This window comes from Phaeobacter sp. A36a-5a, assembly GCF_037911135.1.
Taxonomy (GTDB): Bacteria; Pseudomonadota; Alphaproteobacteria; order Rhodobacterales; family Rhodobacteraceae; genus Phaeobacter; species Phaeobacter bryozoorum.
Genome location: NZ_JBBLYU010000001.1, coordinates 1,304,512 through 1,418,263, shown reverse-complemented (window position 1 = coordinate 1,418,263; position 113,752 = coordinate 1,304,512). Strand labels below are relative to the sequence as shown.

At 61.0% G+C, this 113,752-nt stretch carries 105 protein-coding genes and 2 tRNA genes (2 of these 107 running past the window's edge); 47 read left to right on the top strand and 60 right to left on the bottom strand.

Features of this window, described 5'->3' with window-relative positions; translation table 11 throughout:
* On the top strand, positions 1–316 hold the 3' end of the coding sequence (locus WLQ66_RS06690) for an SDR family oxidoreductase (protein ID WP_340545572.1). The gene continues 461 nt to the left of window position 1, outside the view; 316 of the gene's 777 nt are visible here — the last part of the coding sequence; the start codon falls outside the window, past its left edge; the stop codon is at positions 314–316.
* A gap of 8 nt (positions 317–324) precedes the next feature.
* Here WLQ66_RS06690 and WLQ66_RS06685 read toward each other — a convergent pair whose 3' ends face one another.
* The 6 genes from WLQ66_RS06685 to WLQ66_RS06660 form a co-directional block, all read right to left on the bottom strand.
* A complete protein-coding gene (locus WLQ66_RS06685; RefSeq protein WP_340545571.1) occupies positions 325–1,191 on the bottom strand; it encodes an acyl-CoA thioesterase in 867 nt (288 codons plus the stop codon).
* Positions 1,192–1,269: 78 nt separating this feature from the next.
* The gene (locus tag WLQ66_RS06680; protein ID WP_340545570.1) at positions 1,270–2,481 is read right to left on the bottom strand and encodes a serine hydrolase domain-containing protein; all 1,212 of its coding nucleotides are present in this window, start codon (positions 2,479–2,481) and stop codon (positions 1,270–1,272) included.
* A gap of 31 nt (positions 2,482–2,512) precedes the next feature.
* Positions 2,513–3,265, bottom strand: coding sequence for an enoyl-CoA hydratase/isomerase family protein (locus WLQ66_RS06675; RefSeq protein WP_340545569.1), 753 nt, complete (start codon positions 3,263–3,265; stop codon positions 2,513–2,515).
* A 143-nt stretch (positions 3,266–3,408) separates the two neighbouring features.
* Positions 3,409–4,203, bottom strand: a complete 795-nt coding sequence (locus WLQ66_RS06670; protein WP_340545568.1) for an IclR family transcriptional regulator — start codon at positions 4,201–4,203, stop codon at positions 3,409–3,411.
* A gap of 24 nt (positions 4,204–4,227) precedes the next feature.
* Positions 4,228–5,217 carry a phosphotransferase family protein gene (locus WLQ66_RS06665; RefSeq protein ID WP_340546319.1) on the bottom strand — a complete coding sequence of 330 codons (990 nt, stop codon included), beginning with the start codon at positions 5,215–5,217 and terminating at the stop codon, positions 4,228–4,230.
* A 92-nt stretch (positions 5,218–5,309) separates the two neighbouring features.
* Positions 5,310–6,332, bottom strand: coding sequence for an NAD(P)H-dependent flavin oxidoreductase (locus WLQ66_RS06660; protein WP_340545567.1), 1,023 nt, complete (start codon positions 6,330–6,332; stop codon positions 5,310–5,312).
* Between the two features lie 164 nt (positions 6,333–6,496).
* Between WLQ66_RS06660 and WLQ66_RS06655 the strand changes: the two genes are divergently transcribed.
* From WLQ66_RS06655 to WLQ66_RS06645, 3 genes are all read left to right on the top strand, one after another.
* Positions 6,497–7,498: an NADPH:quinone oxidoreductase family protein gene (locus tag WLQ66_RS06655; protein ID WP_340545566.1), complete on the top strand. Its 1,002-nt coding sequence runs from the start codon at positions 6,497–6,499 to the stop codon at positions 7,496–7,498.
* Positions 7,499–7,762: 264 nt separating this feature from the next.
* Positions 7,763–8,212, top strand: coding sequence for a type II 3-dehydroquinate dehydratase (gene aroQ / locus WLQ66_RS06650; protein ID WP_340545565.1), 450 nt, complete (start codon positions 7,763–7,765; stop codon positions 8,210–8,212).
* A complete protein-coding gene (locus tag WLQ66_RS06645; RefSeq protein ID WP_340545564.1) occupies positions 8,209–8,964 on the top strand; it encodes a helix-turn-helix transcriptional regulator in 756 nt (251 codons plus the stop codon). Before aroQ ends, WLQ66_RS06645 begins: the two co-directional genes overlap by 4 nt.
* A gap of 493 nt (positions 8,965–9,457) precedes the next feature.
* Here WLQ66_RS06645 and tsf read toward each other — a convergent pair whose 3' ends face one another.
* From tsf to WLQ66_RS06620, 5 genes are all read right to left on the bottom strand, one after another.
* Positions 9,458–10,333 carry a translation elongation factor Ts gene (tsf, locus tag WLQ66_RS06640; protein ID WP_340545563.1) on the bottom strand — a complete coding sequence of 292 codons (876 nt, stop codon included), beginning with the start codon at positions 10,331–10,333 and terminating at the stop codon, positions 9,458–9,460.
* A gap of 79 nt (positions 10,334–10,412) precedes the next feature.
* A complete protein-coding gene (gene rpsB, locus WLQ66_RS06635; protein WP_340545562.1) occupies positions 10,413–11,186 on the bottom strand; it encodes a 30S ribosomal protein S2 in 774 nt (257 codons plus the stop codon).
* 188 nt (positions 11,187–11,374) lie between these two features.
* A complete protein-coding gene (olsA, locus tag WLQ66_RS06630; RefSeq protein WP_340545561.1) occupies positions 11,375–12,220 on the bottom strand; it encodes a lyso-ornithine lipid O-acyltransferase in 846 nt (281 codons plus the stop codon).
* The gene (olsB, locus tag WLQ66_RS06625) at positions 12,217–12,978 is read right to left on the bottom strand and encodes an L-ornithine N(alpha)-acyltransferase (RefSeq protein ID WP_340546318.1); all 762 of its coding nucleotides are present in this window, start codon (positions 12,976–12,978) and stop codon (positions 12,217–12,219) included. Before olsB ends, olsA begins: the two co-directional genes overlap by 4 nt.
* A 105-nt stretch (positions 12,979–13,083) precedes the next feature.
* A complete protein-coding gene (locus tag WLQ66_RS06620; protein WP_061049281.1) occupies positions 13,084–13,269 on the bottom strand; it encodes a DUF3553 domain-containing protein in 186 nt (61 codons plus the stop codon).
* 28 nt (positions 13,270–13,297) lie between these two features.
* Between WLQ66_RS06620 and WLQ66_RS06615 the strand changes: the two genes are divergently transcribed.
* Complete coding sequence (locus tag WLQ66_RS06615) at positions 13,298–13,894, top strand: histidine phosphotransferase family protein (RefSeq protein ID WP_340545560.1); 597 nt, start codon at positions 13,298–13,300, stop codon at positions 13,892–13,894.
* Between the two features lie 78 nt (positions 13,895–13,972).
* On the opposite strand, the gene WLQ66_RS06610 is transcribed toward WLQ66_RS06615, so the two are convergent.
* The 7 genes from WLQ66_RS06610 to WLQ66_RS06580 form a co-directional block, all read right to left on the bottom strand.
* Positions 13,973–15,238: a glutamate-5-semialdehyde dehydrogenase gene (locus tag WLQ66_RS06610; protein ID WP_340545559.1), complete on the bottom strand. Its 1,266-nt coding sequence runs from the start codon at positions 15,236–15,238 to the stop codon at positions 13,973–13,975.
* A 74-nt stretch (positions 15,239–15,312) separates the two neighbouring features.
* Positions 15,313–16,419 (bottom strand): glutamate 5-kinase, encoded by a 1,107-nt coding sequence (gene proB, locus WLQ66_RS06605; RefSeq protein WP_340545558.1) that lies wholly within the window; start codon positions 16,417–16,419, stop codon positions 15,313–15,315.
* A complete protein-coding gene (obgE, locus tag WLQ66_RS06600; RefSeq protein WP_340545557.1) occupies positions 16,407–17,441 on the bottom strand; it encodes a GTPase ObgE in 1,035 nt (344 codons plus the stop codon). Before obgE ends, proB begins: the two co-directional genes overlap by 13 nt.
* A gap of 109 nt (positions 17,442–17,550) precedes the next feature.
* Positions 17,551–18,090: a GNAT family N-acetyltransferase gene (locus tag WLQ66_RS06595; RefSeq protein WP_340545556.1), complete on the bottom strand. Its 540-nt coding sequence runs from the start codon at positions 18,088–18,090 to the stop codon at positions 17,551–17,553.
* Positions 18,091–18,281: 191 nt separating this feature from the next.
* A complete protein-coding gene (gene rpmA / locus WLQ66_RS06590) occupies positions 18,282–18,551 on the bottom strand; it encodes a 50S ribosomal protein L27 (RefSeq protein WP_340545555.1) in 270 nt (89 codons plus the stop codon).
* A gap of 11 nt (positions 18,552–18,562) precedes the next feature.
* Positions 18,563–19,153, bottom strand: a complete 591-nt coding sequence (locus tag WLQ66_RS06585; RefSeq protein ID WP_340545554.1) for a 50S ribosomal protein L21 — start codon at positions 19,151–19,153, stop codon at positions 18,563–18,565.
* A 264-nt stretch (positions 19,154–19,417) separates the two neighbouring features.
* The gene (locus WLQ66_RS06580; RefSeq protein ID WP_340545553.1) at positions 19,418–20,236 is read right to left on the bottom strand and encodes a DUF2059 domain-containing protein; all 819 of its coding nucleotides are present in this window, start codon (positions 20,234–20,236) and stop codon (positions 19,418–19,420) included.
* A 152-nt stretch (positions 20,237–20,388) separates the two neighbouring features.
* On the opposite strand from WLQ66_RS06580, the gene WLQ66_RS06575 reads away from it, so the two are divergent.
* Positions 20,389–20,478 (top strand) — tRNA-Ser (locus WLQ66_RS06575).
* Between the two features lie 237 nt (positions 20,479–20,715).
* Here the strand turns inward: WLQ66_RS06575 and WLQ66_RS06570 are convergent.
* The 9 genes from WLQ66_RS06570 to iscR all read right to left on the bottom strand — a co-directional run bounded on the left by WLQ66_RS06570 (position 20,716) and on the right by iscR (position 28,612).
* Entirely contained in the window at positions 20,716–21,936 is a 1,221-nt protein-coding gene (locus tag WLQ66_RS06570; RefSeq protein ID WP_340545552.1) for a cysteine desulfurase, read from the bottom strand.
* The gene (locus WLQ66_RS06565) at positions 21,929–22,510 is read right to left on the bottom strand and encodes a YIP1 family protein (protein WP_340545551.1); all 582 of its coding nucleotides are present in this window, start codon (positions 22,508–22,510) and stop codon (positions 21,929–21,931) included. The genes WLQ66_RS06570 and WLQ66_RS06565 overlap by 8 nt, the downstream gene beginning before the upstream one ends.
* Positions 22,507–22,992, bottom strand: coding sequence for a YIP1 family protein (locus WLQ66_RS06560; protein WP_340545550.1), 486 nt, complete (start codon positions 22,990–22,992; stop codon positions 22,507–22,509). Before WLQ66_RS06560 ends, WLQ66_RS06565 begins: the two co-directional genes overlap by 4 nt.
* The gene (gene sufD / locus WLQ66_RS06555) at positions 22,992–24,272 is read right to left on the bottom strand and encodes a Fe-S cluster assembly protein SufD (RefSeq protein ID WP_340545549.1); all 1,281 of its coding nucleotides are present in this window, start codon (positions 24,270–24,272) and stop codon (positions 22,992–22,994) included. The genes WLQ66_RS06560 and sufD overlap by 1 nt, the downstream gene beginning before the upstream one ends.
* Positions 24,273–25,028, bottom strand: coding sequence for a Fe-S cluster assembly ATPase SufC (sufC, locus tag WLQ66_RS06550; RefSeq protein ID WP_340545548.1), 756 nt, complete (start codon positions 25,026–25,028; stop codon positions 24,273–24,275).
* Between the two features lie 67 nt (positions 25,029–25,095).
* Positions 25,096–25,410: a YbjQ family protein gene (locus tag WLQ66_RS06545; RefSeq protein ID WP_340545547.1), complete on the bottom strand. Its 315-nt coding sequence runs from the start codon at positions 25,408–25,410 to the stop codon at positions 25,096–25,098.
* 38 nt (positions 25,411–25,448) lie between these two features.
* Positions 25,449–26,972: a Fe-S cluster assembly protein SufB gene (gene sufB, locus WLQ66_RS06540; protein ID WP_340545546.1), complete on the bottom strand. Its 1,524-nt coding sequence runs from the start codon at positions 26,970–26,972 to the stop codon at positions 25,449–25,451.
* A gap of 15 nt (positions 26,973–26,987) precedes the next feature.
* Entirely contained in the window at positions 26,988–28,031 is a 1,044-nt protein-coding gene (locus WLQ66_RS06535; protein ID WP_340545545.1) for a cysteine desulfurase family protein, read from the bottom strand.
* Positions 28,032–28,153: 122 nt separating this feature from the next.
* A complete protein-coding gene (gene iscR, locus WLQ66_RS06530; protein WP_340545544.1) occupies positions 28,154–28,612 on the bottom strand; it encodes a Fe-S cluster assembly transcriptional regulator IscR in 459 nt (152 codons plus the stop codon).
* A 188-nt stretch (positions 28,613–28,800) separates the two neighbouring features.
* Here iscR and WLQ66_RS06525 point away from each other — a divergent pair, with 188 nt between their 5' ends.
* The 6 genes from WLQ66_RS06525 to WLQ66_RS06500 all read left to right on the top strand — a co-directional run bounded on the left by WLQ66_RS06525 (position 28,801) and on the right by WLQ66_RS06500 (position 33,928).
* Complete coding sequence (locus WLQ66_RS06525; protein ID WP_340545543.1) at positions 28,801–29,454, top strand: alpha/beta hydrolase; 654 nt, start codon at positions 28,801–28,803, stop codon at positions 29,452–29,454.
* Entirely contained in the window at positions 29,454–29,702 is a 249-nt protein-coding gene (locus WLQ66_RS06520; RefSeq protein WP_340545542.1) for a hypothetical protein, read from the top strand. The genes WLQ66_RS06525 and WLQ66_RS06520 overlap by 1 nt, the downstream gene beginning before the upstream one ends.
* Complete coding sequence (locus tag WLQ66_RS06515; RefSeq protein ID WP_340545541.1) at positions 29,695–30,867, top strand: HD domain-containing protein; 1,173 nt, start codon at positions 29,695–29,697, stop codon at positions 30,865–30,867. Before WLQ66_RS06520 ends, WLQ66_RS06515 begins: the two co-directional genes overlap by 8 nt.
* Positions 30,868–30,924: 57 nt before the next feature.
* A complete protein-coding gene (locus WLQ66_RS06510; protein WP_340545540.1) occupies positions 30,925–31,260 on the top strand; it encodes a DMT family transporter in 336 nt (111 codons plus the stop codon).
* 147 nt (positions 31,261–31,407) lie between these two features.
* A complete protein-coding gene (gene typA, locus WLQ66_RS06505; protein ID WP_340545539.1) occupies positions 31,408–33,228 on the top strand; it encodes a translational GTPase TypA in 1,821 nt (606 codons plus the stop codon).
* Between the two features lie 118 nt (positions 33,229–33,346).
* A complete protein-coding gene (locus WLQ66_RS06500) occupies positions 33,347–33,928 on the top strand; it encodes a VOC family protein (protein WP_340545538.1) in 582 nt (193 codons plus the stop codon).
* 108 nt (positions 33,929–34,036) lie between these two features.
* Here WLQ66_RS06500 and WLQ66_RS06495 read toward each other — a convergent pair whose 3' ends face one another.
* From WLQ66_RS06495 to recA, 3 genes are all read right to left on the bottom strand, one after another.
* A complete protein-coding gene (locus tag WLQ66_RS06495) occupies positions 34,037–34,324 on the bottom strand; it encodes a DUF1330 domain-containing protein (protein WP_340545537.1) in 288 nt (95 codons plus the stop codon).
* 78 nt (positions 34,325–34,402) lie between these two features.
* Positions 34,403–37,054 (bottom strand): alanine--tRNA ligase, encoded by a 2,652-nt coding sequence (alaS, locus tag WLQ66_RS06490; RefSeq protein WP_340545536.1) that lies wholly within the window; start codon positions 37,052–37,054, stop codon positions 34,403–34,405.
* Between the two features lie 224 nt (positions 37,055–37,278).
* Positions 37,279–38,346, bottom strand: coding sequence for a recombinase RecA (gene recA, locus WLQ66_RS06485; RefSeq protein WP_340545535.1), 1,068 nt, complete (start codon positions 38,344–38,346; stop codon positions 37,279–37,281).
* A 204-nt stretch (positions 38,347–38,550) separates the two neighbouring features.
* On the opposite strand from recA, the gene WLQ66_RS06480 reads away from it, so the two are divergent.
* Positions 38,551–39,144 (top strand): gamma-glutamyl kinase, encoded by a 594-nt coding sequence (locus tag WLQ66_RS06480; protein ID WP_340545534.1) that lies wholly within the window; start codon positions 38,551–38,553, stop codon positions 39,142–39,144.
* Between the two features lie 64 nt (positions 39,145–39,208).
* Here WLQ66_RS06480 and WLQ66_RS06475 read toward each other — a convergent pair whose 3' ends face one another.
* The 3 genes from WLQ66_RS06475 to guaB form a co-directional block, all read right to left on the bottom strand.
* Positions 39,209–41,518: an ATP-binding response regulator gene (locus tag WLQ66_RS06475; protein ID WP_340545533.1), complete on the bottom strand. Its 2,310-nt coding sequence runs from the start codon at positions 41,516–41,518 to the stop codon at positions 39,209–39,211.
* Between the two features lie 93 nt (positions 41,519–41,611).
* Positions 41,612–42,823, bottom strand: a complete 1,212-nt coding sequence (locus tag WLQ66_RS06470; RefSeq protein ID WP_340545532.1) for an RsmB/NOP family class I SAM-dependent RNA methyltransferase — start codon at positions 42,821–42,823, stop codon at positions 41,612–41,614.
* Between the two features lie 68 nt (positions 42,824–42,891).
* Positions 42,892–44,340 (bottom strand): IMP dehydrogenase, encoded by a 1,449-nt coding sequence (guaB, locus tag WLQ66_RS06465; protein ID WP_340545531.1) that lies wholly within the window; start codon positions 44,338–44,340, stop codon positions 42,892–42,894.
* Between the two features lie 249 nt (positions 44,341–44,589).
* On the opposite strand from guaB, the gene WLQ66_RS06460 reads away from it, so the two are divergent.
* From WLQ66_RS06460 to WLQ66_RS06445, 4 genes are all read left to right on the top strand, one after another.
* Positions 44,590–45,765 (top strand): CaiB/BaiF CoA transferase family protein, encoded by a 1,176-nt coding sequence (locus WLQ66_RS06460; protein ID WP_340545530.1) that lies wholly within the window; start codon positions 44,590–44,592, stop codon positions 45,763–45,765.
* A gap of 150 nt (positions 45,766–45,915) precedes the next feature.
* Entirely contained in the window at positions 45,916–48,012 is a 2,097-nt protein-coding gene (locus WLQ66_RS06455; protein ID WP_340545529.1) for an ASKHA domain-containing protein, read from the top strand.
* Between the two features lie 87 nt (positions 48,013–48,099).
* Positions 48,100–48,173 (top strand) — tRNA-Gly (locus WLQ66_RS06450).
* Between the two features lie 135 nt (positions 48,174–48,308).
* The gene (locus WLQ66_RS06445) at positions 48,309–48,785 is read left to right on the top strand and encodes an acyl-CoA thioesterase (RefSeq protein ID WP_340545528.1); all 477 of its coding nucleotides are present in this window, start codon (positions 48,309–48,311) and stop codon (positions 48,783–48,785) included.
* 25 nt (positions 48,786–48,810) lie between these two features.
* Here the strand turns inward: WLQ66_RS06445 and pgl are convergent, their stop codons facing one another.
* From pgl to WLQ66_RS06430, 3 genes are all read right to left on the bottom strand, one after another.
* Entirely contained in the window at positions 48,811–49,482 is a 672-nt protein-coding gene (gene pgl / locus WLQ66_RS06440) for a 6-phosphogluconolactonase (RefSeq protein WP_340545527.1), read from the bottom strand.
* A complete protein-coding gene (gene zwf, locus WLQ66_RS06435) occupies positions 49,479–50,963 on the bottom strand; it encodes a glucose-6-phosphate dehydrogenase (RefSeq protein ID WP_340545526.1) in 1,485 nt (494 codons plus the stop codon). Before zwf ends, pgl begins: the two co-directional genes overlap by 4 nt.
* A 278-nt stretch (positions 50,964–51,241) precedes the next feature.
* The gene (locus WLQ66_RS06430; protein WP_340545525.1) at positions 51,242–51,511 is read right to left on the bottom strand and encodes an usg protein; all 270 of its coding nucleotides are present in this window, start codon (positions 51,509–51,511) and stop codon (positions 51,242–51,244) included.
* A 223-nt stretch (positions 51,512–51,734) separates the two neighbouring features.
* Between WLQ66_RS06430 and gyrA the strand changes: the two genes are divergently transcribed.
* Both gyrA and WLQ66_RS06420 read left to right on the top strand, forming a co-directional pair.
* Positions 51,735–54,467 carry a DNA gyrase subunit A gene (gene gyrA, locus WLQ66_RS06425; protein ID WP_340546317.1) on the top strand — a complete coding sequence of 911 codons (2,733 nt, stop codon included), beginning with the start codon at positions 51,735–51,737 and terminating at the stop codon, positions 54,465–54,467.
* A 123-nt stretch (positions 54,468–54,590) separates the two neighbouring features.
* Entirely contained in the window at positions 54,591–54,941 is a 351-nt protein-coding gene (locus WLQ66_RS06420; RefSeq protein ID WP_340545524.1) for a DUF6614 family protein, read from the top strand.
* A gap of 94 nt (positions 54,942–55,035) precedes the next feature.
* Here WLQ66_RS06420 and WLQ66_RS06415 read toward each other — a convergent pair whose 3' ends face one another.
* The 3 genes from WLQ66_RS06415 to WLQ66_RS06405 form a co-directional block, all read right to left on the bottom strand.
* Positions 55,036–56,505 (bottom strand): carboxypeptidase M32, encoded by a 1,470-nt coding sequence (locus WLQ66_RS06415; RefSeq protein WP_340545523.1) that lies wholly within the window; start codon positions 56,503–56,505, stop codon positions 55,036–55,038.
* A gap of 2 nt (positions 56,506–56,507) precedes the next feature.
* Positions 56,508–57,656, bottom strand: coding sequence for a heme A synthase (gene ctaA, locus WLQ66_RS06410; RefSeq protein WP_340545522.1), 1,149 nt, complete (start codon positions 57,654–57,656; stop codon positions 56,508–56,510).
* Between the two features lie 91 nt (positions 57,657–57,747).
* Positions 57,748–58,494, bottom strand: a complete 747-nt coding sequence (locus WLQ66_RS06405; RefSeq protein ID WP_340545521.1) for an RNA methyltransferase — start codon at positions 58,492–58,494, stop codon at positions 57,748–57,750.
* Positions 58,495–58,701: 207 nt separating this feature from the next.
* Between WLQ66_RS06405 and WLQ66_RS06400 the strand changes: the two genes are divergently transcribed.
* A complete protein-coding gene (locus WLQ66_RS06400) occupies positions 58,702–59,337 on the top strand; it encodes a thiamine phosphate synthase (RefSeq protein ID WP_340545520.1) in 636 nt (211 codons plus the stop codon).
* 64 nt (positions 59,338–59,401) lie between these two features.
* Here the strand turns inward: WLQ66_RS06400 and WLQ66_RS06395 are convergent, their stop codons facing one another.
* On the bottom strand, positions 59,402–60,625 hold the full coding sequence (locus WLQ66_RS06395) for a HupE/UreJ family protein (RefSeq protein ID WP_340545519.1): 1,224 nt from the start codon (positions 60,623–60,625) through the stop codon (positions 59,402–59,404).
* Here WLQ66_RS06395 and WLQ66_RS06390 point away from each other — a divergent pair.
* From WLQ66_RS06390 to WLQ66_RS06375, 4 genes are all read left to right on the top strand, one after another.
* Positions 60,624–61,469 carry a DUF4198 domain-containing protein gene (locus tag WLQ66_RS06390; protein WP_340545518.1) on the top strand — a complete coding sequence of 282 codons (846 nt, stop codon included), beginning with the start codon at positions 60,624–60,626 and terminating at the stop codon, positions 61,467–61,469. The two genes, WLQ66_RS06395 and WLQ66_RS06390, sit on opposite strands and share 2 nt — an antisense overlap.
* Positions 61,470–61,517: 48 nt before the next feature.
* The gene (locus tag WLQ66_RS06385) at positions 61,518–62,480 is read left to right on the top strand and encodes a PfkB family carbohydrate kinase (protein WP_340545517.1); all 963 of its coding nucleotides are present in this window, start codon (positions 61,518–61,520) and stop codon (positions 62,478–62,480) included.
* Entirely contained in the window at positions 62,477–63,391 is a 915-nt protein-coding gene (locus tag WLQ66_RS06380; protein WP_340545516.1) for a pseudouridine-5'-phosphate glycosidase, read from the top strand. The genes WLQ66_RS06385 and WLQ66_RS06380 overlap by 4 nt, the downstream gene beginning before the upstream one ends.
* A gap of 83 nt (positions 63,392–63,474) precedes the next feature.
* Positions 63,475–64,167: a DUF502 domain-containing protein gene (locus WLQ66_RS06375; RefSeq protein ID WP_340545515.1), complete on the top strand. Its 693-nt coding sequence runs from the start codon at positions 63,475–63,477 to the stop codon at positions 64,165–64,167.
* Between the two features lie 44 nt (positions 64,168–64,211).
* Here WLQ66_RS06375 and WLQ66_RS06370 read toward each other — a convergent pair whose 3' ends face one another.
* Both WLQ66_RS06370 and WLQ66_RS06365 read right to left on the bottom strand, forming a co-directional pair.
* Positions 64,212–65,240 carry a patatin-like phospholipase family protein gene (locus WLQ66_RS06370; protein WP_340545514.1) on the bottom strand — a complete coding sequence of 343 codons (1,029 nt, stop codon included), beginning with the start codon at positions 65,238–65,240 and terminating at the stop codon, positions 64,212–64,214.
* 135 nt (positions 65,241–65,375) lie between these two features.
* Positions 65,376–66,149 (bottom strand): 3-hydroxybutyrate dehydrogenase, encoded by a 774-nt coding sequence (locus WLQ66_RS06365; RefSeq protein ID WP_340545513.1) that lies wholly within the window; start codon positions 66,147–66,149, stop codon positions 65,376–65,378.
* A gap of 416 nt (positions 66,150–66,565) precedes the next feature.
* Here WLQ66_RS06365 and WLQ66_RS06360 point away from each other — a divergent pair, with 416 nt between their 5' ends.
* The 5 genes from WLQ66_RS06360 (at position 66,566) to WLQ66_RS06340 (ending at position 70,911) form a co-directional block, all read left to right on the top strand.
* Complete coding sequence (locus tag WLQ66_RS06360) at positions 66,566–68,392, top strand: extracellular solute-binding protein (protein ID WP_340545512.1); 1,827 nt, start codon at positions 66,566–66,568, stop codon at positions 68,390–68,392.
* A 111-nt stretch (positions 68,393–68,503) separates the two neighbouring features.
* Positions 68,504–69,343 (top strand): arsenate reductase/protein-tyrosine-phosphatase family protein, encoded by an 840-nt coding sequence (locus WLQ66_RS06355; protein WP_340545511.1) that lies wholly within the window; start codon positions 68,504–68,506, stop codon positions 69,341–69,343.
* Positions 69,344–69,359: 16 nt separating this feature from the next.
* A complete protein-coding gene (locus WLQ66_RS06350) occupies positions 69,360–69,836 on the top strand; it encodes an arsenate reductase ArsC (RefSeq protein ID WP_340545510.1) in 477 nt (158 codons plus the stop codon).
* Complete coding sequence (locus tag WLQ66_RS06345) at positions 69,833–70,489, top strand: aquaporin (protein WP_340545509.1); 657 nt, start codon at positions 69,833–69,835, stop codon at positions 70,487–70,489. Before WLQ66_RS06350 ends, WLQ66_RS06345 begins: the two co-directional genes overlap by 4 nt.
* Positions 70,490–70,680: 191 nt before the next feature.
* The gene (locus tag WLQ66_RS06340) at positions 70,681–70,911 is read left to right on the top strand and encodes a hypothetical protein (RefSeq protein ID WP_014874610.1); all 231 of its coding nucleotides are present in this window, start codon (positions 70,681–70,683) and stop codon (positions 70,909–70,911) included.
* A gap of 145 nt (positions 70,912–71,056) precedes the next feature.
* Here the strand turns inward: WLQ66_RS06340 and WLQ66_RS06335 are convergent, their stop codons facing one another.
* Positions 71,057–71,680 carry a helix-turn-helix domain-containing protein gene (locus tag WLQ66_RS06335; protein ID WP_340545508.1) on the bottom strand — a complete coding sequence of 208 codons (624 nt, stop codon included), beginning with the start codon at positions 71,678–71,680 and terminating at the stop codon, positions 71,057–71,059.
* 65 nt (positions 71,681–71,745) lie between these two features.
* On the opposite strand from WLQ66_RS06335, the gene WLQ66_RS06330 reads away from it, so the two are divergent.
* The 3 genes from WLQ66_RS06330 to WLQ66_RS06320 all read left to right on the top strand — a co-directional run bounded on the left by WLQ66_RS06330 (position 71,746) and on the right by WLQ66_RS06320 (position 75,469).
* Complete coding sequence (locus WLQ66_RS06330; RefSeq protein WP_340545507.1) at positions 71,746–73,356, top strand: class I adenylate-forming enzyme family protein; 1,611 nt, start codon at positions 71,746–71,748, stop codon at positions 73,354–73,356.
* Positions 73,353–74,024 (top strand): DsbA family oxidoreductase, encoded by a 672-nt coding sequence (locus WLQ66_RS06325; protein WP_340545506.1) that lies wholly within the window; start codon positions 73,353–73,355, stop codon positions 74,022–74,024. Before WLQ66_RS06330 ends, WLQ66_RS06325 begins: the two co-directional genes overlap by 4 nt.
* Positions 74,025–74,245: 221 nt before the next feature.
* Positions 74,246–75,469 (top strand): MFS transporter, encoded by a 1,224-nt coding sequence (locus WLQ66_RS06320; RefSeq protein WP_340545505.1) that lies wholly within the window; start codon positions 74,246–74,248, stop codon positions 75,467–75,469.
* A gap of 92 nt (positions 75,470–75,561) precedes the next feature.
* On the opposite strand, the gene mfd is transcribed toward WLQ66_RS06320, so the two are convergent.
* Positions 75,562–79,023, bottom strand: coding sequence for a transcription-repair coupling factor (gene mfd, locus WLQ66_RS06315; protein WP_340545504.1), 3,462 nt, complete (start codon positions 79,021–79,023; stop codon positions 75,562–75,564).
* Between the two features lie 34 nt (positions 79,024–79,057).
* Positions 79,058–79,582 carry a component of SufBCD complex gene (locus tag WLQ66_RS06310; RefSeq protein ID WP_340545503.1) on the bottom strand — a complete coding sequence of 175 codons (525 nt, stop codon included), beginning with the start codon at positions 79,580–79,582 and terminating at the stop codon, positions 79,058–79,060.
* A 201-nt stretch (positions 79,583–79,783) separates the two neighbouring features.
* Between WLQ66_RS06310 and hemB the strand changes: the two genes are divergently transcribed.
* Both hemB and WLQ66_RS06300 read left to right on the top strand, forming a co-directional pair.
* Complete coding sequence (gene hemB / locus WLQ66_RS06305) at positions 79,784–80,782, top strand: porphobilinogen synthase (RefSeq protein ID WP_340545502.1); 999 nt, start codon at positions 79,784–79,786, stop codon at positions 80,780–80,782.
* Between the two features lie 217 nt (positions 80,783–80,999).
* Positions 81,000–81,575: a lipid-binding SYLF domain-containing protein gene (locus WLQ66_RS06300; RefSeq protein ID WP_340545501.1), complete on the top strand. Its 576-nt coding sequence runs from the start codon at positions 81,000–81,002 to the stop codon at positions 81,573–81,575.
* 165 nt (positions 81,576–81,740) lie between these two features.
* Here WLQ66_RS06300 and WLQ66_RS06295 read toward each other — a convergent pair whose 3' ends face one another.
* A complete protein-coding gene (locus WLQ66_RS06295; protein ID WP_340545500.1) occupies positions 81,741–82,610 on the bottom strand; it encodes an NAD(P)-dependent oxidoreductase in 870 nt (289 codons plus the stop codon).
* Between the two features lie 136 nt (positions 82,611–82,746).
* Here WLQ66_RS06295 and WLQ66_RS06290 point away from each other — a divergent pair, with 136 nt between their 5' ends.
* Positions 82,747–85,236, top strand: a complete 2,490-nt coding sequence (locus WLQ66_RS06290) for a penicillin acylase family protein (RefSeq protein ID WP_340545499.1) — start codon at positions 82,747–82,749, stop codon at positions 85,234–85,236.
* 104 nt (positions 85,237–85,340) lie between these two features.
* Here WLQ66_RS06290 and hflX read toward each other — a convergent pair whose 3' ends face one another.
* The 4 genes from hflX to trkA all read right to left on the bottom strand — a co-directional run bounded on the left by hflX (position 85,341) and on the right by trkA (position 89,905).
* Positions 85,341–86,612: a GTPase HflX gene (gene hflX / locus WLQ66_RS06285; RefSeq protein WP_340545498.1), complete on the bottom strand. Its 1,272-nt coding sequence runs from the start codon at positions 86,610–86,612 to the stop codon at positions 85,341–85,343.
* On the bottom strand, positions 86,612–86,851 hold the full coding sequence (gene hfq, locus WLQ66_RS06280) for an RNA chaperone Hfq (RefSeq protein ID WP_008204623.1): 240 nt from the start codon (positions 86,849–86,851) through the stop codon (positions 86,612–86,614). The genes hflX and hfq overlap by 1 nt, the downstream gene beginning before the upstream one ends.
* Positions 86,852–86,979: 128 nt before the next feature.
* Positions 86,980–88,527 (bottom strand): TrkH family potassium uptake protein, encoded by a 1,548-nt coding sequence (locus WLQ66_RS06275; protein WP_340546316.1) that lies wholly within the window; start codon positions 88,525–88,527, stop codon positions 86,980–86,982.
* A gap of 1 nt (position 88,528) precedes the next feature.
* Positions 88,529–89,905: a Trk system potassium transporter TrkA gene (trkA, locus tag WLQ66_RS06270; RefSeq protein ID WP_340545497.1), complete on the bottom strand. Its 1,377-nt coding sequence runs from the start codon at positions 89,903–89,905 to the stop codon at positions 88,529–88,531.
* A gap of 129 nt (positions 89,906–90,034) precedes the next feature.
* Between trkA and WLQ66_RS06265 the strand changes: the two genes are divergently transcribed.
* Positions 90,035–90,496 carry a hypothetical protein gene (locus tag WLQ66_RS06265; RefSeq protein ID WP_374015281.1) on the top strand — a complete coding sequence of 154 codons (462 nt, stop codon included), beginning with the start codon at positions 90,035–90,037 and terminating at the stop codon, positions 90,494–90,496.
* Positions 90,497–90,572: 76 nt separating this feature from the next.
* Here WLQ66_RS06265 and ntrX read toward each other — a convergent pair whose 3' ends face one another.
* From ntrX to dusB, 5 genes are all read right to left on the bottom strand, one after another.
* Complete coding sequence (gene ntrX / locus WLQ66_RS06260; RefSeq protein ID WP_340545495.1) at positions 90,573–91,988, bottom strand: nitrogen assimilation response regulator NtrX; 1,416 nt, start codon at positions 91,986–91,988, stop codon at positions 90,573–90,575.
* A complete protein-coding gene (locus WLQ66_RS06255) occupies positions 91,985–94,264 on the bottom strand; it encodes a sensor histidine kinase NtrY-like (RefSeq protein WP_340545494.1) in 2,280 nt (759 codons plus the stop codon). Before WLQ66_RS06255 ends, ntrX begins: the two co-directional genes overlap by 4 nt.
* A gap of 99 nt (positions 94,265–94,363) precedes the next feature.
* Entirely contained in the window at positions 94,364–95,776 is a 1,413-nt protein-coding gene (locus WLQ66_RS06250; protein WP_340545493.1) for a response regulator, read from the bottom strand.
* Positions 95,748–96,947: a two-component system sensor histidine kinase NtrB gene (locus WLQ66_RS06245; protein WP_340545492.1), complete on the bottom strand. Its 1,200-nt coding sequence runs from the start codon at positions 96,945–96,947 to the stop codon at positions 95,748–95,750. Before WLQ66_RS06245 ends, WLQ66_RS06250 begins: the two co-directional genes overlap by 29 nt.
* A complete protein-coding gene (gene dusB / locus WLQ66_RS06240; RefSeq protein WP_340545491.1) occupies positions 96,944–97,957 on the bottom strand; it encodes a tRNA dihydrouridine synthase DusB in 1,014 nt (337 codons plus the stop codon). The genes WLQ66_RS06245 and dusB overlap by 4 nt, the downstream gene beginning before the upstream one ends.
* A 191-nt stretch (positions 97,958–98,148) precedes the next feature.
* On the opposite strand from dusB, the gene WLQ66_RS06235 reads away from it, so the two are divergent.
* The 4 genes from WLQ66_RS06235 to WLQ66_RS06220 all read left to right on the top strand — a co-directional run bounded on the left by WLQ66_RS06235 (position 98,149) and on the right by WLQ66_RS06220 (position 101,730).
* Positions 98,149–99,351, top strand: a complete 1,203-nt coding sequence (locus WLQ66_RS06235) for a bifunctional 2-C-methyl-D-erythritol 4-phosphate cytidylyltransferase/2-C-methyl-D-erythritol 2,4-cyclodiphosphate synthase (RefSeq protein WP_340545490.1) — start codon at positions 98,149–98,151, stop codon at positions 99,349–99,351.
* On the top strand, positions 99,348–99,854 hold the full coding sequence (locus WLQ66_RS06230) for a phosphatidylglycerophosphatase A family protein (RefSeq protein ID WP_340545489.1): 507 nt from the start codon (positions 99,348–99,350) through the stop codon (positions 99,852–99,854). The genes WLQ66_RS06235 and WLQ66_RS06230 overlap by 4 nt, the downstream gene beginning before the upstream one ends.
* Positions 99,855–99,871: 17 nt before the next feature.
* A complete protein-coding gene (locus WLQ66_RS06225) occupies positions 99,872–100,336 on the top strand; it encodes a CinA family protein (RefSeq protein WP_340545488.1) in 465 nt (154 codons plus the stop codon).
* Between the two features lie 212 nt (positions 100,337–100,548).
* Positions 100,549–101,730 (top strand): ammonium transporter, encoded by a 1,182-nt coding sequence (locus WLQ66_RS06220; protein ID WP_340545487.1) that lies wholly within the window; start codon positions 100,549–100,551, stop codon positions 101,728–101,730.
* Between the two features lie 84 nt (positions 101,731–101,814).
* On the opposite strand, the gene WLQ66_RS06215 is transcribed toward WLQ66_RS06220, so the two are convergent.
* A complete protein-coding gene (locus WLQ66_RS06215) occupies positions 101,815–102,261 on the bottom strand; it encodes a type II toxin-antitoxin system RatA family toxin (RefSeq protein ID WP_340545486.1) in 447 nt (148 codons plus the stop codon).
* A 73-nt stretch (positions 102,262–102,334) separates the two neighbouring features.
* Here WLQ66_RS06215 and hpt point away from each other — a divergent pair, with 73 nt between their 5' ends.
* Positions 102,335–102,880 carry a hypoxanthine phosphoribosyltransferase gene (gene hpt, locus WLQ66_RS06210; protein ID WP_340545485.1) on the top strand — a complete coding sequence of 182 codons (546 nt, stop codon included), beginning with the start codon at positions 102,335–102,337 and terminating at the stop codon, positions 102,878–102,880.
* A gap of 212 nt (positions 102,881–103,092) precedes the next feature.
* Positions 103,093–103,443 (top strand): hypothetical protein, encoded by a 351-nt coding sequence (locus WLQ66_RS06205; RefSeq protein ID WP_340545484.1) that lies wholly within the window; start codon positions 103,093–103,095, stop codon positions 103,441–103,443.
* Between the two features lie 47 nt (positions 103,444–103,490).
* Here WLQ66_RS06205 and WLQ66_RS06200 read toward each other — a convergent pair whose 3' ends face one another.
* Complete coding sequence (locus WLQ66_RS06200; RefSeq protein WP_340545483.1) at positions 103,491–104,636, bottom strand: amidohydrolase; 1,146 nt, start codon at positions 104,634–104,636, stop codon at positions 103,491–103,493.
* Positions 104,633–105,583 carry a lipoyl synthase gene (gene lipA, locus WLQ66_RS06195; protein ID WP_340545482.1) on the bottom strand — a complete coding sequence of 317 codons (951 nt, stop codon included), beginning with the start codon at positions 105,581–105,583 and terminating at the stop codon, positions 104,633–104,635. The genes WLQ66_RS06200 and lipA overlap by 4 nt, the downstream gene beginning before the upstream one ends.
* Positions 105,584–105,942: 359 nt before the next feature.
* Between lipA and WLQ66_RS06190 the strand changes: the two genes are divergently transcribed.
* Entirely contained in the window at positions 105,943–106,491 is a 549-nt protein-coding gene (locus WLQ66_RS06190; RefSeq protein ID WP_340545481.1) for a peroxiredoxin, read from the top strand.
* A gap of 93 nt (positions 106,492–106,584) precedes the next feature.
* Here the strand turns inward: WLQ66_RS06190 and WLQ66_RS06185 are convergent, their stop codons facing one another.
* Positions 106,585–107,658: a DUF6456 domain-containing protein gene (locus WLQ66_RS06185; protein WP_340545480.1), complete on the bottom strand. Its 1,074-nt coding sequence runs from the start codon at positions 107,656–107,658 to the stop codon at positions 106,585–106,587.
* Between the two features lie 239 nt (positions 107,659–107,897).
* On the opposite strand from WLQ66_RS06185, the gene WLQ66_RS06180 reads away from it, so the two are divergent.
* Positions 107,898–108,194 (top strand): DUF6477 family protein, encoded by a 297-nt coding sequence (locus WLQ66_RS06180; protein ID WP_340545479.1) that lies wholly within the window; start codon positions 107,898–107,900, stop codon positions 108,192–108,194.
* A gap of 128 nt (positions 108,195–108,322) precedes the next feature.
* Here WLQ66_RS06180 and WLQ66_RS06175 read toward each other — a convergent pair whose 3' ends face one another.
* On the bottom strand, positions 108,323–109,876 hold the full coding sequence (locus tag WLQ66_RS06175) for a trimethylamine methyltransferase family protein (protein ID WP_340545478.1): 1,554 nt from the start codon (positions 109,874–109,876) through the stop codon (positions 108,323–108,325).
* A 237-nt stretch (positions 109,877–110,113) separates the two neighbouring features.
* Between WLQ66_RS06175 and guaA the strand changes: the two genes are divergently transcribed.
* The 3 genes from guaA to WLQ66_RS06160 all read left to right on the top strand — a co-directional run.
* Positions 110,114–111,682, top strand: coding sequence for a glutamine-hydrolyzing GMP synthase (gene guaA / locus WLQ66_RS06170; protein WP_340545477.1), 1,569 nt, complete (start codon positions 110,114–110,116; stop codon positions 111,680–111,682).
* Between the two features lie 146 nt (positions 111,683–111,828).
* The gene (locus tag WLQ66_RS06165; protein ID WP_340545476.1) at positions 111,829–113,382 is read left to right on the top strand and encodes a hypothetical protein; all 1,554 of its coding nucleotides are present in this window, start codon (positions 111,829–111,831) and stop codon (positions 113,380–113,382) included.
* A gap of 106 nt (positions 113,383–113,488) precedes the next feature.
* Positions 113,489–113,752 carry the start of a DMT family transporter gene (locus WLQ66_RS06160; protein ID WP_340545475.1) on the top strand. 639 nt of this gene lie beyond the right edge of the window, so the window shows 264 of its 903 coding nt (coding positions 1–264); the start codon lies at positions 113,489–113,491; the stop codon falls past the right edge of the window.

The following is a 113,752-nucleotide window of genomic DNA, read 5'->3' as shown; positions in this document are numbered from 1 at the left end:
TGCCGCCGTGGGGTTTTCAGAATGGCTGGCGATCACCCATGGCGACCAAGGGATCGGTGTTTCCGTCGTTTGTCCGCAAGCGGTGAAAACTGCCATGACCGAAGGATTGGAACATAGCGCTGCGGCTGTAGACGGTATGATCACCGCCGAGGACGTCGCAAGGATCTGCGTAGAAGCCATTGAGAACGAAACATTTCTCGTGCTTCCACACCCAACGGTGGCAAGCTACATCCAGGCCAAGGCCGCCGACACTGGACGCTGGATTACTGGTATGCAGCGGTTGCGCGACAAGTTCGACGCCCCAAACTCAGAATAATGGCTGCATCAGGATTTGGCGATGGGCCGCATCAGACCTTCCTGAGCGACGCTCGCCACCAAACGGCCATCCTGCGTGAAGATAGATCCGCGATTGAAGCCGCGGCCGCCTCCGGCAAAGGGTGAATCCATCGTATAGAGATGCCAGTCGTCGAATTTCACCGGTCCATGGAACCACATCGCGTGATCGAGACTGGCCGTCATCGCCTGTCCCTTTACAAAGCTCAGACCATGCGGACGCAGCGCCGAGCCCAGCAAACCATAGTCAGAGACATAAGCCATCAGCACATGTTGCAGCTGCGGGCTGGCGTCCTTGGCGGCTTTCATCCTGACCCACATATGGTTGATATCACTGCATTTACCGGGATTGATCGGATCGCGCGGCTCAACATCGCGGATTTCGAACGGGCGTTCTCGGGAAAATTCTACGCGCAGTCGGCCATCCAGCGTTTCGGCTAGCTCACGTAGCAACACGTCACGAGATACCAGCGCATCGGGGGCCTTTACCTCCGGGATCTCATGCTGATGTTCCCAGCCCGGTTCATCAATGTGAAAGGACGCCGCGAGATTCAGGATCTGCTTGCCATTCTGCAAGGCGGTGACCCGCCGGGTGGTAAAGCTGCCGCCATCCCGCGCCGGATCCACCGCGTAAATCACCGGCTTTGACGGATCGCCCGGACGGATGAAATATGCGTGCAGCGAATGGCACAGACGATCCGGGACTGTCGCATAAGCGGCCATCAAAGCCTGAGCGATAACCTGACCACCGTAAATCCGGGTCGGCGTCTCACCACCGGATCCAATTCCGCGATAGAGGTTGCGGTCCAGTTCCTCAAGATCGAGAAGATTGAGCAAAATTTCAGCTGCGTCAGGCATTTGTTACGTCCTGTTGATCTTTGCGCGGGTCATCGACTGTGCGTCACCCTGCCCTCATGGCGTGGCCGACAGGCAGGATTAGCCCGTTATCGCTCCGTGAACCAGCGCCTTTAGCTCCGCGCGTGCCGGATAGGAGCTGGATGGTGCCAGCTGTGTAAAAAACACGACACTCAGATCCAGCAGCGGGTCAACCCAGAAAAACGTCGACGCCATACCGCCCCAGCTGAAATCGCCCACCGATCCCGGACATCGCGCCCGCGCCGGATCAAGCACAACAGCGCCGCCGAGACCAAAACCCATCCCCTCCATCGGCTGTTCCGCAAAGCTCTGCGGTCCCATCGACGCAATATCGCCTGGAAGGTGGTTTTGGCACATGAAATCAACGATTTGTGGACTGATCAGATGGTGTTTCCCCAACCGCCCACGCAACCGGATCAACTCAACAAAGCGCATATAGTCGTCAATCGTACTGAGCAGGCCGCCGCCGCCAGAGTGCATCTCGGCCCGGTCAAACGGCGTATCGACGTAGCAATCAATCAGCCGCAGGCTTTCGTCTCCCTGCTCTGCACCATTCAAATCCATGGCATCGCCACTCAGCGGAGAATATAATGAAGCCAGACGGTTACCGGCTTCCGCTAAGGTGTGAAATGCGGTTTGATCCATGCCAAGCGGGTCAAATATCTCACGCTTGAGGAACGCCGCAAGGCTGTCACCGGTTACAACCTCAATCACCCGGCCAATCACGTCAATGCCAACCGAGTATTCCCAGCGTTTTCCGGGTTCAAAAGCAAGCGGAAGCGAGGCCAGTTCCGTGACCTTCGTCGCAAGAAGCCCCTGATCCGGTTTGAACATCAGATCCGTTTTCGACATTTCTTCTGCCAGCAAGCCCGGATTGAACGGGTAGCTCAATCCGCTGGTATGGGTCAGCAGCTCATGCAGCGTGGGCGCGCGGCAGGGCTGTGTCTGGTTAATATCGGTCGCGCCCTCAATAAGACAGTGCATATCAATGAATTCAGGAAGAAATTCCGACACCGGCGCATCCAGATGTAACAGGCCGCGTTCCAGCAGCAGCATCAATGCAAGCGAGGTGACCGGTTTCGTCATGGAATAGATCCGTGTCACCGTATCGCGGGTGAATGGCAGATCTTCGGCGATATTGCGATGACCAACCGCGTAGAAATAGCATTCTTCGCCGCCGCGGTTGATCAGCAGCGAACTGCCGGCATATCTGCGGTGATCAACATAGCGATGCTGCCATCTTCTGATGTTTTCTAGCCGCGCGGCATCCATGGGGGCTCCTGTCGTCAGATATCGGTAAGGCTCAGCCGATGAGCCTGGTCATCGCTGGCACGGTTTCACTGGTAAACCAGGGGGTATCATCCGATTCCGCTGCCATCGCCGCCTTGATCCTGGCGATCGTCTCGCCTCGGAGCTGCTGCTTGATCGCGCCGTAGGTTCCGGCGGGCAAGTCCGCCAGTGTCCGTGCTTCCTTCAGTGCGTATCCGAGCAGATCTTCGGCATCATCGGCAATGATATCAACGATATCGAAGTTGCGGGCTGCGATTGGCCCAATGGTCTGCCCGGTCAGCATCAAACGCCGCTGAATATTGGGGCTGAGGGTTGCCCGGGCGATCTCCAGCGGCGCCACGGGAAAATCCACCCCGGCCTGCACTTCTGCAAGACCAAACTTGGATTTAACCAGGGCTACACGCACATCACTGCAAAGGACAAAGAACAAGCCACCGGCAATCGCCGCACCATTAACAGCCGCAACCACCGGCTTGGGACAGGCGTAAAGCGCGAGGAACGCCTCGTTCAGCCCATCCACAGCAGCCCGCTGACCTGCCAGATCGAAATCCTTCGCGGCTTTCAGATCGAGGCCTGCCGAGAACACCTTGAACGCGCTGGTCAACAGGATCGCACGGACGGAAGGGTCCTCTCCGAATTCTTTGATTACATTGGCGAAATCCATCAGGAACTCGGGCGACAACGCATTAACCGGGGCCCGTGATAGTTTGAGTTCGACAACCCCGTCCCCATGTGACTGCCGGAACAACCAGTCGCTCTGTGTCATCTCTGCCTCTTCCCTTTGGGCTGGCGATCTGCTGCCAGCTGTTTGCGATATCATGCGTGGTTTGCCGACTGAGGTCGAGTATTTTGACCTACGTAAAACCACGCATAAAGCTATATCGCCCCCGCTTTGGCAAAGGGTTACCGCTAGGGGCGCATACTTAAGGTTTCGGCAGCAGAAATCAGCTGATCGGCGTAGCGCTGTTCCAGAACGGCACGGCTTACGTGAAAAGACGGTCCACCGACATTCAGCCCGTAGACCCGTGTCCCGTTCAGCGAGACAACCGGCACCGCGATACCGTTCACATCCTCGCGCCAATCGCCATAGCCGGTGCAAAAGCCCCGTGCCGCATATTCCTCCTGCGCGCGACCCAGACAATCCTGCCGCGCCTGTTTTCCCTCAGGGTCAAGCGCGTCGGCGATCTTCAGGCTCTCCGTCCGCTGATCGGGTGACATGCCGGCCAGAATGGCGCGGCCAACGGCCGAGAAAAACAACGGCAGACGCATCCCGACATGTGCCGCAAGCGAGACATCCTCGCGCGAGCGATGCACCGCGATATAGATGACGTCAGCATGATGTGCTTCGCCTAATGCGCTGGTAATATAGGAATTTTCTCCATTCCTCAGATCCCGCAGGATTTGCGAGGCACGGTCGCTGATATCCATTCCCGCCAGCACGCCATAGCCCAGACGCAGAACCCCTGCCCCCAACCGATACGTCCCCGACTGCGGATCCTGCACGAGGTAGCCCAATTGGCACAGGGTATAGGTCAGCCGCGATACGGTCGGCTTTGGCAGGCCTGTGCGGTCGGCCAGATCAGTGTTGGTCAGCTCCAGCTCATTGCGCCGAAACGCGCGCAGCACATCCAGCCCCCGCGCCAAGGCGGTGACAAAATTGCGGTCTTTCTCCGCATCCGCTGACGCTGTGTGGTTGCTGTCCATGCCCTGTCCCCTTGGCCGCTTGGCCTAGTCAAAACTACGCGTCAACGCGGCGAGCCCGGCGCGCGCAAACTCCGGCACAAATGCGCCCAGTCGCGCTGCATGTTCGGGGTTTGACGCATTGCCATCAAGCCCTCTTTTGCGCACACCCTGCAGGATCGCAGCCATCCGAAAGAAGCTGAAGGAGAGATAATAGCCAAAGTTATCAACTCCGGGCAAACCTCTGCGTTTACAATAGCTTGCAATAAAGGCTTTATCTGATGGCAGACCAAGCTCGCGCCGGTCAAGCCCGGCCAGTCCGCGCCCCTCGCGGCCGGGTGGCATCTGCCACTGCATGATGACCCCGGCGAGATCTGCATAGGGGTGGCCGATCGTCGACAGCTCCCAGTCGAGCACCGCACGACAGTTGGTTCCCTCTGCAGCAAAGATCATATTGTCGATGCGGTAATCACCGTGCACCAATCCGCGCTGCCCATCATCCGCAGGCATCTGCGCATCCAGCGCGGCGATCAGATCATCCATTTCGGCAATGGTTTCGACCTCGCTGGCGCGATACTGCTTGCTCCACCGCGCCAGCTGGCGCGTGAAGTAATTGCCCTCGGGCCCGTAGTCGGACAGACCGACAGCGGTGACATCAACCCCGTGTAGCGCCGCCAGCACGCGGCTTATTTCATCCATCACCGCGCCACGCTCGGTCGGCGACAGATCCGGCAGTGACGGGTCTGAGAAATTCCGCCCAACCACATGTTCCATCAAGTAAAAAGACGATCCGATGACGCTATCATCCTCGCAGAGATGATGCATCATGGCGACCGGCACTTCGGTGTTGCGCAACGCGGTCTGAACACGAAACTCACGCTCGACCGCATGGGCGGATTTCAGCAGCACACCGGGTGGTTTGCGCCGCAGCACATATTGCCCCGCATCGGTCGACAACAGATAGGTGGGATTGGACTGGCCGTTCTGGAATTTGCGGGCTGTGATCGGCCCGTCAAAGCCCGGCAGCCGTCCGCGCATGTAATGCTCTATAGCGCGCAAATCCAGCGCCGCTGCGCCTTGTTCACGATCAGAGCCGCTGCGGTCTTTGCCGTTTGAACTGCCGCGTACCATTATACGTCTCCGATTGTGGTAAACTCTGCCGCCAGCGCTCTGCCCGCGGCCTCGTAATCGGCGGCGATCTCCGCAACCAATGTGGCGACCGGCTGCACCTCTGTGACCGCCCCGATACCTTGACCGGATCCCCAGATCTCCTTCCAGGCCTTGGGCTTGGATGACCCACCGGCGAAATTCATCGCCGTCGCATCGGCGCTGGCCAGATTGTCGGGATCAAGCCCCGCCTTCTGAATGGAACCACGCAGGTAGTTACCAGAAACACCTGTAAACAATGAGGAATAGACGATATCATCGGCACTGCTGTCGACGATCATCTGCTTGTACGCCTGCTGCGCATTGGCTTCCTCAGTGGCGATAAAAGGTGACCCGGCATAGCCGAAATCGGCCCCCAGCGCCCGGGCCGCCAGCAGAGAGCGGCCATTGGCGATTGCTCCCGACAGCGCAAGGGGGCCGTGAAACCAGCTGCGGATTTCGCTGATCAGCGCCAGCGGCGACAGCTGCCCGGCATGGCCGCCTGCCCCTGCGGCAACCGCGATCAGACCATCTGCGCCCTTCTCGATGGCCTTATGGGCAAAGCGATTGTTGATCACATCATGCAGCACGATGCCGCCGCAATCGTGAGCCACCTCATTCACCTCCGGTCGCGCCCCCAGTGATGTGATCCACAGCGGCACCTTCCAGCGATGACAGATCTCAAGATCACGCTCCAGCCTGGTATTTGACCGGTGAACAATCTGATTGACCGCAAAGGGTGCCGCCGGATGATCCGGGTTGTCCTGGTTATGGCGGTCCAGCGCCTCGGTGATCTGTTTCAACCAGGCTTGCAGAAGCGGCGGCTCGCCCTCAGCCTCACGCGCGTTCAGCGCCGGGAAGGACCCAACGATTCCGGCCTTGCATTGGGCAATGACGAGGTCGGGCACGGATATGATGAACAGCGGCGCGCCAATCAACGGCAGCCCAAGCCCCTGCAGGGCTTTGGGCATAGGCTGCCCACCCTGGGTGAGGTAATTTTTCTTCATTTCCAGCCCCTTATCCAGCAGAATTCAGGCCGCTTTCCGGTTGGAAAACAGATCGTTTGCAGAGCAGAATTGCATTTCGCAAATTCATTGACAACGCAAGATCTGCACAGAAGACTTGACGTCACACCGGCCAGGGTTCGGCCACCATGACAGGATAATCACTCATGCATGCGATGCTCTCCACCGCTCCAGGCGGCCCCGAAACCCTGCAGTGGAGCGCACAGGACGATCCCGTCCCCGGCCCCAGGGATGTGCTTGTGGCGATCCATGCCGCCAGCGTGAACTATCCTGATACTCTGATGATACAGGACCTCTATCAGATCAAACCACCGCGTCCCTTTGCACCGGGCGGTGAAATCGCGGGCGAGGTTATCGCCCTTGGCAAGGACGTCGATAATCTGAACATCGGCGACCGGGTTCTGGCGTTGACGGGATACGGCGGGTTTGCCACCCATATCTGCGTCCCTGCCGCCAGCGCCATCAAGATTCCCGATCAGATGCCCTATCTCGATGCGGCTGGTTTTGTCTTTACCTACGGCACATCTCATCACGCGCTGAAGGAGCGGGCACAGCTGCAACCGGGAGAGACCGTGCTGGTGCTGGGCGCCGCTGGCGGGGTTGGCTCTGCCGCAATCGAACTCGCCAAGGCCGCAGGGGCGCGTGTCATCGCTGCGGTGTCCTCCGCCGAGAAGGCGGCCTTCTGCGAGAAGATCGGCGCGGATGCGACGGTGATCTACGGCCATGCGCCCGACAAGGAGGACCAGATTGCCTTTGGAAAGAACCTCAAGGCGATGGCGGGGAAAACCGGGATCGATGTGGTCTATGATGCGGTCGGCGGCCCCTATGCCGAACCGGCGCTTCGCGCGATGGCCTGGCAGGGCCGCTATCTGGTTGTCGGTTTTGCCGCCGGCATCGCAAAAATGCCGATGAACCTGCCGCTCCTGAAAGGATGCCAGATCGTCGGCGTATTCTGGGGCGCCGCCGTTCAGCGGGCGCCAGAGCAGCATCGCACCAATGTCGGTGAGCTGTTTGAGCTCTATTGCAAAGGTGACATTCGACCGCGCATCCACGCGCAGTATCCGATGACCGAAGCCGCTGCTGCCCTGACAGAAATGCAAAACAGAAGCGTTCTGGGCAAGATCATCCTGACAAACACGCCAGATTGACACTGCTCGTCTAGAAGACAACGTTAGCGATAGCTCGCTTGCATATTATTCTAAAATATATATCAATATGAGCGAATTACGGCGGAGCGGCCGCAGCGCTGACGGGCTGGCCAACCGATCCTGCGCCTGTCACTTGGGCCAGCCAACGACGCGCCGGCAGGGCTGGAGACTGGCGACCATCCCGGCGAGCCCGCACCACGGCAAATGTCCTCTATTGGGCGGAAGACGGGCAATCGGGGCATCACAGAGTTATTGGATATCGACATGCACAACATCCTGGTTTTGAACGGCCCCAACCTGAACCTGTTGGGAACGCGCCAGCCTGAGGTTTACGGGCATGAAACGCTGGCGATGGTTGAACAACGCTGCATCGACCATGGCGCGTCACTCGGGCTTTCGGTGACGTGCGAGCAGTCCAATCACGAAGGCGCGCTGCTTGATGCGCTGCACGGGGCCCGCGGCAGCTACGCCGGGATCATCCTCAATGCAGGCGCCTATACCCATACCTCCATCGCGCTGATGGATGCGATTTTTTCCATCGCCCTGCCGGTGGTTGAAGTTCACCTGTCAAACATCCATGCACGCGAGGAATTTCGCCATCGCTCCTATATCGCGCGCGCCGCGCTTGGACAGATCTGCGGATTTGGGTCACAGGGCTATCTGATGGCACTTGATGCGCTCAACAGCCATTTGAATCAGGAAAAACCGGGATGAAGCTGCGTGCCTACATAGACTTTCTATGCGGGGCGCGGACGCTTGAGGAGCTTTGGCTGGAACACGTCAAACAGATGCAGGCCTTTCGTTTTGACCGGCTGATCTACGGCTATACGCGTCACAAGACCAAAACCTCGCTCGGTGACCCCGAAGATTTCGTGATCCTGTCCAATCACTGCACCGAATACGTGAAAGGCTTCGTAAACTCCGGCCTCTATTTCGACGCGCCGATGTTGCAATGGGCGCTGAACAACGAAGGGGCCGGCAGCTGGCGCATGGTGCAGCAGCAGATGGCAAATCAATGCCTGACACCACAGGCGCAGAAAGTGATCGATTTCAATACGGCCATGGGGGTAAAGGCGGGCTACACCGTCAGCTTCTATTCGGCTTCTCAACGGTTCAAGGGCGCAATATCTTTGGCGGCGGAGGAAACCCTCAGCCAGGATGAGGTCGATGAGATCTGGGCAACGCATGGGCATGATATCGTTCTGATGAACAATGTCGCGCATCTGAAGATCCTCACGATGCCTTATGACCCCCCAAACCGCAGCCTGACAAAACGCCAGAGAGAAGCGTTGGAATGGGTTGGTGACGGCAAGACCACTCAGGATATAGCGGTTCTGATGGGGCTGACGCCTGCGACCGTCGAAAAACACCTGCGCCTGGCACGCGAGGCACTGGCCGTTGAGACAACAGCCCATGCGGTACTAAAAGCGGCACTTCACAATCAGATGTATATTATGGAGAACTGATAATCCCTATAATATATATTGGATATTACAGCTGATATTCAGAGAGTTTCTTCCAATTTTCGCAATCTATCTGCAATTGGGTATGGAATTCATTACTTCCCCAATAGGAGAACTACAGGCACACTTACCATGTTCCGTGAGTGGGGCTTTGGCCTGGGACGGCGCAGGGCATGACCCTTGGGATTGCAAGGCTCTCTAACCTGTCCGGTAGCTGCGCGTATTGTTCCGCGCCAGCGCCGGGATATTCTGAGGGGCTTGTTGCGGCCATTCGATGTCTTTCCTGACATGGGCCCGCGACAGGCCCCTCACCCTCTTCCGACCGTATGACTGCCAATATGATATGCGCCATGGGCTTTGCCATCTGGGCGCTGCTGACGCGCCCTGCCCCTGATCGCCGCGCCTCTCATATTGCATTGTCACAAAGGAAAAGGCCGACGAAACGCGTTCGTCGGCCTTTAATTGTCTTACGGTCGGGCGTTAGCCCGCGTCGGGCTTAGCCCTGGGCTGCCTTGGCAACCTCAGCTGCGAAGTCTTCTTTTTCGACTTCGATGCCTTCGCCGACTTCCAGACGCACGAAACCGGTGATGGTGGCGCCCGCTTCCTTGGCCGCTTCTTCAACGGTCAGGTCAGGGTTCACAACGAACTGCTGGTTCAGCAGGGTCGATTCAGCCACGAATTTCTTCATGCGGCCGACGATCATCTTCTCGATCACCTGCTCCGGCTTGCCGGATTCGCGGGCGATGTCCATCTGGACCTGCTTTTCTTTCTCAACAACAGAGGCGTCCAGCTCCGCTTCGCTCAGCGCGGCGGGGTTCACAGCTGCGATGTGCATCGCAATCTGCTTGCCGATCGCTTCGTCGCCGCCGTTCATGGCAACCAATACGCCGATCTTGCCCATGCCTGCGGTCGCAGCGTTGTGCACATAGGACACAACGGTTTCACCTTCGAGGGAGGCCATACGGCGCACGGCCATGTTCTCACCGATGGTGGCGATCTTGTCGGTCAGGGTTTCGGCAACGGTTTTGCCGCCCATGTCCGCCGCCAGCAGCGCGTCGACATCGGCTGCGTTCACTGCGGTCTTGGCAATGCCGGACACCATTTCCTGGAACTCGGCGTTTTTGCCGACAAAGTCGGTTTCCGAGTTCACTTCGACGGCAACACCTTTGTTGCCTTCGACGACCACGGCGACCAGGCCTTCTGCGGCGGTACGGCCGGATTTCTTGGCCGCTTTTGCCAGACCCTTGGTGCGCAGCCAGTCAACGGCGGCTTCCATGTCGCCATTGGTTTCGGTCAGCGCCTTCTTGGCGTCCATCATGCCTGCGCCGGTGCTGTCGCGCAGTTCCTTAACCATGGATGCAGTAATTGCCATCTTAGGCTCTCCTCAATTCAAAAACGGATATGGGGCAGGTGATAGCCTGCCCCGCATGTCAACTCCGTGACAGGACGGATCAGGCGTCAGCAGCGGCGTCTTCAGCAACGGCTTCTTCTGCCGGTGCCTCTTCCAGGGCGCCAAGATCAACGCCTGCGGCGCCGAGCTGTGCGGACATGCCGTCCAGAGCAGCGCGGGCGACCAGATCGCAGTAAAGCGCGATGGCGCGGGCCGCGTCGTCGTTGCCGGGGATGATGTAGTCAACACCATCGGGCGAGCAGTTGGTGTCGACGATGGCCACAACCGGGATACCCAGCTTGTTGGCTTCGGCGATGGCCAGCGCTTCTTTTTTCACGTCGATGACGAACAGCAGGTCAGGAACGCCACCCATCTCGCGGATACCACCGAGCGAGGCTTCCAGCTTCAGCTGGTCACGCTCCATGCCCAGACGCTCTTTCTTGGTCAGGCCTTCGGCGCCGGACGCCATTTTCTCGTCGATTTCCTTCAGGCGGTTGATCGACTGGGAAACGGTTTTCCAGTTGGTCAGCGTGCCACCGAGCCAGCGGTGGTTCATGAAGTACTGAGCGGATTTCTCAGCTGCGTCTGCGATCGGCTGAGCCGCCTGACGCTTGGTGCCGACGAACAGGATCCGGCCGCCCTTGGCGACGGTGTCGCGGACAGCGTTCAGAGCTGCGTCCAGCATGGGAACGGTCTGGGTCAGGTCCAGAATGTGGATGCCGTTGCGTGCGCCATAGATGAAGGGCGACATGCGCGGGTTCCAGCGCTGGGTTTGGTGACCAAAGTGTACGCCTGCCTCAAGCAGCTGACGCATGGAGAACTCGGGAAGAGCCATGTATCTTTTCCTTTTCCGGTTTCGTGCCTCGGCGGGGGTCTCAGAGCGGATGCTCCAACCGGCGGTCTGCCAGGGATGTCTCCCCCGGTCAGGCCAATCCCCACCTGCGGATTGAATGGCGCGCGTATATGCCAGCGCTGAAGGATGCGCAAGGGCAAAAGATATATCCGCGCCCTGCCCCGGCCATTTCAGCGCGCGCCCTGCCCAATGCGCTGCCAAAGCGCGGTATGTCCGGCGCTGACCTCGGCTTCGCAGGCGGTCGCAAGGGCCTTGCGATCGGCGAAATCGGACACCCGCAGCGGAGTATGATAGTGCAGCACCACCTCGCCCTGACGCAGCGACGCCATTGTTTTCAGCAGATGTGAGCCGAAATCCATGTCTCCCCACCAACCATAAAACCGCGGATCCTCTCCATTTGGCGGGTAGAACACCACCGAAACCGGCTGGATCGAGATCATATCGCGCAGCTCGGGGTGAAAGAACGCCGCAAAAAGCGTTGTCTTGAACGGCAGCACCCGCAGCCCGTCGGTCGATGTCCCTTCGGGAAAGAACAGCAGCTTGTGCCCCAGCAGCAGGCGCTGCTGGAACAATGCCGTCTGTCGGCGCGCTTCCCTTGCGTCGCGTTTGATGAACACCGTGCCCGTTGCCCGTGCCAGCCAGCCAATACCCGGCCATGAGGCAACCTCCGCCTTGGAGACGAAATAGATCCGCTTGCGGGCGTTCAGAGCAAAAATATCCAGCCATGACGTATGGTTGGCGACCACTGCGCCGCGTTGCGTCATCAATGAGCCTTCGGTGCGGAACCCGATGCCCAGAATACGAAAGGCATTGCGGCAGACACATTGCGTGATGAACGGCGTCACCGGCCGACTGAGACCACAAAGCGGCCGTTCGATCAGGCGCACCAGCAGCAGCACCAGCAAGCCGCCAAAGACCAACGTGCCCAGACATAGGCCGCGACCGAGGATCAACACCCATCCAATGGCGCTGATCTTGATCGGAGGCGGCGCGTCCTCTCCCTCCCAAGTGGTCATGGCTCGCTGCGCCCTGCCTCGTAGATCCGTCGCTGACGCGCGTTCATGCGTGCAGTGTCCAGCACAAGACAGATATCGGTGGTGTTGAAATCATGGTCGATATAGGCGCCATCGCCCACGCAGCCGCCAAGCCGCAGGTAGGCCTTGATCAGCGCCGGCGTGTCCAGCATGGCGCGGCGACGGTCCAGATCGCCTGCCGGGATCAGGTCCATGGATTGGTAGCTGCGCGAAACCGGCCGCAGGTCTTCCGGCGCGAGATGGTTGTGGTGCAGCGATGACAGCGCATTGGCCAGCGGCGCAACCTCCGTCCCATGAAAACTGGCAACGCCAAACAGCACCTCGATCTCATGCTCGGCCACATAGGCTGACAGCGCGGACCAAAGGTGAAACATCGCGGTTCCGCCCCGATAATCCGGGTGCAGGCAGGAACGCCCCAATTCCAACAGCTTACGACCCGAAGCTCTCAGTTTAGAGAGGTCATATTCATCCTCGGAATAGAATTGCCCGGCCAAAAGCGCCTGATCGCCACGCAGCACCCGGTAGACGCCAACCACCGCATCGCGCGTCTGGTCCCAGAGCAACAGATGGTCGAAAAACGCATCGAAACGATCCTGCTCCAGCCCTGCCTCGTGATCCACCAGCGCGCCGCCCCCGCCAAGCTCACTGACAAAAACGTCGTATCTGAGCGCCTGCGCCGCGCGTAAATCCGCCGATGTCTGTGCCAGTTTGACCTGAAATGCAGGAGAACTGCCGCCCATGAGCTTGCTCATCAATGGTTTGCCTTGCGTGCAGCTAGCCTATAAGGCACGGCATGTGCAAGTTTCGTTCAAATTGGTGAACAGGCGTTAACCGTTCATCAACGCTTATGACGGATCAAAGACTGGAATAAGGGCCACCTGCGCGCTGTTGAACACCACCTTGCCCTGATCGGGAAAGTTAACGGTGATCTTGCCGGCGGCGTTGGACTGGACCTGCCCCGTCCCCCATTCCGGGTGGTTGGGGTGGGTCACGAACATGCCAGGGGCAAGTATAGCGTTGAGGTCGTTCATGCGTGATGGCCCACTTCGGAGGAAAGATATGTCAGTAGATAACGCTAATCTCGCGGCTTTGATAGGGTCGCGTATCTGTCATGACCTGATCAGCCCGATCGGCGCGATCAACAACGGGCTCGAACTGCTTGGAATGTCTGGGGATATGTCCGGCCCCGAGCTGGAGCTGATCTCCGACAGCGTGGCCAATGCCAATGCCCGTATCCGGTTCTTCCGGATTGCCTTTGGCGCAGCCAGCGAACAGCAGATCAGCCGCGCCGAAGTGGTGTCGGTCCTGGAAGACATCGGCAAGGGCGGGCGGCTGAAATATCAATGGGCGCCGCAGGAGGCCTCGAGCAGGACCGAGGTGCGTCTCGCCTTTCTTGCCGCTTTGTGCCTCGAAACCGGCCTGCCCTATGGCGGCACGGTCAAGATCCTCTGCGCGGATGGCAAATGGACCGTCATCGGCGAAGGCAGCAAGCTGAATATCGACGATGATCTGTGGGCGCGCGTCAGCGGCGGCACCTCTTCGGCAACAGTGACCCCGGCGCTGGTCCAATTCGCCATGCTGCCCGAAGCGGCGAAGGATCTGGGGCGCACCGTGCGTGTGGAACAGACATTGGAGCGGGTGACGATCCACTTCTAACCCGCATCAGGCGACCGAAATATGAAAGCGCCGCAATCACTTGCAGCGCTTTTATTATGTCAGATGGGTTGGATGCTGTCAGCTGCGGACCGCACCGTTCCCGCGCACCAGATATTTGAAGCTGGTCAGCTGCGCCGCGCCCACGGGGCCCCGCGCGTGCATCTTCCCGGTTGCAATACCGATCTCGGCCCCCATGCCAAATTCACCACCATCCGCAAACTGGGTTGAGGCATTGTGCATCAGGATCGCGCTGTCCAGCTCAGCAAAGAACTGCGCAACGGCGCCGTCATCCTCGGTGATGATACAATCGGTGTGCTGCGAATGATGCGCGCGGATATGGGCGATGGCCGCGTCCAGATCCTGGACCTGTCTGGCGGCAATGATCGCATCCAGATATTCGCAGCCCCAATCGGCTTCGGTTGCCTCTGTCATGCCATCCGGGCCCGGCAGACCAGCCTCGGCGCGGATTTCCACACCGGCGGCGGCCAGCGCGGTCAGCACGTCGCGCCCAATCGTATCCGCGATATCCCGGTGGATGAGTAAGCATTCCGCAGCGCCACAGATGCCAGTGCGGCGCGTCTTGGCATTCAGCACGATCTCCAGCGCCTTTTGCGGATCTGCAGCCTTGTCGAGGTAAATATGCACGATCCCCTCCAAATGCGCAAAGACCGGCACTCGGGCCTCGCGCTGGACAAGACCGACCAACCCCTTGCCACCACGCGGAACAATCACATCGACCGTATCGGTCATCGTCAGCAGTTCCTGCACCGCTGCACGGTCGCGCGTCGGGACCAGCTGGACCGCATCCTCCGGCAGATCGGCGCTGCGCAGACCCGCAACAAGGCAGGCGTGGATGGCCTGGCTCGAGTGAAAACTTTCCGAGCCACCGCGCAGGATCACCGCATTACCCGACTTCAGGCAGAGCGCGCCGGCATCGGCGGTGACATTCGGGCGGCTTTCGTAGATGACACCGATCACGCCAAGCGGTGTGCGAACACGCTGGATCTGAAGCCCAGAGGGTTGCGACCATTCCGCCAGCACTTCTCCCACCGGATCGGCCTGTGCTGCGACCGCCCGCAGACCGGAGACAATTCCGGCAATCCGGTCTTCATCCAGCGCCAGACGGTCCATCATCGCAGGCGACAGCCCCTTGGTGCGGCCGAAATCGAGATCCTTGGCATTGGCGGACAATATCTCTGCCCGCTTGTCCCAAACCGCATCAGCAGCGGCATTCAGCGCGGCGGTTTTGCATTCGGCACTGGCAACAGCCAGTTTTGCGGCGGCTTGCTTTGCACGTTTGCCGATGTCAGCCATCAGCGCAGCAATATCTTGCGTCTCATTCATCACTGGAAACCTTTTGTGGACCCACTTTGACACATCTGGTGGTCAGGCGGGGTCAGCCCTAACATAGATCACGGTTACAGCGCCATATCATCGCGGTGGATGACGGCCGCGCGCCCCGCATACCCAAGGATCGCTTCAATCTCGGCCGACTGGCGTCCCTGAATGGCGGCAGCTTCCTCAGCCGTGTACCGGCTGAGCCCCTGCCCCAGTTTCCGCCCGTCTGGGCCAAGGATGGCCAGCGGATCGCCGCGGCCGAAGTCTCCTTCGATATGTCGGATGCCCGCGGGCAGCAGGCTCTTGCCGCGACCTAGCGCCCGAGCCGCGCCTTCGTCGATGGTGATCACGCCACGGGTTTTCATCGCTGCAATCCAGCGTTTACGCGCCACCTGCGGATCACCCTGTGCCGAGAACCACGTGGACGGCGCACCGTCTTCCAGCAATTTCAGAGGGTTGTGTCGCGACCCTTCAGTGATTGCCATGGCGCAGCCAGCCGCTGTCGCCATCTTGGCGGCCAGCAATTTGGTGATCATCCCGCCCTTGGAGAGGCCAGAGACGCCATCCCCGGCCATCGCCTCGATCTCGGCTGTGATGTGGTCAATCCGATCATAACGCTGCGCAGTCGGGTCCAGCACCGGATTGGCGCTGTAAAAACCGTCAACGTCCGACAGCAGGATCAGCGCATCAGCTCCGACGGTCACCGCAACCTGCGCCGCCAGTCGGTCGTTGTCGCCATAGCGGATCTCATCGGTGGCAATGGTGTCGTTTTCATTGACGATGGGCACCACGCCGAGGCCGATCAACGTCTCCAGCGTCGCACGAGAATTCAGGTAGCGACGGCGATCGGTGCTGTCTTCGAGTGTCACCAACACCTGCCCGGTGGTGATTTCATGCGGCGCAAGCGCTTCCTCATAGGCGCGCGCGAGACGGATCTGGCCGACCGCCGCTGCCGCCTGCGATTGCTCCAGCGGCAGCTCCCGCGCCGCAAGATCGAGCACGCGACGCCCCAGGGCGATGGATCCCGAGGATACAAGGATCACGTCCTTGCCCATGGATTTCAGCCAGGCAACATCCTCTGCCAAGGCCCGCAACCAATCCGCCCGCAATGCGCCGCTGTTCCGGTCCACCAGCAGGGCGGACCCGATCTTGACGACAATACGCCGGGCGTCGGTCAGGGTTGCCACGTGCCCTGCTCCCCCTGAGGTTTCTGGCGCAGACGATCTTCGTCGATCTGCGTACGCATGGCACGCAGCACCTCGTTCAGACCCTCCCGGCTGACGCCGGACATCATGAAGACGGGACCGCCGACGGCGGCTTCCAGCTCTGCTTTGGCCTCCGCGCGTTCCTCATCATCAAGGGAGTCGACCTTGTTCAGCGCAGTGATGCGCGGCTTGTCCGCCAGCTCGCCGCCATAGGCCTCCAGCTCATTGATGATGGTCTGGTAGTCCTCCGCCACGGTTTCCGATGTCCCATCCACCAAATGCAGCAGAACGGCACAGCGCTCAACATGGCCAAGGAAGCGGTCACCGATCCCGCGCCCCTCATGGGCGCCTGCGATCAGACCGGGGATATCGGCCACAACGAACTCAACCCCGTCGATGCCAACAACGCCGAGATTCGGATGCAGCGTTGTAAACGGGTAGTCCGCGATTTTTGGCCGGGCGTTGGATGTCGCCGAGAGAAAGGTTGATTTGCCGGCGTTGGGCAGGCCCAACAGGCCGACGTCCGCGATCAGTTTCAGCCGCAGCCAGATGGTCCGCTCAATCCCGTCCTGACCGGAGTTGGCCCGGCGCGGCGCCTGATTTGTCGCGCTTTTGAAATGCAGGTTGCCAAAGCCGCCATTGCCGCCCTTGGCCAGGAGAAAACGCTCACCGACCTCCGTCAGATCCGCAAGAACGGTTTCCTGATCCTCATCCATGATCTCCGTGCCAACCGGCACGCGCAGCACGATATCATCGCCATCCTTGCCGGTGCGCTGGCGCCCCATGCCGGATTGGCCGTTCTTGGCAAAAAAGTGCTGCTGATAGCGGAAATCAATCAGCGTATTCAGCCCCTCGGTCACCTCGACCCAGACTGACCCGCCACGGCCGCCGTCGCCGCCGTCGGGGCCGCCATATTCCATAAATTTTTCACGGCGAAAGCTGACGCAGCCGTTCCCGCCCGCGCCGGAGCGAATGTAGACTTTGGCCAGATCGAGGAATTTCATGTCAGCTCCTTGCTGATGACCTGCCGCCACAGGCGGAGGGAAGATGGGTCGTGCCGCCCGCTGTCGGGGGCTGTTGCCCCGACTTAACGCAAAGCGCGCGGCGCGCCAATCACAGTTTTCTGCTGTAGGTCCAGGTTGGCACCGTCGCATCGCGGGCGACCGAGAATGTTTCGGCGTCACCGAGATATTCAAAGCCACAATGGGTCAGGACACGCGCCGAGGCGGGGTTGTCCTGAAAAGCGCTGGCAAACATCGCGCTGCACCCTTGCGGATTGGTCTCGACCAGAGCCCGCAGCGCCTCGGAGGCCAGACCATTATTCCAGAACACCGGCGCGATCCAATAGCCGACCTCGCTCTGGTCACGGTCAAGCCGCTTGAGGCTGATGATACCTTTCAGTTCTTCGCCACCATCTGCGGTGCCGTCGATGGCCCAGACATCTTCTTCGCGCTCTTCGTCGGTGGCGCGGGCAACAAATGCCTCGATCGCGCCGGGCGGCAGCGGGTGCGGAATGGCGGTGGTCATGCGGGCGACACGTTCGTCGCTCACGTAATGGGCAATCAGCCCCTCGTCGGATTTACGCAGCGGGCGCAGGACAAAACGTCCCGCATCGATCACAGGCTGTTCTGCTCTTTTATGATCCAAACTCATGCCCTCGCTCCTCTCGAAGAATACAAAACCGACCATCTGGCCGGGCAAACCTAGTGGGCCTTAACAAACTGATGCGCTCTGCCATACAGCAAAGCCGTTTAGAACTGGTTAGGGTTTGCGCCCCCGGGAAAATAAAAAGGGACCGGCGGTGTCGCCGATCCCCTGATTGTGTCTCACCTTTCAGGTTCGGCTTATTCAGCGGCCTCCGCCACTGGCAGAACCGAAATAAAGGTGCGGCCCTTGAGGCCCTTGTGGAAGGTCACAGCACCGTCGGTGGTCGCAAAGATTGTGTGATCTTTGCCCAGACCTACGCCTTCACCCGGCCAGAACTTGGTGCCGCGCTGACGAACGATGATGTTGCCAGAGATGGCCGACTGACCACCGTAGAGTTTCACGCCAAGGCGGCGACCGGCTGAGTCGCGGCCGTTACGTGAGGAACCACCAGCTTTCTTATGTGCCATTGTCTATCTCCTTAGCCTTTAGCCAATTCTTTGGCCTGCTCAACCCATTCGGGTTTCACTTTGACCGCGTCGATAGCAGCAATGTCAGCATCCGACAAGGCCGCGATCTGGGCAAAGCTGGTCAGACCGGCTTCTTCCAGTTTCTTGGCAGCAGCCGGACCAACACCGGTCAGCGCAGTCAGGTCGTCGCCCGATGCAGCCGGAGCGGCTTTCTTGGCAGCAGGCGCAGCTTTGGCAGCAGGAGCAGAGCCCTGGCCGCTGGCAGCTTTCACGCCGGACTTGTCAGCGCCGGAGGCCAGGATCTCAGTGATCTTGACCAGGGTCAGCTTCTGACGGTGGCCCTTGGTGCGCTTGGAGGAGTGCTTACGACGGCGCTTCACAAAGTGAATGACCTTCTCGCCTTTGATCTGGTCGATGACTTCGGCCTGAACCGCAGCACCATCCACAAAGGGCGCACCCACAACCGGTGCATCACCACCGAGCATCAGAATGTCGTTGAACTGGATTGTTTCGCCAGCATCAGCAGCCAATTTTTCCACGCGCAGCATATCGCCGGCCTGAACTTTGTACTGCTTGCCGCCGGTTTTGAGGACCGCAAACATATGCGTCTTTCCTTTTCTACCCGCGTCCTACGGTCCCGGATGTATCCTGCGATACGGTCGGTGTTTCGGCCCGTGGGCCACCTCGAACAGCGCGCCCCCTGAGGGCGTATGACAAATAAACCCCGGCACAGGGAATCCGGGCCGGGATGCGGGCTTATGCGGCGAATTGAGCAGCGTGTCAACCCTGCGCTGCCCCCTACGCCAGTGGCCAGTGTCGCGCCGTGTTTTGCAGGGATGTTTCACACTTCGGGCGCGGATTGCCCCTTACAGATCCTGCGCCGGTTCAAGCCCCTTCAGACGATAGGCCAGAAGTTCAAAGCGGTTGGCGGTGATCTCGAATGTAACCGCATTCAGCAGCTCATAGACCCGCTGCATCAACGGATGCTCCAGCGCGGCGATATATTGCTCCAGTTCTGCGTCGCTGAACCCCTGATAGGTATAGGCATTGGCTGCCAGATTGGCCGCCTGCATCGCCATCCGCGTCGACGCCTGCTGCTCCTTCATCAATGCACGCAGCCTATCTGCATCGAGCTGCAGGTCAATCACCCCAGCCGCGCTGGCAGCCATCAGGAAGCGGAACTGGATCTCCTGCACCGCCTTCACGCCGGTGCCATCGGAATCCAGCGCCAGCCCCATGCGCTGAAACAGATGCGGGCGATCACTGCCGTCCGCCACCAGATCGGAGATAATGCGCATGCCCGCCTGCTGCTTGGTTTCGTCATCTTCCACCATGTGCGAGGCGTTCTCCGCTTTCACCAGACGTGCGCCCAACGGGCTGGCGTAGAACTCCGCCGCATGGGACAGCGCGTCCTCCTCAAGCGTTTCCTCCAGAATGCCAAGGGCGATCTCGCGCATTTCCCTGCGGTCAAAGACATCCTGCGACAGCTCTACCCAGGCTGCGCCAAAATCACCGGCATCAACACCCAGCATACCCGGTGCCATCTCAGCCGAGAGTGCGATACTGTCCAGCGCGACGTCAAAACCAGTTGTTTCAAGGAACGCGACAACCCGGTCACGATCCGCTGCCTGCGCGCCGGAGAATGCAAATAACGATGCAAGAACAAGGCCCAAGAGCGGTTGCATCAGAAGTTTTCGGAGGGGTGAAAGCTGTTTCATACCACGAAATCTAAGGGTTTTATCGCGCGAGACAATGAAAATTCCGATTTCCTGCAGAAAGCGCAAAATCCCCCCTTGCGCGCCCAAGCTTTCCACTTTAAACGGCCCTCACCCCCCGCGGAGAGGTGCCGGAGTGGTCGAACGGGGCGGTCTCGAAAACCGTTGTTCCTTCACGGGAACCCAGGGTTCGAATCCCTGTCTCTCCGCCATTATTCCAGACCACATCCACAGACCACGCCTATGGTATAGGCTGACAGATCACCTAATGATCCTGCATCGGGCGCGTCACAGCCTGATGTTGAGGCAACCGGGGCTTTCTGCAACACGGGTGATCGTTTCGGGCACTTTTCCAGCAGCCTTCACATCTTGCATCTGCATAAGCAGTAAAAAAAACGTCACCCGGCCGGGTGACGTTTCAGAAGCTGGGCAACATGTTGCGACGGATGCTAGGCAAATAGATCGTGGGCCAGTTCCAGGGCGTCGATCAGCACGTCGACCTCGTCCTTGGTGTTATACATGGCAAAGGACGCACGACAGGTCGCCGCAACGCCAAGGTGATCCATCAGCGGTCCGGCGCAATGTTGTCCCGCGCGTACCGCGACACCCTTCTTGTCGAGAATGGTCGAGATGTCATGTGCATGTGCCGCGCCTTCCAGTGTGAAGCTGAAAATAGCAGCCTTGTCAGCGGCTTGACCTTGGATATTGACCCAGTTCAGACCGTTCAGCCGTTCGCTGGCATAGGCGGTGATCGCCGCCTCATGCGCTGCGATATTCTCCATGCCGATAGCCATCATGTAATCCAGCGCAACACCCAGTCCGATCATCTGTACGATGCCGGGCGTACCAGCCTCGAATTTCATCGGAGCGTCATTGTAGATCACCTGATCGCGGGCAACCTCCTTGATCATGTCGCCGCCACCCATGAAGGGGCGCATTTCAGCCATGCGCTCCGGGCGAATGTAGATGGCACCGGAGGAGGACGGCCCGTAGAGCTTATGACCGGTAATCGCATAGAAATCACAGCCCATATCCTGCACATCCACGGGCAGATGAACCGCCCCCTGCGAGCCATCAACCAGAACCGCAACGCCGCGCTGGCGGGCCTCATGGCAGATGGTTTTCACATCAACGATGGTGCCCAAGACATTGGAACATTGGGTAACTGCAATAAGCTTTGTCTTTGGACCGATTGCGTCCAGCACGGCCTGCGGATCGAGGCTTCCGTCAGCTGCTGTCTCCACCCATTTCAGAACCACGCCCTGACGTTCACGCAGGAAATGCCAGGGAACGATATTTGCGTGATGCTCCATCACGCTGAGAATGATCTCATCCCCGGCCTGAAGCTGCGGCATGGCCCAGCCGTAGGCGATCGTGTTGATCCCCTCCGTGGTCCCTGAGTTCATGACGATGGTATTTTCGTCGCCCGCATTCAGGAACCTTGCAATGGTGCCCCGAACGCTTTCGTATTTCTCGGTCGCGAGATTAGAGAGATAGTGCAACCCCCTGTGAACGTTTGAGTATTCCTCAGAATAGGCGCACGTAATTGCGTCAATTACAACCTGGGGCTTCTGTGCAGATGCGCCATTGTCCAGATAGGTCAGCGGTTTGCCATTCACCTGACGAGACAGGATCGGAAAATCGGCGCGGATTTTTTGGACGTCATACATGGTCGGGAAGCCCCAGTAGTGCCGGGGCCTGCGCCCCCAAAAGCAGAGAGAGAAGAATGACGATCAAAACCGCCGACATCAGAACCGAGCCGATGGCCCGCCAGATGGATGTAAACTGATGCGCTTCCTTGATAAACAGCAGAAAGATTGCCAGCATCATGAAATTCGCGAGCAAGGCGATCAAGGATGCCGCCAGCGGCAGCACCAGATGCAGCAGCATCACCGCCACCAACAGCGCGATCTGCACGGCATTCAGCCAGACATTGACCGCCAGAATATCGCTGAACTCCGCCTTGCCGCCAATCCAGCGACCGGTCCAGGTCAGAAGCGCCGTCACGGCCAGATGCAGCGCAAAAACCGCACCAGCATAGTACAGGGGTTGAATGGCGGCCAGTACCGCGATGTTGCCCGGAAGGATCAGATCGGCGAGCTGAAGGATCATCGTGTTGACAACCGCCGTCAACAGCAAGGCAAGAACAAGCACCCGGCGCGGCCAGTCAACGGACAGAAGAACCCGCGCCGCCGCTGTGGGAGCGCTGAAGGTAAGGCCCGCAAGTGACTGATAAGGGATCATTCTTTGCCCCAATACGCCTGAACCATCCCGCTGCCCCAGAACCACAGGAACAGCACAAACCATAGCCCGCCAACCAGATTGAGCTCCAGCCCCGGGCCGATGAATCCAGCGACAAGCCCGTTCAACAGCATCAGCGGACCAGCCGCGAGGAACGCCCAGAACAAGGCCAGACGTGCCTGCGCGCTGTCGCCAGAGCCGCCAAAGATCCGCGCGACACCATGCGCCAGAAAGGCCACCCCGTAGAGGAGCAGCGGCGCAATGAAGATCAGCGCCAGCAGCGAGCCGCCCAGCAGCATGTTCAGCTCCTGCCCGCTCAGATGCGCCTCACGCGCCCGAGCTGGCATCTGAGCAATGAACGCCAGAGCGCAGCCGGCCATGAGCATGGCCAGCAGCCGATCTTCACGCAGTCCCATGGCAAGACGCCGCGCATAAACCCTGCGCGGCCCCCTGTAGGTGGCGACGATGTCCTGACTGACGGACATCAGCGGCGCCGGGCCAGCCAGCCTTCCAGCCGGTCCACAACGCTTGCCGCAACATCGGCGTCTTCGATCTCCTCAACTGCTTCAGCAAGGAAGGCAAGGGTCATGAGATCGGTTGCTTCAGCCTGAGGAATGCCGCGCGACCGCAGGTAGAACAGACCCTCCTCATCGATCGCACCTGAGGTGGAGCCATGCGAACAAGCCACATCATCGGCGTAGATTTCCAGCTCGGGTTTGGCCAGAAACTGGCTGTCGTCATCCAGCAGAAGAGACTGAGAAATCTGATATCCATCAGTCTTTTGCGCGCCTTCCTTGACCAGGATCTTGCCCTGAAAAACACCGGTTGCCCCATTGCGCAGAACCTTCTTGAAAACCTGGCGGCTCTCACAGTTCACCGCATCATGGGTGATGAAGACGGTGTCATCGTGGTGGAAATCACCATCACCGACACAGGCGCCTGCGATATGCGCGACCGCATCATCGCCGGTCAGTTCAATCACCGCCTCATTGCGCGTCAGCACGCCGTTTACCGTGAGGGTGAATGCCTTGAACACGGATTCAGTACCGAGGCGTGCAAACAGATGCGTTGCAGCCCGGCGCTCATGATCACGCCCCTGCGCCCGCACCAGATGCAGAGACCCGCCGTCGGCAACGTCGATTTCCATACATTTGTTGAACCGAGATGCAGCCGGGCCGTTTTCCAGAATGGTCGCTGATGCCCCGCTTTCAACACGGATCACGTGATGCAGGATGGCGTCTGACTCTTCTGCCGCGTGACGGTAGATCAGATTGACCGGTTTGGACGGGCTGCCGGTCACACGGATGGCGACACCATCGCTGGCAAATGCGGTGTTCAGCGCCGCCAGAGGGCGGGCAACAGGCGTCTGTCCGCGCGCTTCAAGAACGCCGTACAAATCCTTGGCCCAATGGATATCTTTGTCACAGATATCGGCGATGCGATCAATGCTGATGCCCTCCAGCGACAGATCGTCAGAGGCATCGGCATCAAAGACACCGTCAACGAACACGATCTTGATGCGATCAAATTCGTTGAACATCGGTGCTTCGCCTGCATCAAAAACTGCGGCCTTTGGTGCCACAGCGGCGGTCAGCGTGTCCGGGCGGGTGTATTTCCAGTATTCATCGCGGCGGTTCGGCAGGCCCAGTGTCTGAACCCGCGACAACGCCGCATGGCGCGCCTCGGCCAGACAGCCCCCCTCCGGCATGGTCAGCGCCGCCAACCGTGCCTCGGTTTCGCTTTGTTTTCTTTCAGGAGCGGCCATTTACACACCCTCTGCCAGAATATCGGCATACCCGTTGTTTTCGACTTCCAGCGCCAGCTCGGGACCGCCGGTTTTGACGATGCGGCCGTCTGCCATGATGTGAACGACGTCGGGTTTGATGTGGTCCAGCAGGCGCTGGTAATGGGTGATCACCAAGAAGCCGCGGCCTTCGTCGCGCAGGGCATTCACACCTTCAGCAACCAGTTTCATCGCATCGACATCCAGACCGGAATCGGTCTCATCGAGGATGCACATTTTGGGCTCAAGCATCGCCATCTGTAGGATTTCGTTACGCTTTTTCTCGCCGCCGGAGAAGCCGACGTTGACCGGTCGCTTCAGCATATCGGCGTCGATTTTCAGGGTCTTTGCCTTGGCCCGCACTTCCTTCAGAAAGTCGGAGGCGCTCAGCTCGTCTTCGCCACGCGCCTTGCGCTGCGCGTTTACGGCAGTGCGCAGGAAGGTCATATTGCCGACACCTGGGATCTCGACCGGGTATTGGAACGCGAGGAACACACCTGCGGCGGCGCGCTCTTCCGGCTCCATGTCCAGCAGATCTTCGCCAGCCAGCGTCGCCGCGCCGTCGGTGACCTCATAGCCATCGCGACCGGACAGCACATAAGAGAGGGTCGATTTGCCAGAGCCGTTCGGCCCCATGATGGCATGTACCTTGCCAGCCTCAACGGTCAGGTTGACACCTTTGAGGATCTGTTTGTCCTCTTCTTCAAGTTTGACGTGCAGGTTTTTGATTTCGAGCATTTTTTCCTCGTTTATATCTCTTCGGAGCAGCGCCCCGGTTGTTTCTGTGCCCCGAAGGGCGAATTCCTTAGCCGATCACTACGGCTGTTCCACTGGCAGAGACCATCAACATGGACTGGCCTACCACCTCGTAATCCAGGTCGACGCCGACAACCGCATTTGCGCCCTTGGCCCGCGCACGGTCTTCCAGCTCTGCCAGCGCGGTTTCGCGCGCGTCCTGCAGCTTGCTTTCATAGGCACCGGAGCGGCCGCCGACGATGTCTGTGATCGAGGCAAAGACATCGCGCACCACATTGGCGCCCATGATCGCCTCGCCCACCACGATGCCCTTATATTCGGCGATCTGGTAGCCTTCGACGGAGTTGGTGGTTGTGATGATCATTTTATTGTTTCCTCGCGATGATGCCCAAGGGCCTGCCATTACCCGACAGACCCTTCCAGCGAGATCGCAACCAGCTGCTGCGCTTCCATGGCGAACTCCATCGGCAGCGCCTGCAGCACGTCCTTGCAGAAGCCGTTCACCACCAGGGCCACCGCCTCTTCCTCGTCCATGCCGCGCTGGCGGCAGTAGAACAGCTGGTCGTCATCTACCTTGGAGGTGGTCGCCTCATGCTCCACGCGCGACGAGTTGTTCTTGACCTCGATATAGGGAACCGTGTGCGCCCCGCATTTGTCACCGATCAGCAAGCTGTCGCATTGGGTGTAGTTGCGCGAATTCTTGGCCTTCGGGTGCATCGACACCAGCCCGCGATAGGTGTTCTGCGCCTTGCCGGCAGAGATCCCCTTGGACACGATGCGGGATTTCGTGTTTTTGCCCAGATGGATCATCTTGGTGCCCGTATCGGCCTGCTGCATGTTGTTGGCGATGGCGATCGAGTAGAATTCGCCCTGGCTTTCCTCGCCGCGCAGAATGCAGGAGGGGTATTTCCAGGTCACGGCAGAACCGGTTTCCACCTGGGTCCACATCACCTTAGCGCGGTCACCGCGGCAGTCGGCGCGTTTGGTCACGAAGTTGTAGATGCCACCCTTGCCGTTCTCATCACCGGGATACCAGTTCTGGACGGTGGAATATTTCACCTCGGCGTCTTCTTCGATGATGATCTCCACGACGGCTGCGTGCAGCTGCGCGATATCGCGGGCCGGTGCAGTACAGCCTTCCAAGTAGCTGACATAGCTGCCTTTATCGGCAATGATCAGGGTGCGCTCGAACTGACCGGTGTTTTCCGCGTTGATGCGGAAATAGGTCGACAGTTCCATCGGGCAGCGCACACCCGGCGGCACATAGACAAAGGAGCCGTCAGAGAATACCGCGGAGTTCAGTGTGGCATAGAAGTTATCGGAGACCGGAACCACGGTGCCGAGGTATTTCTTTACCAGCTCAGGGTGTTCGCGGATCGCTTCGGAGATCGAGCAGAAGATGACGCCTGCCTTTTTCAGTTCGGCCTGGAAGGTGGTGCCGACCGAAACGGAGTCGAACACCGCGTCAACTGCGACCTTGCGACCTTCGGCGGGCATGTTCTCAGCCCCCTCGACGCCTGCAAGGATCATCTGTTCTTTCAAAGGGATACCGAGCTTTTCGTAGGTAGCGAGCAGTTTTGGGTCCACCTCATCCAGCGATTTCGGCTTCACCTCCATCGATTTCGGACGGGCATAGTAATACTGGTCCTGGAAATCGATTTCCGGGTAATCCACCATGGCCCAGGTCGGCTCTTCCTTCTGAAGCCAGCGATCATAGGCCTCAAGCCGCCAGTTCAGCATCCATTCCGGCTCCTCGTTCTTTTCCGAGATCAGCCGCACGATATCGGTGGTCAGGCCCTTGGGCGCGTATTCCATCTCGATATCGGTTTCCCAACCGTATTTATAGGCGCCGCCCACCTCGCGGACCGCATCGACCGTTTCCTGGTCAACGCCTTCTTTCACCTGAACATCATCCAATGCTGTCATGGTCATCTCCTGCACTCACGCCACCCGGGCGCGATGTTTCTTTTGTTTGGCGCACCAGCTTTCGGCAAAGCGCAGCACATCCGTTTCTGTTGTGTTCGGCCCAAGCGAGACGCGCACGGCGCTCTGGGCGGTTAACTCGTCATATCCCATGGCGGTGAGCACCGCGCTGGCGCGGACCTTGCCGCTGGAACAGGCGCTGCCGGCACTAATGGCAAATCCGGCCAGATCCATCTGCATGACCTGGGTTTCGCCCTTCCAGCCCGGCGTGGCAAAACAACTGGTATTGGGCAGGCGCGCCGCTGATGTCCCAACAAAAATAGTGTCAGGGCTGCCCGCTGCAAGGGCGGCCTCCATTGTGTCGCGCAGCTCAGCCACACGTTCCCAGACACCATCCGCCAGCGCCCTTGCCGCAGCTTCCGCGGCCGCTCCGAACCCCGCGATCCCTACGACATTTTCCGTGCCCGAGCGACGCCCCATCTCCTGACCGCCGCCGGTGATCTGCGCCGCCAGATCGGTTCCGCGTTTCAGGACCACAGCGCCCACGCCCTTTGGCCCGCCCAGTTTATGCGCCGAGATCAGCGCCATCGTGGCCCCCATCCAATTGAAGGCGACAGGCAGCTTGCCGAAGGCCTGCGTCGCATCGGTCACCGCCAGCCCTTCGGGCAGCTTCTGGATGACGCCGGTTTCAGAATTGGCCAATTGAACGGAGGAGCGCTGCGGATCAATCACCGCAACAGCGCCAACAGGTGAAACCTGCAAATCCTCGATAGACCAGGATCTTACGGCGTCATGCTCAACTGCTGCACCATGCAGATCGCGGCCGCTCATTGCCAGCGCGGCCCCTTCTGTCGACCCGGAGGTGAACACGATATCAGCGCCATCTGCCCCAAAAGCCGAGGCAATCTGCGCCCGCGCGCGTTCAACCAGCGCCTTGGCGGCACGGCCTTCGGCGTGAACGGAAGAAGGATTTCCGCAAACCTCCATCGCGGCAACCATCGCGGCCTTTGCAGCATCGCAAAGCGGCGTGGTGGCGTTATGGTCAAGATAGACACGCGACATCGGCGGTGCGGATCCTTCTGTCTTGTCCCTCGCACCCATCAGGATGCTATAACGAGGGCGTTCTTAAATCTACGAAACAGCGCAGGCCGCGCCGGGGTTAGAGGGGCGGATATCTCGGGCCGTCAGTCGTCGACCACCGCAAACAGGCTGGGCACCGCCGGACATGGCGCCAGATCGTTCTTGATAACGTCAGACAGGCGGGTCTGATGCAGGAACACATAGACATGGGCGCTCAGCCCTTCCCAGAGGCGGTTGGTCAGCGATTGCGCGCGACTCCCGGACAAGGCACCGGATGCGCCTGCGCCCTTGTGCATCGCATCAACCGTTTCATCAACTGCGCTCAGCACATCGACGATGCGAATGTCAGAGGGCGGATGCGCAAGACGGTAGCCCCCACCCGGACCGCGCACAGAGACCACAAGCCCGCTCCGACGCAGCTTCACAAACAGCTGCTCCAGATAGGGCAGCGAAATATCCTGACGTTTGGAGATATCGCCCAACACCACCAGACTGCCCTCCGGCTGCAAGGCGATATCTGCCAGCGCCACCATTGCATAGCGTCCCTTGGTCGAAAGTTTCATATTTTCAAATCCTCCGACCCAGGCGGCACAGCGAAAAGATTGACCTTGAACGCTGCAATGCGTATCTCAGCGAGACGGCAGCGAAACTTGACCTCTGCCATCAATTAGAACCGTTCTAAGGTGCCTTACGGAATTCGTCAAGTATTCCAGTCGGCATCCCCGAAAATAAGAGTAGGATCCACCCACCCATGCCTGAGGTCATTTTCCCCGGACCCGAAGGCCGCCTGGAAGGCCGCTATCACCCGCAAAAAGAAAAAGACGCCCCGATTGCCATCGTTCTGCATCCGCATCCGCAGTTCGGCGGCACGATGAACAACAAGGTCGTCTACAATCTGCATTATGCGTTCTACAACATGGGCTTTACGGTTCTGCGGTTCAATTTCCGCGGCGTTGGCCGCTCGCAGGGCGAATATGATCAGGGTGTTGGCGAATTGTCCGACGCGGCATCGGCGCTGGATTACCTCCAGTCGATGAACAACAACTCCAAACATTGCTGGGTCGCCGGTTTTTCCTTTGGGGCCTGGATCGGTATGCAGCTGTTGATGCGCCGCCCGGAAATCACCGGCTTCATCTCGGTGGCACCGCCAGCGAATATGTATGACTTCTCGTTTCTGGCGCCCTGCCCCTCCTCAGGTCTGATCATCAATGGCACCGCAGACCGCGTGGCGCCGCCCGCCGATACAGTAAACCTGGTGAACAAGCTGCACGAGCAGAAGGGGATCACCATAACCCATACCGAAGTTGAAGGCGCCGATCACTTCTTCCAGGACCCTTATATGGATCCGATGATCAGCAATGTCTCCGACTATGTGAAACGGCGGCTGACAGAAAGCTCCCGCTGATGAGCACGATCGAGACGCTGGCCCAGAAACTGGCCGCCGACACGCTGAAGGTTCAGGACGCCACTGGCGAAGAGCGCCTTTACATGGAGGTGAGCGAGGTTCTGGGAGCAGCGTCCCAGTCGCTTGAGGAAGCCTTCCTCACTGAAATGCGGGTCCGCCTTGCCGAGCGCAAAGCGCGTGCCTTTCTCAACAGCAAGGTCAACGCCGCCAAGGCCAAGATCGCATCCAGGGCCCCAGAGAATGACTGACCAATCGACGCGGCTTGCCAGCCAGTTCCGTTTCTTGCTGGAGGCGGACAAGCTGCGCCGCGTGGAGCGTCAAAACCTGATCCTGGATGGCTCACGCTGCGAAAACTCCGCCGAACACAGCTGGCACCTGGCGGTTTATGCGCTGGTGCTGGCCCCGTTTGCGCCTGCTGATGTCTCGGTTGAACGGGTCGTACAGATGCTTTTGCTGCATGATCTCGTCGAGATCGACGCAGGCGATCACCCGATTGATGGGGATGTTGACTGGGAGGCGGTTGCCAGCGCTGAAGCGGTGGCCGCAACCCGGCTGTTCTCGCTCCTGCCAGCCGATCAATCAGCTTTTCTGCATGGGCTCTGGCGCGAGTTCGAGGCCAGCCAGACACCTGACGCCCAATGGGCAAAGCGGATTGACCACTGCCAGCCGATTTTCCAGACGCTCTACAACGAAGATGTGCCTGCGGCACATATCGAGGTGGTGCGCGGCAATCTCTTTGGCGGACGCGCTGCGGCCCTGCAGGACGCCTTTCCCGAGGTATTTCACCACGCCGTCGCCTGCCTGGAAGGCTTGCAGCCACAGGATGCGCTCACCGCACCTCTCAGCTTCCTAAATGAGGTCGACGGACTGAAGACGGTCCTGCGGGCAACGACGCTTGCCGATGGCAGTCGCCGCGAAAACTCAGCCGAGCACAGCTGGCATATCATGCTTTATGCCTGGGTGCTGGCCCAGCACAGCCACGCGCCCGTCGACATGGCCAGGGTGCTGCAGATGCTGATGCTGCATGACATCGTGGAGATCGACGCGGGCGATGTGCCGATCCACGCAACCCTGTCGGAGGCTGAACAGGCCGCGATTGCCGCCAATGAACAAGCCGCCGCAGAACGGATTTTCGGCCTGTTGCCCGCCGCGCAGGGCGAGGTCTTTCACCGTATCTGGACGGAATTCGAAGCCGCCGAAAGCCCCGAAGCGATCTATGCCAAGGCGATTGACCGGGTACAGCCTGTGCTGCTGAACCTGATGTCAGGCGGCGGCAGCTGGCGCGCGTATAATGTCACGCTGGAGCAGCTGGAGGCCCGTGTCGGCCACAAGGTCGCCCGTGGGGCACCGGTGGTCTGGGACCATGTGCGCGCCGCTGTCGCTCCATGGTTTGCCGAAAATACCAGCGCCTGACCCCGGCGCTGCGCGGGCTGGTTCCGCGCGCAGCCCATCCTCAGCGGAGGCCTGATCATGCCACTCCATTATCTCTATCTTGTGCTGGCGGTTGCGGCAGAGACCATTGGCACCACTGCGCTACAGGCCAGTCAGCAGTTCACCCGGCTTGGCCCGTCACTGCTAGTGGTGGTCGGCTACGGGCTGGCCTTCTATCTGATGGCCCTGACGCTGCGCCACATGCCCGTCGGGATTGTCTACGCGATCTGGTCCGGCCTCGGGATTTTCCTCATCGCCATCATTGGCTGGGTCGTCTTTGGCCAACGGCTTGATCTGCCAGCGGTTCTGGGGCTGCTGTTGATCCTTGCCGGGATTCTGGTGATCCATCTGTTCTCCAGCACAACCGGCCACTGACGGCGCAACCGGCGCGTCACCGAATGGCCGCACGCCGCCGGACGACCCACAGGATCGCTCCTGCGCGCGCAAAAAGATGTATTTCCTCTGGTCTTTGGCCAACGATCACGCTATGCGCGCGTCAACTTCCTTACAAAGGCTGACGTCATGGACCTGCGCAACATTGCGATCATTGCTCACGTGGACCACGGGAAAACCACCCTGGTTGATGAGCTTCTGAAACAATCCGGCGCCTTCCGCGAAAACCAGGCTGTGGCGGAACGCGCCATGGACAGCAACGATCTGGAACGCGAGCGGGGCATCACAATTCTGGCCAAGGCCACTTCGGTGGAGTGGAATGGCACCCGGATCAACATCGTCGACACTCCCGGCCACGCCGATTTCGGCGGCGAGGTCGAGCGGATCCTGTCGATGGTCGACGGGGTGGTGCTGCTGGTTGACGCCGCCGAAGGCCCGATGCCGCAGACCAAATTCGTGACCTCCAAGGCGCTGGCCCTCGGCCTGCGCCCGATCGTGGTTGTGAACAAGGTCGACAAGCCCGACGGCGAGCCTGACCGCGCGCTGGATCAGTGTTTCGACCTCTTTGCCAACCTTGGTGCAGATGATGATCAGCTGGATTTCCCGTCCATGTATGCCTCCGGTCGCGCCGGTTGGGCCGACATGGAGCTGGACGGCCCGCGCAAGGATCTTTCTGCGCTGTTTGACCTGATCGTCAAACACGTCCCTGCCCCAAAACAGATCGAGCAAAAAGGCGAGCCTTTCCGTATGCTGGCAACCACGCTGGGCGCGGATCCCTTCATGGGCCGTATTCTGACCGGTCGCGTTGAATCCGGCACCCTGAAGGCTGGCGACAGCCTCAAGGCGCTGAGCCGTGACGGTGAGCTGATCGAGAATTTCCGCTGCACAAAAGTGCTGGCGTTCCGTGGCCTCGGTCAGCAGGCCATCGACGTGGCGGAGGCCGGCGATATCGTCTCCATCGCGGGGATGACCAAGGCCACCGTGGCCGACTCGCTGGTGGATACTTCGGTGACCGAGGCGCTGCCCGCCCAGCCGATTGATCCGCCGACCATCACCGTGACCTTTGGCATCAACGACAGCCCACTGGCCGGTCGCGATGGCAAAAAGGTTCAGTCCCGTGTGATCCGTGATCGCCTGATGAAGGAAGCAGAATCCAACGTCGCGATCCAAATCTCCGACACCCCCGGTGGTGAAGCGTTTGAGGTGGCCGGTCGCGGCGAACTTCAGATGGGTGTTCTGATCGAAAACATGCGCCGCGAAGGCTTCGAGCTGTCGATCTCGCGCCCTCAGGTCCTGTTCAAGGAAGAAGACGGCGTTCGCATGGAGCCCGTCGAAGAGGCCACCATCGACGTTGACGATGAATACTCCGGCGTTGTGATCGAGAAACTCACCGGCCACCGCAAGGGTGAACTGGTCGAGATGAAGCCCGCAGGCGCTGGCAAGACCCGCATCATCGCGCATGTCCCCTCCCGCGGTCTGATCGGCTATCACGGCGAGTTTCTGACCGACACCCGCGGCACCGGCGTTCTGAACCGTGTGTTCCACGGCTGGACCCCGCACAAAGGGTCCATTCCCGGCCGTCGCGCTGGTGTTCTGATCTCCATGGAGAACGGCACCTCGGTGGCCTACGCCCTGTGGAACCTCGAAGAGCGCGGCAAGATGATGATCGGCGCACAGGAAGACGTGTATACCGGCATGATCATCGGCGAGCACAGCCGCGACAATGATCTGGAAGTGAACCCGCTGAAGGGCAAGAAGCTGACCAACGTCCGCGCCTCCGGCACCGATGATGCCGTACGTCTGACCACGCCGATGAAGCTCTCGCTGGAAGAGGCGATTGCCTATATCGACGATGACGAGCTGGTAGAGGTAACCCCGAACTCCGTGCGTCTGCGCAAACGCTACCTGGATCCGCATGAGCGCAAGCGGATGGCCCGCGCCAACGCCTGATCCTGACAGTTCAGCTGGAAAAAACAAAGGCCGCCCGGCAATATGGGCGGCCTTTTTGCTATCTGCCGCCTGCGTGCTACCCTTTGCAAAATCAGGCGTTTAACCAGGGAGAGACAGCATGCGCAAGCTACAGGTTCAAGGCGTCCACCACATCACCTTGACCGGCGCTGACCGGCAGACATCCATTGATTTCTGGGAAGGTGTCCTTGGGATGCCCTTCATCTTTGACCAGCCCAATCTGGATGACCCGGACGAGGGGCATCTCTATTTTGATCCCGGCGATGGGCGCCTGATCACCGTCTTCACCAACAAGCACCGTACAGCTGACCGTCGCCGCACCCCGACGGAGCCGGGATGCGTCCATCATCTGGCTTTCAACGTCTCAAAGGCGACATTTGCCCAGGCGGTCGAGCGGCTGGACGAACGCGGCATCGGGCATTCAGGACCAAAGGATCGGGGATTTATGGATTCGATCTACTTCAAGGACCCGATGGGGCTTCTGATCGAGCTTGCCTGCTATAAATTCGAACCGCCAATGGGATGCTCCCACGCCGATGTGATGATCACCGCCCATCGTGTCCGGGTGGCCGCAGGAGACGCCCATATTCAGGAGATCCATCTGGCCGAGGCGATTGAGCAGCTTGTTCAGCAGCGCCAGCCGTCACTGTCGGACAACCGCGCGCCACGCGATCCGTATTGATCGACCGGCCGGGCTGGCGCAAATGAAAAAAGAGCGGCCAGAAGCCGCTCTTTCATCGTTCCTGGCGGCATCGTCCCTTAGGGGATCCGACGCGCAGGTATGTCGCACTCATTCGGTGATTTCGACCACCATCAGCTCCCGCTCGGAGGCGTCGCGCGCATGGCTCAGCGCCTCCTGGTATTCTGGGCTGTTGTAGCAATCCACCGCCGCATCGACGCTGGGAAAGCGGGCTACCACATTGCGCGGGCGTTCCTTGCCTTCCAGCTGTACAAACCGACCGCCACGGGCAATGAACTGCCCTCCGTGTTTGGCAACGGCCGGTCCCGCCAGCTCGGCGTATTTGCCGTAGGCCTCGGCATCGGTGACGGTAACATGCGCAATCCAGAGTGCGGGCATCTGAGCCTCCTTTGGTGATGATCTTCCCGGCAGCTTAGGCAGATTGCGGGAAAGACCAAGGTTTTTTTGACCAGTTGGTCAGCCTGCCAGCAGCGCCTCGGCCGCCTTGATCGCCTCTTCGGCGCCGGAGAAATCCTTGCCGCCGCCCTGCGCCATATCGGGACGACCACCGCCGCCCTTGCCGCCAACAGCCGGAACCGCCGCTTTCAGCACATCTACGGCAGAGATCTCGCCGGTCAAATCGTCGGTGACACCCGCGGCGACCGCGACCTTGCCGTCATCATTGGCAATCAACAGGATCACGCCTGAGCCGATCTTTTGCTTGTGGGCATCTATCAACCCGCGAAGATCCTTGCCAGAGACGCCTTCCAGCGCCTGCCCGAGGAAGGTTTTACCGCCGATTTCCTTGGTTGCGGATCCGCCTGCCGCGCCGCCGCCCATGGCGACCTGCTGTTTCAGCTGGGACACCTCGTTCTGCAGCGCCTTGCGTTCATCCATCAAGGCTTTCAGCCGGTCCATGACTTCGGCCGGCTGGGCCTTCAGGACGCCTGCAACCTCGGCCATACGGCCTGCTTCACGCTCCAGATGCTGCACCGCTGCCGCACCGGTCAGCGCCTCGATCCGGCGCACGCCGGCTGAGGAGGCGCTATCGCCCAGAATGACAAAGGTGCCGATGTCACCGGTCTGCTTCACATGGGTGCCACCGCACAGCTCAATCGAATAGGTATCGCCGTCCTGACCCTTACCCGTCGCTGCGCGGCCCATGGAGACAACGCGGACCTCTTCGCCGTATTTCTCGCCAAACAGCGCCTGTGCACCCAGCGCACGCGCATCATCCGGGGTCATGATCCGGGTCGAAACCGGCGTGTTCTGACGAATGAAATCGTTCACCTCGGCGCCGACTTTGGTCAGTTCCTCTGCGCTCATCGCCTTGTTATGGCTGAAGTCGAAGCGCAGCCGGTCCGCAGCATTGAGCGAGCCCTTCTGCGCGACATGCTCGCCAAGCGCGTTGCGCAGCGCCTCGTGCAGCAGGTGGGTGGCCGAGTGGTTGGCGCGGATCTTGCTGCGGCGGTCATGATCCACTTCCATCGCAGCACCCTGCCCGACGGCGATGTCGCCCTCGGTCACCTCGGCGATGTGCAGAAACAGCCCCTCTACTTTCTTGGTGTCGGTGATGCGGGCTGCACCGCCCTCAACGGTCAGGACGCCACTGTCGCCAACCTGACCGCCGCTTTCACCGTAGAACGGCGTCTGGTTCAGGATGATCTGCACCGTGTCGCCCATAGCGGCGGTTTGGAGTTGAGCACCGTCCTTGACCATGGCCATGATCTGGCCTTCAGCCTTCTCGGTCTCATAACCCAGAAAGTCGGTGGCACCAACTGCGTCAACAATGTCGAAATAGACCTTCACATCCGCCGCTTCGCCCAGGCCAATACCGCCCGCGCGGGATTTCTCCTTCTGCTCCTTCATCGCCGCATCGAAGCCATCGGTATCGACCTCGATCTCCTTGGCGCGCAGGGCGTCCTGAGTGAGGTCGAGCGGGAAGCCATAAGTGTCATAGAGCTTGAACGCAGTCTCACCCGGTAGGACGTCGCCCTTGCCCAGATCGACGGAGGCTTCGTCCAGCAGTTTCAGGCCACGGTCCAGCGTTTTGAGGAAGCGGGTTTCCTCCTGCTCGAAGGTCTCTTCGATCAGCGCCTGGCCTTGGCCAAGCTCAGGATAGGCGGCACCCATCTTCTGCACCAGCGACGGCACCAGCTTGTGCATCACCGGATCGGTGGCGCCCAGAAGCGAGGCGTGACGCATCGCCCGGCGCATGATCCGGCGCAGCACGTAACCGCGACCTTCGTTCGACGGCAGCACGCCTTCGGCAATCAGGAAGGAGCAGGAGCGCAGGTGGTCCGCGATCACCCGGTGATGCACGTTGTGATCCCCGAATGGGTCGGTATTCGTCGCGTTCGCGGACGCCTCGATCAGCGACTTGAACAGATCCGTTTCATAGTTGTCATGGGTGCCCTGGAGCAACGCCGCGATCCGCTCCAAACCCATACCGGTGTCGATGGACTGCATCTCAAGATCGACCATTGAGCCATCGGCGAATTTCTCGTTCTGCATGAACACGAGGTTCCAGATCTCGATGAAACGATCGCCGTCTTCCTCCGGCGAGCCCGGAGGGCCGCCCCAGATGTGGTCGCCGTGGTCGTAGAAGATCTCGGTGCAGGGACCGCAGGGACCGGTGTCGCCCATCTGCCAGAAGTTGTCAGAGGTCGCGATGCGGATGATCCGCTCCTCCGGCACACCCATCTTTTTCCAGATCTCAAAGGCTTCGTCATCGGTGTGATAGACGGTGGTGTAGAGCCGGTCCTTCGGAATATCGAATTCCTTGGTGATCAGCTCCCAGGCAAAGGGGATCGCTTCATGCTTGAAATAGTCGCCAAAGGAGAAGTTGCCGAGCATCTCGAAAAACGTGTGGTGGCGCGCGGTATACCCGACGTTGTCGAGGTCGTTGTGCTTGCCGCCGGCGCGCACGCATTTCTGCGCTGTGGTCGCGCGTTTGTAGTCGCGGGTTTCCACGCCGGTAAAGCAGTTCTTGAACTGCACCATGCCCGAGTTGGTGAACATCAGGGTCGGGTCGTTGCGGGGCACCAGAGGGCTGGAGTCAACCACCTCATGCCCCTGTTTGGCAAAGTAGTTCAGGAAGGTGGAGCGAATATCATTGAGCGTCGGCATAATCGGGATCTCTCGGCTGGCTGTCTCAGCGGTTCGGGAAGATGTATCCGGCCCCAGTGAGCCTGTCCAGCGCTGCGGTGCGGAAAGGCGCCGTGAAACCCGCATGAAAAAGGGCGCGGAGTGATCCACGCCCTGATTTGATCAGATTTTTCAGCCTGCGCCGGTGTTTATCGAGCAACCGCTGCCCTCTGCATCACCCGGCAAGAGGCGTCATCAGCCTTGTGTCAGGCTTCCAGAATATCGTCATCGGCGCCGTCAGGACGGTGGAACTCCAGCCCGTGCGCCGCGCGGATCTTATCCTCAATATCATAGGCGATATGGGGGTTCTCCCGCAGGTATGTCTTGGCGTTTTCACGCCCCTGCCCGATCCGTTCATCACCATAGGAGAACCAGGCCCCGGATTTCGCGACAACACCAGCCGCTACGCCCAGATCCAGCAGTTCGCCCATCTTGGAGATGCCTTCGCCATACATGATGTCGAATTCAACCTGTTTGAACGGAGGCGCCACCTTGTTCTTCACGACCTTGACGCGGGTTGCGTTGCCGACCACCTCGTCACGGTCCTTGATCGCGCCGATGCGGCGGATGTCCAGACGCACCGAGGAGTAGAATTTCAGTGCGTTACCACCGGTTGTTGTTTCCGGCGAGCCGAACATCACACCGATCTTCATGCGGATCTGGTTGATGAAGATCACCATACATTTGGAGCGGCTGATAGAGCCGGTCAGCTTGCGCATCGCCTGGCTCATCAGGCGAGCCTGGACGCCCACATTGCTGTCGCCCATGTCGCCTTCCAGCTCCGATTTCGGAGTGAGGGCTGCCACGGAGTCCACGATCACCATGTTCACCGCGCCGGACCGCACCAGAGTGTCCGTGATTTCCAGGGCCTGTTCGCCGGTGTCGGGCTGCGAGATCAGCAGCTCATCAAGGTCAACACCCAGTTTCGCCGCATATTGCGGGTCCAGCGCATGTTCCGCATCCACAAAGGCGCAGACGCCACCGTTCTTCTGCTGCTCTGCAATGCAGTGCAGAGTCAGTGTTGTCTTGCCCGAGCTTTCGGGACCGTAAATCTCGATAATGCGGCCCATCGGCAGACCGCCAATGCCAAGCGCAATGTCCAGCCCCAACGATCCCGTTGAAGAGGCCTCAATCTCGGCCAGGGGATTACCATCGCCCAGCTTCATGATCGAGCCCTTGCCAAACTGCCGCTCAATCTGCGCCAGAGCGCTGTCCAGCGCCTTTTGTTTGTCGCCGCTCTTCTTATTGTCTTTCATGGTCAAAAGATCCGCCATAGTCCCTTGTCCCTTTCTATGTGTCACACCCGCGACCGGGCGGCAATCACTGCTTTGTTCGCCCCTTGTTCTATATGAGATCAAAAAGAGAACATTGCAACGGAAATCTTACATGATCACTCCCATACCGATCTGGTGGCCAAGAGGGTTAAGAGAGTGTTATCCAAGGGAGACACCGATCATTTGCTGCGGAAATTTCACGCTATGCTCATCTTTTTCAAGGAACGGCTGGCTCTGCTGAGCGTGCCCAAAACCGGGACAACCGCTTATCACGCCGCTCTGGCCAGCCGTGCCGACATGGTGTTTGCCAATCCGCCGCAGCTGAAACATGCGCCGGTCTATCGCTACAATCGCTGGATTCGCCCGATGCTGGCAAAGGTCTGTGACGCGGAGATGGAGCTGATTGCCGTCATGCGTGAACCTGTCAGCTGGCTGGGCAGCTGGTACCGGTTTCGTCAGCGCGACGATCTGCGCGATCATCCCAACAGCACCCAAACCATCAGTTTTGACGATTTTCTGCGAGACGCCTGCAAGGGCAAGCCGCCAGCCCATGCCGACGTCGGCAGCCAGGCGAAATTCCTCGAGCCGCAGCCCAATGGCTGCGCGGTCACTCATCTGTTTCGCTACGAGGCCCCAGAGACTCTGCAGTCATTTCTACAGGAGCGGCTACAGACCCGCATCGACCTGCCCAGACTGAATGTCAGCCCGAAAGCGCAGTTACGCCCAAGCGAGGCAGCGCTGGAGATTGTCCGACGTAAACGCGCGGCGGAGTTCGACCTTTATGACAGCCTGACCTAAGACACGCGGGCGACCGGCCAAAAGGGGCGGCAGACGCCACCCCGGGCCGCTCCGGGGGGACTGCCTAGTGTAGCTGCTCATGGACGGTTTCGGTCAGCTGGTTCAGCGAGAAGGGTTTGGGCAGGAACACCGAGTTCGGCACCGATGGCTCTGCCTCGCCAAAGGCCCCCTCGGCGTAGCCCGAGACAAAGACGACGCGGGTGTCGGGCCGTGTCTTCAGCGCCTCACGCACCCAACTTGGCCCATCCATTCCCGGCATCACCACATCGGTGACAAAGACATCAACGGTCAGACCCGGATCTTCGAGCGTGCGCAGCGCGTCCTCAGCGGATTCGGCTTCGAGAACCGTATAGCCGCGCATCCGCAGAGCCCGCGAGGCAAAGGCCCGCACCGGCGCTTCGTCTTCGACCAGCAGAACAACCCCCTCGCCGTGCTGTGCCGCAACCGGTTTGGCAGCTGGGTTCACGGTGACTGTGGCTTCTGGTTCGGGCTGCGTGTTGACAGGGAAGAACAGAGTGAACTGAGTCCCCTGATCCTTGATCGAGTCGACAAAGATGTAGCCGCCCGTCTGTTTGATAATCCCATAGGCGGTTGAGAGACCCAGACCGGTCCCCTCACCTGTCCGTTTGGTGGTATAAAACGGCTCGAACACCTTCTGCAGCTTATCCGGCGCGATACCGACACCTTCGTCGGAGACTTTGACTGTGACCCAGTCACCGGCGGGGACCACCGCACGGTTGCGCTCCAGCGGTTCATCCAGAACCACCGCTTCGGTCTCGATACGGATCTCGCCGCCCTGTGGCATCGCATCACGTGCGTTCACCACCAGGTTCATCAGCACCTGCTCCAGCTGCCGTTTGTCGGCGCGGATCGACCGCATCACCGGATCATGGCTGAGCGTCAATGTCACCTTCTCACCAACCAAGCGATTCAGAAGATGGGTCAGATCCGACAGGGTATCGCGAACATCCAGCACTTCGGGCTGCAGCGTCTGCTTGCGTGAGAAGGCCAGGAGCTGGCTGACCAGAGCGGCCGCGCGGTTGGCATTCTCGTGGATCTGGATCAGGTCGCCGAAATCCTGGTCGCCCTGATCGTGCCGCAGCAGCAGCAGGTCGCAATGCCCGGAGATGGCTGTCAGCAGGTTGTTGAAATCATGCGCCACACCGCCGGCCAACTGACCAATCGCCTGCATCTTCTGGCTTTGAACGAACTGCGCCTCAAGCGTCTTCAGCTCGGTGGCATCGTTCAAGACCGCAATCAGAACGGTCTCACCCTCTTCGATCACACGGGTGAGTGTCACCTGAACAAAGACTTCCTTGTCACGGCGGGTGAGACGCAGGAATTCGGATTTATGCGAGGCCTGACCCTCGGCGGTATCGCGCAGCCAGTCCGACATCGGACGGCCAAGTCCATCCATCAGCTGGCCGATATTCAGGTTGCCGCAGGAGCTGATACCAAGCAGGTGCATCCCCATTTTATTCGCCGAAAGCAATGTTCCCTTGGGATCCACCTTGACGAAGGGCACCGGCAAGCTCTCGAGCGAGGCCTGACCGACTGAGGCTTCGCTGGCATCCAGCTGCAGAAAATACAGTTCGCTCCGACCCTGGCTGCGGTTCTTCTCGCAGACCAGAACCTCGATCAGCCCGCTTTTGGTGCTCATCGTGTTGATCTGCCCGGACAGCACCGGCAGCGAGGGGAAAAGACGATCAGTGGATTTGACCCGTTCCCCAATCAGGCTGCGCGCGGCTTCATTCATGAACAGGACGGCGCCGGTCCGGCCAATGGTCAGCATCGGGATCGGCACCGCATCGGCGCCACGGCTGGTTGTTGGACGATCGGTGATTTCTTCGACCCGCCACAGGAAGCTGCCGCCCTGCATCTGATGGACCGCCAGCCGCACATGGCCGCGTCGTGTCACGATATCCTCGCGCGCCGCGCCATCGACACGCGCGCGGCTCTGCATCCGAAAGAGCACGGCCGAAGGATTGGCCAGGATGGACCGCAGCGTCCCTGCCAGCGTTTCGGTATCAACATCGGCAAAACGCTTGCGCGCGGCCCCGTTCGATGCATGGATCATACCGTCATCGTCACAAACGAAGGTTGCGGTCGCATCCTTGTCGATAAAGCCGGTAAGAAGCGCTGTCGCCACCGCCCGCGCGCGCAGACGTGTGCGGGCCTGTATCAGCATCATCAGGGCCACCGCAATCAGCGTCAGGCCAACCGTGACCAGCCCGCGGGTGATCCAGTCCGGGGTCTGTAGCAGCCAGGGCGCCGTGATGACCATGGCCGACAACAGCAAGACCGCCGCCAGACGAGCGTGTTCTGGCGTGTAGACGCGCAATTGGGGAACGGGTGAAGCTTGGCGACCGTTCATTGCGGCTCCCTCGATGAATTGATCTGCTTATATCGAGACGAATTAAGTTAAAACTGCGTTAAGAATGCAGCGTATGGCTTGCATATAGCGTGGTCAATCGTCGCCCAAACGGACCATCACGGCAACATAGAAACCGTCGGTTCCATTGTGGACCTGCCAGCCGTGATCCTGTTGCAACTGCCAACCCGGATTCTCGGCCAAAAACCGATCCACCTGCGCGCGGTTTTCCACATCCAGCATCGAGCAGGTCGCATAGGCCAGCACACCGCCTGCGCCGACCAACTGGCTGGCATCGCTGAGGATCTGCGCCTGGATCCCGCAGAGCTCATCCAGTTTCTCCTGCGTGAGCCGCCACTTGCCCTCGGGCGCACGCCGCCATGAGCCGGAGCCGGAACAGGGCGCGTCGCAGAGCACCAGATCAAAGGGCGCGCGGGCTTCCACGTCACCGGGCGCGAGCAACGTGATGGCGGCTCCGGCACGCGCAGCACGGGTCGGGAGATCCTTCATCCGCTGAGGCGCGATGTCATGGGCAAAGACATCCAGACTGGCCCGGGCCGCCATGGCCAGGCTCTTGCCGCCGCCGCCTGCGCAGAAATCAAGGACGCGCAGGCCATCCGCCAGCGGCAGTGCTTCGATCACCGCCTGGCTTGCGGCGTCCTGCAACTCGACCAATCCGTTTGTGTAGGCATCGCTGTTGCGCAGCTTGCGAGCGCCTTCGGTCACACAGAGGGCCGTGGCCGCCGCCGGATGTGGTTCAGCAAGGATGCCCTCTTCCGCCAGCCGCGCAATCGCTGCGGCCTGATCAGGATGGCTGCGGTTGACGCGCAGATGCACCGGGGCCCGCTCCTGCAATGCGCGTGCCGCAGTCTCGGCGGCGCTGCCAAGGCTGGCTTCAAATGCAGGCCAGAGCCAGTCGGGCATGTTCAGCTCTTCAGCCTGCCCCATCTGCGGCGCGGTCTGCAACAGCGCCTGTTCGGCGGCGTCCAGCGGCGCCGGTGCGTGGCCCACGCCGGTGAAGATATCGGCCGGATCAACCTCTTCTGCGCGCAGAGCCCCCAGCATCAGCTGTCGACCGGTCGCATTGCCGTCAGAGACGGGTGCAGCACCACCGCCACCACCAAGGGCTGCATAGGACCGCAGGCTGCGCAGCGCGTCAAAAACATGATCCCGCACCGCTGCCCGGTCCTTGGACCCCGCAAACCGGCTCCGCCGCGCCCAGGCCGTCAGTTCTTTCTCGGCAGGCTGTCCCGTCAGGATCTGATCAAGGATCTCAATCGCGGCCTGACGGCGGGCAGCCGGGGTCATACCCCGGCCTCTGGGTGATGGCGGTTGGTCATGGCGACGATGGTCATCGGGGGATCTCCCTGGCTGGCTCAGCCAATACGGTAGTTCGGGCTTTCGCGGGTGATCTGCACGTCATGAACGTGGCTTTCCTTCAGACCAGCGCCGGTGATGCGAACAAATTCGCAGTTCTTGCGCATCTCGTCGACCGTGGCACAGCCGGTGTAGCCCATGGCGGCCCGCAACCCGCCAACCAGCTGATGGATCACCGCGCCGGCCGAGCCTTTATAGGCCACCTGCCCTTCGATGCCCTCCGGCACCAGCTTGTCGCTGGCCGCATCCTTCTGGAAGTAGCGATCCGCAGACCCCCGCGCCATTGCGCCAAGCGAACCCATCCCGCGATAGGATTTGAACGAGCGCCCCTGATACAGGATCACCTCACCGGGGGACTCATCCGTGCCCGCAATCATCGAACCGACCATCGCGCAGGACGCCCCTGCCGCGATCGCCTTGGCAAAATCGCCGGAGAATTTGATGCCACCGTCGGCAATGATCGGAATATCACCGGCAGCGCCTGCGCAATCCATGATCGCGGTCAGCTGCGGCACCCCGACACCCGCCACCATACGTGTGGTGCAGATGGAGCCGGGACCAATGCCGACCTTCACGGCATCCGCACCAGCATCAATCAGCGCCTTGGTTGCGGCGGCTGTGGCGACGTTGCCTGCCACGACCTGCACCTTGGAGGACAGCGCCTTGATCCGCTTCACCGCGTCGATGACGCCTGCCGAATGGCCATGGGCCGTGTCCACAACGACGATATCAACACCTGCATCAATCAGCGCCTCGGAACGGGCAAAGCCGCTGTCGCCGACCGAGCTGGCCGCCGCGACACGCAGGCGCCCCAGATCATCCTTGCAGGCGGTGGGGTTCAAAACCGCCTGTTCAGTATCCTTGAGTGTCAGCAGACCTGTCAGCTTGCCAGCCTTATCGGTGACCAGCAACTTTTCGATGCGACGCGCCTTCATCATCGACTTGGCCTCTTCCAGCTCGGCCGGCTCATGCAGCAGCGCGAGATTGTCAGAAGTCATCATCACCGAAACCGGCGTATTGTCGTCAGTGGCAAAGCGCATATCGCGGTTGGTCACGATGCCAACCACACGGCCGTCATTGTCCACAACCGGGAAACCGGTGACGCGGTAGCGCTCCTGCAGAGCCTTGGCATCCGCCAGGGTCTGATCGGCGGTCAGGGTGATCGGGTTGTAGACGATGCCGCTCTCGAAACGTTTCACGCGGCGCACCTGGCGGGCCTGCTCTTCGAGGTCGAGATTCTTGTGAATGACACCCATGCCGCCGGCCTGCGCCATGGCGATGGCCATACGCGACTCCGTCACCGTATCCATGGCAGAGCTGAGCAGCGGTATGTTAAGGGAGATGCCACCCGTCACCCGCGTGCGGGTATCCGCAGTGCTCGGCAGAACGCTGGACGCAGCCGGTACCAGAAGAACATCGTCGAATGTGAGAGCCTCACGAATCTGCATTTGTCATCCCCATGCAAAACCCCGTTTGGCGATGACCCTATGGCACAGAAGCCGAAGGGGGAAAAGAGGCCGAACCGGAAAATCGGAAGAATTGCGTGGGTTTCTCTTGCCGGTGACGAACGGCCCTTGGCGTGGCTCTACGCCCCGGCCGCGCCTCCGCACACCCGTCGCCCGGCTGATCTGTATCAAGGCAGGCCCGCCGCCAATCCGCCACCAAGGGCGCGCGGACAGAGCAAACAGGAGACCCCGATGATTTACCCGCTATCCGGCATTGTTGTTCTTGACCTCACCCATGTTCTGGCAGGTCCCTATGCCTCGATGACGCTCAAGGATCTCGGCGCAAGGGTCATCAAGGTGGAGCGACCGGGCCTGGGTGATGATACCCGTGCATTCCCGCCCTTCAAGGACGGCGAAAGCGCCTATTTTGCCACCATCAACCATGGCAAGGAGAGCATCGCTCTGGACCTGCGCGCCGAGGAAGATCGCGGTATCTTCGATCAGCTGCTGAACGAGGCCGATGTGATCCTCGAGAACTTTCGCCCTGGCGTGATGGAGCGGCTGGGCTACGGCTGGGAGGCGTTGCACACCCGGTTTCCCAAGCTGGTTTATGGCGCCGTCTCGGGCTTTGGTCATAGCGGGCCGGACCGGCTGCGCCCGGCCTACGACATGGTGGTGCAGGCGCGCGGAGGGGTGATGTCGATCACCGGCGAGCGCGACCGCGAACCGGTTCGCGTCGGCGCCTCCATCGGGGATATCGCGGCTGGCATGTTTCTCTGTCAGGGGGTTCTGGCCGCGCTTTTTGCGGTGCGCGGCGGCGCGCCGGGGCAGAAAGTGGATATCTCGATGCTCGACAGCCAGCTTGCGCTGCTGGAACATGCAGTGGCGATCACCTCCGTAACGGGTCAGCCGCCGCGTCCTTCGGGCGCCCGCCATCCGTCGATCACCCCGTTTGAGACCTTTCACGCCAGCGACGGTTTGTTCGTGATTGCTGCCGGGAATGACGCGCTCTTTGCCACCCTCTGCACCGCGCTGGAACTGCCGCTGGCCAATGATCCGCGCTTTGCCGACAATCAGTCGCGCTGTGAAAATGCCCGTCTCCTCAAACGGTTGATCGAGGCGGTCACGCTGGATCAGCCGGCGAGCCACTGGATCGACCTGCTTCAGCGCGCAGGTGTGCCCACCGGCCCGATCCAATCGGTGGCCGAGGTAATGCGGGACCCGCAGATCCTGGCGCGCAATATGCTGGTGGATGTCTGCGACGAGGACGGCACACCGAGGTTCAAGGCCGCAGGGAATCCGGTCAAACTCTCCGAGCTGCCCGATGCAACGACCCGCAGGCCCGCCCCGAAACTGGACGAAGACCGGGCCGACATCCTGCGCTGGCTGGCTGCGACTACGGGCGAGTCTCCGGCACGGACCTCTTAGATCGCCGTGACGCCGCCAAAGGGGCGCCAGTTTTGAGCAAATGCGCTCAGAAATGACGCCCGGAGACCGCAAAATGACGCGCGCCGCCTTCCCTCGCGCAAAAAACGCCATATGCTCCGCCCAAACCGCGCAAGCAAGATAGGTACAGGCATGGCAAACGATCCCGTCACCGAGATCCCGACCGAGACCGCGACTGATCCCGCGTCCCATCCGCTGGTGGTCTTCACCCCTTCGGGCAAACGGGGCCGGTTTCCGGTTGGCACCCCGGTTCTCACCGCGGCCAGACAGCTCGGCGTCGATCTGGATTCGGTCTGTGGTGGCCGGGGCATCTGCTCGAAATGCCAGATCACGCCCTCTTATGGTGAGTTCTCCAAACATGGAGTCACCGTCGCCGATGATGCGCTGACCGAGTGGAACAAGGTCGAACAGCGCTACAAGGACAAACGCGGGCTGATCGACGGGCGGCGGCTGGGCTGTCAGGCACAGGTGCAGGGCGATGTGGTGATCGACGTGCCACCTGAAAGCCAGGTCCACCGCCAGGTCGTGCGCAAACGCGCAGAGGCCCGCGAAATCACAATGAACCCCTCCACCCGGCTCTATTATGTCGAGGTGGAAGAACCCGACATGCACAAGCCCACCGGCGATATGGAGCGGCTGATCGAGGCGCTGGACAGCCAGTGGAACCTGAAGGGGGTCAAAACCGACCTGCATATCCTGAGCGTGTTGCAGCCTGCCCTGCGCAAGGGCGGCTGGAAAGTCACGGTGGCCGTGCATCTGGGCGATGCGAACCACCCGCCCAAGATCATGCACATCTGGCCCGGCTTCTACGAAGGCTCGATCTACGGCCTTGCTGTTGACCTCGGTTCCACCACCATCGCCGCGCATCTGTGTGATTTGCAGACCGGCGAGGTCGTGGCCTCCTCCGGCATCATGAACCCGCAGATCCGCTTTGGCGAAGACCTGATGAGCCGGGTCTCCTATTCGATGATGAACAAAGGCGGCGATCAGGAAATGACCCGCGCCGTGCGCGAGGGCATGAATGCGCTGTTCACCCAGATCGCGACCGAAGCGAGCATTGACAAGGCGCTGATCGTCGATGCGGTCTTTGTCTGCAACCCGGTGATGCACCACCTGTTCCTTGGCATTGATCCGTTCGAGCTGGGCCAGGCGCCCTTTGCCCTGGCGACATCCAATTCGCTGGCCCTGCGCGCAAGCGAGCTGGAGCTGAACATCCACCCCGCTGCCCGTGTCTACCTGCTGCCGTGCATCGCTGGCCATGTCGGCGCCGATGCCGCCGCGGTGGCGCTGTCGGAAGCCCCTGACAAATCCGAGGATCTGGTGCTGGTGGTCGATGTGGGCACCAACGCCGAGATCCTGCTGGGCAACAAGGAAAAGGTTCTGGCCTGCTCCTCCCCCACCGGGCCCGCATTCGAGGGCGCGCAGATCTCCAGCGGCCAGCGCGCCGCGCCCGGCGCCATTGAGCGGGTCGAGATTGATCCCGTCACCAAGGAGCCGCGGTTTCGCATCATCGGCTCTGAGCTCTGGTCCAATGAGGACGGTTTCGCCACGGCTGTCGCCACGACCGGGATCACCGGCATCTGTGGCTCCGGCATCATCGAGGCCATTGCCGAGATGCGACTTGCGGGCATTCTGGATGCCTCCGGTCTGATCGGATCTGCCGAACAGACCGGCAGCACGCGCTGCATTCAGGACGGGCGCACCAATGCCTATCTCCTGTGGGATGGCTCGGCCGACGGCGGCCCGACCATCACCGTGACCAACCCGGATATCCGCGCCATCCAGATGGCAAAGGCCGCGCTCTACTCTGGCGCGCGATTGCTGATGGACAAATTCGGGATAGACAAGGTGGACCGGGTTGTCCTTGCCGGTGCCTTTGGCGCGCATATCTCGGCGAAACATGCGATGGTTCTGGGCATGATCCCGGATTGCCCGCTCGACAAGGTTACCTCGGCCGGCAATGCGGCAGGCACCGGCGCACGGATCGCGCTCCTCAACACCGCTGCCCGCGCCGAGATCGAGGCCACCGTGCAGCAGATCGAGAAGGTCGAAACCGCTGTGGAACCACGCTTTCAGGAGCATTTCGTGAATGCCTCCGCAATCCCCAATTCCATGGAGCCATTCCCGATCCTCAACAGCATCGTCACCCTGCCGGATGTCAACTTCAACAGTGGCGGCGGTGACAGTGGTGACGACGGCGGACGCCGTCGCCGCCGGCGCCGTGGCTAGCGTCTGTTGACGGTTCAAATTTGCTGGTTGGAGGGCGGTTGTGCGCTTGACCCTCCCCGGCGAAACCGGTAATCAGCCCTTATTGGCGCGGGTATGGTGAAAAGGTATCACGGCAGCTTCCCAAGCTTTAGTTACGAGTTCGATTCTCGTTACCCGCTCCAAAGTCTCCCAGATCAGCACACTGCGCCAAGCCATTGATCTTTCGCTGGATTTTGCGGCGCGTGATTGGCGTTTCCCATAAAGTTACGCCGCAAGTCGACTTGCGACCTGCCGCCAATCCTTCTACCGACAGGGCCATGGATCTTATTTTTCACACCCCGCTCAGCCCCGAAGCGCAACGCCATCACGGGCTGGAGACGCCGCAGCCGCTTGCCATAGCGGATCGGGTGCGGTTCTCTGAATTGGACATTCTGCACCACGTCAATAACAAGGCCTATCTGAGCTGGTTCGAAACCCTGCGCGTGGCCTATTATGATCGGTTTTTTGCGCCCCATTTCACGGGCATGCCCACGCCACGCAATGTATTGCGCAACGCCAATGTCCATTATGTCAAAGAGATGGTGCTGGATGAGAGCTATATCGCCACCGCCCGTGTGGTGTCGTTCCGGCGCACTTCATATGTCATGGAACAACAGATCTGGTCAGGCGATCTGCGTGCCAAGATGACAGGAGTCATGGTGCTGCGCTCGCCAAATGGACGCGCAGGCTATCCGCTCCCCGACAGTTTGCGCGCCGCCCTGATGGAGCAGGACGGCGCAGTCGCAGAGGCCTGAGCCGAGCAGCAGATGGTCACATCACTTAAGGCGCCCAATGCACTGTCATTTCTGACAAAACCGCCTGAATCGGTGCCTCTTCGGGCGGCAGAGATTTCGCCCGTTCCAATGCCTCACGCTTGGCATCGCCATAAATCACCAGATGTTTTGCAATCGCAGCGTCCAATACACGCGCCGACAGGCTGACACGCGGTTCGGGCTGGCTGTCGGGCCGCATCACAGCCAAAATCGGCGCATCCGCAGCCAGAGCCTCGGCCAGCCCGGAGACGCCGGGAAACAGCGAAGCTGTATGCATGTCCTCGCCCATACCAAGCAGCACCACCGACAGCGGCAGATCCGGCTGGATCTGGCTTTCTACTTCGGCCAGCACCTCCTCGGGCGCGCGCGCGGGCACATGGAACGGCAGAAACGTCGCCGCAGCGGCGCGGTTGACCAACAGCCGTTCACGGATCATCCGCGCATTGGAACGCGCGCTGTCAGACGGCACCCAGCGCTCATCTGTCGCCATGAGGCGCACCCGCGCCCAGTCAATATCGGCAGCGCAGAGGTCGTCAAAAATCGGCGCAGGCGTGGTGCCGCCCGCAACGGCAAAAGACGCGCTGTCATGATGCAGCAGATGGGTTTTCAGGTCACCGGCCAGTTGATTGGCCACATCAATGGCCAGCATTTCCCGATCAGCATATTCGATAATATTCATGGGTTGATCCCCCGCCATTCCCGTTGATCGCGCCGCATCAGAAGATCCGCATCCCCCGGCCCGGTGCTACCGCTATCATAGGGTTTTGGCACATCCCCGCGCGATGTCCAGCCCGCAATGATGGGATCGGTCCAGGCCCAGGCCGCTTCGACCTCGTCGCCGCGCATGAACAACGTCTGATTGCCCCGGATCACATCGGTGATCAACCGCTCGTAAGCATCCGGCGCGCCGTCGATATCGGCCCCAAGCGCCTGGGCAAAGCTCATATCCAGCGGCACGTCGATCAACCGCATACCGCCCGGCCCCGGCTCCTTGATGGTCACCTTGAGGGTGATGCCCTCATCCGGTTGCAGGCGAATGGTCAGCAGATTGGCATGGCGCCCGGCATCAGCACCAAAGATCGAATGTGGAGCATCCTTGAAAAACACATTGATCACCGAGGATCGCGCCACGAGCCGCTTGCCGGTACGCAGATAGAACGGCGTGCCTGCCCATCGCCAATTGCTGATATGCGCCTTCAGCGCCACATAGCTTTCGGTGGTCGAGCGCGGATCACCGGCGGTTTCGCGATAGGAAAGATCCGCGCCCGGCTCCGCCCCCTCAACAGAGGTATATTGGCCGCGCACGATATGGTGCGGTTCCACCGGTTCCAGCGCCCTGATCACCTTCAGCTTTTCGTCACGTACTGCGTCGGGATCAAACTTCGCCGGAGGCTCCATCGCAATCAGGCAGAGCAACTGCATTAGATGGTTCTGCATCATGTCACGCATCGCGCCGGATTTGTCGTAATACGACTCCCTTCCGCTTACGCCCACCGATTCAGCCACTGTGATTTGAATATGATCAACATACTGGCTATTCCACAGAGGCTCAAAAAGCATATTGCCGAACCGGATCGCCATCAGGTTCTGCACTGTCTCTTTGCCCAGGTAGTGATCAATCCGGTAGATCTGGCTTTCATCGAAATGGCTGGCGAGCGTACGGTTCAGCGCCTTGGCCGAGGCAAGATCATGCCCGAACGGCTTTTCCACCACGATTCGGGTGTGATCATCGGCCAGTTCATGGGCCCAGATCTGTTCGGCCAGCGGTGCAAATAGAGTTGGCCCGACGGAAAAGTAGAACACCCGCACACGGTCCGTCGTCGGCCGGCCCAATTGCTGCGCCAGCGCGCGCCAGCCTGCTGTCTCCGTGGCATCAATGGCAAGATAGTCCAACCGCGCCAGAAACCGCTCAAGCTCAGCGGCGCGCATCGCCAGATCTGTGGCGCCGCTCTCATCCTGCAAGGCGCGGCGGACCAGATCGCGATACCCGTCACTGCCAAGGTCGCCCCGCGCCGCGCCCAGAATACGGGCATCCTGTGGCAGCTGGCCCGCGCAATGGCGCCGGAACAAGGCGGGCAGAATCTTGCGCTGCGCCAGATCGCCGGTACCGCCAAATATGACCAGATCGAAGGCCTGAACCGGAATAACACGAGAAACCATGATGCGCCTTCTCTCACCCCTGAGATTCCACGCCGCGGCGAGATGCGCCTCAGGCACATGCACGCGGCCGCAAACCGTCACAGAAGCGGGCGCCAACCAGCTGGGCCCACCTGTTTTCAGTTCTATTCGGCGCCAGTATAAGCAGTTGTCAGTGAAAGAAAACAGCTCTCCGGCACGCCGAAGTGACAGCAGCACAGCTGGAAAGCGGCCGCAGGTAAGATGGCTCAGCTCTGCTCAGCCCCCAGCGTCTTCACCGGGGACCGCGCAATGGGGCGCTGTCAGTGGATCTGCAACACGCCTTTGACGTGGCGCCACTCTCCGGGGCTGATCATCTTGCGATGGGTAAATCGGACAGAATGAAGCGGGCCGTCGATCTCACGGTGCCAGAATTCAATGAATTTGAACAATCGTGGATGGTCCGGTGCAAGATCATAATCCTGCCAGATAAAGGTGTTCAGGACATGGGTGTGATCCGGCATATGATAGGTCATCTCTGCCGTGGTCAGACCGTAACCCTTCAGCATCAGTTCGGTTTCGCTTTCCTTCATTTCAGGTCTCCCTTACGGATCCCCCCATTCCACACTAGCACGCAATGGGTTAATTCTGAACGAATACAGCTCCTTGCCCAAAAACATCGGTCATTGACCGGGTGAAAACCCCTGCTTGCTTGCGCCTTATATGCCCTGTCTGTTAAGGTGCTGACACAATATATAGACCCAATAATAACAACGGGCAGCCAACGTGAACGATACGCCGGAAACTCCTGAAAACATGGACGAAAACAAACCCGCAAGGCCCAAATACGACGGCCCGACGGTGTCCATCGAATCCGAGATGCGCACATCGTATCTCGATTATGCGATGTCGGTTATTGTCAGCCGCGCCATTCCCGACCTGCGCGATGGTCTGAAACCGGTTCATCGCCGGATCCTCTACGCCATGCATGAGGTCGGAAACTCGCATGACAAACCCTATCGCAAATCGGCGCGTCCGGTTGGTGATGTCATGGGTAAATACCACCCCCATGGTGACTCCGCGATCTATGACGCGCTGGTGCGAATGGCGCAGGATTTCTCCATGTCGCTGCCGCTTCTGGACGGTCAGGGCAACTTCGGCTCGATGGACGGCGATAACCCGGCGGCCATGCGTTACACCGAGGTGCGGATGGACAAACCCGCAGCCTCGCTGCTGGCGGACATCGAAAAAGAGACCGTCGATTTTCAGGACAACTACGATGGCAAGGACCGTGAACCCACGGTACTGCCCGCGCGTTTCCCGAATATGCTGGTCAATGGCGCTGGCGGTATTGCCGTCGGCATGGCCACGAATATCCCTCCTCACAACCTCGGCGAGGTGATCGACGCCACGCTTGCGCTGATCGAGGATCCCGATCTGACCAGCGAGCAGCTGATCGATTATATCCCCGGCCCCGACTTTCCGACCGGCGCGCTGATGCTGGGTCGCTCCGGTGCCCGCAAGGCCTATCTTGAGGGGCGCGGCAGCGTCATTATCCGCGCGAAGACGCGGGTCGAGGAGATCCGCAAGGACCGCTATGCCATTGTCGTGGATGAGATTCCCTATCAGGTGAACAAGGCCGCGATGATCGAGAAAATCGCCGAGCAGGTTCGCGAGAAGAAGATCGAGGGCGTCGCCCACGTGCAGGACGAATCTGACCGCAACGGCGTGCGTGTGGTCGTGGAACTGAAACGCGATGCCACCGCCGAGGTGGTGCTGAACCAGCTCTACCGGTTCACGCCGATGCAGACGCATTTCGGCTGCAACATGCTGGCGCTGAACGGTGGGCGTCCCGAGCAGCTGACGCTGCGCCGGTTCCTGACCTCCTTCCTTGATTTCCGCGAAGATGTGATTGCCCGGCGCACCGCCTATGATCTGCGCAAAGCGCGTGAACGCAGCCATATTCTGTGCGGCTTGGCAGTTGCTGTCTCCAATGTGGATGAGGTGGTTGCGACCATCCGTGCCTCTGCGGATGCAGCCGAGGCGCGGCACAAGCTGATGACCCGGCGCTGGCCGGCCGCAGATATTGCGCCCTATATCCGTCTGATCGACGACCCGACCCATACGATGAATGACGATGGCACCTATAACCTCTCCGAGGTTCAGGCCCGCGCCATTCTGGAACTGCGGCTGCAGCGTCTGACCCAGATCGGCGTCAAGGAAGTCACCGACGAGCTGGAACAACTGGCGGGTAAGATCAAGGAATACCTTGAAATTCTCTCCTCGCGTGAGCGGATCCTTGGCATCATCTCCGACGAGCTGCGCGAAGTGCGTGACAATTTCGCGGTTCCCCGTCGCACCGAGATCGTCGACTGGTCCGGTGATATGGACGACGAAGATCTGATCGAACGCGAAGACATGGTCGTGACGATCACCAGTGGCGGCTATATCAAGCGGACCCCGCTTGCCGATTTCCGCGCGCAAAAGCGCGGCGGCAAGGGGCTGTCGGGGATGCAGACAAAGGAAGAGGATGTTGTCACCAACCTCTTTGTCGCCAACACCCACACGCAGCTGTTGTTCTTCACCACTGATGGCATGGTCTACAAGCTGAAGACCTGGCGTCTGCCACAGGGCGGCCGTACCTCAAAAGGCAAGGCAATCGTCAATATCCTGCCGATCCCCACCGGGGTGTCCATCGCGGCGATCATGCCCGTCGATGTGCCGGATGACGAATGGGAAAACCTGCAGGTGGTCTTTGCCACCAGCGGCGGTGATGTGCGCCGCAACCGGCTGTCGGATTTCACCAATGTGCGCCGCAACGGCAAGATTGCGATGAAGCTGCCCGAGGATGGCTCGGTCAAGCTGGTCAATGCCCGGATCTGCTCCGAAGATGATGACGTGATGCTGTTCACCGACTCCGGTCGTGCGATCCGCTTCCGCACCACTGATGTGCGGGTCTTCAACTCACGTGAGTCGACCGGTGTCCGCGGCATCCGCCTCACTGGTGATGACCATGTGGTGTCGATGTCGGTGATCCGCCATTTCGAAGCCTCGCCAGAGGAACGCGCCGCCTATCTCAAGATGCGCCGCGCGGTGGCAGGTCTGACTGATGATGGCGAAGGTGACGAGGAAGAGGCCGTCGCAGGCGCCATCAGCCAGGAGCGCTATGCCGAGATGTCGGCCTCCGAGAACCTGATCCTGACCATTACCTCCAGCGGCTCGGGCAAGCTCAGCTCCAGCCATGATTACCCGGTGCGTGGCCGCGGTGGCATGGGTGTCACCGCAATGGACAAGGCGATGCGCGGCGGTGCCATTGTTGCCTCCTTCCCGGTTGAGATGGATGACCAGATCATGCTTGCCACCTCCAAGGGGCAATCGATCCGGGTGCCGGTTGATGGCATTTCCTTCCGGTCGCGCTCCGCCGGTGGCGTGCGGGTGTTCAACACTGCCAAGGGCGAAGAGGTTGTCTCGGTTGCCTGGATTGCCGAGCAATCCGACGATGACGACGATCTGCCAGACGCGGATACCGCCGCCAGCGCAGAGGCCTGATCCCGCCCGGGATCATCTGCCAAAACTTCAAAACGCCACCCTCGGGTGGCGTTTTCGTTAATCAAAACCTAAGCAGTGTCTGTCATTCTTCCTCCCACAAACGCCATCGCGAAGGGAGGCACCATGAACCTCTATCACTGCTCGATCGACCTGCATCATGAGGCCAAGGCGCTTGCCTTTGCCAACGCCGTGGACCAATGGATGTCTTATCTGCGCGAGCGTGAGGTGATCCAGGGCTGGCGCCTGCTGCGCCGCAAGCTGAACCTCGCCAGCGACAAGCACCGGGATTTCCTGCTGGAAATCGAATTCGCCAATATGACCCAACTGGATCAGGCGTTTCGGGTGCTGGGCGAATTGGACGAGCATGTCGAGCGGCTCTACGCAAATGTGAATGCGCTGATCGCGTCGGCTGATTTCGGGCTTTATCGCCCCTTCCCCGATCCCGAACGTGCCGAGCGGATGGCGCTGATCTGACTGGCAGGACTCCGGCCGGAACAGACAAATAAGCCCCCGCCAGTTTCCGGCGAGGGCTTTGAACTACTGCTCAGGATCTTGAACCAATGCGCGCTTACAGCCCGTAGAGCGCGCCGAACTTCTGTTCCAGATAGGACAGCAACGGCTCCGGGCTGGGCGCCATGCCCGCAGCATGAGTGATCGTCTCGACCGGGCTGCGCAACCCGCCATGGGTCTGCAGGTTATCCCGCAGCCAGCTGGTTGCCGCCACGGTATCACCCGTCGCCAGCTGCGCGTCCAGATCCGGCACTGCCTGACGCAGCGCGTCATAAAGACAACCGGCATAGACATTGCCCAGCGAATAGGTCGGGAAATATCCAAACAGCCCCACCGACCAATGCACGTCCTGCAGGCAGCCATTGGATGGCTTATCAACGGCATAGCCAAAATCAGCGGCAAAACGGTCGTTCCAGGCTGCCTCCAGATCCTTAACCTGCAAATCGCCGGACATCAGCGCCCGTTCCAGATCAAACCGCATCATCACATGCAGGTTATATTGCAGCTCATCCGCCTCGGTGCGGATATAGCCGTTATGCACCGCATTCACGGCCGCATAGAAGGCATCAGCATCCGCAATGCCGAAATCACCAAACTGCAGCACCATCTGATCGAACAGCCAGCCGGTGAAGGCACGGCTGCGGCCCAGCTGGTTCTCGTAGATCCGGCTCTGGCTTTCGTGCACCCCCATCGACACGCCACGCCCTAGCGGCGTGAACAGATAGGCATGGTCAATGTTCTGTTCATATGCGGCATGGCCCACTTCATGGATGGTCGAGTAGAAGCAGTTGAACGGATCCTCATCGCTGGTGCGGGTGGTGACGCGCACATCAAGCCCGCTGCCGGAACAGAAGGGATGCACCGCCTTGTCGACCCGGCCGTGGCTCATCTGATAGCCGAAGGTCTCGGCCAGCGTGGTGGTCAGGGCCATCTGTTTATCGGCATCGAAATGACCGCTGACGCCTTTGGGCGTGGGGCGGTCCAGCACGCGGGCGCGCAGCTCCACCAGACGCGGGCGCATGGCATCAAACAGCGTCGCAATTTCCGCCCCTGTGGTGCCGTGTTCATAATCCGCAACCATCGCATCATAAACATCGCCCCCGGCGGCGAGTGCCTGCCCCTCTTCGCGCTTCAGGGCAACCACCTCTTCCAGCACGGGCAGGAAAGCTTCGACATCCTCGGCAGCACGGGCAGCCGCCCATTTGCCCTGCGCCTCGGAGGTAACGCGGGCGATACGTTTGGCGAGATCTCCGGGCACTTTCACGGCGCGCTCGTAGCTGCGGCGGATCTCGCGCAGCTGGGCGGCACCGATCTCATCGGGCGCCTCGGCCTGCTCCAGCCAGTCAGCGACCTGCGGATCAGAGCGGCGGGCGTGCAGCACAGCCTCGATGGCGGCCATTTCCTCGCCCCGCTGAGGCGCGGCCCCGCGCGGCATCATGGTTTCCTGATCCCAGCCCAAACGGCCGGCAATCTGGCCAAGCGCCTGGGTGTCACGCTCATAGGCCATCAAATCGTCAAATGCGCTCATTCTCAGTGATCCTTAATCGAAGTTGCAATCGGATAGCCCGACAGATACCGCGCCCTGAGGATCAGGACCCAGAGGCAAACAGCCATCAGCTGATGCAGGATCGCAACCTGCCAGGGTGCGGCATAGAGCACGGTGACAATACCCAGAACCATTTGCAACAGCAGCGCCGCAAAGACCGCGTTAAAGGCAAAGCGCGTCCGCGGATGGGCGCTGCCTCTGCCCCGCAGCCAGACAACAACGCCAAAGGCCAACAGGAGATATCCGCTGACGCGGTGAATGAACTGCACAAGGCCGGGGTTTTCAAAGAAATTGGTCCAGAGTGGCTCCAGCATGAAGGGCTGCGGCGGCAGGATCTGCCCCCCCATCAGCGGCCAGTCGGTGTAGGAACGGCCCGCATCAATACCGGCAACCAGCGCGCCCAGAAGGATCTGCAAGAAGCTGAAATGCAATAGCCCGGTCGACAGGCCGAACAGCTTGGCCTCCTTAGCGCGACGCGCCTGCATCAGATCGCGATCCTCGCGCCCCAGCAGGAACATATACCAGGAAATGAACCCCAGAATGACAAAGGCGAGCCCCAGATGCGTCGCCAGCCGGTAAGAGGCAACCGAGGTCATGCCTTCACCCTGCGTGACACCCGATTCCACCATCCACCAGCCGATCGCGCCCTGCACGCCGCCCAGAACACCCAGTAGCGCCAGACGTCCGGTCCAGCCGACCGGGATCTGCCGCGCCAGCGCAAAACCTAGGAACCCCAGCGCCCAGACCAGACCAATAACGCGGCCCAGTTGGCGATGGCCCCATTCCCACCAGTAGATTTCCTTGAAGTCGGCCAGCTGCATCCATTGGTTGGCAATGCGCCACTGGTCGATTTCCTTGTATTTGTCGAACTCCGCCTGCCAGTCTGCCTCGGTCATGGGGGGGATCGCGCCGGTGATCGGCCGCCATTCGGTGATCGACAGACCGCTGTCGGTCAGGCGCGTCAGCCCGCCCACCACGATCATTGCCACCACCAGCGCAAAGAGCACCGCAAGCCACGCGCGGATTGCCCCCCTTGCGCCACGGCGGGCACGGTCGATGCCGCCCGGTTGCGCCTGCGGGCGCTCCTGCGGCTCATTGCCGGACACCTCTTCGAAAATGCTGCGCTTGCTCATGCTTGCCTCTTCCAATTTCCCGTCAAGCTAGGCCGCAGACGCGACCCCGTCCAGTGGGCGACTATGGCGCAAATCGGCCCGAAGTCGCGTCTCAGTCGCGTTTTTCTTTCCAGCGGACCATCTGTCGCATGATCCCGTGCAGCATCTGCACATCGGCGCGGGTCAGCGGCATCCGGCTGAACAGGTTGCGAAACACCGTCTTCATGCTTGGGGCCTTGTCCGGCGGAAAAAAGAAACCAGCCTCGTCCAGCCGTTCCTCATAGTGATTGACCAGCGCATCAACATCGCCATGAGTGGCCCAATCCGATTTGCCAAGGTCGGTCACAACCGGCATCACCTCAGTCACCTGCCTGCGCCATTCATAAGCGGTGAGCAGGACGCATTGACCAAGGTTGAGCGAGGCGAAATCCGGGTTCACCGGAACCGATATGATGGCATTGGCTCGGGCGATGTCCTCATTCTCAAGGCCCGCCCGTTCGGGTCCGAACATCACGGCCACCCGTTCGCCAGCTGCAATTTTCTCCGCAGCCAGCTTCATCGCCGCCTCGGGGCTGTAGACCGGTTTGGTCAGCTCACGCGGGCGCGCCGTCGTGGCAAAGACAAAATCGCAATCCGCGATGGCGCCTGCCAGATCTTCGGCCAGCTGCGCCTCATCCAAGAGCCGCCCAGCACCAGAAGCCATGGCCACCGCCTTGGGGTTCGGCCAGCCATCGCGCGGGGCCACGATGCGCATCCGGTCCAGCCCGAAGTTCCACATCGCCCGGGCGGCGGCGCCGATATTCTCGCCCATCTGCGGGCGCACGAGGACAAAAGCGGGTTGAGGGGTGTCGCTGGGCATCCGTTTCTCCAAAAAATCTGCTCTGCTCTAATCGGCGCGGCCCTGATGGGCAAGGCTCGGTCGCGGGACTTCTGTGCAAACGCTGCTATATTCCCGCATAATGAGCGTAGCATCACACGGAAATATCCCACCCGGGATGTCGCCAAATCCTTGCGTCCAGTGGCAGATGCGCTAAACACCGACAACCACTGAACAGGAGCCCTCCCGATGGACAGCCCCGCTGACGCCCCCGAAACGCCGCAGATCTATCTGACGACACCTCCCAGTTTTGAGCTTGGCCGGTTTCCCGACCAGCTGGCGCGGGTGCTGGATGAAGTGGAGATCGCCTGCGTCCGGCTGGAGCTGGCCAGCCGCGATGAGGACACGCTGAGCCGTGCCGGCGATGCGCTGCGCGCTGTCGCCCATGCCCGCGATGTGGCGATTGTGATCACCGATCATCAGATCCTCGCCGAGCGTCTCGGCCTTGACGGCGTGCATCTCTCCGATTCAGCCCGCCCGGTGCGCGCCGCGCGCAAGGCGCTTGGCGCCGATGCCATTGTCGGCAGTTTCTGCGGTGCCTCACGCCACGACGGGTTGACCGCTGCCGAAGCCGGCGCTGATTACGTCAGCTTTGGCCCGATTGGCACCTCCGGGCTTGGCGATGGCAATCAGGCGCAGAAAGACCTGTTTGAATGGTGGTCGCAGATGATCGAAGTACCCGTGGTCGCCGAAGGCGGGCTGACCGTTGATCTGGTCCGTGATCTGGCACCCTATACTGATTTCTTCGGTATCGGCGATGAGATCTGGCGCGAGGAAGATCCTCTGGCGAGTCTGCGGCAGCTGATGGCCGCAATGGAAGGCTGAGACCGCCCATTTTGTCTGGCCAAGGCCACATATCGGAAACGAAGCTGACCGGCGCCACCGCCGGTCAGAGGAACAGACGCTCCACGCACCAGTATCCGCCGATCAGCGCGATGGTGAAACTGGCGGGGATGGCAACCCGGCCGCGGTATTTCGGATGCCGCCAGAACCAGAACCCCAGCAGCCCATAGGCCGCGCCGACAACGGTCAGCTGCCCCAGTTCAACGCCAACATTGAATCCCAGGAGTGCCGGCAGAAACTGCGCCTCAGGCAGGCCGAATTCGCCCAGCACCGAGGCAAATCCCAAGCCGTGCAACAGACCAAAGCCAAAGATCACCAGAGTGCGCCAGCTGTGCAGCTTGCGGGCAAAGATATTCTCAACCGCGACAAACACGATGGATCCTGCGATCAGCGGCTCAACTATGGCCGGGTTGATCTGCACCAGCCCCAATGCCCCGAGCGCCAGCGTGATTGTATGCGCTACGGTAAACGCACTGATCTGCCATATCAGCGGCCGCAGCCGGGTGCTGAAGAAGAACAACCCCAGTACAAACAGAATATGATCCAGCCCCTTTGGCAGGATATGCGTATACCCGACCGGCACATAGTCGACGAAGGCCTCGCTTGGCGTCTTGGCCAGCCCGCCGGACAGCGGAATGGTTGGCGTGGTCTCGCCACCTTGCAGATAGCCGGTATAAGGACCTTCCACACCGTTCTGACGCAACACCACACCGCCTGATCCCTTGGGCCAGCCGATCTTCAGCCCGCGTGCACCGGTGGGAACCTCGCCCGACAGCTGCAGGATGCTGCTGCGCGGCAGGCTCACGTCACCCGGCTCCGGGATCACGATCCCGACCACCTCCAGTGCGATATCGCCACCCGCCTCGATCCGCAGCGCCTGCAGCCAGTCTTCGGCAAAGACCTGAACCATCGGTTTCAGCTCATCCGGGCCAAGCCCGCGCAGGTCGTCATAGTCCCGCGCCTGATCAACGGTATCCGTATCGTCCACGCCATCAAGATCGATGCCTGCGACAAATGCCTCGGCGTTCAGACGCAGGTCCATCTTCAGCCGCCCGTCGGCAATTTCAAAATCCGCAATCGTCGGCGTGACTTCATGCGCAAAAACACTAGAGTAGGAGAGGCTCCAGAAGAGCCAGACCAGCAACAGACGGCTCAGCTGGGGGAGCCTGCGACCGGCGTGGCTAAGACATCGCACCGGAGCCTCCATCGACGCCGCGCGTTGCCCGTCTCTGTCATCCTGCGTCCCAGCCAGAGGTCCCATCTGCGCCATGCGTTCTGTCCACCCTGTTGTTCTTATTCTGCTCACGCTCGCCACCAATATCATCGGCGGCCGCGCCCTTGCCCATGAGTTTTGGATTGCGCCAGAAAAATATCAAGTGAAATTAGGCGCCTCGGTGCAGGCAGATCTGCGGAATGGGCAGTTCTTCAGCGGGTCGCGCCTGGCGTATTTCGACCGCAATATCGCCCGCTTCGAGGTCTGGGATCAGCTCGGTGCCCATCCCTACGCTGGCCGGATGGGAGATATGCCGGCATTACAGCTCGAGCCACCGGCCGAGGGGCTGCTGGTGGTGGTCCACGAAACCACGCCGGACACGCTCACCTACAAGACCTGGGAGGAGTTCGCAAAATTTGCGGCCCATAAGGATTTCGCCGATATCAAGTCCCGCCATGCCGCACGCAACCTGCCGGATGCGGGCTTTGCAGAGCGCTATACCCGCCACGCCAAATCGCTGGTTTCGGTAGGCAGCGGCGCCGGGGCGGATCGCGCAACCGGTCTGTTGACGGAGTTCGTGGCGCGGGCCAACCCCTACACCGACGATCTCACCGCTGGCCTGCCGGTTGAGCTGCTGTTCGAGGGGGCCGCGCGCCCCGACGCCCAGATCGAAGTGTTCGAGCGCAGCCCAGATGGCAATGTCGCTGTCACATTGACCCGCAGCGATTCCCAAGGGCGGGCGACGATCCCGGTCAAATCCGGTCACGTCTACCTGCTCGACGCCGTGGTGCTGCGCAGTCTGGACGCCGAGGCGGGTGCGTCCGATGATGGCGCTACCAAAAGAGGCCCCATACCGGTCTGGCAAACCCATTGGGCGGCGTTGACTTTCGCGGTTCCCTAGATCGGTTGCGCCTTGCGGGTGCGGGAAAAACGCGGCAATACGGGATTTATGACACAGGTTCCGCACTCTCCCGCTTCACCTAGATCTGAGGCTCCGGCCGCCTTGGGCGACGGCACCGCCGCAGATCAGCCTGACATCCTCTGCATTGGCTCCGTCCTCTGGGACATTATCGGCCGCTGCACGGCTGAAATGCAGCGCGGATCCGATATGCCCGGACGTATCAGCCGCCTGCCCGGCGGTGTTGCGATGAATATCGCCATGACACTGGCCCGCTTTGGTCTGCGTCCGGCCCTGCTCAGCGCAATCGGGCGCGACCCGGAGGGTGACGAGCTGGTCCATGCCTGTGCCCATCTCGGCCTTATCACCGATCATCTCTACCGCTCGGAAGATCTGCCCACCGACCGCTATATGGCCGTCGAAGGTGCCAACGGTCTGATTGCCGCGATCGCCGATGCCCATTCGCTTGAAGCCGCAGGTGCCAAGATCCTGCGACCGCTTAGCGATGGTACTCTTGGCAGTGCGGAAACGCCCTATACCGGTCCCGTCGCGCTTGATGGCAATCTGACGCTGTCGCTGCTGGACGACATCACTGCCGACCCGATCTTTGCCAAGGCGGATCTGCGCGTCGCGCCCGCCTCTCCGGGCAAGGCCGAACGCCTGCGCCCCTTTCTGCTGCGCAGCTGTGGCACGCTCTATGTGAACCTCGAAGAGGCCGGTCTGCTCTGTCAGGACGACTTCACCGACAGCGCCACCGCTGCCCGCGCCATGCTGGATCGCGGCGCAGCGCGGGTACTGGTCACCGATGGTGGCAGCACCGCCACCGAAGCCGACCACAATGGCCTGATCACCCAGGCGCCACCGCGCGTGACCGTGGCGCGCGTCACCGGCGCCGGTGACACTTTCATGGCCGCTCATATCGCGGCCGAGGCCCGCGGCGAAGACCGCGAAACCTCCCTTGCGTCGGCATTGAAAGCCGCTGCCACCTATGTTTCAGGAGAACCACCCCTTTGATCAATATGACATTTTCCGCCGAGGTCGCCGCCGCCCGCGACTCCGGCCATGCCATCGTTGCGCTTGAAAGCACCATCATCACCCATGGCATGCCCTATCCGCAGAACGTCGAAGTCGCCGCTCAGGTCGAAGACGACATTCGCGCCGCAGGCGCGGTGCCTGCCACCATGGCCGTGATCGAGGGCGTGCTGCACATCGGCCTTGAACCCGATCAGCTGCAGGCGCTTGGCCAGGCAAAGAACGTCGCCAAGATCTCGCGCGCGGATATGCCGGCCTGTATCGCCACAGGCGGCACCGGGGCAACAACCGTCGCAGCCACCATGATTGCCGCACGGCTGGCCGGGATCAGCGTCTTTGCCACCGGTGGCATCGGCGGTGTCCACAAAGGCGCCGAGACCAGCTTTGACATTTCCGCCGACCTTATGGAGCTGGCCCAGACCCCGGTAACCGTGGTCGCCGCAGGCGCCAAGGCGATCCTCGACATCCCGAAGACGCTCGAGGTGCTGGAAACCCAAGGCGTGCCGGTCATCGCCTATGGTCAGGACAGCTTCCCTGCGTTCTGGTCCTCAACCTCGGATCTGGCCGCCCCCCTGCGCATGGACAGCGCCGCAGAGATCGCCCGTGCCCATGCCACCCGTCAGGCGATGGAGCTGCCCGGTGGCCAGCTGATCGCGAACCCGATCCCGGCAGCAGACCAGATCGCAGCCGAGGATCTGGCCCCGGTTCTGGCCCAGGCCCAGTCCGAAGCGGACGCGGAAGGCATCAGCGGCAAGGATGTAACCCCCTTCCTGCTGCAGCGTATTTTTGAGCTGACCGAGGGCCGCTCGCTCAAGGCCAATATTGCCCTGGTGCGCAACAATGCCCGTCTCGCAGCGGAAATCGCCAAGGAATTGGTCAACTTGAAGCAATAAAAGGTCTTTCTGCGCAGCTGCCCATTGCGGTTGCGCAGTTCCCTGCCTAGCTTCCTTACGTTCCTCTTTGGTGAAACGCACAGATGACCACGCCCTTCGACGACGAAACCACCCCCCGCCGCCCCGGCCTTTTTGCCCGGCTGCGGTCGTCCTTCTTTACCGGCATCGTGGTCATTGCCCCGGTTGGCTTGACCATCTGGCTGCTATGGACCGTGATGGGCTGGATCGACGGGGTTGTGCTGCCGCTGGTGCCGCATACCGTGCGGCCAGAACAGTATATCGGGATCAACCTGCGTGGCGTCGGGCTGATTATCTTCTTGCTGTTCACCATTGTGGTTGGCTGGATCGCCAAGGGGATCATAGGCCGTTCGCTCATCGGCTTTGCCGAGAGCCTGGTGGATCGCATGCCGGTGGTGCGCTCGATCTACTCCGGGATCAAGCAGATCTCGGAAACCGTGTTTGCCCAGACCGAGCGCAGCTTTGATACCGCCTGCCTGATCCAGTATCCCCGCCGCGGCATCTGGGCGATCGGCTTTGTCTCCACCACGGCCAAGGGCGAGGTGGCCGACCGCGCTGAAACCGGCGGCAACCTTCTGTCGATCTTCGTGCCGACAACGCCGAACCCGACCTCCGGCTTTCTGCTGTTCTTCCCCGAAGAAGACGTCATCATGCTGGATATGAGCGTGGAAGAAGCTGCAAAACTGGTGATTTCCGCCGGGCTTGTCTATCCGAACGCCAAGGATCCGACCAAACCTGTCAACCCCAGCGCAGATTAAGCCTCCGCTTAAGCCCCGGCCGTTTCCTTGACGGGCGGCCGCATTTAGCCAAACATCTCGGCCAGATCCACTGTCGATGAGACGCCGATCGCGGCGCAATCCTGTTCCAGAAAGCCCTCCGCTGCGGCCCGGCCTGCCGCCTTCAGCTTTGCCAGGATCTGCGGGATCGGGATCAACTTGGTATTGACCGATAGCTGCCGCATCAGATCATCATCAGCGATCATATGCACCAGCACCCGCTTCATTTGTCCCGGCTCCAGATGCCCGTCGGCCAACAGCCGCTGAACAAAGGAGATCGCCCGCAACTCACGCAGCAGCGAGGAATTGAAGCTGATTTCATTAACCCGGTTCTGGATCTGCTGCGGCGTCCGCGGCAGCTCATCGCGCTCCAGCGGGTTGATGCTGACAATCACCACATCCGACGGCAGCTCAGGCCGATACAGCGGAAACAGCGCCGGATTGCCGGTATAGCCGCCGTCCCAATATGGTTCCAGACGCCCGGTCTTGGGGTCCTCTATCTCGATCGCCTGAAACAGGTTGGGCAGGCAGGCCGAGGCAAGAATGGCATCGGTTGTGACCTCGTCACCGGAAAAAACCCGCACCTTTCCGCTGCGCACCGAAGTGGCGCAGATAAACAGCTGCGGCCCCTGATCCGCGCAGACCTCGGCAAAATTGAATGCCTCAACGACAGGCGTCAACGGATTGCGATAAAACGGCCCGTAGCTGTAAGGCGACAGGATCTGCCCCATCGCCTCACGCGGGGAAAACGGCGCGATCCAGTCCAGCGCTCCGAGCAAAGGCGCCGCATCAAGCCCCGCCAGCCAATGGGCAAAGCGCAGATCTCCGACCGCTCCCATCCGCTGCCAAAGCTGATCGAGACAGGCGCGCGCACCGGCAGGACCGCCATGCACCAGCCCGGATTTCAACGCAGCCCCGTTGAGCGCTCCAGCAGAGGTGCCGGTGATGGCAGCAATCTCCAGCTCGTCGCTTTCAAGCAGCCGGTCCAGCACCCCCCAGGTGAACGCCCCATGGGCGCCACCGCCCTGAAGGGCCAGGTTGATCCGCTTCGTCATCTCTGCCTCCCGATCGGCGCGTCCCCGCCGCGGAGCCATGCCCGCTGCGTGTCACCTTTCTCAAAATACTCCGGGGGTGAATTGCCCTGAACAGGGGCAAGAGGGGGCGGGCCCCCTCCCCGGTTTCCGCGCGGCCTACAGCGCGGTCCAGCCACCATCGACGCTGAGCGTGGTGCCTGTCATCTGGGCTGCCGCATCAGAGCACAGGAACACTGCCGTGCCACCAAGCTGCTCCACGGTCGCAAACTCGCGTGAGGGCTGCCGTTCCAGCATCACCTTCTTGATGACCTCTTCGCGTCCCATATTGTACTTTTCCATGGTGTCCGGGATCTGCGCCTCGACCAGCGGGGTCAGCACGTAACCGGGGCAGATTGCATTGGCGGTGATCGGCTCTTCTGCGGTTTCCAGAGCCAATGTCTTCGTCAGCCCGACAACGCCGTGCTTGGCTGCGACATAGGCGGATTTGTAGGGCGACGCCGTCAGCCCATGCGCCGAGGCGATATTGATCATCCGGCCCCACCCCGCAGCGCGCATCATCGGCAGCGCTGCCGCCGCCGTGTGGAACGCCGATGACAGGTTGATCGCCAGGATGGCGTTCCATTTGTCGATCGGGAAGTCCTCAACAGGTGCGACATGCTGGATGCCCGCATTGTTGATCAGAATGTCGCAGCGCCCAGCCGTGGTGATCAATGCCCGGCAGGCCTCTGCATCGGACATATCGGCCTGAATGTAGCGCGCCTTGACGCCGAATTCTTCGGCGATCCCAGCTGCCAGCGCGTGGTCCTCATCCCGGTCGGTAAAGGAATTCAGCACCACATCCGCCCCGGCCCGCGCCATTTCCCGCGCGACCCCAAGCCCGATGCCGGAATTCGACCCGGTAATCACCGCGCATTTGCCCGTCAATGTCATCTTGCTCTTCCCTTCCTGTGCAATACCTGATTGGTGCAACTGTGACATGCTGCACCTGCAAAGGGAACGGCAATCCCGGCCGGAAAGTTGCGAGAAACCGCGGCAAAACGGTCCAGATGCTGGCCCATGCAACAACCGCGTGCAAGAGATGTGCGCCGAAAGGGCACCGCCACCGGGGCCGACCATCGTCCGGCAAGCCCGTCAAATATATCGCGAAGCACCGCACAAAAAAACGCCCGCACGAAGCGGGCGTTAAGTTATTGAGGCAGGTTTCATACAGGCAAGAAACCTATCGAGCAGTGAGACCTTTATAAGCAATTTCCCCCGCTCATCCAAGCTAAAAGTTTGAATTGACGCGGCAGCGCCGTTAGCGTTGGTGTTCATGAAAATAAGGCCAGAGCGGGATTGTTGCAAAAGTGCGTCCAGATTTTTTCTTTAGAGTTCGACCGGCCTTGGCCGGAATCATCCTCAGCGCATGCGCAAATTTTGCACAGGCAGAATCAGCGCATGGTATAGCTATGTATGGGGACCCGGCACTACCACCGGATTTTGTGTCTTTACCCTATGCAAATGCCGATGCCCCCAAGGGCGGCACCGTGGTCTTCGGCAACACCGGCGGCTTTGATACGCTGAACCCGTTTGCCCAAAAAGGCACCCCGCCCTGGCAGCTCCGTTTCTGGGGATATGAGAGCCTGATGGGGCGCTCGGCGGATGAACCTTTCACCCTCTACGGGCTGCTGGCCGAATCGATTGAGGTGCCAGAAGATCGCGCCTGGGTTGAATTCACCCTGCGCCCCGAGGCCCGATTCTCCGATGGATCGCCTGTCACGGTCGAGGATGTCATCTGGTCCTACCAGACCCTCGGCCAGGAAGGGCATATCCGCTACCGCCGGTTCTGGACCCAGATCGACAGCATCGAACAGACCGGAGAGCGCAGCCTGCGCATCACCTTCAACGAAGACAACCGCGAACTGGCGCTGATCGCCGGGCTGCGTCCGATCCTGAAGAAGGCGCAGTGGCAAGGCAAGGATTTCGCCGAGTCCGGCCTGCAGGAAGCCCCGATCGGCTCCGGCCCCTATACGGTGGCGGATTTCGAACCCGGTCGTTTCATCCGTTTTTCCCGCAACCCGGAGTACTGGGGACAGGATCTGCCGCTGCGGCGCGGCACCAATAATTTTGACGAGATCCGGCTCGATTTCTATGGCGACCAGACCGTCCTGCTGGAGGCCTTCAAGGCCGGGGAAATTTCTGCAATCCGCGAATTCAACGCCGCCAAATGGGACAAGGCCTATGATTTTCCTGCGGTGACCTCCGGTGAGGTGATCAAGACCGTCATCCCCAATGGCAACCCTTCGGGCATGACCGGCATCGCTATGAATACCCGCCGTGCCCCATTCGACGATTGGCGGGTGCGCGAAGCGCTGATCCAGGCGTTCAACTTCGAATATATGAACGAAACCCTGACAGGTGGCACCCAGCCGCGGATTTCTTCCTATTTCTCGAACTCCTATCTGGCCATGCAGCCGGGAGCTGCCGAAGGCAAGGTGCGCGAGCTCTTGACCCCGTTCAAAGACAGCCTGCTCCCCGGCGTGATGGAGGGCTATACGCTGCCGGTCAGCGACGGGAGCGAGCGCAATCGCAAGAACCTGCGCACCGCAACCAAACTGCTGGCGGAGGCCGGATGGACGGTCCAAGACGGCATCATGCGCAACGCAGATGGCGAGGCGCTTGAGATCAAGGTGCTGTTGACCCCCGGCAATCTGGGCGAAGGCGAGATGCGCTCGGTCGTGGAAATCTATGCCCGCGCTCTGGAACGTCTCGGTATCGCGCTGGAGGCCGACATGGTGGACAGTGCCCAGTTTGTCGAACGTCAGCAGGAATTCGACTACGACATGACCTTCTTCCGCCGCTCGATGTCGCTCAGCCCCGGCAACGAGCAATATCTTTACTGGGGCAGCGACGCTGCGCAGCAGCCGGGATCGCGCAATCTGATCGGGATCGAGGACCCTGCCGTGGATGCAATGATCGACGCCATGCTGACCTCTAAAAGCAAAGAGGATTTCACCGCCGCCGCCCGCGCGCTTGACCGTCTGCTGACCGCAGGACGCTATGTGATGCCGGTCTGGCAATACGCCGAAGGCCGCATCGCCCATCGCAAGGAGTTGAAATTCCCCGAGCGTCTGCCCGTCAGCGGCGATGGTATCAGCTACATGCCAGAGGTCTGGTGGTATCAGGCCGACTGACCAAGCCACAGCAGCAGCTGACAGAAGCCCGCCCCGGTCATCGGTGGCGGGCTTTTTTTCGGCCAGCCAAAACGGTTGACGCAGGAATAGTATTTCCGTATTTCGTGAAATATGGAAATAAAGCTTACATCACAGCTTTCCGCCTTGGCCCACCCCCAGCGGCTGGCGCTGTTTCGTCTGCTGATGCGGCGATATCCCGATGCGGTTCCCGCAGGCGAAATCGCGACGGCGCTGGCACAGAAGGCCAATACCGTTTCCGCTTATCTTTCAACGCTCAGCGCGGCGGGGCTGATCCTGTCGCAGCGGCAAGGTACGTCTCTGCTCTATCAGGCACATCTGAACGGGCTGCGCGGGGTGTTTGATCAGCTGCTGTCCGACTGCTGCCAGAACCGCCCGGATATCTGCACCCCGCCGGATCACGAGACGGCGCTCATCCCCACGGCTGAGCGCCCGCTGAATGTGCTCTTCATCTGCACCGGCAACTCAGCCCGGTCGATCATGGCCGAGGCGATCCTGACCCAGGAGGGGCATGGCCGCTTCATCGCGCATTCTGCTGGCAGTCAGCCCGCGACAGCCCCACGACTCGAAGTTCTGGCGCTGCTGCGCGCCAAGGGTCATGACACCGCCACCTTGCGCTCCAAACATCTCAGCGCGGTCTCCGGCGAGGTTGCGCCGCAGATGGATTTCGTCTTTACCGTCTGCAATCACGCCGCAAATGAAGCCTGCCCAGCCTGGCCCGGTCAGCCCATGAGCGCCCATTGGGGCCTGCCTGATCCCGTGATGACCAGAGGGACAGAGGCGCAGAAACAGCTTGCCTATCAACAGGCCTACGGGCTGCTGCGCAATCGCATCCGGGCCTTTGCGGCGCTGCCTTTTGACACACTCAACCGACTGTCGTTGCAACATCATCTGGATGATATCGGCCGTCACAAAGCCACCGAACGCTCCTAAGAAACGGGTTTCCCATATGAATATCCTCGTCCTCTGTACCGGCAATTCAGCGCGGTCTATCCTGCTGGAAACGCTGCTGAACACCCATGGTAATGGCCGTGTCCGCGCCTATTCCGCCGGATCCAAACCCGCCGGAAAAGTGCATCCGCAGTCATTGGTTCTGCTGAATGAGAAAGGCCATGACACAGACGCGGCCCGGTCAAAAAGCTGGGACGAATTTGCAGGCCCCGATGCCCCTGAGATGGACCTTGTGATCACCGTCTGCGCCTCCGCCGCAGGCGAAACCTGCCCGATCTGGCCCGGCGCGCCGCTCCGCGCCCATTGGGGTATCGAGGATCCGGCCGCCGCCGCGGAGCCAGATTGGGACGCTGCCTTTCAGACCGCCTATGCGCGGCTGGAGCGCCGCGCGCTGGCCTTCCTTGATCTGCCGCTGGAGACGCTGGATCGTGACAGCCTGCGCCAGGAGCTGACACGCATCGGAGAGCTGCCATGACCACGCAGAAGCTGATGGCCGAGGGGCTAGGCACCTGTTTCCTGCTGATTGGCGTCGTGGGCTCCGGCATCATGGCCGAAACCCTGTCGGGCGGAAATGTCGGGCTGGCGCTGCTGGCCAATGCGGTGGCAACCGGCGCGATGCTCTATGTGATCATCACCACGCTGGGGCCGATCTCGGGCGCGCATTTCAATCCGGCTGTGACGCTGGCCTTTGCGCTGCGCGGTGACCACAGCTGGCGCGCGGTTCCGCCCTACCTGGCGGCGCAGATCATAGGGGGCATCCTCGGCGTCTGGGCAAGCCACGTGATGTTCGATCTGTCGATCCTGCAAAGCTCCAGCACAATGCACCGAACCGGTATGGCCCAGTGGTTCTCCGAAATCCTCGCGACATTTGGATTGCTCTTCGTGATCTTCGGTGGGTTGCGATCGCGGCCCGAGGCCGTGCCGACGCTGGTCGCCTTCTACATCACAGGTGCCTATTGGTTCACTTCCTCCACCAGCTTTGCCAATCCGGCGGTCACCATTGCACGCGGGTTCAGCGACACCTTCGCCGGGATCTACCCCGGCCATATCCTGATGTTCATCGTGATGCAGGTGATCGGCGTCGGGCTGGCGCATCTCCTCTTGCCGCGCCTGTTCCGTCCCAGCTGACGCTACCCCTGACGCGAACACGGATCCCGGCAGAGATTGGCACCAATCCCGTCAGCCGCCTCTTGCTATTGCTGCGCCCCGGCCGGTCCACCCCGCGCCGGGGCGCAGCACGTCTGACGCGGACTTTCTTTTTTTGCAAAAAATGCTAGCATAAATACCCACGCGCAATTTTGACCCGGAGGGACCCCCCCATGCCTGTTCAAACAGCCCGCGCCAGCTGGTTCGACAGGATGCCCCGTCTCAAGCAACGGTTTCCGCATCTGCAAACTCGCTCGGCCCCATCCCTGTTCGACGACAAGGATAAGTTTGTGGCTTATCTCGCCCGAACGCACCATCTGACGCTGACCGAAGCGCGTGAGGAAGTGGATGATTTTCTCTACACGGAAAGCCTGCACCGCGAGCTGGAGCATCAGCTGAACTGATCTCTGATCCCGCATGGCTTAGGTACGCGCCAGGCGATGGCGGTTGCCTTGGTGGCGCGCGAACGTCTGCAACCTAAATCATCCTGATTGCATCAGGCTGAGCATGGTCCGGCAGCGCGCGCGGCCCCCGCTGCGCCTGCGATGATCAGGACAGGGATGTCACCCAGAGGATACTGGCGTCTTCGTCGCTGAGCGAAATCACGTTATGGCCCATCGCCGCATCATAATAGGCGCTGTCACCGCGCCGCATTTCGATCGGTTCATAGAACTCGGTATAGAGCCGCACGACGCCGGTCAGCACGTATAGGAATTCCTCTCCATCGTGGCGCACCCAACCATCAAACTCGTCCATCGAGCGCGCCCGAACGCGGGCGCGATAAGGCAGCATCCGCTTGCGCGTCAGGCTGTCGGCCAAGAGTTCATGTTCGTAGGTGGTGGTCGCATGGGCAGACCCCTGACCGGTCTTTGTGACCGTCAGACGCCCGTTCACCTGATCCCGCTGCGGCTGCGTAAACAGCTGTGGAACCGAGATCTGAAGCCCGACTGCAAGCTTCTTCAACGCCTCGTAAGTCGGTGACATCTGGCCATTTTCGATCTTTGACAGGGTCGATCGGGCCAGGCCGGCCTGATTGGCCGCATGTTCCAATGTCCAGTCCCGCGCCTTGCGCAGCTCACGCACACGGGCGCCCAGATCCAGCGGCTCGGTTTCGGCAGCCTCGCCCGACGCACGGGCAATAGTGATGAGCGATTTTGGATCACGAGAGGTCATGCTTTTTCCTATAGGCCGGGGCGCGCCATCTTGCAACGCGTGGATTGCCAAGTTAGCCAATCGACATGCAATCCCTGTTTGACAGCGGGCCCTTCGCGCCCTGCCCCGCGCCGTTCAATCTGGCTGACCACGTGCTTTACCAACGTGGGTCGGCCCAACCTGCCGCCGCGGATGCCATGGCACTTGCGGTTCTGGCGGTTCAGGCAAACGCCGAAGCGTCGACGTCACCGGGCCAGCAACCAAGCCCCCAGGTGCAGTCCTGGACCTATGGAAACCTGCGGGCCGCTGTGCGTGGAACCGGTACGGGATTGCTGGCGCAAGGTTTGAAACCCGGCGACCGGGTGTTGCTGCGCCTTGGCAATACGCCGATCTTTCCGATCGCCTATCTGGGCGCCATTGCCGTGGGTCTGGTGCCGGTCCCCACGTCATCGCAGCTGACCGAACCGGAGGTGGCACGTATTATCGACGACCTGTCTCCGGCCGCTGTGCTGCGCGATCCCGAGGTTCGGTCGGTGCCACATCCCCACGAGATTGGCCGCGACTCACTTGAGGCAATGCAGCGCCACGCTCCGGCAGAAGACAGGTTTCAGATGCCCCTCGGCGACCCTGATCGGCCCGCTTATATCGTCTATACCTCCGGGACCGGCGGAAATCCGCGCGCGGTTGCCCATGCCCATCGCGCCATCTGGGCGCGGCAGATGATGATCCGCCACTGGTATGATCTGCGCCCCGACGACCGGCTGCTGCATGCCGGGGCCTTCAACTGGACCTTCACCCTCGGCACCGGTCTGATGGACCCCTGGAGTATCGGCGCGACAGCTCTGATCCCCGTGGAGGGCACGCCAGTGACCGCGCTGCCGGAGCTGTTGCGTCAGCATCGCGCCAGCCTCTTTGCCGCCGCGCCCGGTGTCTATCGCAAGCTGCTGCAAGCTGACGGGTTGCCTGATCTTCCGGCCCTGCGCCATGGTCTGTGCGCCGGGGAAAAGCTATCGGGCCAACTGGCTCGGAGCTGGCATCAGACCACCGGCACGCAGCTCTATGAGGCCTTTGGCATGTCGGAGTGCTCCACCTTCATCTCCGCGGATCCGGCGCGTGATCGCGATGCGGCTGAGGTCGGCGATACCCTGGGGTGGCCGCAGCCGGGGCGACGGGTTGCCATCCTCGATCCTGACGGCAATCCGGTCCCCCGCAACACCCCCGGCGTCATTGCCATTGATCGCCACGATCCCGGGCTGATGCTGGGCTATGTCAACGCGCCCGAGGCGACCAGGGACCGCTATAGGGGCGACTGGTTCCTGACCGGTGACCTTGGCGAAATGACGGGAGATGGCCAGATCCGCTACCTCGGTCGCAATGATGACGTGATGAATGCAGGCGGCTATCGCGTCTCCCCGCTGGAGGTGGAGGCCGCGCTGATGGCCCACCCCGATCTGGAACAGGTTGCCGTCACCTCGGTCGAGGTGAAACCCGACACTCATATTATCGTCGCGTTCTACACCGGTGCCAAAGACGTGACCGCCGAGGCGCTATCGACTTTTGCCAAGACCCGGCTGGCACGATACAAACAGCCCCGCGCCTATCTGCGCCTCGACGCGCTGCCCAGCGGAGCCAACGGAAAACTGCTGCGGCGCGCCCTGCCCGATTGCTATATTCGACACCAAAGGACCCCGTCATGAGCCTCGTTAAGCTGGATATCCTGTCCGACCCGATCTGCCCTTGGTGCTATATCGGCAAGACCCACCTGGACAAGGCGCTGGCCGACGTCGGCGATCATCCGTTTGTCATCGAGTGGCATCCGTTCCAGCTGAACCCTGACATGCCAGGCGAAGGCATGGATCGGCGTGCCTATCTTGAGGCGAAATTCGGCGGCAAGGATGGCGCGGTCCGGGCCTATGCCCCGGTCGTTGAACACGCCAGCGCCGCCGGGCTGGAGATCAATTTTGAGGCCATGGAGCGCACCCCCAACACGCTGGACGCCCATCGGCTGATCCACTGGGCCGGGATCGAAGGCAAACAGGGCGCCGTGGTCGATGCTTTGTTTGACGCCTATTTCGTCAAAGCGCTGGATATTGGCGACGCCGAGGTCCTCGCCGATATCGCCGAAGCGGCCGGCATGGACCGGGCCGTCACCCTGCGCCTGTTGTCCGGCGACACAGACGCCGAGGAGATCCGCAGCCGCGATGCCCATTCGCGCAAGATGGGGATCACATCTGTCCCGACATTTGTGGTGGCCAATCAGCACGCCGTTCCCGGCGCCCAACAGCCCGAACTGTGGAAACAGGTTATCGCCGACATTCAGGCGCAGCTGGACCAGGACGCTGCTCCAAATGCAGAGCCGACCTGAGGGGCGCACGGTAACACACTGAAATACTGTAAAAACTAATGAAACTGAATCGCTGACCTCTGGCGGTCCGCTTCGCATCTGGCTTACGACGCATAAAGATGCACATAATTCTGTGCGCCCCCGCTTCTGGCCCAATCCCGGTGGATATGTTAGCGCGGACAGAGTGACGCCCAGACAGCGCCCGATTACCGGGGCTCCTGATGTGTCACCAGAGGTTTCAAATGACAAAAGATATTCACATCAGCATGTCAAAAGCTGAGTTCATTGCCCTGATTGCGATGATGTTCGCAACCGTTGCATTTTCCATCGACGCCATGCTGCCAGCCCTGCCCGAAATCGGTCAGACGCTCAGCCCTGACAACCCCAACCGTGCGCAGCTGGTCATTGCCGCCTTCGCGCTTGGCATGGGGATCGGGACTTTCTTTACAGGCCCGCTTTCCGATGCCTTTGGGCGCAGGACGGTCATTTTTGCTGCGGCTGCTCTTTATATTCTCGCCGCGCTGGCGGCCTACGCCAGCTCTTCTATCGAAATGCTGCTGCTCAGCCGTGTGGTCATGGGGCTTGGCGCTGCCGGTCCGCGTGTCGTGGCTCTGGCCATCGTGCGCGATCTCTATTCCGGCCGGGAAATGGCGCGGATGATGTCCATTGCCATGCTGATCTTCACCCTGGTCCCGGCCATCGCACCGATGCTGGGGGCTGGTATTATTCTGCTGACAAGCTGGCGCGCGATCTTCCTGGCCTTTGCGCTATTTGCGATCATCATCATCCTGTGGATGGGGCTGCGCCTGCCCGAACCCTTGCCGCGGGAAAATCGCCGTCCGTTCCGCCTGCCAAGCCTGCTGGCTGCCGTGGCCGAGATGCTCCAGCACCCGACCGTCCGGCTGTCAATGATGGTCCAGTGCCTGTGCCTGGCGATGCTGTTTTGCATGATCACATTGGTGCAGCCGATCTTTGACGTGGTCTTTGACCGCGCGGCCAGCTTCCCCTTCTGGTTTGGCTTCATTGCCGTGATGTCTGGCACTGGCAGCCTGATCAATGCCTCCGTTGTGGTCCGCCTTGGGATGCGGCGCATGGTGACCTGGGCGCTGGGGGGGCAGATCCTGCTGTCAGCGATCATGCTGAGCCTGGGCACGCTGAACCTGCCGAATGATGTGATGTTCGGCCTCTTTGTGGCCTGGCAGACAAGCGTCTTTTTCATGGCTGGGCTGACCCTAGGCAACCTCAACGCAATGGCGATGGAACCGATGGGTCATATTGCAGGTATGGCAGCCTCGATCGTCGGGGGGGGCTCCACCGTCTTTGCTGCCGCTGCGGCTGCAACCGTCGGGCTTCTGTTTGACGGCTCCATTGCGCCACTGACCGGGTCGATCCTGCTCATGGTCGCCGCAGGCTTTGTCATCATGCTGCATATGGCGCGGGTTGAGAACCGGATCGCAGCCGAATAATCCCGCCCCCAAGAGAATGAAAAGCAAAGCCCCTCCAAAATGTTGGAGGGGCTTTTTCACGTTCTCACTTCAAGCCGATCAGATCAAGCCGATCAGCTGGTTTTGGCCCTGGCCTTCTTCTTCTCGGCAACCACTTTTTCCGCCAGATCCCGCGCGATGGCAAAGGCACCTTTGATCTTGTCGCCGTCTTTCTTCCAGTCCCGACGGACGACAATCTTGTTGTCTTTCACCTTGGCCAGCCCATCCTGGGCCTGGATGAAGTCCACCAGCCCCTGGGGTGATGCGAATTTATCGTTGTGGAACTGGATCGTTGCCCCCTTGGGCCCGCCGTCCAGTTTGGCAATGCCAGCGCGTTTGCACATTGCCTTGATCCGCACCACCAGCATCAGCGTATTGACCTCCTTCGGCAGCGGACCGAAACGGTCGATAAGCTCCGCCGCAAAGCCTTCCAGCTCCACCTTGGTACTAAGGTCGGAAAGCCGACGATACAGGCCCAAACGCACATCCAGATCGGGTACGTACTCCTCTGGGATCAGGACTGGCACCCCTAGGTTGATCTGTGGCGCCCATTGATCATCGCTGCCGGTCAACCCTTCCAGCTCACCAGATTTGATCTTGGCAATCGCCTCTTCCAGCATGGACTGATAAAGCTCATAGCCCACATCACGCATCTGGCCGGATTGCTCCTCGCCCAAGAGGTTGCCAGCGCCGCGAATGTCCAGATCCTGTGACGCCAGAGAGAACCCCGCGCCCAGCGTATCCAGCGACCCCAGCACCCGCAGGCGTTTCTCGGCTCCGGGTGTCAGACGCACCCGCGGCTTGGTCGTGAGATAAGCATAGGCGCGCGTCTTTGACCGGCCCACGCGGCCCCGGATCTGATAGAGCTGCGCCAGACCAAACATATCGGCACGATGCACGACCATCGTATTGGCGGTCGGAATATCGAGGCCGGACTCCACGATTGTGGTCGCCAGCAGAATGTCGAACTTGCCATCGTAAAAGGCATTCATCCGGTCATCCAGATCCCCGGCGGCCAGCTGGCCGTGGGCGATGACGTAGCTCAGCTCGGGCAGCTGCTCCCTCAGGAAGGCCTCGACATCGGGCAGATCGGTGATGCGCGGCACCACGTAAAAGCTTTGCCCGCCACGATAATGTTCCCGCAGCAGCGCCTCGCGGATGGTGACGGCGTCAAACTCGCTGACATAGGTGCGGATCGCCAGACGGTCCACCGGCGGTGTGCCGATGATCGAGAGGTCCCGCACCCCGGTGAGGCTCAGCTGAAGCGTACGCGGAATCGGCGTCGCGGTCAGCGTCAGGACGTGAATGTCGCTGCGCATCTGTTTCAGCCGTTCTTTATGCGCGACCCCGAAATGCTGTTCCTCGTCGATGATCAGCAGGCCAAGGTTCTGAAACCGGATCGATTTGGCCAAAAGCGCATGGGTGCCAACCACGATATCAACCGTTCCGCGAGCCATGCCTTCGCGGGTTTTCGCCGCTTCCTTTGCTGAAACAAAGCGTGACAACTGCCTGACTTCCAAGGGAAACCCGCGAAACCTCTGGGCAAAAGCCGCCGCATGTTGACGGGCAAGCAGCGTCGTCGGCGCGACAATAGCCACCTGCACGCCGGACATCGCCGCAATGAAGGCCGCGCGCATCGCAATCTCGGTCTTGCCAAATCCAACGTCACCGCAGATCAGACGATCCATCGGCGAGCCGGACTGCAAATCCTCCATCACCTCGGCAATGGCACGCAGCTGGTCGTCGGTCTCCTGATAGGGGAAACGGGCGGAGAATTCGTCCCAGGCGTGCGGCGGCGGATCCATCATCGGCGCCTTGCGCAGCGCCCGTTCTGCGGCCACACGGATCAGCCGATCCGCCATCTCGCGGATGCGTTCCTTTAGCTTGGCCTTCTTGGCCTGCCAGGCACCGCCGCCGAGCCGATCCAGAAGCCCCTCGTCGTGGCCGTATTTGGACAGCAGTTCAATGTTCTCGACTGGCAGGTACAGCTTTGATTGTTCTGCATATTCCAGCAGAATACACTCATGCGCCGCGCCAGCGGCGGTCACCACCTCCAGACCCTTGTAGCGGCCAATCCCATGGTCCACATGCACCACCAGATCACCGGGGCTGAGCGATTGGGTTTCAGTGAGGAAATTCTCGGCCTTGCGCCGCTTCTTGGGCGCGCGGATCAGCCGGTCACCCAGCACATCCTGTTCGGAAATCACCGTCAGATCGGCGGTCTCGAACCCGTGCTCCAGCGCCCAGACCGCCAGATGCAACCCAGATTTGCCGATCCGGGTACCATCGCGGATCGCGATCACCTCGGCCAGGCCCTCATCCTCGATCAGGCCGGTCAAACGCTCTCGGGCGCCCTCTGAATAAGAGGCAACAACCACCGGACCCACCTGCAAACGCGCTTTAATATGATCTGCCAGCGCACTGAACAAGCTCACATTTTCCAGCTGTCGCTCCGGCGAGAAATTGCGTCCGATCCGCCCACCGGCATCAATCACCCCCGGCCCGCTGGCCTGTGGCAGCGGATGGAACTGGATCACCCGGTGATCCGCGATCGCGGCCTCCCAAGCGGCATCATCCAGATACAGCAGCCCCGGCGGCACCGGTTTATAGACGGTATCCATCCGCCCCTTCTGCGCCATCGCGATCTTGCGCGTCTCATATTGGTCCGCGATGCTGTCCCAACGCGCCAACCGAGCCGGTGTCACCTGATCGTCCAATGTCACCGTGGCTGACGGCAGATAGTCAAACAGCGTTTCCAGCCGCTCATGAAAGAACGGCAACCAATGCTCGATGCCCTGGTATTTTCGCCCGGCTGAAACCGCCTCGTATAGCGGATCATCGGTGCCCGCTGCGCCAAACTCGATCCGGTAGTTCTGCCGAAACCGGGTCACCGCCGCCTCATCAAGGATCACCTCGGAAACTGGCGCCAATTCAACCACGCTCAGCTTTTCGGTGGTCCGCTGGGTGGCGGGATCAAACCGCCGGGCCCCATCCAGCACATCCCCAAAGAGATCCAGCCGCACCGGGCCGCTCTGTCCCGGCGGATAGATATCAATGATACCGCCCCGCACCGCAAAATCCCCCGGCTCCATCACCGTCGGGCTCTTGGTGAATCCCATCCGTGTGAGGTAGCTGCGCAGCGCCTCTTCGTCGATGCGACGGTCCACTTCGGCGGTAAAGGCGGAATCCTTCAGAACCTGCCGTGCAGGCACCCGCTGGGTCGCCGCATTCAGCGTGGTGAGCAGCACAAATTGCCCCGGCATCTGATGCACAAGCGCCGCCAGCGTCGCCATCCGGGCCGCGGCAATATCTGCATTGGGCGACACCCGGTCATACGGCAGGCAATCCCAGCCCGGAAAGCTGATCACCGGCATGTCGGGCGCAAAAAAAGCCAGCGCCGCCCGGGTCGCTTCCATCCGCTTGTCGTCGCGCGCCACATGCAGGACAGGACCATTGCTGCTGGCCGCCTCTTTCAGGATCAGCCGCGCATCAAAACCTTCTGGTGCGCCGCCCGCGGTGATTGCCCGTTGCGCCATCTACGTCTCTCTTTCGTCGTCTGCCCGCAGGCGATTAGCCGAGGAACCCGATTTGAAGGTTCTGATACATGCCCCAGAGCGCGGTGACAAAAATCGCCACCATCCCCACCAGCTGAATGAACAGCCGGCTGAGGGTCAGCTGCCGGATCAGGGTTTCCCCCGCCAGCCCTTCGCGGTGGATCCGGCGCGCGGAGTTCCAGTTAATTAGGCCGACAAACCCCATGGGAAAGGCCAGCAGGAACACGGCCTGGGCAAATTCAACACCGTAGTAAAACCCCAGCATCCCCAGCATGGCGAGCACAAAACAGGTCATGCCCAGCACCCAGTGGCCCGATACATCGGTGATATACATCATCCGGTTCACATTGACCCGCGCAATCGCCTCCAGATCCAGCGCTGCCTGTCCACCCTGCTTGCGGGCGCGGTACACCATGTCAAACGGCACCCCCATCACCCAATGGCTGGCAGAGGACCAGACAACGGCCAGCGCGATCCAATACCACAGGTTGGAAAAGGACCGCAGATCAATCAGCTCGGTCAAGGTATGAAACAGATCCACTGCGCGGCCCTTCTCTCGTCCAGTCTTTGCGCCCCTATATCCCCCGCGCGGCGCCCTGGCACAAGGGGTGGCCCCGCGCCGCAATAAGATGGGGACATTTGGCGCGGCGAATCTGTCACTTGTCGCCGCCGTCATTCCATGCGACCCAAAGGGAGACCACCGCGACCGCCCCCGGTCGCGCCAAAGACCTGCGAGGACCCGATGAAGCCGACCGTCGCCCCATTTCCCGCTGCCCGTCCACGCCGACTGCGCAGCACCTCTGCCCTGCGCAATCTGGTGCGTGAAACCACCTTGACCAGCGACGATCTGATCTGGCCGGTTTTTGTCCGCGACGGCGAGGCGATCGAAGAGCCGATCCCCTCCATGCCTGGTGTTACCCGGCGCAGCATCGACAAGGTGGCCGAAGCCGCCGTCGAGGCGCAGGCGCTTGGTATTCCGGCGATCTGTCTGTTTCCCTATACCGACCCCGCGCTCAAGACCGAGGATTGCGCAGAAGCCTGGAGCCCCGACAATCTGGTCAACCGCGCCATCCGCGCCATCAAATCCGCCGCACCGGATATAGCGGTGATGACCGATGTGGCGCTGGATCCCTATAATATCAACGGCCATGACGGCTATGTCGTCGATGGCGAAATCGTCAACGACGAAACCGTCGAGGCGCTGGTCAAGATGACCGTGGCCCAGGCCGATGCCGGTGCCGATATCATTGGCCCCTCCGACATGATGGATGGTCGCATCGGCGCCATGCGCCGCGCGCTTGAAGCGGCGGGCCACCGCAATGTCACCATCCTGTCCTATGCGGCCAAATACGCCTCCGCATTCTACGGACCCTTTCGCGATGCCGTCGGCGCCTCCGGCGCGCTAAAGGGGGATAAGAAGACCTATCAAATGGACCCGGGCAATACCGATGAGGCGCTGCGTATGATCGAACGCGATCTGAGCGAAGGCGCCGATATGGTGATGATCAAACCGGGGCTGGCCTATCTCGACATCTGTCAGCGGGTGAAATCCACCTTTGGCGCGCCCACCTTTGCCTATCAGGTCTCCGGCGAATACGCGATGATCGAGGCCGCTGCGCAGAATGGCTGGATCGACGGCGAACGCATCATGATGGAAAGCCTCATGGCCTTCAAACGGGCGGGCTGCGATGGCGTGCTGAGCTATTACGCCCCGGCTGCGGCGCGGTTGTTGAACGGCTGATCCGCATCGGACCGGTGGCCGCCTTCGTGCATTGCGCGGGCAGCGGATCGCCTAAAATTGACGGCAGGAAGCCGCTGATTGCGGCGGTCGCAGTGATGACAGACGGCAGCTTTCCGCGTATACCATGCCACAGAGCCAGAGAACTGGCCGCAACTGAACAGTGACAGGCCGAAATGACAGCCCGCGCGGCGCCGGCCCCAGAAAACAGGCAAACAAGATGAGCAGCTCTTATTCTTCCCGTTTGACCCGGCGCGGTTTTGCGCTTGGCGCCCTCGCCGGTGCCGGTGTCACCGCCGCCTGCGGCAATGGCATCGGCAACAGCAATGCCAGCAAGATCGACGCCCGCGTCGATGCAACTCTCAGCCAGATGTACAGCCAATACCCCGGCGCCGTCGCACTGGCCGAAAAATCAACCGGCATGCTGGTGATGCCACTGGTGACCGAGGCAGGCTTCCTTGTCGGCGGTGCCTTCGGTCGCGGCGCGCTGCGCATCGACGGCGTAACGGTGGATTATTATTCCACTGTAAAAGGGAATGCAGGCCTGCAGATCGGCGCACAGCAATACGCTCATGTGCTGTTCTTCATGACCCAGGAAGCACTGTCGAACTTCCGCCGCTCCTCCGGCTGGGCCGCGGGCGCCGATCTGGAATATGTGATCCGCGACGAAGGCGACTCGCTGGCCGCCGATACCAATACGCTGAACAGCCCTATCCTGGCAGCGGTTTTCGGACAGGCAGGGCTGCGTCTTGGCGCCACCCTGGAAGGCACCAAATACACCCGCATTATCCCCTGATCCCTGCCCGCGCGCGCCCCGGCGGAGCGGATCAGCCAAGCTGGCAACGCGCGCAGCATGAAACAGGGTTTCGACTGTCGCGCGGCTGCCTATCTTCTGGCCCGAAATATCCCCGCCGGAGGCATGGCCTTTCCATCAGGAAAGGCCATTTTCATACCGACCTACTCAAAAGGCCTTCAGGCGTTTGAACAGGCTGGAGGTGTCCCAGCGGCCGCCGCCCAATTTCTGGACATCCTTGTAGAACTGATCGACCAGCGCCGTAACCGGCAGGCTCGCGCCGGTTTCCTCCGCCGCATCCAGACAAATGCCCAGATCCTTGCGCATCCAATCGACCGCAAACCCATGCTCGAAGTGATCGTCCAGCATGGTCTCATGCCGATTGACCATCTGCCAGCTGCCTGCCGCGCCCTGGCTGATCACTTCCACAACAGCCCGACCATCCAGCCCCGCCTTCTCGGCGAAATGCAGCGCCTCGCTCAGCCCCTGAACCAGCCCGGCGATGGCAATCTGGTTGCACATCTTGGTCATCTGGCCAGCGCCGCTGTCGCCGATCCGGCGGCAGATCCGCGCATAGGCGCCGATGATCGGCTCTGCCTTGTCATAGGCGGCCTGATCGCCGCCGCACATGACCGAGAGCACGCCATTCTCCGCCCCCGCCTGTCCGCCGGAAATCGGCGCATCGACAAAAGCGAGATCCAGATCCGCCGCAGCGCCATATAAGTCGCGCGTGACCTTCGCCGATACGGTGGTGTGATCGACAAAGATCGCCCCCGCGTCCATGCCGCCAAAGGCACCGTCATCGCCCAGGCAGACGCTGCGCAGATCATCGTCATTGCCAACGCAGGCCATCACGAACTCAGCCCCTGCCGCGGCCGCACGCGGCGTTGCGGCGGCGCGGCCACCATGTTCCTTGGCCCAAGCCTCTGCCTTGGCCGCAGTGCGATTATACACCGTGACCTCGTGACCGGCGGCCACCAGATGACCGGCCATCGGATAGCCCATCACTCCCAAACCCAAGAATGCAATCTTCGCCATCTGCTTTCCCCCTGATGCGTCTTGTCCTATGTTGGCGCCACCCTAGCAGCCGCGCCGCCCGGTGCAATCTGCGAGGGCGACAATCTGCGCCATAACCGGGCCAATAACGCCAAAAACCTGAGGAAACGCACCACCGATGGGACTTCTCTTTCGCTGGCTCCTGCGCCTTGCCGCCGCTTTGATTCTGCTTCTGGTGATGGGGCTTGGTCTGGTCTATTTCCTCGCCGCGCAATCCCTGCCCGACTACGACAAGGAGATCACCCTGCCCGGCCTCCTCGCACCGGTGGAGATCGTGCGTGACAATGCCAATGTGCCGCATATCTTCGGCAGCTATGGCGCCAGCGATGAAGATGTCTATTTCGGTCTCGGCTATGCCCATGCGCAGGATCGCCTGTGGCAGATGACCACCCTGCGCCGCACCGCCATGGGCCGCCTGTCGGAGATCTTTGGCAGCCGCACCGTACAGGTCGACACGCTGATCCGGCGGCTGGACATCTACCGGCTGGCGCAGCAGTCGGTCGCCGCGCAGACGCCTGAGACGATGACCGCCCTGCGCGCTTATTCCGCAGGGGTCAATGCCCGGCTGCAAGAGATCAACGAGGATGCGCTGGGGCGCGGCGCACCTGAGATGTTCCTGTTCAATGTGCCCATGGCGCCCTGGCAGCCCGCCGACAGTATCGCGGTTATGAAACTGATGGGCCTCAAGCTATCAGGGCACATGCAGGAGGAAATCCTACGCGCCCGTACCTCTCTGGCGCTGCCGGATCCCAGCCGACTGAAGGACATCCTGCCCGACGCCCCCGGCAATGGCGTGGCGGCCCTGCCGGAATATGCCGCGCTGTTTCCCCAGCTGCCCCGTCATGCCAGCACCAGCACCGATGGCAGCCAGACGCTGCCCTTCATGCCGATTGCGCCGCGCGGGCTGGCCGGCGCCTCCAACGCCTGGGCTGCGGCACCCAGCCGGTCGGCGGCGGGCGGTACGCTGCTGGCCAATGATCCGCATCTGGAGCTGACGGCACCCGGTCTGTGGTATCTGGCGCGGCTGGAACTCGGCACCGGCGGTGTCATCGGCGCCACCATTCCCGGCATTCCCGCTGTGATCTCCGGCCGCTCGGACCTGCTGGGCTGGGGGGTGACCTCCTCTTATATGGATGATCAGGATCTGTTCATCGAACAGCTGAACCCGGACAATCCCGAGGAATACAAGACCGCCGACGGCTTCAAGCGGTTCACCAGCCGCCCTTCGATCATCAATATCAAGGATGAGACGCCGGTCACCCTGACCCTGCGCTGGACCGACAATGGCCCGGTGCTGCCCCGCTCGCTGTTCGATCTTGCGTCGATCACACCGCCCGGTCATGTGGTCAGCCTCGGCTGGACCGGCCTTAGCGGGCAAGACACCTCGATGAGCGCCGCACTCGAGCTGATGCGGGCCAATACGGTCGCAGAGGCGATCGAAATCGGCGAAGGCTATTTCGCCCCCTCGCAGAACCTGACCCTTGCCGACAGGACCACGGTCGCGCTCAAAACCGTGGGCGCCATACCGCAGCGCGACGCACGGCACCAAAGCCAGGGCCGGATGCCGAGCCAGGGCTGGCGCCCCGAGAACCAGTGGCAGGGCCGCGCACCCTATGCCGCCAACCCGGAATTTGTCTCGCCCATCGGCGGCATTCTCGGCAATACCAACAACAAGCTACTGGACCGCCCCTTCCCCAACCATGTGTCCTACACCTGGGGCGATACCCAGCGGATCAACCGCTGGAAAAAGCTGATGCAGGACCGCCAGGTCCATACCCGTGACAGCTTTATCGAGGCACAGCTCGACACCGTGTCCTATACCGCGCGCACCCTGCTGCCGCTGATTGGTGCCGATCTGTGGTTCACGGGAGAGGCCGCCCCCGAGGGTACCCGCGAACGTCAGCGCCAGATCGCCCTGACCCTGCTGTCAGAGTGGAACGGTGAAATGAACGAACATCTGCCGGAACCGCTGATCTATGCCGCCTGGGTTCGGGCTTTGCAGAAACGCCTGATCACTGACGATCTCGGCCCGCTGGCTGCTGAGTTCACGCAGGTCGACCCGCTGTTCCTTGAACGGGTCTTCCGCGATGTCGAAGGCGCCTCGGTCTGGTGCGATATCCGCCAAAGCGCACCTACAGAGAGCTGCACCGAATTGGCCCGCCTGGCCCTTGATGATGCGCTGATCTGGATCGAAGAAACCTATGGGACCGCATTGGAATCCTTGCGCTGGGGCGATGCCCATCAGGCCACCCAGAACCACGAAGTCCTGGGTGACGTGCCCCTGCTGCGGGTTTTTGTAAACATCCGTCAGTCCACCAGCGGCGGCGACAACACGCTGCAGCGGGGGCTCACCTCCGGCAAAGGCGAGCACCCGTTCAGCAACGTTCACGCCGCAGGCTATCGGGGTGTCTATGATTTTGCCGATCCTGACAGCTCCGTCTTCATCACCGCCACCGGCCAATCCGGCCATTTCCTGTCGCGGCACTACGACGACATGTCCCAGCTCTGGCGGCGCGGCGAATATATCCCGATGTCACTGGACGAGGATTTGGCCCGGGCAGCAGCCGTTGGTATCACCCGGCTGATCCCCGCGGCCCCCGCGGAATGAGGCGGGCGATCCGGCGCCCGCAGCCAAACGTATCTTTTTCAAAACAAAATACCCCGCAACCGGTCCGGTTGCGGGGTATTTTCTAGACGAACTGCGCGACCTGATCAGAGCGCCGCGAAGCGATTCTTCTGTGTCTCGGTCCACAGAACAGTCAGTTCAAACCCGGTATCGGTCTGGGTTTCGCTTTGCACAACATCCTGTTCAAACAACCAGGCACGCTGCTTTCCTTGCGCAAATGTCAGGGTGATATCATCCTCATGCCGGATCAGCCGCAGCTTGTCGGTGATATCCGCCAACAGCCCATCCAGCCCCTCGCCGGTGATCGCAGAGATGGCATGAATGCCCTCTTCACGCTCCGCGCGCTGGCGGCGGGCCTCGGCCTCTTCCTCATCCAGAAGATCAAGCTTGTTCCAGACCTCAATCCGCGCACGGCTGTCATCAACCCCGAGCGAGGTCAGAATGCTCTCGACATCCGCCGCCTGGTTCTGGGTCTCATCATGGCTGATATCGCGTACATGCACGACCACATCGGCGGCCAGCACCTCTTCCAGCGTTGCCCGGAACGCAGCAACAAGCTCGGTCGGCAGATCAGAAATAAACCCTACCGTATCCGACAGGATGATTTCCGGCCCATCCGGCAGCTCAACCCGGCGCATGGTCGGATCCAGCGTGGCAAAAAGCATGTCCTTTGCCATCACCTCGGCACCGGTCAGCCGGTTGAAAAGCGTCGATTTTCCGGCGTTGGTATAGCCCACCAGCGCCACAATCGGATAGGGAATCTTGGCCCGTGCTGCGCGATGCAGCGTCCGGGTTTTCACCACCTTGTCCAACTGCCGGCGCAGCCGAACGAGCTGCTCGTCAATGGCGCGCCTGTCGGCCTCGATCTGGGTTTCGCCGGGTCCGCCGACAAATCCCAATCCGCCACGCTGCCGCTCCAGGTGGGTCCAGGCCCGCACCAGTCGCGTGCGCTGATAGCTGAGTGCCGCCATTTCAACCTGCAACACCCCCTCACGGGTGCGCGCCCGGTCCGAGAAGATCTCGAGGATCAGCCCGGTCCGGTCAAGGATTTTGACCTTCCAGGCCTTCTCAAGATTGCGCTGCTGAACCGGCGACACCGGGCCGTCGATCAGGACCAGCTCCACCTCTTCGGCCTGGAACATCGCCTTCAGCTCTTCGATTTTCCCGGATCCAAACAGCATCCCCGCATGCGCCTTTGGCAGGCGCACGACGGCCGATCCGATCACCTCGATGTCTGGCAGAGCCTCGGCCAATGACACGCCCTCAGCAAGGGCGGACACCGGATCGCGGCGATCGCGGTCTGATTTGATATCGGGATGCACCACCCAGGCACGGGTGGGCGTCCGGTCATGCTCCATCAAGAGGCGTCTTCACCTTCATACAGGCTGATCGGCTGGGCAGGCATGATCGTCGAGATGGCGTGTTTGTAAACCAGTTGCGACTGCCCGTCCCGACGCAGCAGGACACAGAAATTGTCAAACCATGTGATCACACCCTGCAACTTTACGCCGTTGATCAGAAAGATGGTGACCGGAACCTTGGTTTTACGAACGTGGTTCAGGAAGGCATCCTGAAGATTCTGTCTGTCCGAAGCCATTATTATTATCTCGCCTTTGTTCTTGTCGCGCTGCGGACCAGCGCCCCGTTAATGAATACTATGAACGCAGATAGTCGGAGTTTCCACCCGAAAATTACTCATATGACGTCCACGGTAACCATGATTGATCAGCTGCGCCAGAGGTTTGGTGTCATAAGGGCAATGATCGCCAATGTTTCCAGCCGTCCCAACACCATGGCAAAGCACAGGATCAGTTTTGCGCTGGCTGTCAGATGGATCAGTGCGATGGGTTCGGATCCTGCGACCTCGGTCAGCGGGCCGGTTGTGGACAGGGTCGCAATGGTCAGGATCAGCGCCTGTTCGAAATCCGAACCAACTGCGGCCAGGCTGATGCTGATCACCGCCAGTGACAGCGCAAACAGCATGAAGAACACCCAGGCGACAAAAGCCCCGTTGCGTTGCAGTCGCCGATTGCCCTTGCCCTCGTTGCTGACGGAGGACGGATGCACCAGCCGTTCCATCTCGCGCAAGCCGTTCAGATAAAGCGCATAGACCCGCAGCAGTTTCACCCCGCCTGCCGTGGTGGCGACGCCGCCGCCGATCACCGCAAGCCCCAGTAGGATCATGCCCGGCGTATCCAGCCCGGACCATTGGCGGGCGGTTTCCCAGTCGGCGCTCTCGAACCCGGTGGTCGACAGGAACGACAGCACGGTAAAAGTCGCCCCCCACCATGAGTGCAGCCCCTGCATCAGATCACTGGTGGTTGCGACATCAAAACTGGCGATCCAATGGCGCAGGAACAACAGCAGAGGCACGCCAAAGACAATCAGCAGGCCGATGCGGAACTCCGGGTCGCGATCCAACCGGCTATGGCCGCTGGTCACCGTATCGGTCGAAAACGTCAGCCGAGACAGGGCAAAGAACATGAACAGGAACATCACCATTTCCCCGGCGATGCCACTGGCGCCATTCTCCACCCCGCCCACCGCCGAGATACCGGAGGTGGCCAGCACCGACATCGCATGTCCCAGCGCAACAAGGGCGGTCTCGCCCGTGATGATCAACAGGATCCACAGAACCAGCGTCAGCCCGGCATAAAGCGGCGCCAGGGTTTTGGTCACCACCACAAGTTTGCGACGTGGATCAGCCCGCTGCATATGGAGCGGCGTCTCGGTGCCGCGTCCCGGCTCCCCCCGCGCGGTCACCTCAAATCCCCCCAGCGACAGCGGCGCCAGAATGGCCGAGGCCGCAACCCACATCAGCAGCCCACCCAGCCAGCCCACCATGGCCCGCCACAGATGCACGCTCGGCGGCAGGCGGTTGGGATCGGCAAATACATCCGCCCCGGTGGTGGTGATCGCGCTGACCATATCGAAATAGGCGTTGAGATAGCTGGTGTTGCCCAGGGCATCCTGCACCGGAACCGCCAGGAATGCGGGCAACACGGCAAAGCTCGCAAGCAGCGAGGTGAGCTGCCCCGGCATGCTGTACCGTGGCATCCGGTTGCCCATCGACAGCCCGACCAGCACAACCAGCATCAATCCCAGCACACCGGAATAGAAGAAACTGCGCGAGGTCTGGTGATCATCCAGGATCAGCGCATGAACGGCAGGCACCCACATCGCCAGCGCGGCCACCATCAGGATCAGCAGAAAGAGCGGCAGACGCAGCAGGCCGCCTGTTTTTTCCATCGGCTGTTTGCGATGACGCGCCATGTTAGAAGAAGTCAATCGAGACCTGCATCAGGCGCTCAACCTCCGGCACATCCGCAGCCATGGCAAAGAGCGCGATCACATCGCCCTCCTCGATCCGCATTCCACCGGTCGGCCGCATCACCTTACCGTTCTTGCTAACGGCGCCGACCAGCACCCCTTCGGGGAACGCGATGTCGCGGATCATCTGCCCAGCCATGGGAGAGGTCGACATCACCTCGGCCTCGATCACCTCGGCCTCGGCATCGCCGATGGAATAGACCTGTCGCACCCGGCCATAGCGGATGTGGCGCAGGATCGAGCTCACCGTTGTGGCCCGCGGATTGATATAGGCGTCGATCCCCAGCGGCGCCATCAGCGGCACCAGCGTCGGATCGTTGATCAGTGCAATCGCCAGCGGGCAGCCTTCGGCCTTGGCCCGCACAGCGGCCAGCATATTGACCTTGTCGTCATCGGTGACCGCCAGCATGGCGTCGGCCCGGTCGATCCCCGCCTCGATCATCAGGCTGCGATCCAGACCATCGCCGTTCAGCACGATGGTTCGCTCCAGCGTCTCGGCGGCGCGTTCGGCACATTTGCGGTTGCGCTCAATCATCTTGGCACGGGTGCGCCCAGTCCGGGCCTCCAGCGCCTTGGCCACCTCAAGCCCGACATTGCCGCCGCCAACGATCACTACGCGATCCTGGCGTTTCTGTTGTTTGCCAAACACTTCGATCGTGCGGCTCACGTCATCAACATGGGCAAACACATAGGCGCTGTCCCCCACAAACAGCTGATCCCCCGGCTCTGGCGCAAACAGGGTGCCATCGCGGCGAATGCCCACAACGATGGCCCGCAGCGTCGAAAACAGATCCGTCAGCTGTCGCAGCGGCGTGTTGACCACCGGACAGTCCTCGTCAATCTGCACCCCCAGCAGCTGCGCTTTGCCGTCCATGAACATCTCTGTATCAAAGGCGGCAGGCGCCGAAAGACGCTGCATCGCCGCCGCTGCCACCTCGCGCTCGGGGCTGATCACCACATCAATCGGCAGATGGTCGCGGCGGTAGAGATCCGAATAAATCGCTTCGAGATAGCTTTTTGAGCGCAGTCGCGCAATCTTGCGCTGGATCGAAAAGACCGAATGAGCCACCTGGCAGGTGACCATATTGACCTCATCCGAATGTGTGGCCGCAATGATCATGTCTGCGTCACGGGCACCGGCGCGGGTCAGCACGTCCGGGTAGGAGGCAAAGCCGGCAATCCCCTGCACATCCAGCGTATCCGTCGCGCGGCGCACCAGATCGGGATTGTTGTCCACCACGGTCACGTCATTGTGCTCCCCCGACAGGTGCCGGGCGATTTGCCAGCCGACCTGACCTGCGCCACAGATAATAACCTTCATGTGCTTGTTCCTCAGGGCGCTGCTGCGCGAAATCGCGCGTTTTGAATGACAGAAGCCGCCGGAACGGTCAATTCAATTGTCTTACCGCCCGTTCTGGCGCACAATCAAAGGATGTCCATAAGAAATCATATGCTTGCCGCACTGCTGGTGACATCAGCGCTGGCGGCCTGTGGCCCGGTTCCGGTCTATTACCGCGCCGGTGCGGATGTGGCCCGGCGCGATGCGGATCTCCTCGCCTGCGAGGTCAGCGCCCTGCGCGACGCCCCTGTGGCCACCCAGATCCGCCAGCACCCGCCGATCTTTCGCCCCGGTGGCGAGGTTTGCCGCAACGGGCGTTGCTATCACCGGGCCGGCTATTGGGAGGATGGCGGCATCTATACCGTGGACGTCAACGCCGATCTGCGCCAGCGGGTCGAGCGGTCCTGCATGGCCGCGAAGGGCTACGAAAACATAGCCGTAAAACGCTGTCCGCAGTCGGTGGCGGATGCCGTCGGGGCGCGGCGCGCCGCAACCCTGCCTCAACTCAGCCAGACCTCCTGTGCGATCGAACGCCGTGGTCAGTCGCCACAGATTGTGGCGACGACGCCCTAAGGCTCAACCACGGCGTACCGAGCTGTCAGTCAGGAAACCCTGACAAACCACTGATAAGCAGGGGATATGGCCTGAATCAGACCATATCCTCTTCGGTTTCCTTCTCAACATGCGCGATCCGCGCGCCTGCCTTGTTCGAGGTGACAACCCCCAGCGATTTCAGTTTGCGGTGCAAAGCGGAGCGTTCCATCCCGACAAAAGATGCGGTGCGGCTGATATTGCCGCCAAAGCGGTTGATCTGGGTCAGCAGGTATTCGCGTTCAAACGCCTCGCGGGCCTCCCGCAGCGGCAGGGTCGCCAGCGCCCCGGAAAGCACAACGCGGCTCTGGTCATCAACCGCTTCTTCATCGCGGGGCAGATCCTTTGGCTCAATCGGACCGCTGCTTTCGCCAAGGATCAGAACCCGTTCCACCATGTTCTTCAACTGCCGCACATTGCCTGGCCACAGCATGGTCTGCATCAGGGCAATGGCATCCTCGCTAAGCTTGCGCAGCGGCAGGCCCTGGCTCTGGTTGAAATGCGCGATGAAATGATCCGCCAGCAGCGGAATATCCTCGCGCCGGTCGGCCAGCGAGGGCACCGGGATCGGCACCACATTCAGGCGGTGATAGAGCTCCTGACGGAAGCGATCCGCCTCAATCTCGCGCTCCAAGTCCTTGTTTGTCGCGGAAATAACCCGCAGGTCAACGCGTACCTTATCGGCCCCGCCAACCCGCTGGAACTGCTGATCCACCAGCACCCGCAGGATCTTTGACTGGGTCCCAAGCGGCATATCCGCCACCTCGTCAAAGAAGATCACCCCGCCATGCGCCTGTTCCAGCAGCCCCGGCTCAACCCCGCGTTCGGCGCTTTCCCGACCAAACAGCACCTCTTCCATACGGTCCGGCTCGATACTGGCGCAGTTCACCGTCACAAAGGGGGCCGAGGCGCGATTGGACTGCGTGTGAATATAGCGCGCTGCAATCTCCTTGCCGCTGCCCGCAGGCCCCGTCAGCATCACCCGGCCGTTGGACTTTGTCACCTTGTCCAACTGGCCAATCAGCGCACGATAGGCCGCGGAGGCCCCGATCATCTCGCTCACGCCGGCATCCTGACGCTTCAGATCGGAGTTTTCGCGGCGCAGCTTCGAAGCCTCCATCGCGCGGCGAATAACCACCAGCAACTGGTCGATATTAAAAGGTTTTTCGATGAAATCATACGCGCCCTGCTTGATCGCGGCGACGGCAATTTCAATATTTCCATGGCCGGAAATGATCACCACGGGGATTTCCGGGTTGTCGCGTTTCACCACCTTCAGGATGTCGATCCCATCCATCTGGCTGTCCTTCAGCCAGATATCGAGGATCAGGAGCGCCGGCGGCTCGGCGTTGAGCGCGGCCATGCATTCCTCAGAGCTGCCGGCCTTGCGCGTTGCATAGCCTTCATCCTCAAGGATATCGGAAACCAGCTCACGGATGTCGCGTTCGTCGTCAACAATCAGAATGTCACTCATGTCAGACCTGCTTTCACTGTACTCTTATTGGGGGCTGCCGCCTCATGTGCGGCAGGCAGGCGGATCACGGCCATGGCGCCATAATGGGCCTGACCTTCGAACACCGGTGCGTCTTCCAGCACCAGCGTTCCGCCGTGTTCTTCGATGATCTTCTTGACGATTGGCAGGCCGAGGCCGGTGCCTTCGTCACGGGTGGTCACATAGGGTTCAAACAATCGGGCACGGTCTTCTGGCAGACCGATGCCATTGTCGGCGATGGTGACCTCATAGCCGGTTTTCGTCGAGGTGACGGCAATGCGAATTTCCGGATCCAGATCCGGCACGCCACCTTTTTGCTTCAGCGTTTCAACGGCTTCGCCCGCGTTCTTGATCAGATTGGTCAAGGCCTGGCCGATCATGGTTGCATCCAGATCGGCAAGCATCGGTTCGGTGGGCAGATCGGCGGTGATGCGCAGATCAGGCTGGCCTGCCCGTTGCAGGGTCACCGCATCGCGCAACAGCTTCACCAGATCCTCTTCGCGGCGCTCCGGCTCCGGCATCCGTGCGAATTTTGAAAACTCGTCAACAATGCGGCGCAAGTCATTGGTCTGGCGCACGATCACATCTGTCATGGATTGCAGGAGATCGCTGTTCTCCTCACCCAGCTTGGGCGCGAATTTGCGCTTGATACGCTCGGCACTCAGCTGGATCGGGGTCAGCGGGTTCTTGATCTCATGGGCAATCCGACGGGCCACATCGCCCCAGGCCGCCATCCGCTGGGCGCTGACCAGGTCGGTGACATCGTCAAAGGCAACCACATAGCCCTCAAGCCGCCCCTCCTCGCTGCGCCGTGGCGACATCCGCACCAGCAGGTTCTCCAGCTGCCCCTGACGCGTCACCTTGACCTCATCCTGCACCACATCGGCGCCGGTTTCGCTCAATTCCACAAACAGCGGCCCAAACTCCGGCACGGCCACAGCCAGTGCCAGCGACTGACGATCGCCATTCCAATCCAGCAGGCGCTCGGCGGAGCGGTTCACAAAGGTCACCCGCCCCTCAGGGTCCAGCCCGACCACACCGGAGGTCACCGACATCAGCACGGAATCAAACAACCGGCGGCGGCGTTCGATCTGGCGGGTGTTTTCAAGCAGCGTGTCGCGCTGCTCGCGCAGCTCCAGCGTCATTTGGTTGAAATAGCGCCCCAGCTGCGAAATCTCGTCATCGCCGTCGTCTTCGGGCACCTGCACGTTGAGATTGCCCGCCCCGACCCGGCGCGCCGCAATCGTCAGCCGTCCGACAGGCCGCGACAGCCGTTCGGCAAACCACATGCCCAGCCACATTGCCGCAAGGATCAGGATCACCGCAAACCCGAGGTACAACAGCACAAAGTCAAACAGAACCCGCCCGCGTTCGCTCTCCAGCTGCTGGTAGAGATGCGCGGTTTCCTTGGTGTCATCCAGGAGGCTCAGCAACTCACCGTCCACATCACGGCTGACATACAGGAAGCGGTCAACAAACGCATCCAGCCGCACCAGCGCCCGCAGTTCGCTGTTTTCCCAGTCCTGGATCAGCGTAACCCCGTTAAACGACGCCTTGCTGATGTCAGCGGCGCGCGGCTCTTCAAAGTCAAACTCATAGGAGCGTTCGCCACGGGCCCGGATGGCCCCGGCGCCATCCACCACATAAGCCTCCTGAAGGCCGCGTTGGATCTGCAATTGCCCCTGTGTCAGCACCTGGCGCAGCTGCCCGTCGCTGATGAAGAAATTGCGGTTCCGGCTGTTGTCGATATAGCGCGCCAGCGCCACCGCATCCTCCGACAGGTCGCGCTGCTGCTGCTCCTGATAGGCCTCAGCGGCGGCAAGCGAACTTCCCACGACCTGACGCACCCGGTCCGAAAACCAGCCCTCAAGGCCCACGTTCACGGTCAGGCCGGCAAACAGCGCCACGATCACGGTGGGCGTCAGCGCCAGAAAGGCGAAGGCCCCGATCAGCCGCAGATGCAGCCGGGAACCCGCGGATTTGGCCCGTCGGGCTGCGATCAACCGCCCAACCTGCGTCAGGACCAGTGCCGCGACAGCCAGCACATAGATCAGATCAGCCAGCAGGATCAGCCGCAGCGACAGCGAGGCGACCCCTTGCGAGAACGGGCCGATGATCAGAAATGTCGAGAGCGCCAGCACAGGCCCCAGAACAACCAGCCCAAGCGCGCCGACATTGCGTGCCCTGCGGGTTCTGCGCCAGCGGTCAAGGGCCGCAAATGGCCCGTATGCCGAGCGAAGATGTGACCTCTGCGCCACGTACCGTCCCCATCCTGATGTGCGACCATTCTGGCCGACCGCCACATATCGTGATCGTCACCAGCGCGAACGCTGATCTGCCACGGTTCTGTGGCTATATTACATCAGTTTGCGACGGCGTGTCACCTCAATATCAAGGTCAGTGATCTTCTTGCGCAGCGTATTGCGGTTAATACCAAGTAAATCCGCACATTTTGCCTGATTTCCGCCGGTCATCGCGAGCGATAATTCAATCAAAGGGGTCTCAACCTCCCGCATCAACCGGGCATATAGGCCGGGTGGCGGCAGCATATCGCCGTGCAGATCGAAATAGCGCTGCAAATGGCGCGCCACTGATTCCGACAGTTTCTCGGTACTGAGGGCCGCACCGCTGGCTGCCAGCGGCTCCCCGCCCGATTGCGCGCCCAGCGCACCGTTGACTTCATCCAGGCTGATGTCCTCGCTGCGGGCGGTCAGCGCCAGACGCCGCATCACATTCTCCAGCTGGCGCACATTTCCCGGCCACGGGAACTGCCGCAGCGGTTCGCGCGCTGCCTCGCTCAACCGGCGGTGCGGTGCGCCATCATTTTCGGCCCGCGTCAGGAAATGCGCGCAAAGCAGCGGAATGTCATCCACCCGCGCCCGCAGCGCAGGCACGGGGAGCTCCGTGCCGCTGATCCGGTAATAGAGATCCTGTCGCAGCCGTCCGGCCTCCATCGCTGCGGTCAGATCCTGCTGGCTGGTGGCGATGAAACGCGGCTGGTGGTCTCCGGGGGCATCCATCATGCGAACGACGCGTGCCTGTGCCTCCTCGGAGAGATCCGCCAGCTCATCCAGCAGCAGCGTGCCGCCACGGGCCTGCGCCAGCAACTGCGCCGGACCATCGAGCGAGGCAAGATCAGCGGCCTCAGCCCTGACAAACGGCAGGGTGCGCCGATCCGAAAGATCATGCATGGACCGCGCGATCAGGGATTTTCCAGTGCCGCTCTCGCCGGTGATCAACAGCGGGATATCGGTGTTCATCACCCGCGCCACCAGACGATAAAGCGTCTGCATCACCTCGGTGCGCCCCACCAGTGGTAGGTCCTCATGGGTCTCGCCGCTATGAAGGCCGAGATCGCGCGCGCCCTCCCCCTGCGGCGTCGAACGCCCCTGCCCCTGCGTTTGTCGCCGCTCCGTCAGCGCCTTGGCAGTCCGCTTCATCAGCTCCGGCAGGTCGAACGGTTTGGGCAGGTAATCATAGGCCTCGGCCTCAGCCGCCTTGATCGCTGTCATGATGGTGTTCTGCGCCGAGATCACGATCACCGGCAGCCCTGGCCGGTCATCGGCGATCTTGGGCAGCATCTCCAGCCCATTGCCATCCGGCATCATCACGTCGGAGATGACGACATCACCCTTGCCCTCGCCAACCCAGCGCATCAGCGTCGTCAGAGAGGAGGTCGCATGCACCTTGCACCCGGCCCGCGTCAGGGCCTGTGTCAAAACCGTGCGGATAGTGCGATCGTCATCTGCGACCAGAACGGTGCCGTCCATGATGTGCTACTCCTTGGGTGTGTGCGGTATGATTGGGATCATGTGGAAACGGTGCCGGGCGCGGCGCCGTCGGCACGCGCGACAGCGACAGGCGAAACACCGTCTGCCCGGGTTCGGAACTGACCGAGATCCAGCCCTGATGATCGGCAATGATCTTGCTGACCAGCGCCAGTCCCAGACCAGTGCCATTCTCGCGGCCAGAAACAAACGGATCAAAGATATCATCGCGGATCGCCTCAGGCAGACCCGGACCGTCATCGGAAATCTCAATCTGCAGCGGCAACAGCTTGCCTGACCCATCACTGCGCCGCAGGCGGAACGAATGCTCATAGAAGGTACGGATGCGAATGGTTCCACCACCGGGATCGGCGGCCTCTGCTGCGTTCTTCAGCAGGTTCAGGACCACCTGCAACAGCTGGTCCCCATCGCCCCAGGCCATCGGCAGCGAGGGGTCGTAATCCTCGATGATGGTCATCTGCGCACCAAACCCCAGCAACGCAGAGCGGCGCGCCCGGTCCAGCACATCATGGATATTGACCTCCTGAAAGGCCGGGGCCGAGAGGTTGCCGAATTGCTCCACCTGTTCCAAGAGTTTCACGATCCGCCGACTTTCGCTCACAATCAGATCGGTCAGCTCCAGATCATCCCCCGACAGCCCCATGGACAGCAGCTGCGCCGCACCGGTGATCCCTGCCAGCGGGTTCTTGATCTCATGGGCCAGCATCTCGGCCATACCGATTGCGGATTGCGCGGCGGATTTGGCCGAATGGTTCTGCGTCAACCGCCCAGCCAGCTCGCGCGGGGAGAGCAGGATCAGCATCCCCCCCTGAACGCCCTGCACCCGCGCCACCTGTACATTGCATTGCAGCGGCGCCCGCCCGGGGGTGCCGACGTCGATATCGTTCACAAACAGCGGCGTGCCATTGTCGCGGGCGCGCTCCACCGCCTCGTCAATGGCCGGGGCAATGATCACATGCTGCCAGATGCCCTGGCCCAGCAGCGCCTTGCGCGAGGTATTGAGGAAGCCCTCACCGGCGGAATTCACATCCGCAATCCGGGCCTCGCGATCTATGACAAAGGCCGGAATCGGCAGCGACGCCCAGAGCGCGCTGTCTGCACCGTTCCAATCGACCTGCGTGGCGCCGGTTTTTCCGCCCTCTGCCTGCGTCATGCCGCCTGCCCGTCCATGGTTTGTGGCCCAAGATCCGGCCCAGCGCCCCCGGTCAGCGCCGAAGGCAGGAGGCTGAGCACCGTCTTGGGGTCCTTGGCTGTCAGCACCTCCCGGCGCAGCTGAGCAGGAGTGGCGGCCTCATCCATATACCAGCCCAGATGTTTGCGTGCGACCCGCAGGCCCAGATCCACGCCGTAAAAGGCGATCATCGCCTCGTAATGAGCGCTGACCATCTGAACCAGATCCGAACCGGTCGGTACATCGGGGGCTGCACTGCCCCAGATGTCATGCGCCACCTCAGCCAGCAGCCAGGGCTTGCCCTGCGCCCCGCGCCCAATCATCACGCCATCCGCACCCGAGAGTGCCAATGCACCGCGGGCCGTGGCCGTATCCACGATATCGCCATTGGCCAGCAGCGGAACCGTCAACGCAGCTTTCACTGCTGCGATGGCCTGCCAATCTGCATTGCCCTTGTAGAACTGACACCGGGTGCGGCCATGGATGGTGACCATCTGCACCCCGGCCTCCTGCGCGCGATAGGCCACATTGGCGGCGTTCAGACAGCTGTCGTCCCAGCCAAGCCGCGTCTTCAACGTCACCGGCACCGAGACCGCAGCCACCACCGCCTCAATCAGCGACAGCGCATCATCCGGTGTCTTCAGCAGGGCCGAGCCGGAATAACCATTGGTCACCTTCTTGGCCGGGCATCCCATATTGATATCAATCAGCTTTGCGCCCCGGCTTTCCACCTGCCGCGCGGCCTCTGCCATCCAATAGGCATCGCGCCCGGCAATCTGCACCGCCGTATTCTCCACATCCGCACTCAGCTCGGCCCGTTCACGCACGCCGGGCTTGGCCTGCACCATTTCCTGACTGGCAACCATCTCGCTCACCATTAGCCCGACACCAAAGCTGCGCACCAGATCGCGAAAGGGGCGATCGGTGATTCCAGCCATCGGCGCCAGCGCGATGGGAGGGGTCAAAGGGGTGGAACCGAGAGTGAAGGACAACTGCCTAATCCTTGTGCATATGTGGTGTTTCTATCCGAAGCAGCCTCTATGCGACAATGAAACCCCTGGCGGCAAGGCTGCTTCTTTTGGCAGTTGCCTAATTTTTAGGCACTTTACCCAGGGTGACGCGCTGCCATTGCCTCCCCTTGCATCACCTCCTAAACATTTGCGACCCAAGAAAGAGCCATCCCATGCCGTCTGCCCCCCTACCCACCGCGCCGGTTTCCACCGCAGCTGATCCTGCGTCCCACCAGACCGCAGCGTTGATTGTTGCCGCAGGCAAGGGCCTGCGGGCCGGCGGCGGTCTGGCAAAACAATGGCGCCCCCTGATGGGACGCCGGGTAATCGACTGGACCATTGATGCCTTCCTACGCGCAGGCGTTCAGCGGATTGCCCTCGTTCTCGCTGCTGAGGATACCGATCACTGGCAGGAGTTTGCATCGCGCGCGGAGCTGCTGCTCACAACGGGTGGCGACACAAGGGCGCAGTCGGTGGCCAACGGGGTGGAACTGCTCAATCAGCACGGGCTCCACAGGGTTCTGATCCATGATGCCGCCCGCCCCTGCGTCTCTCCCCGGGTGATCCGCGATGTGATGGCCGCGCTTGATAACCATCCGGCCGCCGCCCCGGCGCTGGCGGTGACCGATGCGCTGTGGCGCGGGGATGGTGGGACGGTTACCGGCACAGAGAACCGCGACGGCCTGTTTGCTGCCCAGACCCCGCAAGGCTTTCACCTGCCGCAGATCCGTGCCGCCCATCAGCAGCTTGCCGCATCCGGCGGCGACGCTGCAGACGATGTAGCCGTGGCCCGTGCGGCAGGGATTGACGTTGCCATCATTCCGGGCGACCCAGACAATATCAAAATCACCCGCCCGGAGGACTTTGACCGGGCTGCGCGCATATTAGGGGGCGACATGGATGTAAGGCTTGGCAATGGCTATGATGTTCACCGGTTCGGACCGGGGGATGAGGTCGTGCTCTGCGGTGTGCCCGTGGCCCATGATCGCGGCCTTCAGGGCCATTCCGACGCCGACGTCGGGCTGCACGCCATCACCGATGCCCTCTATGGTGCGCTGGCAGAGGGCGACATCGGTCGCCACTTCCCGCCCTCGGATCCCCAATGGAAAGGTGCCGCCAGCGATATCTTTCTGCGCCACGCCGCCGATCTGACCCGCTCCAAGGGCTATCAGATCTCCAATGTGGACTGCACGCTGGTCTGTGAATTCCCCAAGATCACGCCCCATGCCCCCGCCATGCGCGCGGCGGTGGCCGAGATCCTGTCGATTGATATCTCCCGCGTCTCGATCAAGGCGACCACCTCCGAACGGCTTGGCTTTACCGGTCGCGGCGAAGGCATCGCCGCCCTCGCCACCGCCTGCGTGGTGAAATCATGAAACGCTCGCGCCTCGCCTTTCTGATCGGCACCGTGGGCGGCATCGGCTACATGCGTCCGGCACCCGGCACCTGGGGGTCGCTTGCAGCGTTGCCCATGGCGTTTGTCCTGCATCAGCTGGGCGGATTCCTCCTGCTGGCGCTGGCAACCGTGATCTGCATGGTGGTCGGCGTCTGGGCGGCGGAGGCGATGACCCGCAACCGCGAAAACATGGATCCCTCCGAATTTGTACTGGATGAGGTGGCAGGCCAGTTTGTTGCCCTCTGGGCGATTTCCTATCCCGCCTGGGCGCATGACATTGCCATCACTGCACTCTGGCCCGGCTGGATTGCCGCCTTTGTGCTGTTTCGCCTGTTTGATGTGTGGAAACCCGGCCCCGTTGGCTGGGCCGACCGTCAGAAAGGGGCCACAGGGGTGATGATGGATGATATTATCGCAGGCATCCTTGCTGCCATCGGTGTCGCCGCGCTGGCCGGTCTCACCCATGGTGTACTAGGCCTGTAAATTGCAGAGGTAAGTCCATGGACGCGTCCGACATCATCCGCAAGGCCAGCGCAAAAGGCCTGACCATCGCCACCGCAGAGAGCTGCACCGCCGGTATGATCGCCGCTGCGCTCACCGATGTGCCCGGCTCCTCGGCGGTGGTTGATCGGGGCTATGTCACCTACTCAAATCGCGCCAAGCAGGAGATGTTGGGCGTGCAGGCCGCGACCCTCGAGGCTCTCGGCGCGGTCAGCGAGGAGGTCGCGATCCAGATGGCAGAAGGCGCCCGCAGCCGCGCCCGTGTCGATATCGCGGTGGCCGTGACCGGGATCGCAGGCCCCGGCGGCTCCGAACACAAACCCGAAGGCCGCGTCTGTTTTGCGCTGGCAGCCGGGGACCGCAGCACCCATGTCGAAACCGTCGATTTCGGCGCCCTTGGCCGCGACGCGGTGCGACGGGCCACCCGCGACCATGCGCTGACACTGATCCGACAGGCGCTTTGAACCCGCTGACGCAAATCGCCGCCCATCTGCCGCAATTTCATATTCTGTGCGCAGATTGAGCAGCACCCCCTCGATTGTGCTCATTTTTTCGGCACTTTGACAAAAGCCCGCTTTTTTAGCGCCAACATCAAACCTGCCGCTTTTTTCAACGCTGCAACTCCGCTTTGTCAGGCCTCAGATAGAAATCAGCCTGAAATGCGGAAGGAACGGCGATGAACGCAGCCGATACAGCTTGGATTATTGTGGCCACGGCCCTTGTCCTCTTTATGACTTTGCCGGGGCTAGCCCTGTTCTACGGCGGGCTTGTCCGTGCCCGCAATGTGCTCAGCGTGTTCATGCAGTGCTATGCGATTGCCTGTTTGATGAGCGTTCTATGGCTCGCCTTCGGCTATTCCATCGCCTTTGGCAGCGGCACCTCCGGCATCTGGGGCGGGCTGGACAAGATGTTCCTGTCCGGCGTCACCGCCGATAGCCTCTCCGGCACCCTGCCCGAGGTTCTGTTCTTTGCCTTTCAGATGACCTTTGCCATCATCACGCCCGCGCTGATCGTCGGCGCCTATGTCGAGCGCGTCGGCTTTGGCTTTGTGCTGGTCTTCTCCGGCCTCTGGATGCTTCTGTGCTACGCGCCGGTGGTGCATTGGATCTGGGGCGGCGGCATGATGGCCGATGGCGGCATCTTTGGGGAGACTGGCGTGCGCGACTTTGCCGGTGGTATCGTGGTCCATGAAACCGCCGGTCTGGCTGCGCTGATCATCGCCGTCTTCCTCGGCCCGCGCAAAAACCGCACCACACCGCCGCACAACCCCGGCTATGTCTTCATCGGTGCCGCGATGCTTTGGGTCGGCTGGTTCGGCTTTAACGGTGGCTCGCAGCTGGCCGCCGACGGCGGTGCGGCAATGGCGCTGACCGTGACGCATATTTCTGCCGCGACGGCCTCTCTCACCTGGGCGCTGTGGGAAAAGATCAAATACGGCAAGGCCTCAATGGTCGGTCTGGTCACCGGCACCATCGCGGGGCTGGCCTCAATCACGCCGGCCTCTGGCTTTGTAGGTCCGGTTGAGGCGCTGATGATTGGCGCTGTCGCGGGTATCCTCTGTCAGGAAGCCGTGAATCTGGTGCGCAATGTGCTGAAGATCGACGACACGCTTGATGTCTTTGCCGTGCACGGTGTCGGCGGCATCTTTGGCACCATCATGATCGCGCTCTTTGGTCAGGGCACCTGGCTGGCACAGCTGGGCGGTCTTGCGATCGTCGGTATCTTCACCGCCGTTGTGACTGTTGTTCTGGTCAAGGTTACCGCCGCGATCACCCCGCTGCGCGTCGATCCAGAGACCGAGACAAACGGCTTGGACATCTCCGTCCATGGCGAACGCGCCTATGATATGACCAGCTGAGGACGCAGCACCAGCCGCCATAAAGAAGAAACGGGCCTGCATCGCGGGCCCGTTTTCTTTCAATAACTTACAATGCGTTCCTGATCAGCCATAAAGCTCCGCCGCGCGCCGCTCAAACGCCCGCACGATCCGCTGCATCGCTTCGTTGAAGACCACACCAATAATGCCCTGCAACACTGCGTTCTTGAACTCAAAATCCACGAAGAAGGACACGTCGCAGCCGCCATCCGCACGGTCGGCAAAGGCCCAGTTCGACTTCATATAGCGAAACGGACCGTCCAGATATTCGGTGTCGATCTTCTTATCCTCGGCATAGAGCGTCACGCGGCTGCCAAAACGCTCGCGGAACACCTTGAAGGAGATCACCAGATCCGCCTCCATCACCTCCGCGCCCCCCTGCGGCACCCGGCTACGGATCCGCGCCGCCGCACACCAGGGCAGAAACTTCGGATAATCCCCGACATCAGCCACCAGATCATACATCTGCTGTGCCGTGTAGGGCATTGGCCGGGTTTCTGAATGGGTAGGCATGAGTGGCGCATTTCCTGCTATGATCATCCGGCGTCATGTCATATGAACGCGCGGGAATTTCAAGGGGGCACCCATGACACAGCGGCCATATGTCATCGATGTGATGATCTCAGCCAAGGCCATTGCGGCCCGGATCGAAGAGCTTTGCGCCGAGATCCAAGACGAATTTCAGGGCACCGACAAACTGGTGGTGGTGGGGCTGCTGCGCGGCAGCTTCGTCTTTATCGCAGATCTCGTGCGGGAACTTGACCTGCCGATCGAGGTCGATTTCCTCGAGGCGTCCTCTTATGGGGACGCGATGGAAAGCAGCCGAGAAGTTCGCATTCTTAAGGACTTGCGCGGCGCAATTGAAGGGCGCGACGTGCTGGTTGTCGAAGATATCGTCGACACCGGTCATACCCTGAACCATGTCACCCATCTGCTGCGCAGCCGTCAGCCTGCCCGGTTGAAGTCGATCGCGCTGCTGGACAAACCATCACGGCGTGAGGTCGATTTCCGCTCCGACTGGATCGGCTTTGAGATCCCGGACGAATTTGTGGTGGGCTACGGAATCGACTACGCGCAGCGCAACCGCAACCTGCCCTTCATCGGCAAGGTCCGCTTCACCGATGAGGGCTGAGCGCCGCACGGAACTGCCCGGCCGGTATCAGAGCACCTAACATGGCACCGAGAAAGGCGCGTAGACACCGCGCCTTTTTTCATGCGCGAGGGAACCGGCGGCCCCTTGCCGATTGTCGCACCCCGGTCAGCACAAAGCAGCGCAGGCGATTTGCCAAAACCGGCAGGCTCCCCCATGTCTTGGTCAAAGCAGAGATCACGAGGAGATCCGCCATGACCATGAAATACCTTGCCGCCGCGGCCACTGCCGCCGCGCTGAGCCTGACGCCCGCCCTTGCCCCGACCATCGCCAATGCGGCGCCGCCAAAATGGGCTCCCGGCCATAATAACAGCGCCGCCCATTACGCGCCTGGGCAGATCAAGAAACAGTATAAGAAGCGCCACAAGACGCGGGAGCGCATCAGCGGCGACTATATCTATATCGACGATTACGCGCGTTGGGGTCTGGCACCACCGGCCCCCGGCCACCGCTATGTGCGCAAGGATGACCGCATCTATGAGGTGGTGCGTGACACGCTGGCAATCGTAGGGGCCGTCGCACTGGTCGAAGCCCTGACAAACTGACGCCTGAGCGGGTTGAACAGGTCCGCGCAAGGGCCTGTTGCAACACGCTAATCGCTCAAAATCTCGGCGATAACCCCGGCAAAGATGGCAACCCCGACCGGGATTGCCGCATCCGGGAAATCATAATCGGGATTGTGCAGCTGCGGCTGATCCATGCCGGAGCCGAGCCAGAACATAGCTGCCTTGGCCTGCTTGCCAAACTGGCCAAAATCCTCGGACCAGCGCTGTGGCTGCGCCCGCATCCGAACGGCATGGTCTGCGCGCGTGCAGGCGCGCCGCAGCAGCGTCACCGCCTCGGCGTCATTGGTGCAGGCCTCGAACACATCATCAAACCTGATCTCACAGCCAAGGCCGCTCTCAAGGCAGGTGCCCTGAACCAAAGTCGTGGCGGCTGTGATCAGCTCCGCCATGCGCGCATCATTCACCGTGCGCAGCGTGGCCCAGACCTCCCCTTCGCCGGGAGCGATGCCAAACGTGGCCTGCCCCAGTCGCGCATGGGTCAGCGTGACCAGCGCGTAATCGGGGCCAAGATCCCCACCACCCCCCAGCGCGACCAGCCCCGGAAGCAGCTGCGCCATGGCTGATGCAGGCGAAACACCATCCTGCGGCGCCGCCGCGTGAGAGGTCCGGCCAGTCAGCTGCACCCGCATCCCCCGCGAGGCACAATTGGCGGCACCCGCGCAGAGCGCAATCTCCCCAACCGGCAGCCCCGGCAGATTATGCAATGAAAACGCGTAGTCAGGCGCGATAGTGGCAAAGGCCGGGTCGCCGATCACCGCAGCGGCCCCCTTGCCGGTTTCTTCGGCCGGCTGGAACAGGAGCACCACCCGCCCGCGAGACGGGCGTCGGGCTGCCAGATCCTCTGCCAGCGCGGCGACCATCACCATATGGCCGTCATGGCCGCACAGATGGCCACGCCCGGAATGTTTGGATCTGTAGGGCTGATCCGACAGCTCCTCGATTGGCAGGCCATCGAGCTCGCAGCGGATCATGACGGTCGGCCCCGCCTCCATGCCCTGATAGACTGCAGCAACGCCATGGCCGCCGAGCCCGGTCAGCAGCTGGTCCGGCTGGTATTGGCGCAGATAGCGCGCCACCACCTCCGCCGTCTTCTCCTCGGCACCCGAAACCTCGGGGATCTGGTGCAGGCGATGGCGCAGCCCGGTCAGCCGCGCCAGACGCTCCGGTGTCATGCCTGGCCGAGCTTGGCGTTCCGTGCCGCACGCAGCCGGGCAAAATCATCCCCCGCGTGATAAGATGACCGCGTCAGCGGTGTCGCCGATACCATCAGAAAGCCCTTGCCATAGGCGGCTTTCTCATAGCTCTCGAATTCTTCCGGCGTCACAAAACGGTCCACCGCATGATGCTTTGGCGTGGGCTGAAGATATTGGCCGATGGTCAGGAAATCGATATCCGCGGCGCGCATATCGTCCATCACCTGCTTTACCTCCTGCGCATTCTCGCCAAGGCCGACCATGATGCCGGATTTGGTGAAGATCGCAGGATCCAGCTCCTTTACCCGCTGCAACAGCCGCAGGGAGTGGAAATAGCGCGCACCGGGGCGGACACCGGGATAGAGACCGGGAACGGTTTCCAGATTGTGGTTGAACACATCCGGGCGGGCCTCCACCACGGTTTCCAGCACCTCAGGGGCGCATTTCAGGAAATCCGGTGTCAGGATTTCGATCGTGGTTGTCGGGCTGCGATGGCGGACCGCGCGAATGGTCTGGGCGAAATGGTCTGCACCGCCGTCTTCCAGATCGTCGCGGTCGACGGAGGTGATCACAACATGGTTGAGGCCAAGTTTCTGCACCGCATGGGCGACGCGACCCGGCTCAAACGCATCCAGCGTATCGGGTCGGCCGGTGGCGATATTGCAGAAGGTACAGCCGCGGGTGCAGATTTCACCCATGATCATCATGGTGGCGTGCCCTTGGCTCCAGCATTCGCCAACATTCGGGCAGCCGGCTTCCTCACAGACCGTGACGAGGTTGTTCTCACGCATGATCTTATGCGTTTCCGCGTAGCCTTTGCCCCCTGGCGCCTTGACCCGGATCCAGCTCGGCTTCTTCGGCTGAGCATTGTCAGGACGATGCGCCTTTTCCGGGTGGCGTTGCTCGGGGATTTTCAGATCTCGCACGTCGATGTTCCCTTGCGGCAATGGTCTTTTGGTCTTCGTAACATAGTTGCAATCGCTTGGCACGACCAGTTCTGCACCTGACGACGGCGGCAAAACGGATCAGCTCTGCGCCGTAATAATCTGTCTTGATTAAGATATTTGCGCGCAATGCAGAATCTGCAACCCTGCCCGCCGGTTTTGCCTTCCACGCTATTGCAGGATCAAACCCGCCTCCGAGTCGGTCAGAAAGCGGCGCATGACCACAGCGATGCGGCGCCACCCGGACACCGCTGAACCAGCGCGCGAATACCCCATTGCGGGCGATTTAGAACTATTATAAGTCACCGCCCGACACCGAATTGATCAACTAGGAGCCGATGATGAAAGCTGGCGTAAAACTGCCCGACGTGACCTTCCGCACCCGTGTTCGCGACGAATCCGTGGGCGGCCCGAACCCGTTCCGCTGGGAAGACAAAACCACCGCTGACTATTTCGCGGGCAAACGCGTAGTGCTGTTCTCCCTGCCCGGTGCTTTCACCCCCACATGCTCGACCTATCAGCTGCCCGGTTTTGAAAACGGCTTCGCCGACTTCCAGGCCGAAGGCATCGATGCGATCTACTGCATGTCGGTGAACGACAGCTTCGTGATGAACAAATGGGCCGAATCCCAGAACCTGAAGAACGTTGGCGTGATCCCCGACGGGTCGGGCGAATTCACCCGCAAGATGGGTATGCTGGTGGCCAAGGATAACTTGGGCTTTGGCAACCGGTCCTGGCGCTATGCAGCCATCGTCAACAACGGTGTTGTCGAGGCATGGTTCGAAGAGCCGGGCCTGTGCGACAACCACGGCGAAGATCCCTATGGCGTCTCCTCCCCGGAGACCGTTCTGGAGCACCTGAAAACAGCCAAGGCTGAGGTCGCCGCCTGATCCGCGCGACCCCGGTCAGGTCCGGACCGGCCAGATAAAATCCGCAAACCCGGTGCCGCATGGCGCCGGGTTTTTCTATGTCAGGCCATGTGTTCAGCCGATAAGCTCATCCTGCGCCTGCTGGGCGTCATAGTGAAGTTTCAGCTGTTGCAACGCGATGCGCAGCACCACCTTGCCTGACCGCGCCGACCAGCCCAGCTGGCGTTCGGCCGCCTCCAGCCCTTCCAGATGGCAGCAACAGCGCATCACGATGTCGCTCAGCCCCTCGCCAAGCGCGTTGAGCGCGGCAGAGGCCCGGCGTTTGGCGGCTGCCGCGGCCTGTCCGGGTCGGCGACGCCGGGCGGCGGCCGGACTGCAATCGCCATCGGCAAACTGCGCCACCGATTGCGCCAGATGATCGCCGACCTGCGCCAGTTCGAAATCTTCGCGCAGCCGCTCACCGGCGCGCACCAGATCGCTGGTCAGAAACGGCGTCCCATCACGATCCGTCAGCCGCGCCAGCATATGCAGCGGCGTCTCACCCAGCCCATAGCGCGCCCGGCGTGGACGACGCGGACCGCGACCAACCTTGCGCGTCGCCAGGCTGGCGCTTTCCAGTCGGGAACGGGCGCGGTTCTCGCGGCGGGCCACAAACTGGCTGAGCGCGGTGCGCCCTTCGGGCGTGATATGATAGCGGCTGAGCCGCCCCGGCGCCGGACAGGCGATCCAGTCGCGCAGCGCCATGGCCTCGGCCAGGATGCGATCCACCACGACCTTCTTGTCACCGCTTGCCGCCTCCCGCACGACAACCGCTTTCTCCATGCCATCCGCCACCGCGAGCACCGCGCCCTGCGGGTTCAGACAGGTCAGGATTTCGACCACCTCGCTCTCGAAGGCTTCGGCGCAGGCGGGCACTGTGCCCAGGGCCAGAGCACGGGCCGACATTGGCCTGGGCCCCGGCATCGTTTCGGCGTAGTGGCGGGCCGCCAGCGACGCCAAGGCGCCATCGACCAGCGGATCGTCGCGTCGGGTTTCGACCCGTCGGACCTGTCGCAATACCGTCGACGGGTGGCAGCCCGCCTGTTTTGCAAGATTGCGGATCGAACGGCCTGCTTCGGTGTGTTCAAGATATCGGCACGCCTCCTCAGGCACCCATTCCGGCAAGCCGGATACAGCCATAGTTTGCATTTTATCACCCCACATGTGATCATTCGAAACTATCCTCCCACTGGCCGCCTACGTGTTATCCACAGACACCATTCACCGTACTGGCCTGATTTTTCTGGATAGTCTCAGTCAGAGCATCATTGGTTTCAAATTTTCATCAATCAATATCGAATAGACCGTTCGCCGAACCGGCCCCTTCGGCAACACCCGCTTCAGTTGTGTTACACAGCGCTATCAACAGAGCTGGAAAGGACATGACGATGCAGGATATCTTTGGTCATCTGGCCGCTTTGCGCCGCCCTCGACTGTTGGTGCGGACCGCGCGGATCGGCGCGCGGGACTATAGCCGGCGGCGCGATTTGAAACGGGTGCTGGGCTATGGCACCCTGCCGAAACCGGCCGCTGCGGTGATGCGGCTGCTGGATCTCGAACACGATTACAACCGCCAGCGCGAGTCCGGCGATGCCGGGTATTCACTGACCCGCCATGTCGATGTGCTGATTGCCCTGATGGGCGAGGCCGAGGGGCTGCGCCGCCCGACCCTTAAAGTCGCCTGAGACCGTCGCCAGACAGGATGGATCCCAGGGCAGACCACCGGCCCGAAACGCAAAACGGCGGCCCCGAGGGACCGCCGTCTGCCTGCCAGCCGGGCTGGCATATATCGGAGTGCCGATCTTAGCCGGTCTTACATGAAGGCATCGGGCATCGAGGCTTTCTTCTCGGCGACATAGGCCTCCAGCCTGCTCAGCACTTCAGGATCGAGCGACGGCGCCTGATAGGCGTCGAGCAGCGTTTCCACCCGGCTGCTGGCCAATGCAACGGTGTCACGCGCACCTTCTTCTTCCCAGGTTTCAAAGGGCTTGTAGTCCAGCAGCTCGGATTTCCAGAATGCGGTCTTGAAATTCGCCTGCGTATGGGCGCAGCCAAGGTAGTGACCACCGGGACCAACCTCGCGGATCGCGTCCATGGCCTGGGCTTCCTCGTCCACGGCAACACCTTTGGCAAGACCATGCAGCGCGCCCAGCTGATCGGCGTCCATCACGAACTTCTCGAAATCGGCAACCAGACCGCCCTCGAGCCAGCCGCAGGAGTGCAGCTGGAAGTTCACGCCCGACAACAGGCCCATGTTGAGCGAATTGGCGGTTTCATAGGCCGCCTGCGCGTCGGGCAGCTTGGAGCCACAGAACGATCCGGCCGAACGGAAGGGCAGGTTCATCCGGCGTGCAAGCTGACCGGCCCCATAGGTCACCAGCGAGGCTTCCGGCGTCCCGAAGGTCGGCGCACCGGAGTTCATGTCGATCGAGGATACAAAGGCGCCGAAGATCACCGGCGCACCGGCGCGGATCAGCTGGCTATAGGCCACGCCTGCCATCACCTCGGCCAGAACCTGAGTCAGCGTACCGGCAACCGAGACCGGCGCCATGGCACCGCCAACGATAAAGGGCGAGATGATGCAGGCCTGGTTGTGGGCGGCGTAGACCTCCAGCGCACCCATCATCACATCGTCAAAGGTCATTGGCGAGTTGATGTTGATCAGCGAGGTCATCACGGTGTTGTCGCGCACGAAATCCTTGCCAAAAAGAATCTCGCACATCTCGATGGAATCCTGCGCCCGGCTGGGCTCGGTCACCGACCCCATGAACGGCTTGTCGCTCAGGGTCATATGCGCCATCAGCATGTCGAGGTGGCGTTTGTTCACCGGTACGTCGGTCGGCTCGCAAACGGTACCGCCGGAATGGTGCAGCCATTTGGACATATAGCCCAGCTTCACGAATTTCTGGAAATCATCCAGCGTCGCGTAACGGCGCCCGCCCTTGGCATCGCGCACAAACGGCGGGCCATAGACCGGTGCCAGCACCATGTTCTTGCCGCCGATGACCACGGATTTCTCCGGGTTGCGGGCATGTTGGGTGAATTCGGACGGGGCCGTCTTGCACAGCTCGCGCGCCAGGCCGCGCGGGATCCGTACCCGCTCGCCATCGATCGTGGCCCCGGCCTCGCGCCAGCGCTCCAACGCGCCGGGGTTGTTCACGAAGTTGACACCGACCTCTTCGAGGATGGTTTCGGCGTTGGCTTCGATGATCTGCAGCGCCTCTTCGCTCAACACTTCGAAATTCGGAATATTCCGCTCGATGTATTTTGCGGTATCAATCTTGACGCCGGTTCGTTCTGCGCGACGGGCGGCACCACCGCCTCCACGAGCGCGACGGCGCGGTGCTGCTGGAGCTGCTTCTGTCATGGTTGTTCCTCACCACAGGCATTTCGTTGCTGGTGTGATTATAGCGCCCAAGACCAAAGCCGCCGCAGGATTACGGCCATTGAAGTTGAAAAGCGACATTCCCGACAGGTTTCTCGCGCCTGCGGCCCGATATCGGCCGTAAGAGGCCGCGCGACAACCGGATCAGAGATTGTGCAAACGCGGCCCGAAACACGAAAATACCTTGCGAATTTCGCGCCGCTGCCCTATGGCGCGTGCATGACAGAGACATCCCACGACCGCCTTCTCATCATCGACTTTGGCAGCCAGGTCACGCAGCTGATTGCGCGCCGCCTGCGCGAACTGAATGTCTATTGCGAAATTCACCCCTACCAGAATGTCACGATGGATTTTGTGCGCGAAATGGCGCCCAAAGCCGTGATCTTTTCCGGTGGCCCGGACAGCGTGACCCGCGAAGGCAGCCCCCGTGCGCCGCAGGAAATCTTTGACCTTGGCGTGCCGATCCTGGGGATCTGCTATGGTCAGCAGGTGATGATGCACCAGCTGGGCGGCAAGGTGCTCTCCGGACATGGCACCGCCGAGTTCGGTCGCGCCTATGTGACGCCGACGGTCAGCAGCCTGCCGCTGCTGGATGGCTGGTTTGCAGATGACAGCGACCGCGAACAGGTCTGGATGTCTCACGGCGATCATGTCAGCGAAATCGCGCCCGGTTTTGAGGTCTACGGCACCTCGCCCAACGCGCCTTTTGCCATCACCGCCGATGTGTCGCGCAATTTCTACGCGGTTCAGTTCCACCCGGAGGTGCATCACACTCCTAATGGTGCGAAACTCTATGAGAATTTTGTCAAGATCGCAGGTTTCACCGGCGACTGGACCATGGGTGCCTACCGCGAACAGGCGATCCAGGCGATCCGCGATCAGGTGGGCGACAAGAAAGTCATCTGCGGCCTCTCCGGCGGCGTTGACAGCTCGGTTGCGGCGATCCTGATCCACGAGGCCATCGGCGACCAGCTGACCTGTGTGTTCGTGGACCACGGGTTGCTGCGCAAGAACGAGGCCGAAGAGGTCGTCACGATGTTCCGTGACAACTACAATATTCAGCTGATCCACGCAGATGAAAGCGATCTGTTCCTGGGCGAACTGGACGGCCAGTCCGACCCGGAAACCAAGCGCAAAATCATCGGCAAACTGTTCATCGACGTGTTCCAGAAACACGCCGACACGATCGACGGCGCCGACTTCCTGGCGCAGGGTACACTCTACCCGGATGTGATCGAATCCGTGTCCTTCTCGGGCGGGCCGTCTGTCACCATCAAGTCGCACCACAACGTCGGCGGCCTGCCGGAGAAGATGGGCCTGAAGCTGGTCGAGCCGCTGCGCGAGCTATTCAAGGATGAAGTCCGCGCGCTTGGCCGCGAACTGGGCCTGCCGCAAAGCTTCATCGGTCGCCACCCCTTCCCCGGACCGGGCCTTGCGATCCGCTGCCCCGGCGAAATCACCCGTGAAAAACTGGAAATCCTGCGCGAGGCGGATGCGATCTATATCGACCAGATTCGCAAGCATGGTCTCTATGATGAAATCTGGCAGGCCTTTGTGGCGATCCTGCCCGTTCGCACCGTCGGCGTGATGGGCGACGGCCGCACTTATGACTATGCCTGCGCCCTGCGCGCGGTGACATCTGTCGATGGTATGACTGCCGATTATTACCCGTTCAGCCACGAATTCCTGGGTGAAACCGCCACGCGGATCATCAATGAGGTCAAGGGTATCAACCGTTGCACCTATGACATCACCTCGAAGCCTCCGGGCACGATCGAGTGGGAATAATCTAAGCCCCTGAAACCCCGGCCAACTGGCCGGGGTTTTTCTTTTATAGAAAGCCCTGAATTTATTCTACTTTCACTGATGTCTTAACAGTTTCAGAAACTCTATTTGCGAGGTTTCAGTGAAGTTCTATTGGGAGAATCTCTGGAATGATTATCTGCCATCCGCTCAAACTGATTTTCATTAAGACCAAGAAGGTTGCTGGAACCTCGTTTGAAATCGCACTGTCCAGCTATTGTGATGAAAGCAGCATCATCACACCAATCAGCCCAAAGGATGAAGAGAGGCGGAGGGCGTTGGGCTATCCCGGCCCTCAGAACCATCAGACCCAGACTTGGCCGGATGGAAACGGGGGCACGCAGGTTTTCTTCGATCACATGACCGCCGGACAGATCCGCGCCGCAGTTCCTCAGGATATCTGGGAGACCTATACCAAAGTAACGATCCGGCGCGATCCCTACGATGCCATGGTTTCCCGCTACTACAACGAGGCGATGGATCAGAGAGATGTTCCGCTCGATATCTTTGTCCGACGCTACCGCAGCCTGTTGAGCGAAAACCGCCGTATTGCACCACTGGATGGTTCGAATTCCGCAGATGTCGTGCTGCGCTATGAGCATCTTGAGGAGGATATAAATGCGCTCGATATCGACGGGCTTTGGGAGCGGTTTTCGAACCTGAACGCCAAGGCGCCGATGCCTGCGAAAACTGGCGCTGATGCGGCCAGACTCTTTACAGCCCACCCGGAGGCGGCGGACGTGATCGAGGTCGAGGCCGTCGGCGAAATTTCCCGGTTCGGCTACACTCGCCCGGCACTGGCTGCCGCAGTCCCAACTCTTGCCACGCCGGTGTCAGAAAACGCTCAACAATGCTTAAAGCCTGAATTCATCTTCACCCTCTCTGCCGGACGTACGGGCACCGCATGGCTTGCGAAATTTCTGGGTGAGAACCTGAATATCCCGTCGGTGCATGAGCCGCTTGGCGCGAATGACTATGGCATTCGTATGCCCAGTATTGGACACATGCGTGGGTTCAATACCTACGGGATGAACGCGAATGTCTGCGACTTCTGGGAGGGCAAACTGAGCAACCTGCAAGCCCCCTATGCGGAAAGCAACCATACATTGGGCAAATGCGGGTTGATTGAGGCGCTGGTGGAACACGGTTTAGCGCCGCGAACCCGCGTGATCATCCTGCGCCGCAACCTTGGCAAACAAATCGCAAGCTATGTGAACCGTAATGATTTTTGCAATATTACAATACCTTGGCAATGGTACCTGCATCCGACCTACAATCACAAGATCCTCGACCCCGCGCCGTTCGAGCAAATGGGCGAAATCGGCATGGCGATCTGGTATGCGCTGGAGATGGAAGTGCGCTACGCCTACTACAAACAACTCTACGGCGACCAACTTCACTTTATCGAAACCACGCTGGAGCAGGCCACGACGCCGGATGGCGCTCGAAACCTGCTGCAAGAGCTGGGCCACACCACAGGACCGATCCTGCCGCAGAAGGTCAATGCGTCGCCACAAGGCAGCGCCACGACCAATGCGCTGGTTGAGGAAATCGAGACGCTGCTGTCACGTTTGGGGTTTGATGCCGACACGATAGCGAAGGAGTATATCGAGCGCGGGAACCGGCTGGACCTCCCCTCACTGCCCCACGCGGCAATGCTCAAGCAGACGGTAGCCGCCGAATAGACGCCTGTTCTGCGCGGCCCGGACCCGCGACGGCAGCCGCGCAGAGATGACTTGACCCGCCTGCTAAATTAGCCCTTCTTCGTGACCAACGGGCAAAGGGGCGGCCATGGCGCAGGGTGAGTTCAGAATAGGCACGGCTGCGCTCTGGATGGTCGGGGCGATTGTCTCGTTTTCCTCGATGGCCATCGCTGGCCGCGAAGCCGGGTTGAGCCTCGACACCTTTGAGATCATGACCTATCGCAGCGCCGTCGGGCTGGTGATTGTTGTCATCTGTCTGACCGCCACCGGCAGCTGGGGCCAGGTGCGGCGCGATCGGCTGGGCCTGCATCTGATCCGCAATGCCGCCCATTTCACCGGACAGAACCTGTGG

Excerpts from the sequence above, each read along its gene's own strand:
- WLQ66_RS06685 (WP_340545571.1), bottom strand. The coding sequence starts at position 1,191 with ATGCCTGACGCAGCTGAAATTTTGCTCAATCTTCTCGATCTTGAGGAA.
- WLQ66_RS06680 (WP_340545570.1), bottom strand. The coding sequence starts at position 2,481 with ATGGATGCCGCGCGGCTAGAAAACATCAGAAGATGGCAGCATCGCTAT.
- WLQ66_RS06675 (WP_340545569.1), bottom strand. The coding sequence starts at position 3,265 with ATGACACAGAGCGACTGGTTGTTCCGGCAGTCACATGGGGACGGGGTT.
- WLQ66_RS06670 (WP_340545568.1), bottom strand. The coding sequence starts at position 4,203 with ATGGACAGCAACCACACAGCGTCAGCGGATGCGGAGAAAGACCGCAAT.
- WLQ66_RS06665 (WP_340546319.1), bottom strand. The coding sequence starts at position 5,217 with ATGCGCGGACGGCTGCCGGGCTTTGACGGGCCGATCACAGCCCGCAAA.
- WLQ66_RS06660 (WP_340545567.1), bottom strand. The coding sequence starts at position 6,332 with ATGAAGAAAAATTACCTCACCCAGGGTGGGCAGCCTATGCCCAAAGCC.
- WLQ66_RS06655 (WP_340545566.1), top strand. The coding sequence starts at position 6,497 with ATGCATGCGATGCTCTCCACCGCTCCAGGCGGCCCCGAAACCCTGCAG.
- aroQ (WP_340545565.1), top strand. The coding sequence starts at position 7,763 with ATGCACAACATCCTGGTTTTGAACGGCCCCAACCTGAACCTGTTGGGA.
- WLQ66_RS06645 (WP_340545564.1), top strand. The coding sequence starts at position 8,209 with ATGAAGCTGCGTGCCTACATAGACTTTCTATGCGGGGCGCGGACGCTT.
- tsf (WP_340545563.1), bottom strand. The coding sequence starts at position 10,333 with ATGGCAATTACTGCATCCATGGTTAAGGAACTGCGCGACAGCACCGGC.
- rpsB (WP_340545562.1), bottom strand. The coding sequence starts at position 11,186 with ATGGCTCTTCCCGAGTTCTCCATGCGTCAGCTGCTTGAGGCAGGCGTA.
- olsA (WP_340545561.1), bottom strand. The coding sequence starts at position 12,220 with ATGACCACTTGGGAGGGAGAGGACGCGCCGCCTCCGATCAAGATCAGC.
- olsB (WP_340546318.1), bottom strand. The coding sequence starts at position 12,978 with ATGGGCGGCAGTTCTCCTGCATTTCAGGTCAAACTGGCACAGACATCG.
- WLQ66_RS06620 (WP_061049281.1), bottom strand. The coding sequence starts at position 13,269 with ATGAACGACCTCAACGCTATACTTGCCCCTGGCATGTTCGTGACCCAC.
- WLQ66_RS06615 (WP_340545560.1), top strand. The coding sequence starts at position 13,298 with ATGTCAGTAGATAACGCTAATCTCGCGGCTTTGATAGGGTCGCGTATC.
- WLQ66_RS06610 (WP_340545559.1), bottom strand. The coding sequence starts at position 15,238 with ATGAATGAGACGCAAGATATTGCTGCGCTGATGGCTGACATCGGCAAA.
- obgE (WP_340545557.1), bottom strand. The coding sequence starts at position 17,441 with ATGAAATTCCTCGATCTGGCCAAAGTCTACATTCGCTCCGGCGCGGGC.
- WLQ66_RS06595 (WP_340545556.1), bottom strand. The coding sequence starts at position 18,090 with ATGAGTTTGGATCATAAAAGAGCAGAACAGCCTGTGATCGATGCGGGA.
- rpmA (WP_340545555.1), bottom strand. The coding sequence starts at position 18,551 with ATGGCACATAAGAAAGCTGGTGGTTCCTCACGTAACGGCCGCGACTCA.
- WLQ66_RS06585 (WP_340545554.1), bottom strand. The coding sequence starts at position 19,153 with ATGTTTGCGGTCCTCAAAACCGGCGGCAAGCAGTACAAAGTTCAGGCC.
- WLQ66_RS06580 (WP_340545553.1), bottom strand. The coding sequence starts at position 20,236 with ATGCAACCGCTCTTGGGCCTTGTTCTTGCATCGTTATTTGCATTCTCC.
- WLQ66_RS06570 (WP_340545552.1), bottom strand. The coding sequence starts at position 21,936 with ATGTATGACGTCCAAAAAATCCGCGCCGATTTTCCGATCCTGTCTCGT.
- WLQ66_RS06565 (WP_340545551.1), bottom strand. The coding sequence starts at position 22,510 with ATGATCCCTTATCAGTCACTTGCGGGCCTTACCTTCAGCGCTCCCACA.
- WLQ66_RS06560 (WP_340545550.1), bottom strand. The coding sequence starts at position 22,992 with ATGTCCGTCAGTCAGGACATCGTCGCCACCTACAGGGGGCCGCGCAGG.
- sufD (WP_340545549.1), bottom strand. The coding sequence starts at position 24,272 with ATGGCCGCTCCTGAAAGAAAACAAAGCGAAACCGAGGCACGGTTGGCG.
- sufC (WP_340545548.1), bottom strand. The coding sequence starts at position 25,028 with ATGCTCGAAATCAAAAACCTGCACGTCAAACTTGAAGAAGAGGACAAA.
- WLQ66_RS06545 (WP_340545547.1), bottom strand. The coding sequence starts at position 25,410 with ATGATCATCACAACCACCAACTCCGTCGAAGGCTACCAGATCGCCGAA.
- sufB (WP_340545546.1), bottom strand. The coding sequence starts at position 26,972 with ATGACAGCATTGGATGATGTTCAGGTGAAAGAAGGCGTTGACCAGGAA.
- WLQ66_RS06535 (WP_340545545.1), bottom strand. The coding sequence starts at position 28,031 with ATGTCGCGTGTCTATCTTGACCATAACGCCACCACGCCGCTTTGCGAT.
- iscR (WP_340545544.1), bottom strand. The coding sequence starts at position 28,612 with ATGAAACTTTCGACCAAGGGACGCTATGCAATGGTGGCGCTGGCAGAT.
- WLQ66_RS06525 (WP_340545543.1), top strand. The coding sequence starts at position 28,801 with ATGCCTGAGGTCATTTTCCCCGGACCCGAAGGCCGCCTGGAAGGCCGC.
- WLQ66_RS06520 (WP_340545542.1), top strand. The coding sequence starts at position 29,454 with ATGAGCACGATCGAGACGCTGGCCCAGAAACTGGCCGCCGACACGCTG.
- WLQ66_RS06515 (WP_340545541.1), top strand. The coding sequence starts at position 29,695 with ATGACTGACCAATCGACGCGGCTTGCCAGCCAGTTCCGTTTCTTGCTG.
- WLQ66_RS06510 (WP_340545540.1), top strand. The coding sequence starts at position 30,925 with ATGCCACTCCATTATCTCTATCTTGTGCTGGCGGTTGCGGCAGAGACC.
- typA (WP_340545539.1), top strand. The coding sequence starts at position 31,408 with ATGGACCTGCGCAACATTGCGATCATTGCTCACGTGGACCACGGGAAA.
- WLQ66_RS06500 (WP_340545538.1), top strand. The coding sequence starts at position 33,347 with ATGCGCAAGCTACAGGTTCAAGGCGTCCACCACATCACCTTGACCGGC.
- WLQ66_RS06495 (WP_340545537.1), bottom strand. The coding sequence starts at position 34,324 with ATGCCCGCACTCTGGATTGCGCATGTTACCGTCACCGATGCCGAGGCC.
- alaS (WP_340545536.1), bottom strand. The coding sequence starts at position 37,054 with ATGCCGACGCTCAATGATATTCGCTCCACCTTCCTGAACTACTTTGCC.
- recA (WP_340545535.1), bottom strand. The coding sequence starts at position 38,346 with ATGGCGGATCTTTTGACCATGAAAGACAATAAGAAGAGCGGCGACAAA.
- WLQ66_RS06480 (WP_340545534.1), top strand. The coding sequence starts at position 38,551 with ATGCTCATCTTTTTCAAGGAACGGCTGGCTCTGCTGAGCGTGCCCAAA.
- WLQ66_RS06475 (WP_340545533.1), bottom strand. The coding sequence starts at position 41,518 with ATGAACGGTCGCCAAGCTTCACCCGTTCCCCAATTGCGCGTCTACACG.
- WLQ66_RS06470 (WP_340545532.1), bottom strand. The coding sequence starts at position 42,823 with ATGACCCCGGCTGCCCGCCGTCAGGCCGCGATTGAGATCCTTGATCAG.
- guaB (WP_340545531.1), bottom strand. The coding sequence starts at position 44,340 with ATGCAGATTCGTGAGGCTCTCACATTCGACGATGTTCTTCTGGTACCG.
- WLQ66_RS06460 (WP_340545530.1), top strand. The coding sequence starts at position 44,590 with ATGATTTACCCGCTATCCGGCATTGTTGTTCTTGACCTCACCCATGTT.
- WLQ66_RS06455 (WP_340545529.1), top strand. The coding sequence starts at position 45,916 with ATGGCAAACGATCCCGTCACCGAGATCCCGACCGAGACCGCGACTGAT.
- WLQ66_RS06445 (WP_340545528.1), top strand. The coding sequence starts at position 48,309 with ATGGATCTTATTTTTCACACCCCGCTCAGCCCCGAAGCGCAACGCCAT.
- pgl (WP_340545527.1), bottom strand. The coding sequence starts at position 49,482 with ATGAATATTATCGAATATGCTGATCGGGAAATGCTGGCCATTGATGTG.
- zwf (WP_340545526.1), bottom strand. The coding sequence starts at position 50,963 with ATGGTTTCTCGTGTTATTCCGGTTCAGGCCTTCGATCTGGTCATATTT.
- WLQ66_RS06430 (WP_340545525.1), bottom strand. The coding sequence starts at position 51,511 with ATGAAGGAAAGCGAAACCGAACTGATGCTGAAGGGTTACGGTCTGACC.
- gyrA (WP_340546317.1), top strand. The coding sequence starts at position 51,735 with ATGGACGAAAACAAACCCGCAAGGCCCAAATACGACGGCCCGACGGTG.
- WLQ66_RS06420 (WP_340545524.1), top strand. The coding sequence starts at position 54,591 with ATGAACCTCTATCACTGCTCGATCGACCTGCATCATGAGGCCAAGGCG.
- WLQ66_RS06415 (WP_340545523.1), bottom strand. The coding sequence starts at position 56,505 with ATGAGCGCATTTGACGATTTGATGGCCTATGAGCGTGACACCCAGGCG.
- ctaA (WP_340545522.1), bottom strand. The coding sequence starts at position 57,656 with ATGAGCAAGCGCAGCATTTTCGAAGAGGTGTCCGGCAATGAGCCGCAG.
- WLQ66_RS06405 (WP_340545521.1), bottom strand. The coding sequence starts at position 58,494 with ATGCCCAGCGACACCCCTCAACCCGCTTTTGTCCTCGTGCGCCCGCAG.
- WLQ66_RS06400 (WP_340545520.1), top strand. The coding sequence starts at position 58,702 with ATGGACAGCCCCGCTGACGCCCCCGAAACGCCGCAGATCTATCTGACG.
- WLQ66_RS06390 (WP_340545518.1), top strand. The coding sequence starts at position 60,624 with ATGCGTTCTGTCCACCCTGTTGTTCTTATTCTGCTCACGCTCGCCACC.
- WLQ66_RS06395 (WP_340545519.1), bottom strand. The coding sequence starts at position 60,625 with ATGGCGCAGATGGGACCTCTGGCTGGGACGCAGGATGACAGAGACGGG.
- WLQ66_RS06385 (WP_340545517.1), top strand. The coding sequence starts at position 61,518 with ATGACACAGGTTCCGCACTCTCCCGCTTCACCTAGATCTGAGGCTCCG.
- WLQ66_RS06375 (WP_340545515.1), top strand. The coding sequence starts at position 63,475 with ATGACCACGCCCTTCGACGACGAAACCACCCCCCGCCGCCCCGGCCTT.
- WLQ66_RS06370 (WP_340545514.1), bottom strand. The coding sequence starts at position 65,240 with ATGACGAAGCGGATCAACCTGGCCCTTCAGGGCGGTGGCGCCCATGGG.
- WLQ66_RS06365 (WP_340545513.1), bottom strand. The coding sequence starts at position 66,149 with ATGACATTGACGGGCAAATGCGCGGTGATTACCGGGTCGAATTCCGGC.
- WLQ66_RS06355 (WP_340545511.1), top strand. The coding sequence starts at position 68,504 with ATGGAAATAAAGCTTACATCACAGCTTTCCGCCTTGGCCCACCCCCAG.
- WLQ66_RS06350 (WP_340545510.1), top strand. The coding sequence starts at position 69,360 with ATGAATATCCTCGTCCTCTGTACCGGCAATTCAGCGCGGTCTATCCTG.
- WLQ66_RS06345 (WP_340545509.1), top strand. The coding sequence starts at position 69,833 with ATGACCACGCAGAAGCTGATGGCCGAGGGGCTAGGCACCTGTTTCCTG.
- WLQ66_RS06340 (WP_014874610.1), top strand. The coding sequence starts at position 70,681 with ATGCCTGTTCAAACAGCCCGCGCCAGCTGGTTCGACAGGATGCCCCGT.
- WLQ66_RS06335 (WP_340545508.1), bottom strand. The coding sequence starts at position 71,680 with ATGACCTCTCGTGATCCAAAATCGCTCATCACTATTGCCCGTGCGTCG.
- WLQ66_RS06330 (WP_340545507.1), top strand. The coding sequence starts at position 71,746 with ATGCAATCCCTGTTTGACAGCGGGCCCTTCGCGCCCTGCCCCGCGCCG.
- WLQ66_RS06325 (WP_340545506.1), top strand. The coding sequence starts at position 73,353 with ATGAGCCTCGTTAAGCTGGATATCCTGTCCGACCCGATCTGCCCTTGG.
- WLQ66_RS06320 (WP_340545505.1), top strand. The coding sequence starts at position 74,246 with ATGACAAAAGATATTCACATCAGCATGTCAAAAGCTGAGTTCATTGCC.
- mfd (WP_340545504.1), bottom strand. The coding sequence starts at position 79,023 with ATGGCGCAACGGGCAATCACCGCGGGCGGCGCACCAGAAGGTTTTGAT.
- hemB (WP_340545502.1), top strand. The coding sequence starts at position 79,784 with ATGAAGCCGACCGTCGCCCCATTTCCCGCTGCCCGTCCACGCCGACTG.
- WLQ66_RS06300 (WP_340545501.1), top strand. The coding sequence starts at position 81,000 with ATGAGCAGCTCTTATTCTTCCCGTTTGACCCGGCGCGGTTTTGCGCTT.
- WLQ66_RS06295 (WP_340545500.1), bottom strand. The coding sequence starts at position 82,610 with ATGGCGAAGATTGCATTCTTGGGTTTGGGAGTGATGGGCTATCCGATG.
- WLQ66_RS06290 (WP_340545499.1), top strand. The coding sequence starts at position 82,747 with ATGGGACTTCTCTTTCGCTGGCTCCTGCGCCTTGCCGCCGCTTTGATT.
- hflX (WP_340545498.1), bottom strand. The coding sequence starts at position 86,612 with ATGGAGCATGACCGGACGCCCACCCGTGCCTGGGTGGTGCATCCCGAT.
- hfq (WP_008204623.1), bottom strand. The coding sequence starts at position 86,851 with ATGGCTTCGGACAGACAGAATCTTCAGGATGCCTTCCTGAACCACGTT.
- WLQ66_RS06275 (WP_340546316.1), bottom strand. The coding sequence starts at position 88,527 with ATGGCGCGTCATCGCAAACAGCCGATGGAAAAAACAGGCGGCCTGCTG.
- trkA (WP_340545497.1), bottom strand. The coding sequence starts at position 89,905 with ATGAAGGTTATTATCTGTGGCGCAGGTCAGGTCGGCTGGCAAATCGCC.
- WLQ66_RS06265 (WP_374015281.1), top strand. The coding sequence starts at position 90,035 with ATGCTTGCCGCACTGCTGGTGACATCAGCGCTGGCGGCCTGTGGCCCG.
- ntrX (WP_340545495.1), bottom strand. The coding sequence starts at position 91,988 with ATGAGTGACATTCTGATTGTTGACGACGAACGCGACATCCGTGAGCTG.
- WLQ66_RS06250 (WP_340545493.1), bottom strand. The coding sequence starts at position 95,776 with ATGGACGGCACCGTTCTGGTCGCAGATGACGATCGCACTATCCGCACG.
- WLQ66_RS06245 (WP_340545492.1), bottom strand. The coding sequence starts at position 96,947 with ATGACGCAGGCAGAGGGCGGAAAAACCGGCGCCACGCAGGTCGATTGG.
- WLQ66_RS06235 (WP_340545490.1), top strand. The coding sequence starts at position 98,149 with ATGCCGTCTGCCCCCCTACCCACCGCGCCGGTTTCCACCGCAGCTGAT.
- WLQ66_RS06230 (WP_340545489.1), top strand. The coding sequence starts at position 99,348 with ATGAAACGCTCGCGCCTCGCCTTTCTGATCGGCACCGTGGGCGGCATC.
- WLQ66_RS06225 (WP_340545488.1), top strand. The coding sequence starts at position 99,872 with ATGGACGCGTCCGACATCATCCGCAAGGCCAGCGCAAAAGGCCTGACC.
- WLQ66_RS06220 (WP_340545487.1), top strand. The coding sequence starts at position 100,549 with ATGAACGCAGCCGATACAGCTTGGATTATTGTGGCCACGGCCCTTGTC.
- WLQ66_RS06215 (WP_340545486.1), bottom strand. The coding sequence starts at position 102,261 with ATGCCTACCCATTCAGAAACCCGGCCAATGCCCTACACGGCACAGCAG.
- hpt (WP_340545485.1), top strand. The coding sequence starts at position 102,335 with ATGACACAGCGGCCATATGTCATCGATGTGATGATCTCAGCCAAGGCC.
- WLQ66_RS06205 (WP_340545484.1), top strand. The coding sequence starts at position 103,093 with ATGACCATGAAATACCTTGCCGCCGCGGCCACTGCCGCCGCGCTGAGC.
- WLQ66_RS06200 (WP_340545483.1), bottom strand. The coding sequence starts at position 104,636 with ATGACACCGGAGCGTCTGGCGCGGCTGACCGGGCTGCGCCATCGCCTG.
- WLQ66_RS06190 (WP_340545481.1), top strand. The coding sequence starts at position 105,943 with ATGAAAGCTGGCGTAAAACTGCCCGACGTGACCTTCCGCACCCGTGTT.
- WLQ66_RS06185 (WP_340545480.1), bottom strand. The coding sequence starts at position 107,658 with ATGCAAACTATGGCTGTATCCGGCTTGCCGGAATGGGTGCCTGAGGAG.
- WLQ66_RS06180 (WP_340545479.1), top strand. The coding sequence starts at position 107,898 with ATGCAGGATATCTTTGGTCATCTGGCCGCTTTGCGCCGCCCTCGACTG.
- WLQ66_RS06175 (WP_340545478.1), bottom strand. The coding sequence starts at position 109,876 with ATGACAGAAGCAGCTCCAGCAGCACCGCGCCGTCGCGCTCGTGGAGGC.
- guaA (WP_340545477.1), top strand. The coding sequence starts at position 110,114 with ATGACAGAGACATCCCACGACCGCCTTCTCATCATCGACTTTGGCAGC.
- WLQ66_RS06165 (WP_340545476.1), top strand. The coding sequence starts at position 111,829 with ATGATTATCTGCCATCCGCTCAAACTGATTTTCATTAAGACCAAGAAG.